Genomic DNA, 115,343 nt, shown 5'->3' on the forward strand with positions numbered 1-115,343 from the left:
GATCAGCCACGAAGGTCACTGGAAGTCCTACGAGGAGGCTCTTGCCGCCACAGGAGGACTGAAGTGATCCAAGTGGTTGGGCGTTGGAGCTAGACATCAAGAAAAGCGCAAACGCCCTGATCAGCCACGAAGGTCACTGGAAGTCCTACGAGGAGGCTCTTGCCGCCACAGGAGGACTGAAGTGATCCAAGTGGTTGGGCGTTGGAGCTAGACATCACTTCACCGCAAAATTTTACTTTCTAATCCATTAAAAGAAGGAGCTGATCAAGTCAGCTCCTTCTTTTTTTGAAATTCCTCTCATATATCCTATAGAAAAACGCAATTATTTTATAAGCAATCAATCCTGTCAATCCACCTAATCCATTCAACAATATATCGTCTATATCAAAAATTCGGTTGGCGTAATAGAATTGCAGCAGTTCGATCAAACCGCTCACCCCGAAGGAGATGAAGAACATCTTCCTAAAAGAATCAAGCCATCGGAACATCAATGGCAACAAAAAGCCTAACGGCATGAACAATAGTAGATTACCGATTACATTTTTGAAGATCAGCCAATAGTTCCCGCTTCGCCACATCAATCGGATGCTATCGAGCAGGACCAGATTAAAGGATTTTCCATAAACATAATAGTTGAAGGTGAACAAAGTAGAATAGATCAACACTGCTAAATAACAGATAAACAGGATCGCTCCTATCCATCGCCACTTCATCCGGGCATATTCTCTTGTTGCTTTTTGTATCTGCATAAGATTCTGCTCCTTTGCTCCTACCCTTCACAAAACTAGGAATAGTGTACCATATAAAGAAAGTTTGACATAGCAAAGGTTGAGCTAATACTGAAGAAAGGATGTCTTCAAGTGTAAAAAAACAGGGACTTGCAGTAATAGTCTATGAGCGCTTGACTGTTTTTAGGCTCTAATTCTTCAAGTATTCAGCTAAAAAGAAGCTCGATCCTTTGATTTTACTGTAAATATAGAGGTTAAGCACTAAACTCCATCATCTACAAAAGTGCCTGATTGAACTACAACCAAAAAATAAAACTGCTTCTTCAACATATAAAGAAAACTTGGCAAAGCCAAGCCTTTAGCGCAGGCTGAGCATTAGTTGGTGCTTATATTGAAGAAAGTATTTTATACTTTCTTTAAATGCAAAAAAGGTCACCTTGCTTTAAGCGAGGTACTTTTTACTCACAACATTCGTGCATTGCTACAAACTGCGACCGTATGCATGAATAAAAAGACCTATACCCAAAAGCAAAGTGACCCTTTCATCATAGAACCTTAACTACTATCGATAATGACCGCTCAAAAGCCCTTTCTAAAAATGAACGGAATTCCTCAACTCGAAATTTCGCCCCTTCATCTCAGAGGTTTTCGCCAATGATCAGGTATTTTTCTGGAGTTCATTGAATGTCGCATTTACTTCCCCCCCGATGATGACCATCAGCCCTGAAACATAAAACCAAAGCATCAAGACAATGACCCCGCCAAGACTTCCATAAGTGGCACTAAAATTCGCGAAATTATTGACGTAAAAAGAAAATGCCCAGGATACGAACTGCCAACCCATTGTAGCTATAACAGCTCCGATCCAGACATTCTTCACCCTTAAACGTTTGTTCGGTGCAACAAAATATATAATTGTGATGACACACACAATAACGAGCGTACTAAGTACCCATCTGAGAGCATTCCATATCGCTTCCCAGTGGGGGAGTCCGAGATATCCGAATATGTGGCCGATCATCTGGCCGAAAACCGGAAGAGCCATAGCAACGAATATGATAAGCAGCATGCCGAGCGTCAACATCATCGCAACTGCTCTTGCAACGATGAAATTTCGGCTTTCCTCAACATCATAAGCTTTATTCAAGGCCCTGATTACGGCATTCATGCCATTAGAAGCGGTCCATAGGGTAGCGATGATCCCGACTGAAAGGATCGCTCCACCCTGATTATTGATGATTTCCGTATTCTCTTTGACGATATTCATCAACTCCGGCGGTCCATAGAGTTGTATAAAAGTAAACAATCGATTATGGTCCAAGATTGTCGTAAGGATCGTTACCGTGACAATCAGAAATGGGAAGAGTGACAGCAGAAAATAAAAAGCAAGCTGTGCTGCTAAATCGGTTACACCGTCATCTTGTATCCGTCGGAATAAATCCTTCCAGAATATCTTTTTCGATGGCTGCTTCAATCTTTCCACAACCACTCCCCCCAATCCATAGGCTTATAAGAAGCCACCTTTATCTGTCATTTCTGAACTAAGCTAGGATGCTCGGTTCATGGACCTATTTCTAATATTTATTTTCGTCAAGGTCAGGTATGTCCGTTAATTCCTTCCCAGCTTCTCTCACTTTGCCGGAAACATCCCTCAGCTCTCCGCCAACCTCTTTCATGCTGGAATACGTCTCGACAGAATGCTGGCGAACTTCGTCAACTTTCTGGATGACTTCTCTCACTTCACGGGATAAATCATTCAACGCTTTTGATGTAGTGTCCATCGTATGCTTTACAGTCTCCATGATGACCGATGGATCTTCCCTTACTGTCCTGTATAGGGATGTTGTCTGGTCCTTTATTCTTGCTGATCTTGTCTGGACATTTTTTCGTGTGTTCTTATCGATCAACGCTGCCATTCCTCCGACAGCCGCACCGATCAGGATTCCTTTCCAAAGGAAAGAGCCCTCTTTCTTTTGATTCATACTAACTGGTACGGCTTGGTTTACTTTTTGTTGATCTTGTGTGTATACAGATTGAGCCATAAATGATCTCTCCTTTTTTTATTGTTGAATAATAGTTAATTTCCCCTGTTCTTGAAAAACCAAAACATCTGGAGAAAATTGTTTAGAGAATTTTTTGGCAGGGAATGAAAAATTATAAATATAAAACTAAAAATCAAAAGGAGGAAGAGGCATATGTCATTTATTTGGACCTTGATCATAGGCGGAATCATCGGTTGGTTAGCGGGCATTATCATCGGACGGGATGTACCTGGAGGCATCATCGGAAATGTCATTGCCGGTATTATCGGGGCATGGCTCGGTACATTACTACTCGGTTCATGGGGACCTTCTCTTGGAGGTCTGGCATTAATACCGGCGCTGATCGGTGCCATTATTGTCGTCCTCTTACTGAGTATGATCATGAAACGGACAAGAAGGCCGAGTCGACATCATTGATCAAAAAAAATTCATAGCGAGATCGGCTCATCAAAAGAGCCGGTCTCTTTTCATTTTGTGTTTGATAAAATGTTCACAGCCGATTGTGACCAGGTTGAATGCTTCATTAAAATTCCCCGTCAAGTAAGGATCCGGTATATCGACCTCTTTTTGATCGGCAACATAATCAAGGAGCCTTGCGATTGTACCTGTCTGACGCATTCCAGCCAGACGATGCAATTCACCAACAGTTTCAGCATCCATGGCAAGGATGAAATCAAATGTCTCCAGTTCCTCTACTCTGACCTGCCTGCTTTCTTTTTGATCAAAGGGAATTTTTTTATCGGTTAAAAATTGAACCGTTTCTTCATGGGGAAATTCACCCACATGCCAATCTCTCGCGGCTGCTGTATCAACTTCAATCTGATGCCCCTCAATCTTGCACTTTTCCTTTAAAACCGCTTCCGCAATCGGAGCTCGGCATATTCCGCCAAGAGAAACAAATAGGACCTTCATCCTTTACACTTCCCCTTCTCTGAATTCATATTAGTTATTGTATGAAAAATCGATTTTTTATGAGGTTGTCCAACATTTTCTTATAAGTTAAAAGGCATGTTTCCCTCTTGTGTAGAATATTAAAATAGTAACCATATATAGATAGGAGGACAAACACAATGACGCAGTTTGAAGATTTTTTAGGGCAAGTGAGTGGTTGGGTATGGGGTCCCTGGCTCCTCGTATTACTCGTCGGGACTGGTATTTTCCTGACATTCCGACTCAGCTTCTTACAGTTTTCATTATTACCTTATTCCTTAAAACTTGCTTTTTCCAAAAAGCAGGACAAAAAGTCTGAAGGAGATATTTCACACTTCCAGGCCCTGATGACAGCATTAGCAGCTACGATCGGTACAGGTAATATCGCCGGGGTTGCAACGGCTGTATTCATCGGCGGACCAGGCGCCGTCCTCTGGATGTGGCTCAGTGCTCTGTTCGGTATGGCGACAAAGTATGCCGAAGCGATTTTAGCTGTAAAATACCGAGTCAAAAACAAGAATGGGGAAATGTCCGGCGGTCCGATGTACTACTTGGACAAAGGATTGAATGCAAAGTGGCTTGGTGTCTTGTTTGCCTTTTTCGGTGCCTTTGCCGCATTCGGAATTGGGAACATGGTCCAATCCAATTCTGTTGCAGATGCAGTCCAGACGACTTTCAATGTTCCTGGCTGGGCGACAGGCTTGATCTTGATGGTCTTGACTGGTCTCGTCATCCTTGGTGGTATCAAGAGTATAGGCCGTGTTGTTGCTTACTTGGTTCCATTCATGGCTCTCTTTTATGTCGTCGGTGGGCTTGTGATCTTATTCATGAACCTTGATCTCGTCCCCGGTGCCGTCGGCTTGATCTTCAGTGATGCCTTTACAGGAGAAGCTGTTGCTGGTGGTGCACTAGGTGCAGTCATTCGTTGGGGTGTGGCTCGTGGAGTGTTCTCGAACGAAGCTGGTTTAGGTTCAGCGCCGATTGCGGCGGCTGCTGCAAAAACGGACTTCCCGGCACGCCAGGCACTGGTATCGATGACACAGGTATTCATCGATACGATCGTTGTCTGTTCGATCACTGGAATCACGCTCGTCATGGGTGATATGTATCAAGGTGATCTGAATGGTGCCGCACTTACAACAGAAACATTCAGAAGCTTCCTTGGCGCACCAGGTGCCTTTATCGTAACGATCGGTATCATCCTTTTTGCATATTCGACTGTTTTAGGATGGTCTTATTACGGGGAAAAATGTTTTTCGTACCTTTTTGGAGACAATTCAGTGAAGTATTATAGATTATTGTTTGTGATAGCAGTCTTTGTCGGGACAACTGTTTCTCTCAATGTTGTCTGGGCACTTGCGGATATCTTCAACGGTTTGATGGCGATCCCGAACTTGATCGGACTTCTCGGCCTATCGGGTGTGGTCGTTGCCGAAACGAAGAGATTCCTTGCTGTGAAAAAACAAGAACAAAAGCAAACCTCACAATCAGCATAAGATAAATGGAGAAGACCCAATGGGCGTAAATGCCTTTTGGGTCTTTTTTATGGTTCCATATGCCAATCACCGATAAAAATTGGATTTGCTCCGATAAATTCCAGATTTGCACCGGAAAAATCCGAATTTGCACCGATAAAATCCGGATTTGCTACCAAATATCCAAACTCCCGAAAATGGAAAGACGCACCCCACTGGATGAGTCCTTCCTATAATCAACCTTCGATTACTTTTACATAGTAGTTGCGTGTCCGAGGTCCATCAAATTCACAGAAATAGATACCTTGCCATGTTCCAAGGATCGGTTTCCCATCCTCTATGATCACTATTTGTGAGCTTCCCACCGTACTCGCTTTCAAATGAGATGCAGAATTCCCTTCAGCGTGTCTATATTTTTCATGTTCCCAAGGATAGACTTCATTCAACCTCATCAACATATCATGCTTCACATCGGGATCCGCATTTTCGTTAATGGTGATTCCTGCAGTTGTATGGGCGCAATAGATATAAGCAACCCCATTGGTAATCCCGCTTTTTTTGATCAGGTCCTTTACCGTGGACGTCACGTCAAGCATATCATCATGGCTATTTGTTTGGATGGACTGTTTATAGAGCATCGTTACCTCCTCATGCTTTTCGTAATCTTCTTCCATTTCGCTTTCTCTTCCAGCTTTGCTTTCTGATCATTCTTCCGCTCCAGATAAGCAAGTTCGCGTTGTAATTTTTTATAGGACGCATACCTTTCTGCCGTCAATTCACCAGTGTCAATCGCTGTTTTTACCGCGCATCCTGGTTCGTTCTCATGCTGACAGTCCCTGAACTTGCACACGTCAGCAAGTGCCTCCACATCCCGGAAGCTTTCGGATAACCCATCATTCGTATTCCACAATTGAAGCTCTCTCATACCAGGTGTGTCAATCATTGATCCCCCCTGTGGCAAAAGGAACAGTTCCCTGTGGGTCGTTGTATGCTTCCCTTTATCATCGCCCTCACGGATTTCTTTCACCTTCTGTATATCTGACCCGTATAACCGGTTCACCATGGTCGATTTCCCTGCACCTGACGAACCGAGCAATGCCACTGTTTTACCTTCCGAAAGATAAGGTGTGAGCTCATCAATCCCCTCGCCTGTTTCAGAGCTTATGATATGGACTGGAAGACCGATAGCCACTGTTTCTACATCATTTACCCGTTCCTGGATATTTTCACACAAATCCGCTTTACTTAGCACGATTACCGGGTTAGCTCCGCTTTCCCATGCCATCAATAGGTATCGCTCAATCCTTCTGACATTGAAATCCTTATTAAGTGCATTTACTAGAAACACTGTATCGATATTCGTTGCGATGATCTGTTCTTCTGTTGTCACACCAGCAATCTTCCTGGAAAATTTACTGGTTCTCTGCAGGATGGCATGAATTGTGGCTGCCCGATCATTTTCTCGGATCTGACACATGACCCAATCACCCACCGCCGGATAATCTTCACGCTCGGTAGCTTCAAAATTCATTTTACCAGATATGGAGCCGAGGATTTCACCATGTTTTGTCAACAAGGTGTACATTCCCTTATGCTCTAACGCAACTCTACCCGGCTCATAACCTTTATTTATCCATTCGTTTGCTTGTTCAATACGTTCCTCATTAAATCCTAATTGTTGTAAATTCAATTCGATTTCCTCCTATTTTTAAAAGAACATCATAATAAAAAAAACCACCGGAAAAAATCACCCGATGGTTTGTTCAAACGATATAAAAAACCACAGGCCGTGCACAGCCCATGGATCTGTTCATTAATAATAGAAAGAAATCGATAATAACCGAGTAACGATCACTGCCTAAAAGCGTCACGTCCTGTGACAACGGCAGTACTAGCACGTCATGTGCGTCGAAAATTCACCGCTAATCATTTGGTTACTTGTTTAATTTCCTTAAACAGGGGCTGTGCATCATATACAATTGGTGAATAGTCCATCTCGATGAATTTGTACATAATACAAAACCTCCTTCAAATCCGTTAATCTGTTTCCATTATATGCTACCCATTTAAGAATGTAAATATTATTTACTGAATGCTTCAACAAATTGTATGATGGCCGGTCCTAATAGGACGATGAACAAACTTGGGAAAATGAACAATACAAGCGGGAAAAGCATTTTGACCGGTGCTTTCATCGCTTCTTGTTCAGCACGCTGTTTTCGTTGATCGCGTACTTCTTCAGATTGAACACGCAAGACATTGACCATCCCGATTCCGAGCTTTTCAGCCTGTAAAATACTGCTGATCAGGATGTTGATTTCATCTACCGTCAGCCGCTCCCTCACTCCACGAAGTGCTTCCCGCCGTGTTTTTCCTAACCGGATTTCTTCTAGACATCGGTGGAACTCAGTCGATAAGACCCCTTCTTTTTTCGAAACGACCTTACTGAGAGCGCCGTCAAAACCGAGTCCCGCTTCAAGACTGACCGTCAGAAGATCCAAAACATCCGGAAGCTCGCGTAAGGCAGATTGTGAACGAGCTTTCTTTTTACTTTTCAAATAATAAGGAGGAAGGATGATTGCAACCAGCATTGCAAATGACACCGACAGAATGATGCCACCCAATTCAAACCCTGATAATGCTCCCCATCCCCCAGCTAAAAATGGGATGATCAAGATCAGACCGAGCTGGATGAGGCGATACTCAAACGTCGTCATACCGAATGGGTTTCCTGCTTGAAGTAATTTTACTTCAAGCCTGGCTTGTTTCTCCCCCTGCATCTTTTTCTTGAATCCTCTGCGGAAATCTTTCCAAAGCGGGCCCAGCAAACGTACGTGTAACGGTTTTGCTGTGGCATCATTTTCATCTTCCTCAGCTTCAGCTTTTTTACCGACAAAAGCATCCAGTCGCCGTTTGACCGGTTCTTTTTTCTCGCTACGATAAACGTAAATGGAATAAAGAAATAACGTAACCGCAGCGAAGAAACTGATATATATCATCTCTTTACACCTCAATCGTGGTTACTTTTCTAATTAATATAAATCCGATAATTCCAGAAATAAGACCAGCCGCAAGTAGGCCCATACCAATGATATGCGTGAACAATGTACCGATGTACTCCGGTTCGATCAGATAAAGAACCAATCCTAAAATGAGCGGGAGTAATCCGATGACGATACCAGAAAGCTTCCCCTGTGCGGTAAGCGTACTGATCTGTCTCTGGATTTTCGTTCGATCACGGATGGTTTGGACGATTTTATCAAGGACCGTCGCTAAATTACCTCCGACCTGCCTTTGAATCAAGATCGCCTGGATCATAAGTTCCAAATCTTCACTTGGCATCCGCTCATATAATTCATTCAATGAATCCTCAAGTGAACTGCCGTATTGCATTTCCTTCAACACAAAACCGATTTCACTGCTGATCGGGTCATCCGCTTCTTCGACAACGGTTTGCAGCGCCTGCGGAAAACTGAATCCTGCACGTAAGGAGCCTACCACCGTCGAAATCATATCCGCTAGTCCATCATTGAACTTTTGAATCCGTTTCTTTTCCTTTTTCTTGATCCACATGATCGGCAGCATATAGCCTCCTGCAGCACCGATGATCAGCATCAGAATACTGCCCGATATAAGGAAAAGAAATCCCGCAGCTAATGCGGTTGAAATCCACCGGAACAGGATGAACTCCTCCGGCTTCAATGGAACCCCGGCTCTACGTAGCATGCTTTCAAGCTTTTTGCTCTTCTTTTTCGAGACCTTCGAGCGCAGTCGCTGCTTCGATAACTGGAGCTCTAGAAATAGGTTGAATTTTTTCCGTTCAAGCTTTGATTTGTTATAGCTCGAAAGATAATAATTCATCCGCTTGATCATACGTTTGTCTGAAAGAAATGTCATGTGAAAAATAGCGTAAAAGAATAAAAAGGAAGTGAAGGATGCCAACACGATTAAATAATAATGCATCAGCCCCAGTCCTCCTCAGATACAAAGACACTTGGAGGAATATCCAAACCGGATCTCTCCAACAGGTCATAAAATTTCGGCCGTACACCCGTCGGTACCAATCTGCCTTTGATTTTCCCTTCTGCATCAATACCATCCTGTTGATATTCAAAAATGTCCTGCAAGACGATGACATCTCCTTCAAGGCCCTGGACTTCGGTGATCTTCGTGATTTTTCTCGTACCATCCTTCAATCGGGACTGCTGGATGATCAGATCGATTGCTCCTGAAATCTGTTCTCGAATCGCTTTTACCGGAAGTTCCACCCCAGCAAGCAATACCATTGTCTCAAGACGGGAAATCATATCCCGCGGGCTGTTCGAGTGACCCGTCGCTAAGGAGCCGTCATGACCTGTGTTCATCGCCTGGAGCATATCGAGAGCCTCAGCCCCACGAACCTCCCCGATAACAATCCGATCAGGACGCATACGTAATGAATTCCGTACAAGATCACGAATCGCAATTTGCCCTTTTCCTTCTATATTAGGAGGACGCGATTCAAGCGATATGACGTGTGGCTGCGCGAGCTGTAATTCCGCTGCATCCTCAATCGTGACAATCCGTTCATCATCAAAAATGAAGGAAGATAGGACATTTAGTGTGGTCGTCTTACCTGAGCCGGTTCCACCAGAAACAAAAATATTGAGCCTCGCTTTTACGCATGCTTCAATGAAGGTTGCCATTTCACGAGTCAACGTACCGAAAGAAATAAGGTCATCAATCTTGAAAGGGTCTGCTGCAAACTTTCGGATCGTAAGCGTTGGTCCGTTTAATGCCAGCGGTGGGATAATTGCGTTCACACGGGAACCGTCCGGCAAACGTGCGTCTACCATTGGGGAACTTTCATCAATCCGTCTGCCGAGCGGTGAAACAATCTTTTCGATGATGTTCATGACGTGTTCATCATCCCGAAAACGGATGCCCGTCAACATCAGCTTTCCTTTCCGTTCGATATACACCATTCCCGGCCCGTTGACCATCACTTCCGTCACTTCTGGATCCATAAGCAGTGGGTTGATCGGTCCGAATCCAGTCAAATCATGAGTAAGTTCTTCGACAACCTTCTTCCGATCGATTGCTCCCCGGAATTGCTCATCCTCTTTGATGATCTCAACCGCCATCGCATCCAAGTTTGGAATGATTGTTTCAACATCATCGTTGCTATTCATTTCTTCTAATATTTTTTTATGTAAACGATTTTTCAGTTCTTGATGCTTATTAAACTTCTGCTGCTCTTTTTCTTGTACTTTAACATCCTTCACTTGTATCTTTTGCGGGCGGAAGCTGGAGACGATGTCAGGTTTTGGGCTGGTTGGTTCGCTCTGAACTTCTACTTGCTCACCATTATTGATCTTTTCCTGGTTTTTCGCTTTGACCTTTTGAAGTAGACTCACGCTTTTCCCTCCTTGCTACGTTTAGACCTTTGGAATATTTTAGAAAGGAATGAAGGCTCAGCAGATTCATAGACTTTAATTTCCCGTCTTGAGGTAAGCTGTTCTGCTATCTTCATGACTGCCTTCGCAAGTTCGGTCTTTCCCTGGTTCACCACAAAAGGGATTCCGATATTCAATGATTGGGAAGCGATTTGAAAATCATTCGGGATATACTGAAGCTCAGGGTCTTCTAGAATATCCGGTACATCTGAAGCACTGATGACACTCTCCATCGTCGATCGATTCACTACTGTTGTCACTTTGGTATTCAGCTCGATTGCGTCAAGCGTCTCCAACATCAACTTCGTATTTTTCAAAGTCGACATTTCTAAATTAGTCAGCATCAGGATCTGATCTGCCTTTTCAAGTAAAGGCAGTGTCTGTTCCTGTAACCCTACCCCTGTGTCAACCACAACATAATCGAACTGCGAAAGCATGAGATCGAGAATCTTGCTAATATTCTCCTTCGTCACAAGCTCTGAGTACTCCGGCCGGTCTGGAGCTGAAAGGACACGGACCCCGCTTTCATGTCTGCTGAAATAGCTTTCGAGTGTTACTTCATCAAGATCATCGATATCCTCGATGACATCCTTCACCGTAAAGGCCGATTGCAAGTCCATGGCAAGCCCGACATCCCCAAACATATAATCGCCATCCAGCACCCCGACTTTTATGCTTTTTTTACATAAAGCAACGGCCAAGTTGACCGTCATGATTGTACGGCCAACTCCACCTTTAGCGCTGCATACAGCAATCATTTCTCCGCGCTTTCTTTTTTGTATCCCAGTATGCTCATTTTTTTCACTGGTGTTAGTTGTCATCCGAAGCAGCCTCCTCTTCAGCCTTGACCCTGCTTCTAAGTGCGATGTGTAATGGTCCTGATTCTGTCGCGTTTGCTAGTTTCACAGCTTCATTAGGCATCACTTCAAGCGTAACAGAAGTATATTCGACGAACTCTTCACCTTCAGTCGTTTCAACCATGCGTCGTCCAACCGCTAGGACTGTTACATTCTCGACTACGATCTTTGAAACTAGTTTGTCCCCTTCTTTCACTGTGTTGATGACATCCACTTGGTCTTCAGGCTCAAGCAAATTCGATACAGATTGAGGCAAATTCACCCCGACCGAAACTGCTCGAAAACCATCACGGATCTTTCGAGAAACGAACAGCTCTTCCTCTTTTGAGGTTTGAAGATGATTCGTCAACATCGCTTCGCCCTGTGCAATATCCGCTGTAGAAAATTGTCCTACAGCAGTATCCAGGTTTGTGATTGTATTCGAGTGGATTCCTTCCTCAGGTATGAGCTTGAGTTCTAGCATATCCTTCGTAATCGATATATTCCGCTTGATCTCTTGAGCTGCCACAACAACCTCTATCTTATTTTTATTAGCTACCGTCTGCGCATCGTATTGCTTCATATAATTGAAAAAAAGCACCGTCGTGATGATCCCCATGATGACCGCTAACGTTAATACAAGTTTTGACCTCACTATGTTCACCTACTCTGTTAGTCTGATTGCAAAAGCTCCGAAATTTTCAATCGTATTATCGATAAAACCGGTGTCTGTTTGTCTGACAAACATCCCTGTAATTTCTGTACTGTTACCATCCATCGGTTCGGTAATATAAAAATGAGCGAACCCCACTACTTGGATCTTTTTCATCTGGTTTTGAGTGTGTTCATAAGGTACATAAATCGGGATTAACAAAATCCTTCCGCAATCACGAGGATTCGCCCCAGCTCTCATCTCTTCCTCTGTCACTGTACATTCGTTGACAAGATCGTTCACAACGCTTCTTGTTTTACCTGCAACGTTTCCGGTTTCTGTTTCAATAATATCCTCATATCCAACTGGATCTTGGTATCCATTTCTCAAGTTTTCCTCATAAGTTTTTGCACCAGATCCGCCAAGAGCAAGGAGCCCGAATACACCTGTATCATTTTCATGGGGACCTACTTTCAATTTATACTCATGGAATAATTGAGGATTGACATTCCTATCGATTCCAAGTGGTGCTACACCGATCGCTTCACCCATCGTCCCGATTTCAGCTGCAGCATGAACCTTAACAGGAACAGACTCTTTTCCGAATAGGGTAGAAAAATAAAGGGGAACCTCTTTTATCAGATCGACACCAACTTTATCTTCCAGCTCGATTTTCATGTCTTCCAGACTATCCAGTTCGGCATGCTCTGTAAGTACCTTGTTGACAACGCTGCGAACATCATCCTCATTGGCTGTCAATTCTTGCGCTCCTGATAGGACTGCTCCATTCGCAACCTTCTGCAGATGGCTTTTCGTCATGAATAAGGAGCCACCATCAATGACAAGACCCATGATCGCGATTAAGGCTAACATTGCCAGTCCGGTCAGAACGATCGTACTACCAGCTTCTTCTCTTAGTACTTTCAATTTTTTCTTCATAATAACTTGCCCCCTCACTCCACTCTGATGGTAGAATCCGTTTTCACTAAGACTGGTGAAGGCAGTATTTTTGACATTAAGGGTGTAAGATAATCTATCGGATACTCGAGTGTGACCGTCATATAGTCACCCGAATCCCTTGTCGAGTCATTGGGTGAGATGTTGACCTGTAAATTCGAAGAGTCCCCGACATGGATATAATCGCGTGCAAATTCGGTAATAGCAGCATCATCACGCCCTAAACCGCCCAGACGGACACTCTCCTGTGTCGCCAATTGAAGATGCATATATGTATACATGATTCTTCCGAAATCAAAAATCCCCATCAAAATAAGTAACAGCAATGGTAAAACGAGTGCCATTTCCACCATGGATTGGCCTTTTTCATTTTTGATCATGAAATCCACGCCTTCCCGACAAAACTAAGAATTGCTCCCCCAGCAATCGCTACTCCATATGGATAGGTCGCTTTCATTGAATCCTTTGTTAAAGCTAACGGTACCTTTAGACCGTTCTTTTTCCCATATAGCCAGTGGAAGTAATATTTCAATCGTTTGAAAGCCCCGCCACTGAAAACCAGGATACCAAGTGCGAGTACGCCGCCAAGCAGTGCCATATAAATGGAAGTATTCAAAACGAATGCTGGGCCTTTCAACGCTCCGACCAACGCAAGCAGCTTTACATCCCCAGCTCCCATTCCCCCCATGAAATAAGGGATTAACAGAATACCATAACCAGTAAGAAAGCCAAGAAAAGATACCCCAAAGCCCGACAAACCACTAATAATAAAATGTAAACTAAAAGAAAGTATAAGTGCAGGGAAAATCACCTTATTATAGATCAGCCGTTTCCTCACATCGGTAATGACGCAGATGACTAGTACAATAACTAAGATTATATTGAACAACATGTTGAAAACTCCTCACCTTTTCTTTAAAAACGGCCTTACGTATGATAACGTAAGGCCAAAAATTCACATCTTTATTCTGTAGGATCCGGTCTACCTTGAATTGCTGTAACAGCATCGTTAAACATGTCTACAATTTCACCACGTAAGACCACTAATGCCGCCACGGCTGCTACTGCAATAAACCCCAGTACCAATCCATACTCAGTCATTCCTTGTCCTTGTTCTTCTGTGATAAGTGCTTTTAATTTTTCCATTATGATACTCGCTCCTTCAGATTTTTGATTTGGACGGTTTGTCCAGGTTGAATTTTCGTCTTGTGGATGATTCCTGCTGGTATCTCGATGACAGACGTAGTCCCTTTATGGTGTTTTCCAAATTCTCCGGGACGGACGTAGCTTTCCGCAGCAATGATTTCATACTGATCATTGAGGTAAAGTACGTCGATTTCGTATTTCATAAAATACGTGTGGATCGATCGACAGGGCTGTAAGTGGATGGCATAACCTTCGGGAAATGATGAAGTAAACATAAGTCCTTTTAATCTTTTGAAAAATGAATATGCGGGGACGACTTTCTCCGCAATGACGATCCCATTCGTCAGGTTAATCAGCTCCACTGTTCCACCTCCTCCTTTAACAAAAAATACCCTGACTTTACCGAAAGCAGGGTACATGCGCAAAACAAAAACACCCCTTTGATCTTTCGGTAACTGGCTGGCTTAGTGCAAGTGCACCTTAGCCCCTGTAGTTTTGCGCCGCTGGTTTTCACCAGTTTTGCCTTTATCGAAATTCAGCGATGCTTGTCGTTGAATCCGATATTTTGTAACTTCATCATACAAAATGGAAAAAATTATCACATCGGTCAATATTATTAAATTTTTCTGAACATTTTGTGGACACTTGTTACTAAAGTGAAAAAATAAGCAATACTTTAGTTTGTTTTTAAATGTCATTTATTGGAACCCCTTAAACGTTAACTAGGCATTTGGATTCATTTTCAAACCTTTCACTTAAAAGTTTTTAAAATTGAACGATATAAATTCTTATATACCTTAAAATGTGACCCCCATATACTTTATACCTAAACTTTTTTCCTGGTACTAAAGATTATTTTATTATTTTTTACTTAAAAGTGTTCTAGTCAGGAAGAATTAAAATCAATCATTCATTCGGGACTTACAGCTTTTATATAAAGTAAAAAAACTCCCCGTTAAGGGAGAGTCAATTCATAATTACGGAATATCAAGTGCATCCTTCGTTTCATCAATATTCGACTCTTCTTTCAACATCAGCATCATTAATAATTCATCATAATAATACCCGTTAATTTTAAGCGAACGCCTTTCTAATCCGTATTCATTAAAGCCAAGTTTCTCATAAGATCGGATCGCTGAACTGTTTTCCGACATCACTGTCAGGAGGATCTGTTCAAGGTCTTCTATTTTTCTAGCCTCTTCAACCAAATACTGAAGAAGCTTGAATCCGATACCGTTCCTTTGAACGTGCTTTGCGACGTACACCCCTACGATATCGCCTTTATGCTTCGTTTTGTTTTTTTCCCTCTGCAAAAAAGTTCCGATCCCAACGAGTTCACCGCCGTATAATGCCCCAGCGGTAAAATGTGTATCCGGATTTTGTCCTCTTAACCGGTCAGCTACTTGTTCTGCTTTACGTTCAATCTCTTCTTCATAAGAAGATGCGAAGGCTTCAGGAAATTTTACAAGCCCTTCTAACCTGAGTGTAAAATAATCTTCTGCATCTTCTGGTGTAAGCTTTCTGATTTCTATCATGTTGTCCTCCTCTTCTCTTTCATTCGTTGATCTTTACAGCTGTACCGTATGCTACGATTTCAGAGGCATTGGCCATGACAGAAGAAGTTTGCAAACGACAGGCTACGATTGCATTGGCCCCTTTCGCATTTGCATCCTCTACCATTCTCGAAATCGCGATCTTACGTGCCTGTTCCATCATTTCGTTGTATTCCCTTATTTCGCCTCCGATGATGGTTTTCAAACCAGCCAAAATGTCTTTGCCGACATGCTTCGCTTGAATCGTGCTCCCTTTGACGAATCCTTTCAATTCGATAACCTCTTTGCCCGGAACTGTATCAGTAGTCACGATAATCATTGTTTTTTTCCTCCTCTTTTTCTTTTATCCGTTCAATGACTGTAAGGATGAATAGCGCTAGGATGGCGATTCCATAAATGATGAACAATAGGATTGAAACCCATAAGTTGAAGAATAAGAAAACGATTGCTGCCCCTTGCAAGAAAACCGTCAATAACAATATGAACGATTTGTATTTTCCCATTTTTCACCTCTTCAAAGACAAGCATTTATGAATTCGTTTTTTCACCCTTTCAGGTAAAGGTTGATTGAAAGCCCTCTCTAATAAGAAGGGACTCTCAACACCATATTCCTTCCAATAAGATTCGATAAGGTCGGCTTTTTCCCCTTTTTTCGGAATCAATTGATAGAGGATGAACCAATCCTCCAGCGATGTGTATGGAGTATGAAAGTGGTCATAGGTGATGCTTTGTTGATCCAGAATCAACTCATAAATACCTGAATCATTTTCCAACGCAAATCCTGCCATGAAGTCGACTGACGTACTGCCCATTTGATAGGTTTTGAAGGATTTCGTTTTAAAAGGGGCTTTTCTCTCAGTTGGGACCTCCTCTGCAATACGATCCATTACATCTATCGCTTTTTTGGCGTCCTCTATTCGAATCATCAAATCGATATCATTCGGTTGGATACCCAGCCCATTTTTATAAAGAACATGTGAGCCGCCGATCCCCCAGAAAATGCCTTCTTTATTCAATGCATTTGCAACTCTCTCTATGACAAACTTTTGCATTTACTCACTCCTTACCGATTTGTAACGAATCGTTTATACCGCTTTTACAAAACACTGCTAAACTGACCTCGAATAAATTACAGGAGGTTACTGAAATATGCACTGGTCCAAAAGGCTTTTCTTTTTCATGTTAGCTATTTCCATAATAATACCGGTGACAGCAAATGCTGTTGAAGGTCCTTTAAATACGACTGGCAAACAGGATGGCGGAATCGGTGATACGACAATTTATCTTGATGAGGTGCCGAACATTGCCATCGATCCGAAGGTGAATGACATCATCTATCCTCTTTTTGCAACCCCATCCATCAAAAAGAAAGGACAAACCCTGACCATAAAAATGGATAGCCAAGGGAAAGAGGCAGGTAACTGGAGTGTAAAGCTTAAACCGACGAACCATTCGGCTTTTATTGATTCCTACGAATTACCTATCGAGAAGGTTTCAACTGGTGATTCCCATTGGAAAGAGAGTGCGACCATCCATGATGTGACCGTGAAAATACCTGAAAATACACCTGAAGAACTTTACGATCTACAAGTCGCATATACTGCCAATGGACAACGAAAAACAGATAAGCAGCCCCATTCAGTAAAGGTAGTCGAAGAATTCAAAAAGGATTTCACTTTCCTGCATCTCACGGATACCCACATCGGCTCACCTCGTAACCTAGGTGACCATGACGATCCATCATCTGTAGATCCTGGTCGATTGAAAGAGGCAGGCATGTGGGACCCTGATCCTGAAAAACGCTGGCTCTATCTTCAAAAAGCAATCAAAGAGGTCAATATGAAGAATCCCGATTTCGTGGTTGTCACAGGCGATCTTATGTATGGACAAATGAATCCGCAAGAATACATCTATGAATATGAAGAAACGTATAAAATGCTTCAAAAACTGGATGTACCTGTATATCTCGTACCAGGAAATCACGACTATTACGCGCAGGACGCCACACTCGCTGATGGGGCAAAATACTGGGAGCAATACTTCGGCCCGCAGTACTTTTCCTTTGATTATGGTCCTTATGCCCATTTCATCGGCTATAACTCCTTCGATTGGCATAAATTTGACCGAAGCGGCCATGGAACAGTCTCCGTTCCTACTTGGGGCGGACAGATCCGGGAAAAGCAACTCGAATGGGTAAAAGAAGATTTGGAAAAGAACGCAGCAACAGCACAAGCTGGACAAATCAAAGGATTGTTCTCCCACCACAATCCACTATGGCGTGACCGTGACATCTGGCCGAAGGCTGATCCTGAAGTCAAAGAATACTGGAAGCAATACGATGCGCAGCATAATCCGCAAAATCTACAAACCTTGATCCTTGGAGAAAAGCTCGGTATCAAGTATGATCAGCAATGGCATGGTGAAAATGCGCATGAATTGATCGATATCATGAAACAATACAATGTGGATCTCAGCTTGCACGGGCATACACATATCGATGATGTAACTCAACAGGATGGGATCCTTTATACCACGACAACTGCTATTGAGCTTTCTGGAAGGCCATGGGTAGGTTTCCGTCCGTTCCAAGTGAAGGATGGGAAAATTACAGATTATAATTATGAAGAGGATGGTCACTCAGTACCAGTATATCAAAACGGGGATACCGAAAGCGGCATCATGTCCCTGGAGTCGAAGTATTCAAATCCGAATGACGGTACTGCCTCAGAACAACAGATCAGCATCACGAACCGATTGAAAAAAGATATGACGGTCACCATTCCTATCTACCTAGTTAAGGGTGATTATGATGTCTCAACGGGAGAAGTGAAACAGGATGTGACTTCCGGCAATAAGCAATACCTGGAAGTTGAACTGACCATCCCAGCGAACAGTACAAAGACGACTACAGCCAATTAAACTACACCCCATGCTCCCGGGAATCTACCCGGGAGTTTCTTTATGTCGAAAATTAACGTATCATTTTCTATTGACATTTTAAACAGAATGATTTAAGTTTTGTATATAGGAAACATTTTTATAATCAGGCATATATTATGACTGTCACTAATAGTCATTTTTATTTTTTGAGAAAAAGTTGCACGCGTACAACTTTTATTTATAGGGTTAACGTTGTTAGTTACGTACACAAGCAACAGAGCATATAAAGAATAAAAGAACGAAAGATTGTGAAATGAAAGGAGTGTGCAGAATGTCAAATGCCTTATCCGTTAAAAACTTGAACGTATCCTACCTCGGTAATGTCGCATTGACAAACGTATCGTTCCAAGTAGATGAAGGAGCTCTTGTCGGGATCATCGGCCCGAATGGTGCTGGGAAATCGACGTTGATCAAAGCAATGATGGGGCTTATCCCTTCAGAAACTGGTAAAGTGGAAATCCTCGGGAAACCGATTAGAAAAATTCGGAAGAAAATCGCTTATGTGCCGCAACGGAATGATATCGATTGGGACTTCCCAATCCATGTCATCGATGCTGTGATGATCGGGACTTACCCACACCTTGGCTTATTCAAGCGCCCTAAGAAGCAGGAACGTGAATGGGCTTATCAATGCTTGGAGCGTGTCGGTATGCAGGACTACAGCAAACGCCAGATCGGTGAGCTTTCAGGAGGGCAGCAGCAACGTGTTTTTTTAGCAAGGGCATTGGCCCAAAATGCAGACATCTTCTTTTTGGATGAACCGTTTGTCGGTGTCGATGTTTCCAGTGAAAACACGATCATGCAAATATTAAAAGAACTGCAGAAAGAAGGAAAAACAACGCTTGTCGTCCACCATGACCTCAGTAAAGCCAATGTTTACTTTGATGAATTGATTTTATTGAATAAAGAGTTGATCGCAAAAGGTGAAGTAACGGATGTACTGGAGGTCAATACGATCCAGAAGGCGTATGGGAACCCCCTCGCATTCATGAAGAACGAAATAGGAGTGAAGCAAGCATGAACTTCATTGAAGCCATCATCCACTATGAATTTTTACAGAAAGCGTTGATCACTTCCGTCATGGTCGGGATCATCTGCGGTGTCATCGGCTGCTTCATCATCCTGAGAGGCATGGCTTTGATGGGAGATGCCATTTCTCATGCGGTACTTCCAGGAGTGGCCCTATCCTATATGCTCGGTATCAACTTTTTTTTCGGGGCTGTCATTACCGGAGTTCTTACTGCAATCGGGATCGGTTTTGTGAGCCAAAACAGCCGCCTGAAGAATGATACAGCGATCGGGATCTTGTTTACGTTCGCCTTTGCTGCCGGGATTATACTGATCACCTTTATGAAGAGCAGTACAGACTTGTATCATATTCTTTTCGGAAACGTACTCGCCGTACGGCCTTCAGACATGTGGATCACGTTGATCATCGGCATCCTTGTTATCGCAGGAGTTTATTTCTTTTACAAGGAACTGCTCGTCACTTCCTTTGATCCGACGATGGCTTCTGCATATGGACTATCGACGAAATTGGTCCATTATCTATTGATGACAATGCTCACGATGGTGACTGTCGCTTCCTTGCAAACGGTAGGGATCGTGCTCGTCGTTGCCATGCTCATCACACCTGCCGCAACGGCTTACCTGTTGACCGATCGCCTATGGGTGATGATCTACCTCGCTTCAGGATTCGGGGTCGTCGCCTCAGTCATCGGGTTGTATTTCAGCTTTATGTATAACCTTTCATCTGGAGCTACAATCGTACTCGTATCAACACTATTGTTCATCGCAGTGTTCTTGTTCTCACCAAGACACGGATTTATTCGGAAAGTCATCAAATCAAGAAAAAGAGCTTCGCTAGCAAACTAGAGAGGGGAACAGGAAAAAATGTTTAAGAAAATGTATCTTTTATTTATTGGGGTGTTGATGACACTATTGCTTGCCGCATGTGGTGGTAATGAGGATGCCCAAGGGAACAGTGAAAAACTTCAAGTCGTGACGACATACTCGATTCTGCAGGATATGGTTAAAAACGTCGGCGGTGATAAGGTTGAAGTCCACAGTATGGTTAAAATCGGGGCAAACCCGCATGAATACGAGCCCCTTCCTGAAGATCTCAAGAAAACCGCTGATGCGGATGCTGTCTTTTACAATGGTCTGAATCTTGAAGCAGGAAATTCATGGTTTGAAAAATTGCTCGGTACAACGGGTAAAGACGGTGAAGATGCTCCCGTATTCCGCCTTAGTGAAGGTGTTGAACCAAAATACTTAACGTCAAAGGGCAAGGAGGGTGAAGAGGACCCTCATGCGTGGCTCGATGTCTCAAACGGAATCAAATATGTTGAAAATGTAAGAGATGGACTGATCAAGGTCGATCCGGAAAATAAAGAAACGTACGAAAAAAATGCAGCGGAATATATCAGCAAATTGAAAGGTCTGCATGAAGACGCAAAAAACAGTTTTAATGAGATCCCTAAAGAGAAGCGTTACCTGATCACGAGTGAAGGTGCTTTCAAATATTTCAGTGACGCGTACGATATCGAATCGGGATATATTTGGGAGATCAACGCTGAAAACCAAGGCTCACCAGATCAGATCCGACAAGTTGTCGATTTGATCAAAGAAAAGGATATCAAAGTTCTGTTCCTCGAAACGAGTATTGACGCTCGCAGCATGGAAGCCGTATCTCGTGAAACCGGGGTTCCGATCGGAGGCAAAGTATTCACGGACTCTCTCGGAAAACCTGGGGGAGACGGTGACACCTACATTGATATGATGAAATGGAACATCGACACGATCAGGGAACAACTGAATAAACATTAGAACAGATACGTTTGCAGGGATGACTCGCATTGGAGTCATCCTTTTTATGTAACGACGGGACACCGACACCGCTTAAAACACCATATCCTACAGAAATAGAGGACACCAAAGACCTTATTTACGGTAGATCACTGTAAGACAGCGTCTTTTTACCGAAATAACGTAACAGATGTCCTCTAATAACCCATTTTCGAATAACTTTGGCTTTCTTAAAAAATAGGGCTTTTACCGGGTCTCTTCATTCCTTCAAATATCCACTTTCCACTGCATCTTCAATGATAGCTTGTGCATATTCCCAAAGTGCCTCTGAACCTTCCGCGATTGTTCCATTTCGTTTCATAACCTGCTCTTTGATGATATTATGCTTTTTCCAAGCAACGCCTTCAGTCGCGAAGTTGAGAAGCATCGGGTGCAATCGGTCCAAGGCGGCTGCAAATCTTGCCTCTGGAGACTCCCTCTCCTCAAATTCTCTCCAAAGCGCATAGATCATGTCCGCTTGATCATCTGGTAAAATCGAGAAGATGCGCTCTGCTGCCTGCTCTTCCCTTTCTTCCTTATCTTCATATCCCTTTTCATCATACGCAAAGGTGTCCCCTGCGTCGATTTCGACTAAGTCATGAATGAGCAGCATCTTGATGACATGCAAGGTGTCAATACCCTTCTCGTTCGCGTACTCATCTAAAATCAGCGCCATCACCGCTAAATGCCACGAATGTTCAGCATCATTCTCTTGCCGGTCTCCACCTGTAATATGAGTCTGTCTCAAAATATTTTTCAACTTATCGATTTCAATGATGAACCCCATCTGTTGCTGCAAACGATTGATATCCAAAACCGTTTCCCCCTTGTCTCTCATTTACACTTTTAAATTATACACAAAGATGCTTGCAATGAGAAAAGACATCGAGGTATTGATCACGGTCATTTGCATCGAATTTCGTGTTTTTATAGCGGAGAATCCCCTCTTTGTCCACAAGAAAGACCGATCGTTTTGCTGTCTGCTTCTCCTCGTCCAATACACCATAATCCCTTACTGTTTTTTTGAACCAATCTGACAAAAGCGGATAAGGCAACGTTCCAAGGCTTGCAGCAAAAACATTGTGAGCGTAGATATGATCAACACTGATGGCAAGAAGCTCGGTGTCAGTATTCTGAAATTCTTTGAAATCCTCTTTCCAAGAGGTGATTTCCTTAATTCATCCAGGGGTGAAATCCAACGGGTAAAACGCGACTAAGACATGCTTCTTCCCTTTGAATTGAGATAAGCTGATTTTTTCACCGGTCGTCGAAGACAGATTGAAATCCGGTGCAGCTTGCCCAACTTCCAATGGTGTGCCCATTCGATAGAACCTCCTTTTTAAACAACGTTACCTTTAAAGTATCCCTATTATTCACAGCTCTAAACATTTGATTTTATGTTCGTACAGGACATTGGACCCTCCTCCAAAGTACTAAACGCCAAGAATAAATCGTCTAAATATAGAATGAAAATTTTGTGAAGGAAAGTGAATGGAGATGAGCATTAAATTGATCAAGATCTCCGCAGTCTACTTAGGGATTGGCGTCCTGACAGGGATGTACATTTTTTCGGTTTATCGACATCTTTCAATATAGGTCATTTCGACTCAAATTGTTGAAATACCGTGTCTTCAGAAACCTTATACAGCTCTTTACCCGCAATCTTGTTGATGATCTTTTGGTTACGGACCACAGATAAGCCAAGATTAGTCGCACCAGCTCCATGGGAATGTTCCAAATTAGTCAATGTAAAAACATGATTCGGGCGATCATCCTTAAATTCCAGACAATAATCGTATAAGACTTTATACCGTTTTTCATCCTCCCACTCGATTTCATCCCTGAATTGTTCAAACCACTCAGGCAAATGCGGCTTGTACCCGGTGGCTAGTACGACTTTTCTCGATAAATGGCCAAACGATTCTTCCTTTTGCCATTGGTGACAGGTTAATTCATAACCGGGCCCCTCACTATTGGGCCTAATCTTATTCACTTCAGTAAGCGGTTGGATACGAACCTTGTTGGCATTTTGATCAACAGAACGATGATACAGAAGATCATATATTTGCTTCAATGTTTCCGGGTCGATCCCTTTTCGGAGCTGGTCGAGCGTCGAAAGTGCATCCTTTCGATCCTCAAAAGGCAGCTGATGGAAGTATGCAATATAATCGGGGGAAAAAACCTCTTGACCTAGTTTTGCCGATTCGAGCTGCATGAATCCTGCAGACCTCGTATACCACGTCAGTTCATAGCCTTTTTTGTCTTGATCAAGCAACAGTTCGTAAAACACTTCTGCAGCACTTTGACCGGAACCGACTACCGTGATTGATTCGGATTCTTTCGCCTCATTTTCGTAAAAACGGTACTGGCTTGAGTGAAAAACATCTTCAGAAGAACATCCATCCGTCTCCATTGGAATCATCGGCACACTTCCGGTTCCGATGACAATATGGCGTGCATGGAATTTCTCGAGCGCCTGCGTTTCCGAATCATTCACATGAACTTTATATACTTCCTCATCCTTAATGTACTCCACATCCACCACTCTTTTTTCAAAAACGCAGTTGTCTAATTCCGATGCTACCCATGCTCCATAATCACTATATTCCCGTCTGGGGATATCAAAACGGTTGAAGAAGTAAAATTTAAAAAGTCGATTCTTTTCATGAAGGAAATTTAAAAATGAATAAGGGCTCTTCGGATCAGCCAATGTGACGAGATCGGCAAGGAACGGGACTTGAAGATCAGACCCCTCAAGCAGCATACCCGGATGCCATTCGAACTTTGAGGTCTGATCAAAAAACAAAGCGTCAATCTCGTCGAACGGATCGACTAAAGCGGCTAAACTTAAATTGAATGGACCAATCCCGATTCCGATCAGATCATAAATTTTTTTATCACGCATCATCCCACGTCCTTTACCTTAGCTATTACCGTAACATCAGGCCAGATTGATCAAACATTTGATTGAACTGAAAAACTTTGTTGTCAAGCAGGATTCCTTGCTTTGAACAAACGTTTGATTCAGCTCTTGCAAATCGTGTCGATGTTAGGATTCGTGCCACAAAATATGTGCATTTTATATTTTCACTTAATGAAAAGAGCGTAAACCAAAAAATGATCGACACCCCTCAGGGCGCCGATCATCAAATTTTTTATTCTTCAGCCAGAGCATCGTTATCTTCTGATTCTTCATTTTCTGTTCCCGAATCTTCAGGCGTGTAACCTTCGTTGTAAGCTTTTACAATCTCACCAACAATTTCAACATTAATATGGCCGCTGTTGAGGTTCGGAACAACGACTGAAAATGCAATTTCAGGGTTGTCATATGGGGCATATCCAATGAAAGTCAAGTTGTAAGCTCCTGGTCCACCCTGCCTTTGAGCTGTCCCTGTCTTACCAGCAATTTTGGTACCATTAAGCTCTCGAGCAGTTCCTCTCGAGCCATGTGTTACCATATAGAACCCATCTTTTATGCGATTAATTTCTTCTTCCGTATTGTCAATACGGTTGATCACTTCTGTATCATATTTTGAGACAAGCGGGCCGAGCTCATCCATACCTGTTGAATAGCGAACTTCCTTTAATAAGTGTGGTTGAATCCGATATCCTCCGTTAGCAATTGTAGAAGCATATTGTGCCATCTGGATTGGTGTATACGTATCAAATTGTCCAATCGTATAGTCAAACAACTTTCCTGCCTCAGAGGTTTGCAAATTCCCTTCATAACCAAGTGCCTCTCCTGGAAGATCAATCCCTGTTTTCACACCCATACCTACAGAACTATAGACATCTCGTAATTTTTGAATGGTTTGAAAATACTTTGGCCGTTTATTTACACTTGCCGAGTAATGCCCACCATTATCCGAAATTCCAAACCCTGCATGTCGTGCAACTCCGACACCCATATAGACATTGGATGACTGCTCCAGGGCCTTTATGTCATTAACGACACCAATATTGTTTCCGCCATATGAACTGAAAGGAGCTCTACCTCTCATATGGACAGGTTTGTCATTAATAACAGGTGCTCCACCCATTTGGTACATGGCAAGTACTGTTGCTCCTTTTACAGTAGATCCCATTTCAAAGGCTTTCTGTAATGTCGCATAGGAATCATCTGTAAACTTACCGTTTTCCAATTCCCTTCCTACCATGGCGAGAACTTCACCGGTATTCGGGTCCATCATGACAACATATGCGCTGTTGACGGGACCATCTCCTCGGCTGCGTGCCACTGAGATTTTTTCCTCGAGAATTTTACCGACCTTTTTTTGCAGATTCATATCTATGGATAGAACAAGGTCATGCCCGCGGCTTCCCATTGAGACTTCAGGCGCCCCGATCGGTTTACCGTCCTTCGTAGTCGTGAAAGTGTATGTTTTGTCTTGTCCGCTTAGAATGCCTTCATATTGGGCTTCCAAGTAACTCGTACCGACTAAATTGTTCCTTGCATATCCTTTTAGCAGATAATGGTCAAGTTGATCCGCTGGAATGGATTTAATACTTCCAAAGAAAAACTCATTCCCTTTAGGATAGGCACGTGTAGCTGTTGACGCGATACTGAAACGTCCATCCAATTCACCTAAATGCTCCCCGATGACAGCCATCTCTTTTTCTGAAAGGCCTTTCTTCACAAAAGTGACATCCAAGTTTGTTGCACTATCAAGCTCACGTTTGACAGCAAGGATCTCTTCTTCTTTTTTATCCTCTTTTAAAGGTCTAAGGTCCTCTTCGGTGATCCGATCTCGAACTCTTTTGTATTTTTTATCGTCTTCTAATTCCTTTGAATTCAGTTCTTTTTCTGACAGTTTCATTTCATATGCCCGGAAACCTCCAGCTGATGTCTTACCTTGTTTCAGGATCCAATAATCCTGCCAGTCCCGTTTAGTTATTTTATTTGTCGGCATTTCAATCAACGCTGCGATTTTTTCTGCATATTTGAGATGTTCTTCAGCAGTCGTTCCTTGAATACGTATATATGTCAATGCAAATGATGGCATGTTTGTGACTACAACTTCTCCATTTCGATCAAACATTTTTCCGCGTTCAGTCTGGACGGATGCTTCAATATTCGTTGTCATTTCCGACTGTGTTCTGAAATACTCCCCGTTTACGATTTGCACGAACCCTAACCTGATAATCAGTATTGTAAACAAAATAAATACAACCATGAAAAGCAGGTTGAGCCTTGCCGGGAGGAATTTCTTTTTTTTCTTTTTGTTCTCGATGTTATCCAACCTTTACTCCCCTTTTAAAACAATGTTCTAGTTCTATTATAGACCCTTTTGGATGGTAAATGTTGCACTTTTTCATCATTTTTTTACAGTAGTAGTACAGAAAATGAAGATTGAATCTTTAGTCCTAGACAAAAAACTGCCTGGAGAAAGGCAGTTTAAATTTTCAGGTATTTCGAGCTCCCTTTAATTTATAGGTAAAGTAAGTAAAAACATTGGTAAACAGCAGAAATTTATTGGTAAAACACTCAAAAATGTTGGTAAAGAACTTATAATTCTAATAAGGAATCGGTCAATATAAGGCGAAATTATACACATGAATTATGAAGGGAATGGTTATTTGATTATTAAAAAGAGAACAGTACCTTTGAAACTAAAGAAATTAAAAGCTTTATCACGAAGATTGCCATTAAGTCATCCAAGCAAAGCACTCATTGATAAACAATAAAGATTGGAAGTAATACATAAAGAAATTAAATATGCAAAAAAAGAGGTACGGAAGCTAAGCAGGGTATTGCTTAACTCTGGCATACCTCATAATCTGGACTTATTGACAAAATATAGAATCAGAAAAACAGATGTGATCAAAGGCGTCCATTGTCCAAAATGTTTTCATTTACCCCTTTATAGAGATTGGGGAAAATGGTACTGTAGTGCTTGCAATGATTATTGTCAAGACGCACATATTAATGCACTTGAAGATTATTCACTCTTAATAGGTGATAAAATATCAAACAGGGAAATAAGAGAATATTTAAATGTTTCTTCAGCACAAGTCGTCTATCATTTGGTAAAAGACCTAGGATTTATCTCAACGGAACGTTTCGTAACCGTACCTACATACTCCCACCACCAGAATAATCCTTAAACCTCTAAATGTACGAGCCCGTATTTGGCGGCTGGTTCGTTGCTTTGTTTTGCCCACCATTGATTTCCATAATCAAAATGCCACCATTCCGCAGGATAGTTTGTAAATCCTGAAGAGGTCATCACATGGTTCAGCAGCTGACGATTTTTCAGAAACATTTCCTCTTCTTCACTCAGTTTCCCACCATTGTTTTTCTTTTCTTCATAATAATTCGTCCAGGCTTGTTCAGTGAAATCATCGAACTCCGTCCCCATAGGTAGTGGAACATCATTTTCATCTACAATCGTTACATCTACTGCTCCACCGGTAATATGTGGTGCTGGTGCTTCTTCGTTCTCTGACGGATACGAGACAAAATGGCGTGTCCCTTCTCGAAGCCTCTCCTCAGACCATTCCGGGAATTCTTGGGAAAGCCTCATCAAATAAGTTTCATAGAGTTGCTTTTGAACGGAGGTCGGTCTCCATCCATCCCAGATCAACAGTTTATGTCCATTCGGTAAATTTCGAGCTGCATCAACGAGTTTAATGACTACCTCACCTCGGACATAACAGTCATTCAATGCGCCTGTAAGCCTCATTTCATGATACTTAGGTGCGACAACCAGCAACTCGGTATCAACACTACTTACCGAGATGAGCTCTTCCTTATTCTCTCTGATCGGAACCTTCTTCCAATCTTCAAGCGGCTGAACATGTGGTACGGGATAGTCGTTTCGATTCATTCAGATAGCCTCCATTCTAGGACTACTTTCTTACCTAAATTCACGTTGTAAATATTTTTAAAATTCAGTAAAGTATTCGTTTCCTAGGTATGCTTTTGTTGGTCTATCATACTTCTGCCCTTGTTACAGAGAATTGAAACTTGGTAATGCCAACTTTCCTACAATATACGCATATATCTACTTTCTGCTTAACAGGTCATACTTCCTGCTTTTCCTTTTAAAACTAAGCTTGGCAAAAGCTGAGCCTTAGGTGCTCTCATAGAAGAAAGTATTTTATACTTTCTTTAAATGCACACAAAAAGGACTGACCTTAAAAGTGTCAGCCCCTTATCCATCCAATAATAATTCTTATTGATTGGATCCTATTTTACTTTTCGAACCACCTTTTGCACCACCGCTATGGAGGGCAAACAGGTTTGATTCTACAGAGAATGTCAGTGATTCGCGCTCACGCTCTCTCTTGAGGGCAAGCTGGATCATATCACTCGTCAATTCTTTGAACGACTTGCCTGTCGGCTCCCAAAGATAGAATGAAAGTGATCCAGGAATCGTATTGATTTCATTGACATACACACGATCAGTCGTCTTATCGATCAAAAAGTCGATACGGGAAACACCGGAGCAGCCGAGCGTTTGGAATGTCTCTTTGGCAAGGGCTTGCACCTGGGCAGTCTTTTCGTCAGAAAGAGCTGCAGGGATTTTCCGGTTTGTGCTTTCCATTCCTTTCGAAGCACCACCGCCTTTGGAAGATCCTCCACTTTGGTACTTGTCCTGGTATGTCAGGATATCCTTACTGCTTAATACTTCTTCACAGATCGAACTTTCCGCTTCTTCATAATCACCTAAAACAGAACAGTTGACCTCTTGTAAACTCGTAACCATTTTTTCTGCGACAATCTTATTCGCAAATTCCATCGCCAGTTCAACAGCCTCTTCAAGCTCTTCACGATTGGTCGCCTTGCTGATACCAACGCTTGACCCAAGGTTAGCAGGCTTGATGATAACAGGGTAGTTGAGCTCAGCTTCAATTTTAGCGATAAGCGCTTCCTGTTCGTTCAGCCATTTGGATGAATAGAACCATACATAATCCAGGATCGGTAGGCCTGAATCACGTAAGATCTGTTTCATCATCACTTTATCCATGCCGACTGCAGACGAGAAGACATCACATCCGACATAAGGAATACCGTGAAGCTCGAAAAATCCTTGTAAAATCCCATCTTCTCCGAATGTTCCATGGATCACTGGGAAAGCGACATCTATTCCTGTTATGAGCTTTTTTCCGAACATCCCTGTTGTGTGCCGGTTGATGACAGGGCGTCCCTGATCATCGGTCGTAATCGTGATCCGTTCACATTGTTTCAAGAGATCATTCATGCTTTTATAGTTCTCAATCTCTAACAGTGCTTCCCCCGTATACCAATTTTTATTTTTACCTATATAAATCGGAATCGGCTCATAACGATCACTGTCCATCGCATTGATTGCTTGCAGCGCCGAGATCACTGAAACTTCGTGTTCTACTGAAACGCCCCCAAAGAAGACGCCTACTTTAATTTTCATTATTCCAACCCCTATTCATTAAATGTATCCGGAAGGTCATTTTCAATCAGAACGACCGTTTTTTCTTTTGTGATTTCATTCATTTTCATGATGGCTTCATCCAGATTGCGGGCAATATAATACTGATCTTCTGGATATTGTTCCTCTTTCAAGCCATCCTGTAACGGAACTGTTTGTTTTTTTCCGACCAGAATAATATAGTCACATACACCTGCCGCATGTTGGCCAAGCTTCTTGTTCAGGTTGTACTCTTCTGGCCCCAGCTCGATCATGCCTGGCGTGATCAGCACTTTATATCCTTCCATCTGTCCAAGCACATCAAGTGCCATTTTAGAGCCGACAGGGTTTGAATTGAATGCATCATCAATGATGGTAATATTGGATGAGTGCTTTTTGATCTCCATACGATGCGGTACTGGTGCAATCTTTTTCGATGCGACTTCGATTTTCTTCTCCGGTACCCCTAGCTCAGAGGCTGCAGCAACAGCAGCTAAGATATTATAAACATTATGTTGACCCAACAGCTTCGTTTGGATGTCAATTGCCGTCCCGTCTTTTTTCACAATGCTGAAAGAAGTCCCCTTAGAAGAAAAACTGATATTTTCTGCCCTATAATCCAAATCATCTGCATGGATTCCATAATAGACGATACGGGCCTTACTTTTCGGTGCCCGCCACATAGAGTTTTCATCATCTTTGTTCAAAAAGGCGATTCCATCATCAGGAAGACTGTCAACTAACTCGAATTTCGTCTTTTTGATCGTGTCGAGCGATCCGAACGTTTCCAAGTGCTGCTCCCCAATGGAGGTAATGATTCCGTATTTTTGTTGGGCGATATCACAAACCTCTTGGATGTCATACTCTTGCTTCGCTCCCATTTCCGCTATGAAGTATTTATGGAAAGGTCTTAACATATTACGGATCGTAATCGTGACACCCATCGGCGTATTATAGCTCTCAGGGGTCATCAACACATTTGAATGGGATGAAAGGATCGTGTTCAATATATGCTTCACACTTGTTTTTCCATAGCTTCCAGTAATGCCGATCACTTCAAGGTCCGGTGATTGCCTGATGATACGCTTTGCATCGTTGGCATATCCTTGTGCAATCCTTTTTTCGATCGGTAAGTTGATGGTGTTACCAGCCATGACGACATAGAAGCTGAGTATATTCAATATGACATACACTAGCAATAATGGTACCAACGCCACTTGATTGATCAATCCGAAATAGAAGCCAAATCCAGCAATAATCACAACCAAAAGAATGACGGTTGTCATCAAGCGTTTTACACGTGCAGTGACGACAAGTTTTTTCTTCTCTTTTTCAGTTTCCCTCAATAAGTATAGAATTACATAAAGTCCGATAAATAATAGAATGGCAACATTGTCTAGAAAATCCACAAAAGCGAGCAATACAGTTATTAAAGGAATGAAGTCCCGCTTTCGGAAGACTTTTTTGCGGTTTTCTTTCATCCATTTCTGGAACCGCTCATTCCGATATCCATTTTGTTGCAGCATATGGATTGCTTTGCGGATTCTGGACCAAGTATAGAGGCCCCAGAAAACAACCCCGATCACAAACAAGAAACTAAGCATTCTTCCACCCCTTATCCTTTTCAAGGTAATTATCGATAATTACGAGAAATTCGTTGAGTTTTTCCAAGTATGAATAATGCCCTACACCTTTAAGGACAACCAGGCCGGCATCCGGAATCGCCTTCTCCATGATCTTCGCATCTTCCACAGGAGTCGCAGTATCATTTTCTCCCCAGATCAATAGCGTCGGTGCCTTGATCTCCGGCATGAAACGCTGCAAGTCTTCATTGACGACTTTTACCATCGTCTGCTGCATGACACCGGATGCATTTTTATAATCTGCAGAACCAAGCTTACCCTTCACCTTCGTCAATATTTCTTCTTTATAGTTGCGTAGACCAGGAAGGTTCAGAAGATTTTTAAAGAATTTATACGTATAGACTTTGTAATAATAGCTGAATTTACGCCTCGGTTTTACCCCGGCACTATCGACTAGAATGATTTTATGGACCTTATTGTGTGCGGCATAACGAATGGACACTCTTCCACCAAAAGAATGTCCTACTAAAATTGGATCTTCTATGTTCAAATCATTGATGAATCGGGAAAGCATGTTCGTGTATGCTTCTACATCCCAAGCTTCCGGTGGCTCCTGGCTCTCACCGAAGCCGGGAAAATCAATGGAGTATACTTTAAAATGCTTTTCTAAAAAGTTATGGACAGGTTCGAAACTCTTCAAGCTCGTTCCCCAGCCATGCAGTAAAAGGATGCTTCGCCCTTCCCCTGATACTCGGTAGTTGACGCTTACGCCCCCAATATCTATTTTCATTGATGAAAACGCTCCTTACAACGAATTTATAATTAGTCATTTTTATTTACGTCATCTTATTTATATTATCATACCTTCAGCTTTCGATGACATTCCAATTACCGATTTTCCGCCTAATCACAATATATTTCAATATCCTAAAAAGTGATCCCCAAAACCGATGATCTATATATTCGTTTTACATCTCATTTTCATTCTATATTGTTCGTTCAGATAGTGTCATTTAGGTATGTTTCCTATTTAACTGCAAGGGAATGGAAATATTTTTTAGAACAAGTTCATCTTGTTTTTTGCCCTCAACTGTCCATATGAACCGTTCATAAATGTTTGGTATAATAGAAGAATCTAAATGAAGGAGTGAAGACTATGAGTAAAAGCAACGCTTGGAAAAAGCGGAGAAAGCTGGAGCGTGAAGGCAGACGGAATCCAGGATGGAACCGTAGCGATTTTGCATTGATGGACTTGAGGACACGCAAGACGAAAACGAAGAAAGATAAACTGAATCAGCAGAAACATAAGGACCGATTATCTGACCGTCACTACGATCATGATAACGGCCTTTTGTATACTTCAACCGGCTCTTTTATGTGATCTAAAATCAATCAAAAGTGATGGTCCCTTCTCTTTCTAGCTCGTAAAATCTTCCTGCATACCCCAACACCTTAATATGGAATCGATCGCCTTCAAATTCTGCTTCCATTTCATAGACACAGACCAGACCAAAATCACGTCCATAAGTTGAACCATCTAAAATCTTGTCTTTTTCACTCAACTTATCGAAAAATTTTTCATCATTCATGGTAACTCCATATTTCGAATAAGCATAATCATCAAATTCAGAACTATCTGGTACTGATTCTTTCAAGGAAAAGTAAATTAATGCAAGGACTATTAAAGAAGAAAACAGCCATGACTTCCAGTGCTTCCTCATTTATGAACATCTTTTTCTTATTCTGCCTTCGAATTCTCTTTTTCAACGTTTAAAAAGAGATAAACACACATGCAACTACGACTAGCATCACAATGCCTAAGTAGCGTAACATTTCATAAAATGTACCTATGTAACTGGATTTTTGAGGGTAAACGATCAGAATAAAGAAAAACGAAAGGACAAAGCTATAAACGCCACATTTCACTAAATTTTTTCCAAAGTAAGCACCTCTTACATATATCTAAGTACTTCTGTAATATTTTGAATTTGCGTTATTTCACGCAATTCTTCTGAATTATCTTCAGTAATCCAATATCCTTTTATACCAACAGTACATGCTAATTCCATATCACATTCTGAATCTCCTATGATGATAGAACTTTTCAAATCAATGGAAGGATAGCTTGTTGTTGCTTGATCAATCATACCCTGGTTTGGTTTTATACAAGAAAAGCCTTCACTTCTGCTATGTGGGCAGAAAAAGATATCAAGCACAAAAACTCCAGAATCTTTCAATACCTTCAGCATTTCGTTAGTGATGTTTTCGTATTGCTTTTTTGTAATAATTCTCTCATTAATCAAATACTGGTTGGTAATGATGATGATTTCATATCCCCGGTCTTGAACCTCTTTCATGGTCTCGATCGAACCATCAATGAATTCTGGAGTATGGATTTTGCTCCACTCATGGTCCGGGTAGTCGCGGATAATCGTTCCGTCCCGATCGAAGAACGCAACTTTCATTTAATCCTCTCCCAAGTGCAATTTTCAATGTGCCAAATCAAAATATACTCTCTAGCTTCCCAATTTTCGCCTTTCCTCGTCTATTCTTTCTACATCTATTCGTTGAAACAATGGTTCAATCCTTTTTAGACGTAGCGATTGGAGTTCGACATATTCCCAGGATGGTGCTTCTAGAGCTAATAATTCTTGAATTTTACTAGATGAAAAAGGCAGGAATGGCAATAAGAGATTGGATAGATTTACGATGATCTGCGTGCACGTGTTCAGCGTTATGGCACACCCTGCAGGATCTTCGCTCACCTGTTTCCAGGGCTGCTGTTCGTCGAAATACTTGTTGCTGGTCCGGATGAGTTCGAATATCGTTTCCAGTCCTCGTTTGAATTCTCCTTTTTCAATATGAGTCTCTACTACTTCGTAGGTCTGTTTCACTTTTTCAAGGATTAATGATTCCGGAACTGCCTCAGGGACGATTCCATCAAATGATTTTTCAACGAATTTCAGTGTCCTGTTGACGAAGTTCCCATATGCTCCGAGTAGTTCACTGTTATGGCTGTAGATGAATTCGCGCCATGAAAAATCAGCATCTCTTTGCTCTGGACCATTGATCGTAAGAAAATAACGGATTGAATCTGGATGATAATCTTTCAAAAGATCAGGCACCCATACCGCCCAGTTACGGCTTGTCGACAGCTTCTTCTTTTCGATCGTCAGATATTCACTTGAAATGATATGGTCTGGCAGTTTCAATTCCCCGAGCCCTGACAGAATCGCCGGCCAAATGATCGAATGGAACGGTATATTATCTTTTCCATGTACATAATAGGATTTTGTTTGTGCTTCTCCCCAAAATGTTTTCCAGTCTTTCTCCTGAAGCTCGGCCCACTTTTTGCTCGCCGTCAAATATCCGCTTACAGCCTCAATCCATACATAAATCTTTTTATCTTTAAAACCTTCAAGCGGAACATCCACACCAAGCTCAATATCTCTTGTCGCCGCACGGTCTATTAATCCTTCAGATAAATAGCGTTTCGTAAGGTGGATTGCATTCGGTCGCCAGCCATCTTCTTTTTCAGCTTTTTGTACAAGTTCTTCAAGCTTTTTTTGGAATTTTTTCAATGCAAAATAGAAATGCTCCGTTACTTTTACAATCGGTTTGTTGCCACATAACTTACAAGTCGGCTCCACCAAATCTGCTGGATCTAAGATCGTCGAGCAATGATCACACTGATCACCTCTCGCAGACTCGCCGCACACCGGACAAAAACCTTCTACATAACGGTCCGGTAAAAACTGGCGATCTGTTTCACAATAGCTCTGCTCCACCTTCTTTTTATAGAGGTATCCATTTTCCAGTAGTGACTTGAAAATATACTGCACTTCCTGATGGTGAAAAGGGTCATCAGTGCGGTTGTATAGATCATATGAAAAACCGAGCTCACGGAATGACTTTTCGAATTCCTTATGGTAGCGGTCTGTGATCTCTTTTGGTGAAACCCCTTCCTGCCTGGCACGGATGGCTATCGGTGTGCCGTTACAATCGCTCCCTGAAACATAAAGCACATTCTCCCCTTTCAACCTGTAATAACGAGCCAGTATATCCCCCGGCAACAGACTCGAAATATGACCCAAATGCAGAGATCCATTCGCATATGGCCAAGCTCCTCCAATATAAATGTTCATGTTCATTTCCTCCTTTTTATTAAATCTCAGTGTGAAAAGCGGTTTGTCGCAATACTTCTTGAATTTGTCGCGATTTTCGGGACTCTTGTCGTGATTTTCTTCATTCTTGTCTTGATTTTCTGGTTTTGTGTCGTAATAAAATGAAAAGTTGTCGTGATTTTACTAAAAGCCATAGGTGCTGGCCGAAATAAAAAATCCCCGCCCGAAGACAATTGTCTAAGGACGGGGATCGATTCCCGTGGTACCACCTTTTTTCACTGACCGTTCACACGATCAGCCTCATGAAGTACGGAGTGATCGACTGCACACTCTTATACTCTGGCATTTTTAACGGACGCCAAACCCCGTCACAGCTTACTGGTGCACACGCAGCACGTTCAAAGTGAGATTCAAAGGCCATTTTCAATTCGCCGTTCAACACTTCTTTTCAGAATACCGAAGCTCTCTATGGATAAACGCACGAACCTACTTTCCTCATCAAAATCGGTAACATTATATTTTTCGTTATTATTACAGAATAGTGTGAAAATGTAAAGTGGGTTTTTGCTGAGTCTTTACCTCAAAAGACTTACCTGAGTACCTCGTCTTTCGAATAAATAAAAAAACAAATAACCCTCTAACCAGAGGGCTGATCATTCTATCATACATTTTTGACATGGGATCTCTTTGAAGGCTGGTTCTTGAGAATTCCAATATTGGACCCAGTAAAAGCTTCCATTTGATCCGTTGTTTGTGATGACCTTCTGTACAAAGCTTTCCTCTTTTATCCAGTTGCATTGGACCGAATGTACTTTCGTCGAGCTCGTGTCCAAAACAATAAAATAACCCGTACCTTGTCGCTTAATGTGCTGGAAATCATTTAAGTGCTTGACAAGCCTCATCTCGTCACCACCTAACAATGGATTTACAAAACTAATGGTAGTATTCCCTATTCTTGTCGAAAATCCTTTATTTTCAAAAAAATAAAGGAATTCTTTTTTTAGTACAATTTACGATCGATTTTAGTTCGATAAGAGTGGAAGGCTGACGATTCGCTGATCTTCCGCTTTTCCATCAAGCTATTGAAACGGATGATCTTTTCATTCAGGCGTTTGTTGAGCTCTGTTCTTTCCATGTCATCCCGGCATACAGCAATCAATTCTTCCAGCGTGACCATGTCCTTTTTCAACTGGACTTCAGGAGGTATGAACCCACTGTTTTTCAATATTTTATAACTGATACGAAGTTCATCCGAAACACCTGCAAGGTCGTCCTTCGGAAGAGGCTTCCCTTTTCCAGGCAAGTTATCGAATTCTCCCTTTTGCAAAGCCGCTCTGATCTTTTCTTCTGCAATACCCGCTGAAAAGTCCATGTTATCACCTCACTGAATTTATACTTCTAGTTTACCAAATAATGACTTTATAAACCGTAAAAAAAGCGAAAAGATGCTGAACCTTTGGGACAGTCCAGCTTGCCCTACTACTATTCCATCTTTTTCCTGGAATTAAACACAATGGACCTTTTAGGAAGAAGGATTAAAAAACACTCAAAAGAAAACTGCTGAGTGTTACCGTAGTGGCTCCGGGTGTTGCTGCAGAGTTGTTTTGTTTCATGATCATCGTAGCCTATAACAACTGCGGTCAATTCTTCATTCTGTTCATTGAAAGTTTGCGTCATCCCTGCCGAAAAGAAGCTGCCAGAGAAATATAAGATATTCGTTTCCATCAAAATCACTCTGTTAACGTATACGATGAAGTTTGGATAAGGTTTCTAATGGCTAATGTGTCAGCTTATAGATCTCCTCTAAAACGGGCATTTCTTCTTTTTCCTTATCGGTCACATGATCCCAGAGGATGCCGGTCGGTTTTTCGTAATCACTTTCTGTTTTGATGAATCGCTCATTTGTAGCGATATAATCAACAGTGAGATCATAGGCATCTCTTGGCAGATCATCCGCGACAAGCTGGGTCTCGTGAATAGTCGTGATAACGGGAACAGCAGGATTGCCAAGTTCTCGAATAATCGCATATTCCCGATCTGCATATCCTTCTCCTTTACCGAGTCTTCGTCCATCTTGATGGATGGCAACAGAACCAACGATAATCAAGTCGATGGTCGGCATTTCTTTTAGCGGGATGACTTTTCCGTACGTATGGATATGGCTCAGACTCGCTCCCTTTTTCTCCTCGCCTTCAGGTACCCACTCAGGTTTGACCATGATGAAGCCGTCCTTCAACCGAGGTGTCGGGACAAGCAAGGTCTTCCTATCGATCAAGATCTGTCTTCGGATCGGGAGCTGCGGTGAATCCGGATTCACCTTGACCACATCCGCTTCTTTATATATATCCATATCGGTGACATAAGATGCCGCTTTCTCAGCACCCTTGAAGTTAGGAATCCTTCCCTTCAATGGAAAAGGAAATCGACCCACTTTCTCTTCTGTCATCCGCTCCCATACACGTTTACGTATTTCATCCTTCGTTCCCATCGTCCCTGCCTCCTTGTTTATTTTTCAAAGCGTCTCACCGGGGTCCCTATGTAGAACAATCTTCAAAGGATTCTCTAGCATTTTTGTGAAGCAGTCTTTCCTGTTATCCCGATCTTTATCCGAATAAAGCTTCCCCTGGCTTATTGATGGCCCATTCCCGTACTCGTTTACCAATTTGAAGTTAAAAATCCTTTAAACCTGCTTTCTTCTATCAAACAATGATTTTATCAAACCATAGCATGCCTCACTTATTTTCTTATTTACAACATTTCTAAAATGTGGAACCATTATAGCAAATGGATTCTAGTTCGAAAAAAGTAGGGTGATGGCCATGTTCGCTCCTGATCAATTGAAAAACTTCGAGCCTTTTTCTACAGCACATCTGATCGTTATCTCTATAATGATTTTAACGATTCTGCTCATCTATATGTCCAGAAATGAGCTTAGCAGGAACAAGACTGCAAAACAGGTGATCCGCTGGGGAATTTTCACCATATTGGTTCTCTCAGAGGCAAGCTATCAAATCTGGAGTTTCGCAAATGATGTCTGGGATCCGAGATGGCATCTTCCACTACAGCTTTGTTCTATCAGTTCATTCGCTATCCTCTTCTTACTGTGGAAACCGAGTGAAGCACGTTTCCAAATCGTCTATTTTTTCGCTCTGATCCCGCCATTTTTAGCAATCTTGACACCTGATTTGTTGTATGGGACTCCACATTACCGATTCTTTCAGTTTTTCATCCACCATATTACACTTGTTACTGCCGTTTTCTTTTACCTGATTGTGGAGAAATATGGCCTTAAACGGTTTGCGGTACCCAAAGCTGCATTGTCCATCAACCTCCTGGCACTTCCAATTTCTTATTTAAACAAACAAATCGGAGCGAATTACATGTTTTTAGAAGGTCCTCCTGCAGCGAAAACACCACTCAGCTGGTTTGGAGAAGGATTTTGGTATATTCTCAATCTGGAAATCGTCATGGTCGTTACCTTCACCTTAACCTATCTGCCATTCCCTTTTATCAGAAAACGAAAAACGGACCTGAAAGCATCCAGATAATTAATTTTTAAAGATGTATTTGATCGAAAAGCTGTTCCATAAAAACGGCGGAATGTCTATAAAATCGTTTCTCAAGACTTACCGATTGTCTTTCTTTTCAAATGGTACTAAACTTGTTCTTACAAAAAGTATTTACCACCTTGAATCGAGGTCCTGCTTTATGAACGAGAATCAAACGAAAGAGCAAGTTGCTGGGGTGGCTGCAGGTGCTGGAGCATACATACTATGGGGGTTTTTGCCGCTATATTGGAAGCTGATCAACCATGTCCCATCTGAAGAAATTTTAGCCCACCGGATGGTCTGGTCGTTCATTTTCATGTTGATTGTTTTAGCCGTTTTAGGAAGGCTAAAGAAGTTCACCCGTGAATTGAAGGAATTGATGGCGAATCGGAAAAAATTATTCGGTCTGATCTTTGCGGCCATCTTCATCACACTCAACTGGTATACCTATATTTGGGCTGTGAATAACAATCATGTCGTCGATGCAAGTCTCGGTTATTATATCAATCCGCTCGTCAGTGTCCTATTAGGGGTTATTGTCTTAAAAGAACGCCTTTCTTTCTGGCAAATCATTTCATTCGTACTTGCGGCCGTTGGGGTACTGATCTTAACCCTTCATTACGGAAGTATCCCCTGGGTTGCGATTTCATTAGCATTAAGCTTCGGATTGTACGGTTTGTTGAAAAAACTTACCGCTCTTGGGGCCCTTACTGGGCTGACAATCGAAACGTTGTTCATCACTCCAGTCGCCCTTCTTTATGTAAGTATGTTGGCAGCCAATGGCTCAAGTTCGTTCCAACCAGCAGATCCATTAACGGTTCTATTATTGGTCGGGGCAGGGGTCGCAACTGCAATTCCATTGTTGTTATTCGCCACTGGAGCAAACCGGATTTCGTTATCGATGATCGGATTCCTTCAATACATTGCGCCGACCATCATGCTGATTTTGGGAGTATTCCTCTACAATGAGATATTCTCTCAGGTACATCTCATCGCCTTCCTATTTATATGGTTTGCGTTGAGCATTTTCACCCTTTCAAACACAAGACTGCTCGCACGGTTCGAACCACGGTTAACCAAGGCAAAATCGTATAATGGATGATACAGAAAAGCCGAAGTGACCAGCGAAGAAGGTTATTGAAAGTCTTATACTTAGTCTTTAAAAAGCATACACGTCTCCAATGGGCTCCCATAAGTGAAGACCAGCTTACTGTATAGGATCAAAGAACTGTACGGAGAACGGCTGGAAGAGGAGTTCCCAGCCGTTGATATGGGAATGGAAATGATTGAGCAAGTACTGGTCCGCACCGTTTTTTCATGAAGGAATGCACCTTCAAGCAATTCTTGATTTGAAAAAATGCTTGAAAACCGCTAGTTTCACTTCTATGAAAGAAAGCTGATCCTCGCAAGAAAATCAGCTTTCTTTCATTCTATCGATAAATTCTTGAGCGGATTGCTTCGGATCGCTCGCATAGCTGATCGCCGTAATGACCGACACACCCTCAGCTCCAGCCTTTATGACTTCTGATGCGTTCGATGGCTGGATTCCTCCGATCCCGACGATCGGCAAAAGGATTCCTGCTTCCCGAAGTTCCTTTATGATCCGTGGGCCTTGAACTTCACGGGCATCCGCTTTCGTTTCGGTAGGGAACATCGGTCCAACACCGATGTAGTCAGCTCCTTTATTTACGGCCTCTGCTGCTTCTTCTACATTATGAGCGGAGACACCAAGTATTTTCGAGCCGATTTTTTCACGGACTAACTCGATCGCTTCATCATCTTGTCCGATATGCACCCCATCCGCATCAAGCTGTAAGGCTATATCGACATCATCATTAACGATGAATGGGACATGATGATCTCGACAGATTTCTTGGAGTTCCCTGGCAAAATTCCTTTTCGCATCACCAGTCAGGGATCCCTCACCTTTTTCACGGAACTGGAAAAGAGTGACACCTCCGTCAATCGCTTCTCGTAAAACATCCCTAGGGTTACGCTTACAATTCGGGCTTCCCATAATAAAATAAAGCTTCAACAGGTTTTTTCCCAAGTTCATTTCACTTCAACCCCTTGACGCTTGTAGGCCCAATGATTGGTAGGACCATTACCAGAGCCGATCTTCAGTTCATTATAAATTGCAGTAGTGATGAACTTTTTCGCGGTATGGACCGCCTCTTTCACCGAGTATCCTTTTGCAAGTTCTGCTGTAATCACTGCTGCGAAGGTACACCCAGTCCCGTGGGTATGGTCCGTTTTGATACGGGGACTCTTGAATTCATGGAACTCTTCCCCGTCATATAACAGGTCGACCGCATCATCATCCTCCGTATGGCCGCCTTTGATGACGACATTCATCGCACCTAACTGATAAAGTGCTTCAGCTGCTCCCTTCCGATCTTCTTCCATTTCGATTTTCATGCCAGTCAGTACTTCCGCTTCCGGAATATTCGGTGTAATTACATAGGCTCGCGGAAGGAGATGTTCCTTCATCGCTTCTACTGCCTCTTCCTGTAAAAGCCGAGAGCCTCCTTTGGCGATCATCACCGGGTCGACGACGAGTTTGTTCCACGAATTAGCCTCTACAAGGTCTCCCACTTTTTTTATGATAGCCGCACTGAAAAGCATCCCGGTTTTCAGCGCATCTGGTGCCAGATCGGCCGCAATCGAGTTGATCTGTTCTTCAATGGCTTCAACGGACATCGGATAAACGCCCTGGACACCTAATGTATTTTGTGCAGTCACAGCCGTAATGACCGACATCCCATAGACGCCCAGCTCCTGGAACGTCTTGAGATCAGCCTGGATGCCTGCACCCCCACCACTGTCAGAACCGGCAATCGTCAATGTCTTATAAGTCATTTCCTTTCACCTCCATTTATCCGAAATAGCGATGGTAAAGCGTTTTTGCCTCTGATATGTCCTTTGTCCCATGGATCAATGCCCGACCATCCTTGAATAGAACCATTCTCCTGCCCTCTACTGTAAACGATAGAAGGTACGGATTCTGCTCGACTCTTCCTCCCTTGTCTTCAAGCATTTCTTTCATGGCTGTCAAATCCCTTTGCTGACGGCCCGGAGGTCTGATCTGCACTGAATCTCTGCCGCATAACACCGCTGACTTGGTCTGATTTTCATAAGCAAGATAAGGATACGTCGATTCTCTCCCGCAAGAAAGACATTCGTTTTTTTTCGCCTTTGCTACGTTTATTGCTGTTTGCTGGTTTGTCCAAACATCAAAAGATACAAGTTTCCCTCTGAGGGCTTCCCAGTCCTCCACTAATATCTTCAAAGCCTCAGCCGCTTGGTACGCAACGACCATTTGGACGGCTGGGCTTATGATGCCGGCTGTATCACAGGTCAGTCCGCCGATCGGGACAGAATCCAGCAGGCAATTCAAGCAAGGTGTAGTCCCGGGGAGGATGGTGAAACTGATCCCATAGCTTCCAACGCATGCTCCGTAAATCCAGGGGACGCTGTATTTTTGTGAAATATCATTGATCATCATCCGTGTATCGAAATTATCAGTGGCATCCAAAATAAGGTCCGCACCAGTAATGAGGTTTTCTAATTCTTCTGGTGTTGCATCAAGAACATGCGCTTGAATTTCAACATCCGAATTGATGTGGGAAAGACGCGATTTTGCCGCAATCGCTTTCGGTAGCCGGTCCTCTGCATCTCTCTCCCCATATAACTGCTGGCGCTGGAGATTGCTCCATTCGACATAATCACGGTCGACAATGGTTAGCTTGCCGATGCCTGCACGGACGAGCGCTTCCGCATTCCCTGTCCCGAGTGCGCCTGCTCCGATGATCAGCACATGCTTTTCCCTTATTTTCTCCTGCCCTTCCTCTCCGATCGGAGTGAATAATGTTTGCCTTGAATAGCGGTCGGTCAACCGATGCTCATCCCTTCAGCAGGGCTGCTCGCCGTTGCGTACCGTTTTTTAGGGATCCGGCCAGCCTCGAATCCGAGACGGCCCGCTTCGATCGCAAGCTTCATCGCTTTCGCCATCCTAACCGGATCTTCTACTGCAGAAACCGCTGTATTCAAAAGCACGGCGTCAGCCCCTAGTTCCATCGCATAGGCAGCATCCGCAGGCGAACCGATACCTGCGTCAACGATCACAGGGACGTTCGATTGCTCAATGATGAAACTCAAGTTCAACGGATTGATGATCCCTTGCCCTGACCCGATCGGTGAAGCCCCTGGCATGATCGCATGTGCCCCAAGTTCTTCTAGGCGTCTCGCCAGGACGACGTCATCAGACGTGTAAGGCAATACAATGAAACCTTCCTTCACTAATTCCTCTGTCGCTTTCAACGTTTCCACTGGATCCGGAAGCAACGTCTTGTCGCAGCCGATCACTTCGACCTTGACCATGTCGCAAAGACCGGATGCTTTAGCAAGCTTCGCGTGACGGACTGCTTCTTCAGCGGTTTTTGCCCCTGCGGTGTTCGGCAGGAATGTATACTTCTCCAAATCCAGTTTTTCTAAAAAGTTGGGTTGGCTAGGCTCGAAGATGTTCATCCGCCGTACCGTGAACGTAAGGATTTCCGTTTCCGATGCTTCGACCGCTTCCTTCTGGACGTCAAAGTTCGGGTATTTCCCTGTCCCGAGCAACAACCTTGATTGGAATGAGTCATTACCGATTTTCAACATTTCAACCGCCTCCTACGAATTGCACAATTTCAATTTTATCTCCATCCTTCACTTCCGCTTTCGGATGGTGGTCTTTCTCAAGGATCGATTCGTTATGCTCAATCATTAACACACGTTTTTCCAATTGGAAATGTTCAACGAGGTCTGAAACGTGCTGAACTGTATCTGGTACAGTCACTATTTCACCATTGATCTTCAATTCCATTTTCATCAACTCCTATTGCACCTGTACAGGTATCCGGTTCATTTGAAAAGCTGAATTCCAGTCTTTCTTAATAGCAATGCCATCAATGAGATCGGCAATGACCTCCCCCGTGACTGGAGCTAATAAAATACCGTTACGGTAATGACCCGTCGCCACAAACAGATGCTTCAATTCGGGATGTTCACCAAGATAGGGCAAAGCATCTTTCGTCTGCGGACGAATCCCCGCCCAGGCTTTCTCCCATTCGGCTTCACCTACACCAGGTACGACCTTCTTTGCCGCTTCCATCAACCGTGAGATCCCATCAAGCGTGACGGTTTCATCGAAAAGCCCCGGCCTCTCGGTTGCCCCGATAATCAACCGACCTCCAGCCTTCGGGACAATGTAGCAATCATCTGAAAAAATCGTTCCGTTTATGAGCCGTTTTCGTGTTTTGACAGAAAAGCACTCCCCTTTGACGGGATAGGTTTCGAGGTTGACGCCCGCTTCCTTCAGAAGGGTTTCACTCCAGGCACCCCCGGCGACGACAACATGTTCAGCACGGTTCAGGCCGCTATTCGTTTCGACACCCTTGATTTCAACACCCTCTTTTACAAAACGATGGACTTCGGTAAATTCACGGATCTCAGCCCCTAGTGTCACTGCAGCTTGTGCGAGCGCCTTTGTCAATTTGGTTGCGGAGACCTGTCCGTCGTTCGGAATGTACATGGCTCCGAGTACATCTGTCGACAATGCGGGTTCTCCCTTTTGAAGCTGTTCCGCAGCCACCCAATGCGTCTCTTCCCCTAATTGGTTTTGAGCATTGATCAATGACTGGAACCGGACTACTTGTTCCTCTGTTCTCGCCACTTTATAGATCCCGTTTTTTTCGTATTCGATATCGATTCCTGTGAGGCTTTTAAGGTCAGCAGCCAGATCAGGAAACATCGTGCGGCTTTGTTTTCCCAACCGGAACAGCGGGCTGTCTTCCTCAAGCTCTGTCTGGGCACCGAGCATCCCTGCTGCTGCACTGGAAGCTTTCCCTGCTGTCGAACCTTTTTCGAGAATGATGACAGACTTCCCTCTTTTTGACAGATGGTAAGCAATCGAACAGCCGATGACGCCCGCCCCGATGACGATTACATCATAATGAGTTCGCATTCTCTTCCTCCTCTGCACGCATTTTTTCCTTGTAGGCTCTTACGGATTTCAGTGGATTTTTAGCTTTTAAAATGCCGGACATCACGGCGACGCCTTTCGCTCCAGCATTGAGGACATCCGCCGTATTTCCTGGCTTGATGCCACCGATCGCGATGACCGGTATGCTTATTCTTTGGGCGAGGATCTCTAACACCTTCACCCCTCTTGGCTCAAGGCCAGGCTTGGAGGCTGTTTCAAAAATGTGCCCGAAGATGACATAATCCGCTCCCTCATCCTGGACCTTCAACGCTTCTTCCAGGGTATGGACCGAGCGGCCAATTTTTAGAAGTGGAAAGGATTTCTTCACAACTGAAACTTCCAAGCTATGATTGGCCAACTGGACTCCTCCTGCCTCCGATACGATCGCGATATCGACACGGTCATTGATGATGATTTTTCCGAGTGGCACCCCGTTGTTCACCAACTGTTCGACTGCCTTCATGTGTTCCTTCGCTGTCCAGGACCTCTCACGGATATGGATAAAGTCGACCTGTTCATGGATCATGCTAACAATCTCGGAAAACTCAGCTGCCGATTGACTTCCAGTTGAAATGATGTGGAGTTCATGGTGCATTTCCTTCCCACCTTCCTTTCTTTCTAGTAACGGACATCCCCCACCGGGAAGAGGGGCCAGACGACCGAAAGATAATAGCCTAATAGAATCAATACGCCAAGATATGCGACGAATATGCCATCGTTTAACGAGAACCCTAACTTATAGTAGTAGGTTCGGTCCCTCTCCCCTGTAAAACGCTTCGCTTCCATGGCGACGGCTATACGGTGCGCCCGTCGGATGCTTTGGGATAACAACGGAATCGAGTAGGACTTGATTTTAAAATAGAATGCTCTAACCCCCCGCTCCTGTTCGACACCTCTAACTTTCATCGCATTACGGATCGTCAAAAATTCTTCGATCATGATCGGAATCAACCGAAGACCCGCCATGAAGCTATAGGCGTATTTCGGATTCAGCTTTACTTGCTGCATCAGGGAATAGAACAAGTTGACGGGTCGGGTTGTAAGCGCGAAGGTAAGGCCAAGCGTTGCAAAAATCAATGCCCGGAAGCCGAGATGAAGGCCACGGTAAAAGCTCTCTTCCGTAATATGGACTAGTCCCCACTTCATCCATGTCGTATCGCCTTTCCCGAACAAAATCATCGACGAGGAAGTCGAAATGAAAATAATCAGAAAGGGAATCAACAGAAGGCTCACCCGCTTTTTCGGGTGGCCGGAAAAGACCCAGAGCAAAAGCAAGGCACCGAAGGTCAGGTTGATCAGCCAATTGATCTGATGAACGAATAGGACAAAGATGAACATCAGGATCATAGTGAAAAGTTTCAGTGTCGGATTGATTTTATGAAGCCAGGTTTCGTTGAAGCTAAGGTCCATTTCCATCACTCCTAGGCATGGGCATGCTCCTTCACACGTACGTGGACATCGCTTGATAGTAAACCGTTTTTTATTGTCCAGACGCGGGTCGCGAAATGCTCGACGATGTTTGTATCATGCGTCACCATGAGGATGGTAGCGCCTTCTTGTTGATAGTCTTCCAGCATCTCCAGCAGCGCGAATGTGTTTTTAGAGTCCTGCCCGAACGTCGGCTCATCCAACAGTATAATCGGCTGGCCTTTGACAATCGAAGCTGCTACGCTCAACCTTCGCTTCTGTCCCATCGACAGATGATACGGGTGATGCTGTTGAAACGGAGTGAGTCGGAAGCGATCTAGCAACTCAAAGACCTTCTTTCGTATGTCCGGCTCCTCTAACTTCTCAAGCCTCAACCCATAAGCGATTTCCTCAAATACCGAGTTGGTCACAAACTGGAATTCCGGATTTTGGAAGACGAAGGTCAGGTGATCGGCAATCCGTTTCCCCTTTTTCACGGGAGTTCCGTGGATTTCAAACGTGCCTGACGTCTTGATGAATTGCATGAGTGCATGGAACAGTGTAGACTTTCCTGCCCCGTTTTCCCCGATGACCGCAATCCACTCTCCTGCCCGTACCGTCGCTTCCCCAACTGAAATAAAGGGCTTCTTTTTCCGGTACCCTTGAAAGTGGTTGAGGTGAAGCACAACGTCGGTATGAGATGGCGTCAGATTCTTCAACGGTCGGCTGCTTAAATAATCCTGCCAGACGCCGGGATACCAGATACCCTGCTCCTTCATCGTATTCCGATCGTTTTTCAAGATCTTATTTTTATCGCCATCTGAAATGATTTCACCCAGCTCATTGAACAGGATGATGCGATCAACCAGGTCTAGGACATGATCAAGCTTATGCTCTACGATCAGCAGAGTTTTATCGGCGCTGATCGCTTTGACTGTTTCCCAGATATCTTCCGTCCCTTGTGGATCGAGGAGGGCTGTCGGCTCATCCAGGAACAGGACCTCAGGCTCTAGTGCCAGGACCGACGCAATCGCCAGCCGTTGCTTCATCCCTCCAGATAACGTATGGATATTGGTATGTGGATCAATCTGGTGTAAACCTACTGCTTTTAAAAGCGCTGTGATCCTATCGGGCATATCTATACGGGGAACTTGCAGGTTTTCGAGAACGAAAGCAAGCTCCTCGTCTACATAGGGCATACAAAATTGCGAGTCTGGATCTTGGAACACATACCCCCAGGAAGCTGGCTGCTGGAAATGATCTGCTTTCATCGGAACCTCTACCGATTTCGGGATGATTCCCGAAAGGACTTGAAGCAAGGTTGATTTTCCGCACCCTGACGGACCGAGCAGCAGGACTTTTTCCCCTTTTTCAATATGGATCGATAAGTCCTTGAAAAGCATCTGCCCGTCGCCTGGAAACTTGAGACGGAGATTGTCAAGTTGGATCATCGAATCACCCCATTACTGATCGAGAGCATCGTAATCTTGTTTTGAAGCCGGTCGCACCAGGTTCGTCACCCCGGTCTTTTCAAGTGCTTTCACGAGATAATAGGCCGCCACTCCTGCGATCAGGATCGAACCGATAATACGAAAACCAAGAAACAGGCTGAGATTCCACAAAGCGAGATCCTCGATATAGCCTTTGTAATAATCCATGATGATCGAACCGACCGCCGAACCGATGGCCGCAAGACTTACGACCGTAACATCAAAACGCTTATACCGGAATGCCATGAAGACGAGCTCCGCGAACAATCCTTGTACGACACCGAACAGAAGCACTTCAAGACCCCACTCTGATCCGACCAGGAACTCACCTGAAGCGGCTGCGACTTCAGCAAGAAAAGCGACCCCTGGTTTCCGGATGATGAGGTAGGCGACGGTCGCAGCCATGAACCACATTCCATAGATCAATTGATCGATGTGGAGCCCGAGTGGTTTTACAAAATAATAAAGCGGTCCCCACAGCTTATAGACAATTCCAAAGCCGATGGCGATGACAATCGTGACGAGTATATCTGTCAGCTTCAGACCTCTGTTCATGATATCTGGCCCTTTCCTGTTCCGACATATGATTGAAGGTCGAACGGCCATTTTTGCAAGGTGTAGGCCATATCCCAGAACTCGTATTCATACTGGCTGCTGATGATGAAATGCTCCTTCATCCTCTCGCGGTCTTGGTCGGTGACGTTTTCGGCAATCTGGTCGAGTCTATTGATCTGTTCCTCCACAAGCTCTCGGAACCATTCCCCTCCATATGCAGCTATCCATTCCTGGTAGATCGGTTCCTCAGGCTTGAATTCTTGAAGTCGTTCGCCGATTTCGTAATAAAGCCAGTAACACGGTAAAATCGCTGCGATGATATCCCCTAGATGTCCGAATTGCGCTGCGCGGTACATATGGGATGAATAGGCATATGCTGTCGGTGCCGGTTTGAAGGTGGAACGTTCTTCGTCCGTAATACCGAGTTGTTTTGAAAAATTCTCATGCAAGGACAATTCCGCTTCGTAAGTGCCTTTCGCATGGGCCGCCATGCTAGCGGTCGTTTCAATGTTCGGTGATTTCGCTGCTCCTAGCGATTGAACTCTCGCAAAATGGGACAGGTAGTAGGCATCCTGCAGAACGTAATACCGGAAGTTCTCGAGCGGTAGTGTTCCATCCGCGATCCCAGTCACAAATGGATGCTTGAAGCTTGCCTCCCAAATCGGATCTGCTGCTTCCCTTACGTACTTTGAAAAAGACATGTTTATTCCTCTCCTTTTCCAGACGACCCACGTTCTGCCATTATTTCAATTAAAAAACCACTTCCTTTTTTACAAAGAAAGTGGTCGGTTGGATGATAGAATCGGTCCATAGTCGTTATGTAACCCTAACCACCACTTCCCTACGCTGGTGTAAACCAGATCAGGTTCCAAGGGTCTTAAAGCTATACTTTAATCTCAGCCTTTACGAGAAGGCCCCCCTAGTGGATCGTCTTATATAGTTATTTTCGATGTAATCGTAACATGTATAACTGAAAAGTCAAATGATTTCAATCGGAAAATCGCTTTAGGAGTGATTTTTCATCTATCGATTTAGGAGCATTGCTGTCTGATTGCAGAATTAATCTGTTCACTTCCGAGCATATTCTGTTCATTCTCAAGGGTATTGTGTTCATTACTGAATTTAATCTGTTCACTCTTTGATTAATCTGTTCACTTCCAGAATTAATTTGATCACTTCAAACAAGATTCTGTTCACTTCGAAGATTATTCTGTTCAAACTCAGTAAACAACCCATCAGACGAGCAAACCTTACTTGACGAGCGAATTTTTAAAGGCATAGATGACGGCTTGTGTCCGGTCCTGAACTTCAAGTTTGTCAAGGATGTTGCTGACGTGGGTTTTCACTGTTTTCAATGCGATCACCAGTTCATCCGCAATTTCCTGGTTCGTCTTCCCTTCGGTTATCAGCATCAAAATTTCGAGCTCCCGGTTCGTCAGATCTTCATGCGGCGGCCGGGCATTACCACGCCGCATTTTCGTCATCATCTTCCCAGTCACCTCGGGCTCAAGCACCATTTCACCGCGATAGGTGGCGCGGACCGCATCGGCAATTGTACTCGCCTTCGAGGTTTTCAGCATATAACTTGTCGCTCCGCTTTCAAGTGCAGGATACACCTTCTCATCATCAAGGAAACTCGTGACAATGATGATCTTTGCTCCTGGCCATTGGTCGATGATCCGCTTCGTTGCTTCAATCCCGTCCATTTCTTTCATGACGAGATCCATCAAAATCACATCTGGGCGCAGCTCAAGCGCCAGATCGACTGCTTCGCCGCCATCCCCTGCTTCACCGACGACTTCAATATCCGGTTGATTCGACAGATAAGCCGCTACCCCGATTCTTACCATTTCGTGGTCATCTGCAAATAAGACTCTAATCAACGTATCCCATCCCCCTCTCGTATGACAGGTATTCTTACTTCCAGCCGCGTCCCCTTGTCAGGCACGCTGATGATCTTCAATGTCCCACCAAGTTCTACGGCACGTTCATGCATGTTTTGTAGTCCATATGAGCCTGCCTTGCTCGTTTCAACATCAAAGCCGACTCCATCATCGACAACCCGCATAAGAACGGTTCCTTCACGTTCGATACATAATACCTCAAGTGAGTTTGCCTTCGCATGACGAAGCGTGTTGGACACCGATTCTTGTAAAATCCGGAACAAGTGGTCCTCGACACCTTTTTTCAATGGAATCGATTCAAGCTTCCATTCGATTTCAAGCGGTACTTTTTGTGAGAGCTCCAGAAGCAATTCTTTGATGCCTTCTTCAAGCGTCTTCCCTTTCAGCGCAACTGGCCTCAAGTGTAAAAGAAGTGCGCGCATTTCCAGCTGGGATTGATGGATCATCCCTTCGACAAGTTTCAGCTGCTTCCGTTTTCCATCTTCCGCTCCCTCATTCGATTCATTTACCGCAGACATCAACATCGATGCTGCGAACAATTGCTGGCTGACGGAATCATGAAGCTCTCGTGCCAAACGGTTCCTTTCTTCTGAAACGACCTTTTGGATCCGCTTCTCCTGATCTTCTGCTTTTTCATTCGCGAGCTTCTGGGATAGCTTTGTCTGTTCTGATATATGCTGTTGAACTCTTTCCAATGAAGACCAGATGTCATCAAATTCCTGGGTTTTAGTCTTGACATTAACGGCTTCCATCGGCCGTCCTTGTCCGATTTGGGCAAGAGCGTTTACCACATGCTCCAGCTGCCTCCGCCAGTAAATTCCGGAACTGAAACCAAAAACGATGCCGATCAAAGTACTGACAAAGAATGCGAACAGGATGAACGGTAAGTCTAGTATTTTCCTAGACCACAAGAGTGACCAATCATTCAACGGAAAGGTGAAGAAAAACACGCCTACCATAAAAAGGAGAAGTGTTAGGGATACGGCTAAGCCAAGCAGGACCTGACGTTGTATGATATTCATGTCCGCTTCACCTCAAGATCTCCGATCATCATCGAGGTGATGATCTTAACCCTATGATGCGATTGTTCAAAGCCTGCGGACTGGTAAGAAAGACATTGGTTGAACATCTTCGATTCATAATGCTCAAAGATCCTGCTCGTTCCTGCAATCACAGAATGACCAATACTGACATCGAGCTCGTATGGGACAAGGATTTTGATGTTTCCGACGAAACTCCGGATCACAATGGTCGATTCACCTTTCGGAAGGACCGTATTCCCGAGGTCGATCACCGTGTCTCCTATGCCACACTGGATATTCACGTCGTTCCACTCATACGCATGCTCAGGAGTCTGCTGTCTTCCAAAAAGATTATTCTTTAATAACGGCCTGCGTTTAAACATCGCCTGGTCCCTTGCTACTGTTTGCGGTTCCTGGATATCAGGCGTGATATACGCCGGATCCTGCTTCGACTGGGCAAACTGGATGACAGCATAGATGAAAAGAGCGATCAGAAGGAACTTGAACGCCATCGTATTCAAGATCGTCAAGGCGAAAGCAACAACCCCGAACCAGAACAACAGCTTCCCGATCATCTTATCGTACTTTTTTCGGCCGACATAAATACAACCTGCAGTGAGTATTAAAAAGAAAATGGGACCCATGCCATGAAAAGAAATTTCCAACAATAATAAGATGACCCCTATTATTAATAGCCAGCTCACTTTATCAGTTTTTGTTTTCATAATGTTTTCCCTGGGTCCCCCTTCTGTATTTGACAGCTGATAAGCGGCGGATCTCTTTGTCAGTTTTGTCCGTCCGGTACTCACGTAGGGCAAACTACGCTCCGTTCCTCCCGAACCTCACTTCCGCGACCTCCTTGCTTCTCAACTGTCAATGATCGTGGAAGTTTCCAACTGAGCGGCGGATCTCTTTGTCAGTTCGCATTTCAGACTATCAATTTATTTCGTGATGTTAGCCTTTCATCAAAAAAGTCTTTAATTCTATAACTCAGACGAATTAGAAACAAGTCGTTCGACGCATGCTGGTTTTGAGGACCTGAGTGACGAGCCGTTCTTGCATGGAGCCTACTCGTTGTTATCGAGGAAGCTTTATTCTGAAAAGGAACGCCTTTACGTCGGAGCCGTTCCCCGAACATTGCGGAAAGGCGCAGGGTATCTACGCCTTTCTTTTCTAATAGCATACCATTTTTTGCTTAAACGGTAGTATGCTTTTCCTCTTTTTGCATTTCTTTTTCCAATTGTGCGATCCGTGCATCGATGGTGTGCCGGTGATAGTTTGAATTCACTTGATGCTCTAGACGGTCGAGATATTGCTCGATTTCACCGAAACGTGAGAAAGACTTGCTTGAAAATTCGTTGGAGGCGACCACTTTATCCATACGGTGATGGGCACGTGTGATGTTTTCGCGACCCATCAGCTCCATGCGCTTGATGTACATATCCTTAAGCTTATGCTGCATTACTTCATATTTTTGTTCAAGTTCTTCAAGCTGTTGCACCGCTTTTTCTTTGGAAGCCTTCAGACGTGCTGCCCGCTCGCTATACTGCTCATGCTCTTGGACAGCGAATTTATGAAGCTCTTCTTCGTTGGCCTGCAATGCAATTTCTGCCTGATGTTTTCTTTTTTCAGCAAGTTCTGCTGCTTTCTCATACTCACGTGTAAACTCTTCACTTAACATATATTGGCGTTCAACCAACTTACGAACTTTCTCGACTTCCTTTTCACATTCCCGAAGATACTGGTTAAGGACACTGATCGGATTTTTCCGTTCTTTTTCGTCCAGAATGTCATGAAAATCTGCTTCAATCGTCTCTTTTAATCTTCTGAAAAGTTTTGCCATATTTTACTCTCTCCTTTTTATTAGTTTCGATTCAACTCTGCCCATTCACGCTCAAAGTTCGTGAAAGGATCATCGTCTTTTTCCACTTTTTCAGTAACGCCATCTTCTTTCTTCCATTCCTTGTACACGACATATAGGATGTACAGGGCAACAGCTCCGAGGATAGCTGGCACATTTGCGGCCGCGATACAAATCGCAATGATCCCGACAGCGGCCCAAAAGATTTTCTTAGATGTCTCTTCCGACTTCGTAAAGCGCTTCACTGCATAATAACCAATGACGAGACTGATCATGAGCCCGATCATCGGACCGACGTTTGCAATGAGGACGATCGCCGCGATTGCTCCTAGAATAAAAAGTCCTAGCTTTTTCATCGTTTCTTTCCCTCCTTCTTTTCTTGTCTCTATCGTATCTAAAATCCAATTTTCCTATAAGGAGCCTGAGCTTTAACTTTTCCTAAGACTTGAGACGTAGCTGGATGTCGGATTTTGATTTTAATGGAAAAAACTTACCGAAATCAGTCGGTAAGCTTCCTTATCAGGAGTAATGACCTGGACCCCGCTATTCACAAAAAGGAAAAGCCAGAGCATAATGCCCTGGCTGCAAATACTGATTATTTAAAAGATTTAACTCCCAAATAATGGTCTTGCCAATAGTCGATACTTAAATCAGTTACTTCTACACCTTCCGACCCAGCATGAATCATTTTATTGTCGCCAATGTAAATACCACTATGGGAAGCTCCTTCTGTATTATAGGTACCTTCGAAAAAGACGACATCTCCCACACTTGGAGAATCTACTTGTACACCATCATATTTCCACATATCACTTTCTTTTCTTTCTAAATCGACTCCAACTTGTCCAAACACATATTGGATGAACCCGCTGCTATCAAACCCGTCTGGTGTCGTACCTCCCCAAACATAAGGTGTTCCGATTAGACTCTCCGCTATTGAAACAATTTCAGACTCTGAAGTTTGGTCATCTGAAGCTGATGTATCGGAAGTCGATTGAACATCAACTGAATTCGTTGAAGTTGATGACAATGCTTTAAAAGTTTCAGGCCCTGCTAAACCGTCTACAGTAAGACCTTGTTCAGCTTGGAAACTTTTCACCGCATCTTCTGTAATAGGTCCGAAAATCCCATCAAGGTTGTAAGTATAATAACCTAGTTCTTGCAAACCTGTTTGCAAAGACTCTACTTCCTTTCCGTAATCTCCTCTGTCAAGGACGGATGTTTGTTCTGGGCTACTGGAGACATTTTGTTCAACTGGCTTTGAATCGGCATTGGCAAGAACACCTTCACTTAAAACAGGTGATAATGCCATAGATGTGACCAAAGCCGTTGTAATTACATACTTTCGTGCAGACGATCCTGTTGTAAACATAAAATTCCTCCTTGTTGAACTCTAGCTTAGTAATCGTACTGTCCCGGTTTGAAAACACGAGTCTTCCAAACCAATTACTAGTCTAACAGATGGGTCCTGTAAAGAAGTTGCGGTAGCATTAAGGGGACATATTATTCTGTTTACAACGAAAAAAGCCTATCCTATCAGTGCTATTTCTATCAAAAACACCCATGGCAAGTGATGATGAGTGCGTAAACCTTCCTATATATCCTCATATTTCCTGAAATTCATTCAATTACTGGATGTATTATTGCAAACGATCAAAATAAAAGCCGGATATGGTATACTGATTGAAGTATCTTATTCAAAAGGATGGCGTGCATCATGAACGGTCAAAATCGTGTGAACATACAACCTGGTGTCGAAGTCGATATCGTACTGAAAAAAGATCAAAGAACCGGCAAGCTGACGCGGGGCATCGTGAAGGATATCTTAACGAAATCCAGTTCTCATCCACATGGGATTAAAGTTCGTCTTCAGGACGGCCAAGTTGGCCGGGTAAAAGAGGTCTTCAAAAAGGAAAGCTGACCAAGTCGGTCAGCTTTTTTCATTATTGGAAACGGAATGGTGTACCAGGCTTTAATGATGGACCAATACTGCAGTTTTACAAATACGATCAGTTGTCTTACAAATTCTGTGCTTCGTTATGCAAAAACGGGCAGTTGTTTTGCAAAACTGGAGGTTCGTCTTGCAAACTGGTACGATTTTACTTCCCGCCCGTGTTATAAAACAAATACAGCCCGAATCCGAGTGTGTTGCGCCCCCAACGCAGGTAGGAAGATCGCCATTTCCGGATTCTGTCGCGCATTGCGTTAACGTCCGGGTCGTCAGGATTTTCTAAACAATACATTTCGATTGAACGAGAGTAAAGCCACTCATAATCGTCCCACTCATCCTCATTGGCCACGCTCGCCCACATTGGAACTAATCCGAGATCTTCACCGACCTGGATGTTCTCTTGATGGCTGAACAATTCTCCCTCTTCCGCACCGAGAGCCTCTAAATACGCTGCATCCGGTTTCCGTTTCCAGTAACCTTCCCCCACAAGTAGGTAACCCCCGGGTTTTACCACTTCACTCATCCGCTCTAAAGTAACCTTATAATTCCCAAGAGCATGGGTCGCGCCGAGGCAAATGGAAACATCATACAATTCGTCCATGCCATCAATCACTTTTTTTGCATCCTCATTTACGATTTCCAGCTGGTTATCTATAATCCACTGGCCAGCCTTCCGCTGAGCCTCTTCAATAAAACTCCTTTCAATTTCGATAGCAGTTCCGACAACGTCATGTCGGTCAATCAGATCCATCAACACACTACATTTTCCAGCACCAATATCAAGCACTTTCCCTCCACTTTCAAAAGGAATTCGATCCAATACCGATTGCAACTTCCCTTTATTGAGTGGGTTGCAAATTTCATGATCCCGGTGGGCAATGACTGAAAATTTGTTACTCGCCATTCTTTTCCTCCCTGTCCAGAAAGTTATCTTGCATCGACGAGTTCACCGGCGTACAAGGCTTTCTCCTTTAACTGCAAATCAAGTTTCCTTGCAAGACTCTTCAAAACGCGCTCCTCACCAGGAGTCACTAGTGTGATGACAGTCCCGCTCGCTCCAGCTCTTCCGGTACGGCCAGAGCGATGGAGATATTGCTTTTCATCCTCCGCAACGTCCACCTGAATGACATGCGTGAGCCCAGTAATATCAAGACCTCGTGCTGCGACATCTGTTGCCAGCAGCAAGTTCGTCTTCCCATCACGGAATTGCTGCAATGCATGCTGGCGCTCATTTTTCTTCAGTTCGCTATGCAATAGTCCGATCGGAATCCGGTTGTAATCCAACTTGTCTGCCATTACGGACAGATCGCCGATGTCTTTCCCGAAAGCGAGCCCTTTCATGTCTTTCAACCGTCCGATTTTCTCCAGGGCTTTCGCTTTATCACGACGTTCGGACACAATATAGAAATGGTCCACCTTACCACCTTTTTGGGTTGAGCGGTTCACTTTTATAAGCTGCGGACTGTTCATGAATCCACGCCCGATTTTTTCCGTTTTCTCGGGCAAGGTAGCAGAAAACAGCAGTACTTGGCGCTCAGCCAGTGTCGATTTGAGGATCGATTCAATTGTTTTCAAATGCTCCGGAACGAGAAGCTGGTCCCCTTCATCCAGGACGATTGTCTTGACTTCATGCATTTTCAACTTTTTCATTTTGATCAATTCTTCGACACGTCCAGGCGTCCCTAATATAACTTGTGGACTTTTTTTCTTCAGTTTTTCGAGCTGCCTCTTTACGTTCGCACCGCCGATTAAGGATACTCCTGTTATCCCGCTTCCTTCAGTCCATTTCTGTACCTCTTCAAAAATCTGCATGACAAGTTCCCTCGATGACGCCATGATCAAGGCTTGAGGGTCTTTTTTATCAGGATCAATCTTCTCTAAGATCGGCAACAGGTAGGCAAGTGTCTTTCCCGTCCCTGTCGGGGATTCAGCAATCACATCTTCTCCACGTAGGATCACAGGGATTGCTTCCTTCTGGATCGCTGTCGGCTTTTCAAAGCTTGAATGATCCCATGCTCTCTGTAAAAAAGGCTTTGTGATATGTAAAGTTTCCATTATCATTCTCCTTTATAAAAACGACTTTACCCTTTGATTAGTTTGATCGAATGATGAAGCATACATTCCACCATTCACTACTAGCCTACACCATGTCGGAACGGTTGAATAGTGGACAGTTCTTATCGTTGTCAAACAAAATAGACAAGGGATTATTTTCCTTATGGCGAATGTTGAGAGGAACCAGATGAATGCCAGGAGGTTTTATACATGAATGAAGCTGCCGTAATGCGCAAGCAATTTCAAAGCAACCCTTAGCTCTATTTCGAACAATACTGCAAGCATGACCCGATCCGTCAAGGTTGTTTTTTCGGAATCCCGAAAATCATCGTTACCGGGTATGCCGAACTGGAAGCCCTATTGAAAAATAGCCAATTTATAAAAGAATACCATATGGTGGTGGATTCATATTCTGGCTGGGGCACTATTGAAAGCCTCAAATTCGGCACTCTACCCGACTGGAACAATATCCCTTCAAGGCGATTTTTTTGGGTGGTACCATTTTTGGGTTATAATCAAACTAGACATCTTCCGTTTTTACTTCAAAGTACATCGGGTACAGTTCCTAAAAAGTAAAGGATGGTGAATGAATGTGAACATTGTCGTAGTTGGTGCAGGAGCAATCGGGGCTTATTTCGGGGGAAGATGCCAGGAATCAGGGCAGTCGGTACAATTTCTAGTCCGGCCAAAAAGAGCAGAACAGCTTCGTAAAAATGGGTTGAAGTTGCAAAGTCCTCATGGGGATTATGAATTTGAAGACTTGAACATTGCCGAAAGTTTAGATGATATCCATCACGTAGACGTCGTCTTGCTCGCTGTAAAAGGGTACCATTTGAATGATGAGTTGATGGAGGACCTGGAAAAGCTTGTAGCAAAAGGAGCCACAGTGCTTCCACTTCTGAACGGGATCGAGCATATCGATGAACTCCAACGTCAATTAGGCCAAGAAGCAGTCATGGGCGGCTTGTGCTTCATCATTTCAACTCTTGATGAAAACGGACATGTCGTTCATACAAGCACTCAGCATGACCTCATTTTTGGTGCGCTCCGCCCCTCACAGGAAAGTTTGTGCAAAGAACTCGAAAAGATCTTTGATAAAGCGAATATGGCTGGCGTTCTAAGTAGCAACATTTTGCTTGGCCTTTGGAACAAATACATGATGATCACAGCATTTTCTGGAGTAACGACTGCCGGTGACTTGACGATTGGGGCAATCAGGGAATCTACAAAAACAGTGAAACTGGCTGAAGAAGTCTTACATGAAATGAAACTCCTCGCACTTTCGAAAGGCGTCAATATCACCGATGATCATGTCCAAAAAGCACTCGATCAGTTGAATAGCTTTCCTTCAGAAGCCACTTCATCCATGCATCAAGATAGACGGAAAGGGCTTCAAATCGAAGCGGATCATCTACTCGGCGGGGCTTTGCGCCTAGCGGAAGAAGAGAATTTGAAGTTGCCGCATATTGAGACCCTTTATGCACTGGTGAAGCCATATGAATTAAAGATGGAATAAGAAAAGCGGAATTGCCCTGGTTAACCACGAAGGTTCCAGGAGGATCGACGAGGAGGCTTGAACCAAACAAAGTTCGGTTCTGCGTGGGTAAACCCTTCGATCTAAATCAATGTGTTGACCGCCGCAGGAGGACTGAAGTGATCCAAGTTGTTGGGCGGTGGAGCTGAACATTACTTCACCGAACCAAATTTCTCTAAATGTAAAGAAACCTTCTCCGATAAGTGAGAAGGTTTCTTTATGTATTCCAAAATGACTATTGTTGCGGACTTTCTTTTTGCTTCTTACCTGAATAACTCTTGGCTAACTTAAGCGTCTTCGAAATGACCTTTTGAACATCAATTCCTTTTTTCCTCAAATTCCGAATATGAATGTCAGTACTCGTCATGATTCTCAAACACTCCTTATTTTTAAAGATTTGTCCGTCCAGTTAAAAGCTCTATTGTATGTATTCCCTACTTTTTGAGCCATTAACCCTGAAAATCCATTTTCTATTTCTTATATTACATATAGACGTATTCAGGTGTAATTGGTTGCATATATTTATGAATTTTTTCATATGAAACGGATCCCCGTTTATTCTATCATACAATACCTGCTCCTATATTTTCGATTCCTAATTTATAGTTCGTTCCTTTTTACTATTTTATGGGACCCGGCATTCTTGTTTTCCTATTTCGCTTTTTAATTCGGGAAATAATGGGTATGGAAAACAAAGATGTTATAGATGAAAAGTTATGAAGGGAGCACTGTCGTGGAAATTATTTCTTGGTTTGAAACATGGATAGCAAATGTATCCAATTTTTTATGGACTTATGTACTTGCCATATTATTAATCTTTTCGGGGATCTTTTTAACAGTCAGACTACGTTTTTTTCAATTCCGTTTTTTCGGACACATGTTAAGCCAAACGATCGGCCAGATTTTTAAAAAGGACAAGCATGAAGGAACGATCACCCCCTTTCAAGCCTTTACATCGGCTCTTGCTTCAACAGCAGGAGCGACCAACATCGTCGGTGTACCTGTGGCCATCGCATTAGGAGGACCAGGGGCTTTGTTCTGGATGTGGATGGTTGCCTTGATCGGGATGGCGACCAAGTACTCGGAAATCATGCTAGGAGTGAAATACCGGGAAAAGAACAAGATGGGAACGTGGGTCGGTGGACCGCAGTATTATATCAAGAAAGCACTAGGGTGGGATAAAGTAGCAATCGCATTCGCTTTCTTCCTGATGATCGAGGTGATTCCGAGCTTGATGGTCCAATCCAACTCCATTACGACACAGCTTGAGGGAGCTTTCGGATGGTCGACACAACTGACCGGAATCCTTATGTGCACGTTGGTTGCCTTCGTCGTATTTGGGGGAATCCGAAGAATTGCGAAAGTGACCGACAAAATGGTGCCTTTCATGGTTATCACCTATCTGCTTGGTGCATTAGTCGTGATTTTTGCACATGTTGACCAACTCCCTAGTGTATTCAGGTTGATTTTCACTCACGCTTTCACCCCTATTTCTGCTGCAGGAGGATTTGCGGGAGCCGGTATTGCACAAGCTCTCCGCTGGGGGATTGCTCGTGGACTCTATTCCAATGAAGCCGGTCTCGGAACTGCTCCGATTACACATGCAGCGGCCCAGACGGATCACCCATCCCGACAAGCGTTATGGGGAATATTCAGTGTATTCGTGGACACGATTGTCATTTGTACCATTTCTGGTATCACCGTCCTCGTTACAGGGGCATGGACGGAAGTAGGCACGGACGATGCCTCTAACATGATCGGAACAGCATTTGGAACAGTAATGGGAGGTACTTTAGGCGGTGGTTTCATCTCGGTCTTCCTATTCTTTTTCGTCATAACCACTGTTGGTGTCTTGATTTTCTTTGGGGAAAAACAAGCAGAATACTTATTTGGGTTAAAAGCTTCCAAGTTTATGAGAATCCTATATATCGCTGCCATATATGTAGGTGCGATCGGGGGGTTGCAGTTCGTTTGGCAGTTCCTCGATTTGCTGCTGGCATTCGTCCTTCTCTGCAATATCATCCCGCTTGTCTTCTTACACAAGGAGATCCGCGCGGTGACAGATGATTACATCGAACGAATTTATCGTAAAAAAGAAGGAAAACCATCAATCCAGTTATTTTCAGATAAAAGCGATAAAGATTTACGTCAATGAAGTCATTACTCGATAGATTCCACTAAGTTGGGCTCATTTTAGAGAGCCATGCCTTCCTGTTTAGGCCCTCAGGAAAGGTAAGAATCAAACACGTATAGGAAAGCCCTTGTCACGTAGAGCTGAAACGAAAAAAGCTGGCCAAAACAATTTCGGCCAGCTTCCATTTTGATTCGTAATCATTTTGAGCCGATTTTCTTAAGCTCACCCTCGATCGTTTTGTCGATTTCACTTTTCGCTTTTTCTAAAGAATTCTTTGCTATTCCTTCAAGGCTGGATTTCTCTATTTTCACAGCTTCATCCTTCGTAGATTCTGCTTGTTTTTTCACATCGTTATAATACTTATCAAGCTCATTTTGATTTTGTTCGATCAGTTTGTCTTTATGTCTTTCTATTTCGTTTTTAGCACTCGCGACATTGGAACGAATATCTTCCTTGATCTGTCCAATGATGGCATTCTGCTTATCTTTAGTAGCTTTTTCAATCTCCGGGAATACTAACATATACAGCTTGTTGACACCGTTTTTGATGTAGGTATTCCAGTTGTCCCCATACGCTGCGTAAGTAGTCCCACCAAAAGCACCAAAAGCCAATACCCCTGACATAACAACTACTGCAACCTTTTTCTTACTTCCATTAACCCATTTGTTAAACATGATAAATTACCTCTTCCTAAGTTTTATAATTAGAAAGTGGTCGGTTGCACTACTAGCTCCTCCGTATCCAAGTGCCCAAATAAAGATCCGAATTCACAGCTCCCTCTATATTCCATTTGTATTATACCGTTCCAACATCAGGATGTTCATGATTCCAATTTCCTTATATATACATTTCTTCACTAGTTCTTATTTCTCATTATAAAAAAGGTCGCTCGGCTTGGGACTACCACTGGTTACGATCAGGATTCTGTTGTTCCAAGAGGTCGATGATTTGTTCATTTTGGTCTCTTTGCACTTCGAGAAGATCCCGGATGTCCTTTAAGAATATGATCAGGTAGTACACTGCGTAAACGACAACCGACAAAATCAAAAGCCAGAAGATATTAAGCATCTTATTTCATCCCCCCCGCTCATTCCGCCACTACTACTTTTACATGGTTGCTTCAAATTCCTTCCTCTATCGTCGAATCACTTTAAAATCCATCCATTCTGCAGGAAGTAGCTTCTGATACTTCGGGGTCAGAAAGCGGTCATCAACGAGCACGATCGATCCTTCATCGTCTTCAGTCCGGATTAATCTTCCTCCAGCTTGAAGAACCTTGTTAATGCCTGGGTACACATACGCGTAATCATAGCCATTCTTGTCCCTCTTATTGAAATACTCCTTGATGATGTTCCGCTCAGAATTGAGCTGAGGCAGTCCGACCCCGACTATTATAACACCGTTGAGGCGATCCCCTTTTAAATCAACACCTTCTGAAAAAATGCCGCCCATTACCGCAAAGCCGATTAGCTTCTTGTCATGCCCTGCTTCAAATCTGGTAAGGAAAACTTCCCGTTCCTCTTCTGCCATACCGCTGCTCTGGACAACTGCTTCATAACCCCAATCCTCTTCCTCGAACTGCTCGTAAACCATCTGCATGTAGGCGTAAGACGGGAAGAAGAAAAGATAGTTTCCCGGTCTTGAGTCTAAGAGATTTTTTACCATACTTAAAATCGGTCGCACAGATTGTTCACGGTCACGGTAACGCGTTGAGAGCGGTTGTATGAACACCTCGACTTTTTCTTTCGCAAAAGGTGATGGAATCGAGATTGTGTAATCTTCCTCATTCGCTCCAAGCATGTCTTTGAAATAGTGAAGCGGTGAGAGTGTCGCTGAAAAATATACCTTTGAGCGATAGCCCTTTCCGAATTGTTGCAGCAAATGAGATGGATCGAGACAGAACATCTTGATCTTCACTTCGTTTTTTTCATGTTCAAGGTAAGTCACATACCGTTCATCGTAGAATTCTGATATGCGTACGAAATTCTTCGCTGAGAAATACGTTTCAAGAAGCAGGTCCTGGGCTTCGCCTTCCTTCTGGTTCAATAACTCTTGTTCCGATTCGGTCACGAAAGCAGTTAATAGGCCGATCAAGCTAGCCGGATGTTCATCAAGCTCCCGCTGCCCATTTCCGTATTGCTTTTTCAATTTCAGCAGGTGGCCATTGATCGCTTTCGCCGACTCGAATATTCCCCTGTTTTCTTCCTTAAAAGCACGCCTTAATTGTAAGAACGGTGATTTGAAAAGCTCAGCCGAGAACATTCCACGCGCCCGGTCCACCAGATTGTGCGCCTCATCTACAAGGAGGCCAGTCCGTTTCTTCTGTTCTTCCAATAAACGCTTTAGTGATATTCGCGGGTCGAATATATAGTTGTAATCACCAATGATCATGTCTGCAGTGTAGGCGAGATCGAGCGAAAACTCGAATGGGCAAAGCCTGTGTTTCCTGGCGTATTCTTCAATCGTCACCCGATCCATCAGCATCTCGTTCGCTAAAATATCGAGGATCCCCTCATTGACACGGTCGTAATACCCATCCGCAAACTCACAGTAATCCTTTTGACAGATCGCTTTATCTTTAAAACAAACTTTATCCTTTGCAGTTATCGTGACAGAACTCATATGCAGCCCTTTCCCCTTCATTAAAGTGAGGGTCTCTTCTGCTGCTGTTCTTGTGATAGTCTTTGCAGTCAAATAGAACAACCGCTCAAGATGGCCTTCACCGATTGCTTTTACCGCTGGGAAGATCGTGGAAACTGTTTTTCCGGTACCTGTCGGCGCATGGGCAAACAAATCCATTTCATCGGCAATCGATTTATACACGGCGATCGCAAATTTCCGCTGCCCTGCCCGGTACTTTTCAAAAGGAAATGACAATTCTTTGATACTTCGATTTCGTTTTTCCCTATGCGCAAGAAGCAGCGCAGCATAGGGCTCGAATTTTTTGACAATATCCATTATGTACGTTTCGAGCTCTTTGAAAGTGCAAACCTCGGTAAAAAGCTTCTTCTCTTCTGTCTCCACATGGACATAGGTCAGTTGCACCTTCATTTGATCCAGGTAATGATTACAGGCATACATATACGCGTAAAACTTCGCCTGCGCCCAGTGGACAGGGTTCGTAGTTTCTGTAATATCGCCCAAATCACCGCGTGTCGATTTGATTTCATCGATCGTAATGATGTCATTGCTTTTGAGAAGCCCATCGCACCTTCCATCAATGACAAAAGAGAGCCCCTTGAAGTCAATCTCTGTCTTCAGATAGACTTCCTTTTGATCGGACTCTTCATAAGTCTTTTGTATTTTCTGATGAGCGATCGTTCCTTCGGTCATCGAGCTGTATGAACGGAAGCGGTTATCGATGCTCCCGCTCCTGAACACATACTCTACTAATGGCCGGACAGAAAGACGGATCTCTTTTGTCATTTTTATCACCTAAAGGAGGAATTTTCCGTACATAGTTGCTACAACTAGTTTACTAGAAAACACACGTTCGTAAAAGTATTGAGCATAATCCTTCATCGAAAAATTAAAAGGCTAAGTGTACACCTGCATACACTTAACCTTTCATCCTCCCTAATTGATTGTCGGCCCCTCGAAGCAATGCGGACAAGGCAGATATCCTTTGTCAGTCAATTGTTCAATTTTTTCTGCTTTCTTTTCTCCGGAACGTTTGTTCAATGGGATCTGAGGGAGGCCACATTTGTCGCCAACATATGCACTACGGTGAATTTTTCTATGTTTGTGATCAATTAAATATTTTGCCATCCTATCCCCCCTCCTCCAAATTTAAAATTCTATCCTGTAAAATCATTCTCATGATGTTTACAATTTCCCAAATAACCCGCTCCTTTCATAATAAAAAAACCGAAAAGGATCATATCCTCTTCGGCTTATGTCTAGCTCTAATGTCTAGCTCATTTCCACCAAATTTATGAATTCGGGTTCAATATCATGATTATAAAACTACGATCGATATTGAAATCCCAATCTATAAATAATTCTACGACTTCGCCTTCTATGTGCGAATTGATGTGATCCAGATTCAGCATACTCTTCTCAAGCTTCCCCTTTGCATTCCGAAGAGCATTCTCTTTGCCATCCTGGATCAATTGTTTTTCAATCTCTACTAAAATTTCGTCACGTACCACGATCAGTGTCCGGGAATTGATACGGGTCGATTTGATTTTGGATGGCTCTTTTTCAACTTTACCACTCATATTCGCAACTTCTTCATGGACTTCATCTTTACCTTGATAAGATTCTTCCATATCATATGGACTCGGACCTACGCCTAAAAATATACCAGACCGATTTTCCAGCGACCAATCATAATACAGGTTTTCGATTTCAATGTTGGTAAGCAATTTAATGCAGGCTCTCACTTCGGCGCTGATCATGTCCATCAAAAAACCACGTGTCTTTTTCACTGTCTGTTGATGATTCTCACTATAAAGGACCCGTTCCATAGGTGTCAGGAAATCCTTTATATAAATCACGACGAAAGAATCGGAAATCGATACGTAAACAGATCCTGGACCCTTACCAAAATTGTCTCGAAGCACTTTCGCAACATAACTCGAAATTTCAGCTTGTTTCTCATTTGTATTTAAAGTATGTGTATGTTCATCTGGAGACGGAAGCTTCATATCCTCCATCCTCTCTTTAGTGTAATGGTTAACTACAGATTTGAAAAGCGCTTAGTGGAAAGTTCTGAAAACTCGTTATTTAGTACTCCAGAGTCTGGCTTTTTCACTGAATCTGCAATTATGAACGTGACTTTATACATGCTTTAAATACCCTGTCTTATACAACAAGAAACCAGCCTGCATCATTTTTATTATTGAGTGTTCACCTTCGGACTTTCGACAGGCAGACAGACCGTCACCTCAGTACCGACATTTGGTTCACTTCTATAGCTTACTTTCCCGTTCATCGATTGGATGATTCTAAGTGAAACGGTAGTTCCGAGCCCAGTTCCTTTGTCTTTAGTCGTGTAGAACAACGTTCCAATCCGATCAAGTTGCTCTTTATTCATGCCTTTGCCCGTATCTGTAACATTCACAATTACACGATTCACAGAAAGCTTTACACCGATCGTCACGGTATCGCCTTCTCTAGTCGCTTCAATTGCGTTTTTAACGAAATTGACCAGGGCCTGCTTCAACTGGTTCCGGTCCGTTCTAATAAGACAGCTGGAATCGAATTCATTGATGAGTTCCACACCCTGTTTTACAGCGAGTGCATCCATCAGGAACATCACTTCATATATGACATCTGACAATCGGAACGTTTCGATTTTCTTGAATTCCGGCTTGGCAAAATTCAAATAATCATTGATGATCGCTTCAGCCCGCCCCAATTCACTCAGGACGAGTGGAATGTATTCATAGCTGTCCCCTTTTCTTTCAGCCTTCATCATTTGGAGGAAGCCTTTTACGACTGTGAGAGGATTACGAACCTCATGGGCGATCGATGCGGCAAGTTCCCCAAGCGTATTCAATTTTTCAGATCGCTGGATTTCCTGCTTCATGATATGCCGCTCGATGACCATTTCAGTCAACATGGCTGCAAATCCGATGCCAATAATCTGGATTGTACCGAAAAGGAAAATATTGATGAGGATTTCCTTATTTGACGAAAACCCTTGAGCAAACATGTATGCCAACAGAATTCCCAGCATGACAAAGGCAGGCCAACTGCCAATGACAATCGCCATCTTTACCCGCTTCTTTGGATTGTATTTCATGAATTTATTCGCAAAAAGAAATGGGAGCACTGCTGCCATAATACCGCTTATGTAACCGAATAGCAGGGCATCACCACCTAGAATTGTCCTGGTAAGCAATATGAACCCCAATACGATCCCGCCAGAAATAGGCCCGCCATATAAACAGGCCAAAACGAGCGGAACATACCGGAAATCCCAATAAAGGCCATAATTGTAATATGCAAAAACCATACAAAGAAACGCCGCGAATCCATGTAAGAGCCCATAGCTGTAAGGGGATTGATCAATGCGACGTTTTTGGAACAAAACACCATATATAAGAACAGGGACAAGAAAAATCAATACATGTAGCAATAGCTTTTCAGCAAGCATTTATACCTCCAAGAATAATCAGGACATCCATACTAGTAATACGACATCTAAAATAATTCTCCTTTTTCCATTTAAGTATTTTTACAATATTTTGAAAGGTAAACACGAAATTCTACCCAAATAATATAAATAGTAGAAGAAAAATAGCCAAAAAGACCGGTGCCTGGCACCGATGCATACCCCTTCTGTCGCAAGGCTTCTGAAATGGTGCCTGGCACCGACGCAAACCCCTTCTGCCACAAGGCTTCTGAAATGGTGCCTGGCACCGACGCAAACCCCTTCTGCCACAAGGCTTCTGAAATGGTGCCTGGTACATTCATTAGGTACATTCCTTAATAAGCACATTAATAAAAGTACCAGCAGGAGGAGTGCTGGTACTTTTTCTAAATTAGCATTTGTCGTCGTTATTATCGTCTTCTACGCCACCGATCGCATCAAGTAGACGTTCAATGTCAACACCTGTTGCTGCAAAAGCGACCGCTTTGTCACGTTTAGCTTTCGCGAAAGCTACTGCTCGCTTCTTCTTACGGTCATCATTATTGTTCATCCCTGTACCGGCAACGTTATTACCGTTATTGTTGTTATTAAAGAATCCCATACCTTTCACCTCCTTTTAATCCAGAGAGTTTTGAAATTGTACATTGTGAAAGCCCTTGTGTTCATCTGGACAGATTACCGTTTAATCGTTTTCGAAATTACCCCCTGGTTAAACTTTCCGATTAATGCTACAACATCAACTGCACATTTATACAACGCTTCATCGATCACCTCCCTTAAAACAACTAATCCTGGACTTACTGGTTTTTATAGAACCACCGCTTGTTCGACTCTAGTAAATAAAATTCTAGATTCTACTAATCTTAGTGCTTGAGGTGCAAAACCGCCTTTCTTTTGTATAGAAAATAGAAATCGATCACTAGAGAAGACAGAATGCAGGTTTTAAGGATGTGCTTTCACGCGGGTCAAAACTTGAGCTATGGAAACTCAATAGGAGGAGGTGGTGTAAGTCTTCGGACCGGTAATCGATACTCTTCAAAGACATTGGTAATGGCAGTCGCAATCGCTGTTGCGGTCGGGTCATCGCCAATTGCAACAGATAATGCAGCTGCAAGATCTTTTTCTCGGATCGCTACTGCAGCAGCTGATGGGCCTCCTTCTTTCAACGCTGCCATTGCTGTTTCAACTGCAGCGTCGATTGCTGCTCTTATTTCTTTTTCACGATTTCCAAGACTCATACTTGTAAGCCTCCTTTTGTAATAGGAGTAATACTAGTATATTGAGAATGAAAGATTTCGTAACGGTCAATAGACTAGATTCATAGAATATTTTCATAGTCATTTATGGATTTTTCTAAAAACCAGCGTTCTTATGCATAAAATCGAAATAAAAAAAGGACCGTCCCATAAGTGCCTGACTTCACCGGTCCTAACAACATTTGTTGTGTTGGTGGTGTCTGACACTATTTTAGGACAGCTCCTTTTAAAAGTAGATTACAAAATGAACTTTAGTATCTTACAGCATTGTAAGAGTTGATTCTTCCATGAGAGAAATAGTAGCCTGTGCCACTGATGTTGTCAGCTGTATTTTCGATAGCAGCGCGGATTTGAGAGTTGTTACGCCCCTGTCCTGCCAACAAACCTGCAAGACCAGCAACATGTGGAGATGCCATTGACGTTCCAGACAAGTATACGTAACGGTTATCCGGATATGTTGATGCAATGTCGACACCAGGTGCTGCCACATCTACCCAAGAACCATAGTTAGAGAAAGAAGCCAGGTTGTCATAACGATCAACCGCAGCAACCGCTATGACATTCGAATATGAAGCCGGCTCGAATGTCGTGCTCACACCATCATTACCTGCGGCTGCGATAAGGACAGATCCTTTATTCCAAGCATAGTTGACAGCATTCTGAAGGGTGGTCGTATTACAATCACAGCCTAATGATAGATTGATAACCTCCGCCCCAGCATCAGCTGCATAACGAATCCCATCTGCGATATCAGCGAGTGAACCGCCTCCATTTGCATTCAATACACGTACTGCAAGAATGTCAGTGTTTGGAGCCATTCCTGCTACCCCTCGGGAATTATTCGTTTCAGCAGCTGCAGTACCTGCTACGTGTGTGCCATGTCCGTTCAGGTCCATCGGCGTCCAGTCATTGTCGACAAAATCGTATCCGCGGATCGTTTTCCCATCTAAATCCGGATGGTTGTAATCGACTCCAGTGTCAAGGACAGCAATTTCTTGTCCGCTGCTTCCTCTAGCAATATCCCAGGCTCTCGGAGTATCTGTGTTTTGAGGCCCATATTGATAGCTATAATACGTATCATTCGGTGTCCAGTTCACTTTGAAAGAATAGTTCGGCTCAGCATACTCCACATTTGGATTTTTCTCGAGCGCTTTGACAGCCGCTTCAACATTTCCAACTTTTAAAACTTTGAAGTCAGATTTTACAGCGTCATCATCAGCTACTTCTTTTGCCCCGATTTTGCTCAGTGCACTGCTTTGAGCAGATTTCGCAGACTTGTCTTTGAACTTGACGATGACTTCCCCTTTTACATACTTTCCGGCTTCATCAGAGACATTGACGACCTTTGACTTTTCTGGTGCCTCCAGCTGATCACTGACTGCAGCCTCCCCTACCATTGGAAAAAGTACCATTGACGCAGCGAGTGACAGTGTAGCAAGTTTTCTGAATTTCATCCTATTCCCTCCCTGAAAATGTATTCATAAACAAATTCAGTCAAATAATTCTAATTCCTGCAAAATCGATATTGGGAAAGACCAAGTAATTTCAGCATAAAAATCATGGTTAAACAGTGTCTTTTTTCCCAATATAATAAGATTAGTTACTTTCCAAACTGAACCAATTAACTAAGCATTCATGCTCATCCTATTAACGATTTTGAGTTACAATGTACATAAGGACATATTTGAAAAAATCGGGGGTTGGAAGTTGAAGATAATAAGAAGTATCAGTGTCATTTCGATTGCACTCATTGTAGTCGTTCTTTCAGTCGTCATTTTCTTCAGAAATGGAATCATCTTGGATTCACTTGGTGTGCACTTTGACAACCCTTTCTCTAAAACCGTTCAAGTACCACAATCCCATTCCTCTGTTGATGAAAATCATAATGGTCTCCCGGATCCGATCGATATCGTAAATGCAGCGAGAAAAGAAGTAGAACAACGGACCAACTATAAGAGCGCCTACTATTCTGGGGGCTACCCGCCAGATGATGAGGGTGTATGTACAGATGTGATCTGGCGTGGATTGATGGGGGCTGATATTTCATTAAAAGAACTTATGGATGAAGATATCGCCGAGCATACGGATTTATATCCAAGGGTCAATAATGCCCCTGATCCGAACATTGATTTTCGACGAGTTCCTAATCAATTCGTCTTTTTCGAACGGTTTACCGAATCCTTGACGACAGAGCTTATACCTGGTAATGCGGAAAATCTGAAACAGTGGCAGCCTGGTGATATCGTCTTATTCCTGGATGGCTTCCATCATGTAGCTATCATTTCTGACAAACGAACGAAAGAAGGTATACCCTATGTCATCCATAACAACCAACCTTTTGCTGCTGAAGTGAAACTTACTTCCTTCAGAACACCGATTGCCGGACATTACAGATGGAAATATGGAAGTTTACAAGATTAGAGACATAAAACGCAAAAAAAGCTGGTCGTAACTGAAACCAGCTTTCCTTTTTGTCATTTTACCTTCCAAAATACCATGGCCCCCTACTAGAATGGACGGACCGTAATGGGATCCGCCATAATTCTTCTAGAGATTAATTACTATAGTCTGCTCTCTTTTTTCAACATCTAAAAAGGAACTTCCAGGGGGCCTCTCTGCATTCTTAAATACCAAAAATCCGTGTTTTAATTTCATTGATCACATCGGATGTTGTCGCATTCCTTTTTAAATCTGGGGTTTTCACGCCATCGGCAATCACTTCTTCTACAACCTTTAATAAAAGATCAGCGGCTTTTTTCTCTCCTAGATGCTCCAGCATCATTTTTCCTGTCCAGATCTGCCCGATCGGGTTTGCAATCCCTTTTCCGACGATATCTGGAGCAGACCCGTGTACAGGTTCGAACATGGATGGATATTTGCCGTTCAAGTTGATGTTCCCTGCAGGTGCTACCCCGATACTCCCCATGATTGCAGCGCCGATATCACTCAGGATATCCCCGAACAGATTGCTGGCTGCAATAATATCAAATGACTCAGGCTTCGTCACAAAGAATGCCGATAAAGCATCAATATGAGTCGATTCTGCTTCTACATCTGCGTAACCTACAGCCACTTCCTTCACGGTCTTATCCCAGAACGGCATTGAGTGGACGATGCCATTCGATTTTGTGGCACTTGTCACCTTGCGATTCCTCTGTTTTGCAAGCTCGAACGCAAACCGCAAAACCCGTTCAGTCGCTTTTTTCGTAAAAACAGCATTCTGGATAGCAATTTCATCCTCACCTCGATGAATCGTACCGCCAACCTCGCTGTATTCTCCTTCGCTGTTTTCACGGACAATGATAAAATCAAAGCCATTCGGATGCTTTAGAGGCGATTCAATCCCGGGTAATTGCTTAGCTGGCCTCATATTGATGACCTGTTCGAATTCCCGCCGTATCTTGATCAAAAGCCCCCAGAGGGAAACATGATCCGGGACAAGTTTCGGGTTTCCGACCGCTCCTAAGAAGACAGCGTCATGCTGTGCCAACTGGTCGATACCGTCATCAGGCATCATCATACCATGTTCAAGATAATAGTCACAGCTCCATGGATAATGGCTGTACGCCAATTTGAAACCGCCATGCACCTCAGCCAATGCATCTAACACTTCCAACGTCCCTGGCATGATTTCAGTACCGATCCCATCGCCCGGCACCACACCGATTTTATAATTTTTCATCTCCAGCCCTCCTATGGATTCAATCTTTTATTTTTCGATAGTATCCAAAACCTATTGCTTTAATTATCATAAACTAGTAAATGGGGTAACAGCAATTCAATAGGTTTTTTGACATAAAGGTATTGAGTATGAAAAGTGCCTATCTTATCCGATAGTATTGCGCATTAAGGGAGAGGTCTCCAATGATACGTAAGGCTTAGAAGGGGTAGAGGTAGGATCAATTACTTTTATGGTCATCACTTTATTAAATAAAAAAATGACTTGAAATTCCATTTAGGTGCATTTAGCGGAAACGACGAAAGTATGATTGTATATCTTCAGTTAACAAATTTGGGGTCTCCAAAGCGGCAAAATGACCACCACGGTCGAACTCGGTCCAGTGAACGATGTCGTACTGACGCTCAGCGAGATGCCGTATAGGGAGCACAATATCATATGGGAAAACTGCTACTCCCAAGGGTACAGAGCAAGGCAGAGGACCACGCTTGCCTATTGTATTTTCATAATATAGTCGGGCTGAAGAGCCTGCGGTCCTGGTGAGCCAATAGATCATAACGTTAGTAAGCAGATAATCGACTGCAACAGAGATTTTTGGATCTGTCCATTCGATGAACTTTTCTGCAATCCAAGCTAACTGGCCAATAGGTGAATCCGTAAGCGCATAGGAAAGTGTCTGCGGCTTTGTTGACTGAAGCACCATATAGCCAGCCGGAGTAGCTAAGTAACTCTTCATCTGTTCGATTCTAGCTTCATCCTTATTAGATATACTATTGAGTTCTCCAGTTGGAACAGTGGGTAAATAGTTTAAGTGTACACCACAGACGTGTTTAGAATCGACTGCACCTAAGTTACGAGAAATCGCTGAACCCCAATCACCACCTTGTGCTCCATACCTGTCATAGCCTAGCCGTCTCATCAACTCAGCCCAGGCAAGAGCAATTCGGTTTACATTCCAGCCTGATTCAAGAGTAGGACCAGAGAAACCATAGCCAGGGATCGATGGAATAACCAAATGAAAGGCATCGGTCGGATTACCACCATAGGCTTTCGGATTGGTAAGTGGTCCGATCACATCTAGAAACTCCACAATCGAGCCAGGCCACCCATGGGTTAGAATCAGTGGAAATGCGTCCTTTTCAGGGGAACGAACATGCAAAAAATGCACATTTGCACCATCAATCGTTGTGGTGAATTGAGGAAACTTATTCAACCGAGACTCATGCTTACGCCAGTCATATGAGGTACGCCAATACTCCGATATATCCCTCAAATAATCAATTGAAACACCATAGTCTCTATCTACGTTAGGTAGCTCATCAGGCCAACGGGTATGGGTTAGGCGAGCTTGTAAATCATCTAGCTCTTTTTGGGAGATTGCAATGCGAAACGGTCGGATGGTAGTATCATTATTATTGATATTACTCTTTCCAAATTCTTGTTTTGATGTACCCACCTTTTATCACTCCTATTATATAGTTTACTTATCAACTATTTAAAAAGCATAGCTCTTATTAGTTGATTACTCTTCTTGTTGCCGTTTAAATATAGAAATCATTCTCTTGGTTAATATGTACCAGAATGTTTCATTCGTCTCCTTTGGTTACAGCTAATGCATTCATAGACATTTGCTTAATCTTTTGTTTAAAGTCGTCCGCTTCTTCTGTTGTAAGGCCTGTTGAAATGATTTGGGTCCAATAACTTAGTTTGGTCTTAATAAAATCTCGCATTTCTAATCCTTTTACTGTCAACGTGACCAAATAGGCTCTACTGTCCATTGGATCACGGGTTCTGTGCAAATAACCAAGCTTTTCCAACCGACTGATTGCTCGTGTTGTTGCAGCTTTGTTAATGAAAAGATTGGCGGACAATTGCTCTTGAGAAATACCATCCCTTTCATACAGATTGACTAAAAAAATATATTCAGACGAGTTAATATCGTAATCTTTCAATTCCTTGTTTAGATAAATTTGAAATTGACGGTGCAGTATTGAAATCCACCTAGCAATACTTTCATTTTCTTTTTTCATCTACATACTCCTTTGCAGGTAATAAACTAATATACCCTATAAAAAGCATAGGGTATATTAGTTGACTAGTCAACTAAATCTCTTGCTCTACTCGACTAGGGGGAGCGTTTTAATGAAAACTTGGGCTTTGCCAAGCCTTGGCGAAGAGCTTATACTTCATTCGTAAACATTTCTGCTACGTCGGTTAGCTACATCCCTGAAAAGTTATATACTTTCTTAATGTATTAAAAAATCCACACCGGCATTAAACCGATGTGGACTGCTAAGTTTAGCCTACTTGTTCTGCAGTTTCCTTCTCTTTTTTAAGTTTCCTTTTGAAAATTCGTCTGAACCCTCTGCCAATATCGCTATACAACAAATAGACAGCTGGAATCAAGATGAGTGTAATCATCGTTGCAAACAATAAGCCGGAGATGACAACGATCGCAAGTGGTGCTTGATAACCGCCGGAAGCTCCTGTGGCGAACGCTAACGGAAGCATTGCGCCCGCTGTCGTCAATGTTGTCATGAAGATTGGACGCATCCGGTTTTTTCCAGCCTCGACAAGTGCATCGGACGAATTGTAGCCCGCATTCCTCAATTGTTTCGTACGATCGATTAACAGGATCGCATTGTTCAGCACGATCCCGATAAGCATGATGATTCCCATGCCTGACATCGTACTCAATTCGCTTTGCGTAATGAATAGGCCAAGGATGACTCCTACGACCGTCATCGGAATGACTGACATGACGACAAGCGGGTGCGCAAGGTTATTGAATTGGATTGCCATTACGACGTATACCAGGAAAATCGCAATCAGCAAAATCATGATCATTTCTTGAATCAGTTCCTGCTGCTGTTCTAGGTCACCAGCAGTATCAACTGTGTAACCTGATGAAGGATCATAAGAATCGATCACTTTTTGTACATCACGATTGATTGAACCGAGGTCACGTCCTTCGATATCCGCTTGGATCGTAACGAAGCGTTCTCCATCTACGTGGGAAATCTGATTCGGAACTTCCACGGTTTCAAGCTCAACATATTTTGAAAGCTTTTCCATTCCTCCAGGGGTCGAAATCTCCAAGTCCAAGAGGTCATCTTGAGTCGTCAACTTTTCATCGATTCCCAATTTAATTGGAATCATTTCACCCTCTGTCTTCATCTCGCCCACAGGCATATCCATCGATAATTGCTCGATCGACTGTTTGATTTGTTGCGTTGTCAAACCATCCTCTTTGATTGCATTTTCCTTCAAAACAACCTTTTGTTCCTGCGACTGGCGTTCGTTAGTACTCGTGACACCGACGATTCCATCGATATCCTTCAATTCTTCTTTCAAGTCTTCTGTAATCAATCGCAATCCTTCAAAGTCTTCCCCTTTTACATTGATCTGTACTGGAGAACCTGCACCCGCTGACGTAGTGCTATCCACACTTTTAATTGGACGTTCGTCGATCATCTCACGAAGGGTCCTTAGAATATCCTCATTAACATCCTTTTGTTCGCGAGTGACCTCATCGTCTTTCGTCATATTGATCGGGATATAGAACATGTTCCCATTATCGATCACATAATGACTATCCACATCCTGGACAGCAGATAATCGTTCATTGATATCCTCGACGATTTCTCTTCGATCATCAAGATCCACCCCTGGTTCAAGGTTGATGACAAGCTCGGCATATCGGTTGAAGATGTCGGGCATGATTGTCATCGGAATTTTCATGACTAAAAACAATGAGCTGACAAGCACAATGAAGAATAGACCGATCATACCAAACCGATTACGCTTTTTCTTGGCCATCCAGCCGACTGTTTTGCCATATCTTCTGACGATAAAGCTTTCTTTTTGATGCTCGCGCTTCATTTTCAACCGTAAAAAGTTCTCAGAAAGCGTCGGGATCAAGGTGAAAGCGATGATAACCGAACTGATCAATGTTGCTGATACAACAATGGATAAGATGATCATGAACTTGCCGACTTCTCCCCCCATCAAACCGACTGGAAGGAAAACCACGATCGTCGTCAGCATGGATGCGAATACAGCAGTCGCAACCTCTCTCGCACCTTCTAACACTGCCTGAACGTTCTCGTAGCCTTGTTCCTTCTTCCTATAAATTGATTCTAATATGACAATCGATGAATCAACCATCATTCCAATGCCCAACCCGAGTGCGATCAAACTGAGCATGTTGAAGCTGTAATCCAAAAGCCACATTGATAAGAATGTCAGTAACACGGATGTCGGTATCGACAATCCGATGATGATCGTCGCTCTAATGTTACGGAGGAACAAGAGAAGGATCGCCAATGCGACAATCGCCCCGATGATGATGTTGTCTGTCACACCATCGATGGAATCCTCCACATAATCGGATAAAGCGATGACTTCATTCATTTCAAATCCTTGGACGTGGCCTTCATCCCGAATAGCTTCAAGCTCTGCACGGATTGCTTCTGTCAACTCGATCTGTGTGATATCAGCGACACGCCCAATTTGTATGAACACAAATTCATTGGATCCTTCTTTCCAAACGGATGATGTATTCTCTATTGGTTGAAGCTTGATATCGGCGAATGTATCCAGTGGTTCAATACCATTCACTGTCGGTATCTGAAGATTTTCCAAATCCTTTACACTCGTAAAAGAAGTGTTCCACCGAAGTGTCGGCTGGTTCTCTTCTTCTGATAAGACACCGAGTGAAGCCTCCGTGTTTTCATTCTGGATGATTCCGATGATCTGTGATGGATCCAACTGGTATTCTAGTAATCGATCACGATCCAGTTCGATAAGGACTTCGTTCTCTTCCAGCCCCATGAGATCGACTTCACGAACTTCAGGTAGAGCTTCAAGACGAGGCTTGAGTGTCTCTATTGCAAACTTAGTCATCTCTTCCATGGACCCGTCGGAAAGGTCCATATAATATTCAAAGGGTTGATTGGTCGACATTTTATATGTAAGAAGATCTTCTACTCCAGTCAATTCCGGTTTCATCGAATTGATGGCTGATTCGACCTCGCGATACACTTCATCTCCTCGGCCACTTTCAAAAGTCAACTGAAGACTTGCCCGACCGATATTCGTTGTTGAATTGACTTCCTCCACTCCCTCGATCCCTGATAGCCGCTGTTCGACTGGAATCGTAATTAAACGTTCCACTTCAAAGGCATTCATTTCTCCAGCCATGACATCAATGAAAGCTCCATCAAAATCAACTGGCGGCATTAACTCTTTATCCAGTTTGATTGTTGCGAAGCTCCCAGTAATAAGGACAAACACAAATAACAATCCCACAATAATCTTGCGTTTCAGCAATAACTGCAATAATCTCATGTGATTTCCCCCAACCTTGCTTTTTTCAATTTTTTCCATATACACTACCCTATTGTAATACTTTTGCACTATCCATACAACAATATGTAGTATATTTACGGAAAAATTGAGATATTCTTCAATGTTTCTTAATGTTGGTAGAAAAGTAATTTTCACATAAAGAAAACTCGGGCTTTGCCAAGCCTTTAGCGCAGGCTGAGCCTTAGTTGCGCTTATATTGAAGAAAATATTTTATACTTTCTTTAAATGCAAAAAAAGCAGGGGGTTCCCTGCTTAATCGATTACAGTTTTCTATTTTACCATCACTTGCTTCAGATGGTTGTTGTCGGGATTGTTTTTGATAATCGCTTCCATTTTTGGAGCTGTTGCAGTCCCTTTTGTGATTGGAGTTGTTCTTTTGCGATATTGATCCCTTCCAGGATGTTCGGAGCAGCCCCAAATAAATGATAACGGACACCTGTGTTGAAGAGGAGTTGTTTATAATAGTAGCTCAGATAGCCTGACCTTTCGCCACTCAATAAAGCGTTGATGATGTCTGCTTGTTCCTCAGGGGTCAATTTATCCTTCTCTGGAAGTTCCTCAAATAAACCGTAATCCTTAGGATTAACGATGAATGAATCAAGAGCCCCTTCTTTGATCGTATAAATGAAACTATTTCTATAGACAGGTAGATCCTCAGAGCCTTCTACTCCTTGGACAATAAACACTCGTTTGAAGGACATTCCATTGAATACAGGCGCTATTTTTATGATGGCGGTACGATGGTAGGCTCCCATCATAAGCGAATGCGCTGACGATAAATTCAATAGTTTTTCGACGGTGTTCATCAATGTCCTGACGCCGATTTCCTCACGGATAGATCGTAACATTACGAGCGGGGAGCAAAACCGATCGGTCCTTGCAAATCCGATATTAGTCGATCCAACTATCCTGGAAAGCGATTCGTTATCATGATCTGTTTCGATACCTAACTCTTCTACTATTTCCCTGAGTGAAATTCCATACTTCGGAGGCAAGGAATCCGTTCCATGAAGGAAAGATGGCAAATTGTTTGCAGCAAGCAGAATTGAGCAGGGGATCGTTACAGCGAATGAATTTCGTCCAGTATAAGGTCCTGCAAAATCAATCACTTTTTCACTGATTGAATCTTGTAACCTCAGCTTCTCTGTCCGTTCCTGATAGGTATCGATAAATGCCAGAAGTTCATCTGCCGTTTCTGTTTTTAATCGTTGTGATACGAAATAAGCAGCAATTTGTGCATCAGTTGCTTTACCATCTACCAATAAACGAGCTGCCTCTCTCGTTTCTTCATATGTGAGATCCCTTGATCCTCTTTTTCCTCTTGCCACTTCCTTGATCCATTGTTGCATGATATTCCCCTTTCCATAAACAAAGTCAACTTGAAACCATCCATACATCCTTTTGCTGCAATGTCTCTACTACTCTATTAATCAGAACCTCTTTCAAATGTGGATGGAATCCTAAAACATCACATAAGAAAATGGTCTTTTCGGATGAGACCCCATCAATCAACATTTTCATTTCTTTTGTCAACACCCCTGGAAACAGCAAATAAGGGATGATGATAATTGTATCTCCTTCCTGATCGAGAGTTTCATAGAGTAATTCCTTGAAGCCAGGTTCTGCTGCAGCTAGAAAACATGGTTTGACATCTCGATAGTTCGACCTATTATGGAAAAGGCGGGCGACTTCTGTAAAGGTCGATTTTATATCTGGATCACTACTCCCGCGACCAACGATCAAGACCGCTGTTGATTCCTTACGATCCATCGTTTTTTCATTAACCCTTTCAAGTAAAATATCTATGATTCTTTCTTCAAGACCGACCACTTTTCCAAAAGATACTGAAACGTTCGGATTCCTTTTTTTCAATCCTTCGAGTTTTTTCGGAATATCGTTTTTGACATGGCTCGCTGCGAATAAAAAGACAGGCACCACAGCTACTTCAGTCGCCCCTCTTTCAATACAACGTTCAAAACCCATTTCGATTGTGGGTTCAGCTAATTCCAAAAAACTGATCTCCTGGATCCGGATAGGGATACTTCCCTGAATCTCCCCAATCAAATCCATAGCTTGCTTGCAGCTTACCTGCATTCTGCTGCCATGGCAAACGTAGAGAACGGATTTCATACTGTCTCACCGACTACCGACAAACGATCCTCTTGCAACTCACAATCTTGGAACCAGGCAATCTGTTTCCTTAATTCAACAACCTCACCGATTATGATCATACTGGGGTTTTCAACCTTTTTGGCACTTGCGATCCCTACGATCGTCCTAAGCGTTCCTGTCACAGTCCGCTGTTCAGAGGTCGTCCCCCAATGGATCAATGCGACTGGTGTATCGTGATCTTTCCCATGCTTGAGCAAGGAGTCACAAATATACGGAAGATTTTTCACGCCCATGTATATGACCAATGTATCCACTCCGCTTACCAGGTTCCCCCAATTTTCATCATCGGGTTTCCCTTTTGAACGATGACCTGTAATAACCGCAAAAGAGCTGCTGACTTCCCGGTGGGTAACCGGAATACCAGCATATGCCGGTGCTGCGATTCCTGCGGTTATGCCAGGTACAATTTCAAATGAGACGCCATTCTTTGCAAGTGCTTCAGCCTCTTCTGCCCCTCTTCCGTAAACAAACGGATCTCCGCCCTTCAAACGGGTCACCACTTTACCCTGCTTCGCATATTTGACCAAAAGATAGTTGATTGTCTCTTGTTCGATCAAATGGTGATTCGGCAGCTTACCGCAATAAACAAGTGTTGCATTTGACTTCGCATTATCCAATAAGCGCTTGTTCACGAGCCTGTCATACAAAATGACATCCGCCTTTTGGATACATTTCAGTGCCTTGACCGTTATTAAATCAGGATCTCCCGGACCTGCTCCTACCAGATATACCTTTCCCATTTACTACACTCCTTTTGGCTCTCATCCACTTTACATACTTGTCACAGGTGATCTGTTTTCTACCTTTTCCAAGTAGACCTTTCTTCAACTTGCATGTAAAGAAAGACCTGTAAACAAATTACCACCGACAATGTTGCAGGCCAAAACGATTTCCAAAGGTTTATGGATTCAAGATAATGAAGACCTCATCTCGATCAACTTCAACCTCGAACGTCTTTACACAACCTGTGTCTGGTGCTTGGACATTTCCATCTGACACATTGATTTTCCAATCATGCATTGGACAAAAAACATGCTCGCCGCTGATTATTCCTTCCGCAAGTACACCGCCCTTATGCGGACAGCGGTTTTCAATTGCCCGAATTTCCCCATTGCCTAAATGGAATAGTGCAATTTCATATGGACCGACACTGACTGTTTTCCCAAGGTTTCTAGGCAATTCGCTTAAAGTAGCAATCCTTATCCGTTCTACCACTTTTTCCATGCTGGTTCTCTCCATTCATTTAATTTGTTATTTGCTGGCACCGAGACCAAATGGGACACTCCTTCTGGACTTCTAACACCATTAAGGACTTCCTACCATGAATCCGTAAAATGGCTAATTCCTTACTAATAACCGATTACTTCGATGGTTATATCACAATGAAATGACCGTTTCTTTGAATTTCTTCTACACATCGGATTCCTGCCACACCGTTGCCGTTGGTATATCATGTCCCCCGATCGATTGTAGAAATTAAATAGATGCTTTTGATTATAGGACAGTATGGATATACGCTACAATGAATATGTAAGAAAATCTGACATGTTCTGTTCAATTTCCTACTTTTCACCTAGTGATTTAATGTGAAAAAGTTACTTTCCCCTAAAGACCCGAGTAGGAAAGTAACTTTTTATGCCATGCTTTATAACATGATTCTCATTTCATGAAGTTGGACGTATTTCTCGTTTCAGTTTATCAAGAAATTTTTCCCGTTGTTGCTTTGATTCGAAAAAAACAGGCTGTACAGCTTCCTGTAATCGTTTTTTCTTAGCTTCTTCTTGTAAAGCACTGTCTTTTAGTATCATTCTACACTCATATAAAAAGTTCAAGTATTCTTCATAGGAGTCATCAAATTGTTCTTCCAGTTGTTTCCTTAATTGTTTTGCTAATGTCGGACTTGCTCCTCCAGTCGATATGCTTATTACAAGTTTCCCTCGATTGACAGAAGCCGGGAGGATACTGTTTCCAAGCTCTGGTTTTTCGGCGTTCACGACTAGATGTATCGCTGTTCTGGAAATATATTCATTAACCGGGCTCGAATTGGTCGCTGCGATGACTAAAAAGGCATCTTGATAATCTTCATACTCCACTTCCTTCTCATAAAGTGTTACTTTCTCTTGCTCGGCTAACTGACGGATCCCATCAATAAATGCAGGACTGACGACATGGACATGGATGCCGAAGCGAAGCAAACCCTTGATTTTTTGTAAAGCGGCTTTACCTCCGCCTGCTACAACCACTTTATAATTTGGTAAATCAACCATGATCGGGAACACCGGTCCACTTCCTTTTCTATATATTTTAGAAAATTTCATTCATTATAACACCATAATCCAGATTTCGAAGGTTGATAACTATTCATAGGAAAATATAGCCTCCTCATTCACTTCTTATCATACATCCAATCTTCTTTTGTCAATTTCATATTAATAGAATCTATCCATTCTCCCTCAAACTCTAAATCATTTTTATCGACACTATCCACCACAAACCCAACTTTTTCATATATCTTCTTTGCTCTGGGATTGAAAGCAAAAACACTCAAAGTTAGCTGGCTTAAGTTAGTATTTTTAAAAACATAATCAACCATTAGTCGAGTTGCTTCTGTTCCTAACCCTCGATTTCTACCCAGCGGACCAATTAGTATTCTAAAATTCATGCTTTCGTTTTTTTCATCATATAAATTGACCACAACTTCGCCAACTAAAATACTTTGGAACTTATCAATAATGGCAAGATCCAATCGATCTGCTTGTGCATTCCTTGTACTATACCAGTCGTAGACCTTTTCTCTATCGTATTCAGGCGTGCTCCCTGTATATTTAAGAACTACAGGATCCTTTAAACATTCTTCTATTCTCGGAAAATCTTCATCTATTTTAAAAGGTCTCAGCATCGCTTTTTCTCCAATAATTATCGGCTTTTTACTCAGATTCACCATTTATCTCACTCCATTACTCCAGAAATGAAAATCCCCAGGAAAAGCTGAAAACCCTATCAATCTTCACCTCACGTCGGGGTGGAAGCATTTGAGGTTATTTTCAGTTCTTCCCTCGATCGTTAGGATATTATCCAAACAATCAAAAAAAATTAGTAGTAAGCATTGAAAGGAATATTGATGTAAACACTACTCCCCCTTCTTCAACAAGCACTGGCCAATTCTTCGATAGAGAAACCGACCAATTTATGTAGAAATCGGTCTTTTTTATAAGGTTCTGTTAAATTTTAATGTTGATAAATGAATATTAGTCGACAAGAGAAAAGCTTGACATTTCCTCCATAGATTAGTAGTGTTATAAAAAAATATTTCTTATCCAGAGAGGTGGAGGGACTGGCCCTTTGAAGCCTCAGCAACAGGTCTGAATCGACACTGTGCTAATTCCAGCGGGTGATTAAACCCTGATAGATGAGAGTTTCTTTTATTTGTCGGTAAACGCACTCGTATCAGAGTGCGTTTTTTGTTTGCTCACCGCACTATTAACAGGAGGATGTTCACATGGAAAATCAATTTCAACGACAAATGAAAACGCGCCACCTTGTAATGCTCGCACTTGGCGGCGTGATCGGAACCGGGCTGTTCTTAAGCTCCGGATACACGATCCACCAGGCGGGCCCATTTGGAACAATTATTGCATATTTAATCGGGGCACTCGTCGTCTATCTCGTCATGCTCTGTCTCGGTGAGTTGTCCGTAAATATGCCGGAAACAGGCGCTTTTCACACTTACGCAGCTACCTATATCGGTCCAGGAACAGGCTATACGGTTGCATGGTTGTACTGGCTGACGTGGACCGTTGCGTTAGGCTCAGAGTTTACAGCAGCAGGACTGCTCATGCAACGATGGTTTCCATCCATCAATGTATGGATCTGGAGTGCTTTATTTGCCACACTCATTTTCGTGCTCAACGCACTTACGGTTAAGTTTTTCGCAGAATCCGAATTTTGGTTTTCTTCTATAAAAGTCTTCGCAATTGTTCTCTTTATTTTGATTGGGGCTGCCGCCATATTCGGGTTCATTCCGCTCGCTCATTCTGAGCCGGCTCCATTCCTATCGAATTTTACTAGTGCAGGATTGCTGCCGAATGGGGCGTTCGCGATACTGATGACGATGCTAGCCGTAAACTTTGCTTTCTCTGGCACCGAGCTAATTGGAATTGCCGCAGGGGAGACCGTTGACCCTGCGAATACGATTCCAAAAGCGATCCGTACGACGCTCGTGAGACTGATTTTGTTTTTTGTCGGAACGATTGTTGTATTGTCTGCGCTGCTTCCGAGTGAAACAGCAGGGGTAGTGGAAAGTCCCTTTGTGGCCGTTCTGGACCGAATCGGCATTCCATATGCGGCAGATCTTATGAATTTTGTCATTTTAACCGCGATCTTATCCGCAGCCAACTCTGGTTTATATGCATCATCGCGGATGCTTTGGTCGCTTGCGGATAAAGAAACGATCTTACCGGTATTCGCCAAGTTGACAAGAAGAGGCGTGCCGCTGATTGCGATGGCTTTTAGCATGCTTGGCGGAGGACTTGCCTTGCTCTCAAGCATTGTTGCACCGGATACGGTCTACATAGTTCTAGTATCGATCTCAGGCTTGGCTGTCGTGGTCGTCTGGATGAGCATTAGTGTCTCCCAATTCTTGTTCCGTCGAAAGTTTTTATGTGAAGGGAATCGAGCGGAAGATTTAGGATACAGAGCCCCGCTTTATCCGATAGTTCCGATTGTATCGTTTATTTTGTGTCTCGCCGCTTGTGTTGGGATCGCCTTTGATCCGACACAGAGAATTGCACTCTATTGTGGTGTCCCGTTTATTGCGCTTTGCTATGGAAGCTATTATCTGACTCAACATTTAAAGAAAAGAGGAATCGAATATGCCGAACCAAACCAATCAAAAGCCCAATCTAATTGAAGCTATTTTGCGTAAGCAATCGGTGCTAGTGCTTGATGGAGCACTAGCGACAGAGCTTGAGTCTTATGGATGTGATCTGAACGATCCGCTGTGGTCCGCTCAAGTATTGATAGAAAAACCGGAAGCGATTAAGCGGGTGCATGCCGAGTATTTCCGTGCAGGAGCGGATTGTGCGATCACAGCAAGCTATCAGGCGACGATCAAGGGATTCGCTGAACGCGGACTTTCTGAGAGAGAGTCGGTAGAGCTCATTCAAAAAACCGTTACCCTCGCAAAAGAAGCCCGTGATGAAGTGTGGCAGGAAGATCAAACTCGTGTGAAGCCGCTCGTTGCTGCATCGGTCGGTCCATATGGGGCGTATCTTGCGGACGGATCAGAATACGGCGGCAATTACGGGGTAACGGAAGAAACGCTACTCACGTTCCACCGTCCTCGTGTGGAGGCACTCGTTGAAGCCGGTGCGGACCTTCTAGCTTTTGAAACGATCCCCTCTTTTCAGGAAGCAAAAGTGCTTGCTTCTCTTTTAGAAGAATTTCCTGATACATCCGCGTGGCTTTCATTTTCTTTAAAAGACGGCGGAGCAATTAGCGATGGTACAGGTCTTCCCGAAGTGGCCGATGAATTCGAGTTCCAGTCGCAAATAGTAGCGATCGGGGTCAACTGCGCTCCCGTGGACGCGGCTACAGAAGCCGTGAAACTCTTCAGTAAAAACACCTTAAAGCCGATCATCGTCTATCCGAACTCTGGGGAAACCTATGACCCCAAAACAAAAACATGGCATGGAGAAGGAGACTGTGAAAGCTTTGACACTCAATCGGAAGCCTTGTACAAAGCAGGCGCCCGCCTCATCGGCGGCTGTTGCCGGACTACGCCTGAATATATAAAGGCACTTGCTCATAAGTGGAAATAATAGAAGAGTGGATGAGGTTTCCGGATAGTTTTTGAAAAAATAAGACCCACTCTTAGATGTGAACTGTATCCCGAATAATGGACACTTGCAAAAAAGTCTCCTATTAGCTGGTATATGAGTTAATAGGAGTTTTCAGCAAATTGTTCTTCTGAAATCACTCGTAATCCGTTCCTTCTTAATAAAGCAGAAGTGATCCCCTGTCCAACAATTTTCTTACCAATAAATTCACCATTATAAATCATTGAACTGCCACAGGAAGGACTATTTTCCTTGAGAACAACTATTGTTGCATTTATTTCTTTTGCTTTTTCTAAGGTAGCATAAGCTCCTTTTAAATAAAGCTCCGTTACATCTTGCCCCGATTTCTCAATTACATTAGCTTTGCCATCCAAAACATCGTCTCCATCCCCACCTACTATTTCAGCAGGTTCCCTTGGGGTTGAAAATCCACCAAGTAATTCAGGGCAGATCGTGACAGCTTTATTCTCATCAACTAATTTACCTATCTTTTCATCTAAACTATGAGTACCGTTATACCTTACTTCTAAGCCTGCTAAACAGGAACTTACTAATATCATAAACTGCACCCCTTCAATAAAATTCCATTAGTTGAAAAGCATACAAGTACTTTTCCTGATTATACCATCCATACTACTCCACTTCAGTAACTAGTAGTTGTTTTTAAAATTAAGTCTCTTACAAGAAATCACTCGTTTATTTTATTATCCTTATTTTACCACATAAAAAGATCGTAACTAGGAAAGGCTTGTAAGAGTCCAATGTCATTTACTTAACAAATACCTTAAATTAACCTGATATAAAAAACAATATGCCCTGTGTCAATTCACAGGACATATTGATCTTAATTTCTTGATGAATTTTTCAGCGTCTTTTTCTCCTAGTTTTGTCAGGGCTGATCCGATTCCCAATGCATCTGCCCCATTATTCAGGAACGCCTCACCATTATTCTCATTTACCCCGCCTGTCGCCATAAAGGAAAGGTTTGAGAATGGCCCGCTTAATTGTTTGATATAGCCAGGGCCTAAAGAAGACGCCGGGAAAATTTTGATCATATCTGCTCCAGAGGAATGCGCTTCGTTTATCTCAGTCGGTGTCATCGCGCCAGGAATGCTGTATAAACCTTTCTCTTTCGTAGCCTGGATCACCTTTCGATCGACATGGGGCGAAATGATGAACTCGGCCCCAGACTCCTGTGCGAGCTTGACCTCATTCGTGTTTGTGACCGTTCCTGCGCCAAGAACGAGCTCATCTCCATACTCCTTCTTCAATGAATAGATGGAGTCCAGTGCCACGGGGCTATCTAGGGTAACTTCCATGATATTCAATCCATGTTTGAGTAGAAGGTCGATCATCTGCCTCAACTCATCTTGAGGCACCTTCCGAAAAATGACGACAATTTTATCTCTCTTCATTTTATCAATTGTAAACATGTTGGATTCCTACCTTTGCACATCGCTCGTATTTTCCGTAAAACTCAACAGCTCGTTCCTTGAAGGTAACCCCTCACAATCACCTTTTACCATGGTCACCATAGAACCGACCAAGTTGGCTCTTTTGACAGAGTTATGGAGTGTAAGTCCATCGAGCAGACCAGAGATGAAGCCGGTTGCGAAACCATCTCCTGCTCCGACAGGATCTTTGACATGATCATTTGGATAACCGCTGACTTCTGAAGATTCCTCCTTCGTATGATAGGAAGCACCTTCAGCGCCTTTTTTTAAGATCACCGCTTCAACACCATGACCCAATAGTTCCTCAATGGTGCCTGCCACATTCCCATCCGGGAAAAGAGCATGCAACTCCTCTGTTCCTGGAAGGAAATAATCCGAATATTTGATCAGCTCTTTCATGATTGGAATGTAATCAGCCTCGTCCCATAATTTCTTCCGTAGGTTCGGGTCAAAAATGATCTTCACCCCATGTTCCTTCGCCACCTTGACTGCATGAAGGATGGTTTGATGGCAACTATTGCTGAGAGCCGGTGTAATTCCAGTTATATGAAGGTATTTCGCTTTCTTAATCATCTCTTCATCAACATCACCAGGTTTCATCTTGCTGGCTGCCGATTGTTTACGGTAATAATGGATAAGGGTTTGATTGAACGTCCCTTTTTCTTTAAAGTAGATTCCGGTCGGAGCGGTAGAATCGAACGTCACCCGGCTTACGTCGACTCCTTCTCCGCGTACATAAGCATGGATATAACGGCCGAAAGGGTCATCACCAAGTCTGCTGACCCATGCTACAGAATGACCGAGTTTGCTCAATCCAATGGCTACATTCGATTCCGCACCCCCGATCCTTTTATGGAATGCGTTCGTATATTGGATGGACCCATCGTCAAATGGTTCGAACAAAACCATCGTTTCACCGATTGTTATGATATCCAAAGCCTCCACCCGCCTTTCATACTATTTGTCCATCACCATTCTGCTATACTTCCATCCTTATGACGCCAGACAGGATTTTTCCAATCATGACTGCCTTCTGATCTTTTACGTACATATTCTTCATTTATTTCAATACCTAGCCCGGGACCATCCGGTATTTTGACATAACCATCCACATAATCGAATACAGTCCGATCATCCATATAATCAAGAAGATCATTTTCTTTGTTGTAATGGATCCCGAGGCTTTGTTCTTGGATAAAGGCATTATGGCATGTAGCATCAACCTGAAGACAAGAAGCCAATGCAATCGGACCTAAAGGGCAATGCGGGGCAAGGGCTATGTCGAACGCTTCAGCCATCCCTGCAATTTTTTTCGTCTCGGTGATCCCACCTGCATGGGATAAGTCAGGCTGTATGATATCGACAATCCCGTCAGCCAGGAGAGATTTGAAATCCCATCTAGAAAACATCCTTTCCCCAGTTGCGATCGGAATCGAAGTATATTTCGCCACTTCTTTCAATGCTTCATTGTTTTCCGGGAGGACAGGCTCCTCTATAAACATGGGACGATAAGGTTCCAACTCCTTCACAAGAACCTTGGCCATCGGTTTATGGACTCTTCCATGGAAGTCGATCCCGACCCCCACTTCATCTCCGACTGCTTCTCTTACAGCAGCAACCCTTGCCACAGCTTCATCGATCTTTGTGTAGGAATCGATGTATTGGAGTTCTTCCGTCCCATTCATTTTGATAGCTGTAAATCCGGAGGAAACAGCTTTTTTCGCCGCTTCCCCTACATCAGAAGGTCTGTCGCCTCCGATCCATGTATAGACACGGATCGTATCCCTGCACAGTCCTCCCATCAACTGATGGACAGGGGCATGATGATACTTTCCTTTAATATCCCACAAAGCCTGGTCGATTCCTGATAGTGCACTCATCAGGATCGGGCCGCCTCTATAAAAGCCTGATCGGTATAACATGTTCCAATGATCCTCAATACGAAGCGGATTCTTTCCAATCAATCCATCCATCAGTTCTTCCACACCAGTTTTGACTGTCCTTGCCTTTCCCTCCACGATCGGTTCGCCCCAGCCAACGATGCCTTCATCAGTTACTATTTTTAAAAACAACCAACGGGGAGGTACTTGGAATAGTTCATAGCTTTCTATTTTCATAGAGAATCCCTCGTTTCATCCATTTGATCTACACCTTTGGTCTGCTTGCCTTTGTTGGGAGATTATCCGCTCCCTGAAGGATATCGTTTAATATCTTTTTCTTACTTTCCCTTAATGATCTTGAGGGAGGAAAGACATGTGTTGAGATTTCTATTCCACTTTGTTTCATCGCTTCCTTGATGACATTCGCGAAAGGGGTATCTAGATTGTAAATTTGCGGAATGGATACTAATCGTTGATGATGTTCGATCACTTGTCTAAAGTCCTGATTATTGAATGCTTCCAATAATCCGAGAGCCAAGTGCGGTGCAAAATTCCCACTTGCACATATCCCCCCATCCCCACCTGCTGCCAACGTCGGCAACAGATGGTCATCATATCCGCAAAAGACCGAAAATTCCGGGTGTTCATTTTTCACCTTCAACAAGACTTCTCTTATATGACCGATCGACTCCACCGTGTCCTTGATCCCTGATATCGTCGGAATCGTCTCAACCAGCTTCTTGATAAGATCAGGATTCAAGTCTTGCCCGGTGAACGCCGGAAAATTATAGAGAAGCAATGGAAGCCCGACCACATTTCCGATGGATTCATAATGATAGAGAAGGTGTTCTTCACTTAAAGGGGTATAATAAGGGTTGATGACAATGATTCCTTCCGCACCGATGGACTCACTGTGACGACTCAACTGAATCGCTTCACGTGTATTCGTGCTTCCCGTACCTATGATCACAGGTACACGTCCATTTACATGCTCAACCGCAATTTCTGCAACCTTTTTCCGCTCTTCCAAGCTTAATTGTGTAAATTCTCCAAGAGTACCGAGGAACAACAATCCGTTGACACCTTCATCGATAAGATGGTCGATGACAACCTTCGCACCATCCGTGTCAATCTGATAATCTTCATTGACGATTGTCGGTACAGGCGGGATTAATCCGTGAAATAGCGTCATTTCTATTACACTCCTATCCTATTCAAACGATTTTTGTGACTGTTAAAGAGATATTTTAGGGACTTACCCGCTGGTTGGGTTTCAACTCTTTCCTTATAGAAGAATTTGCAATTTTCCTAATTTCACAGTCTCGACGATTACTTCATCGAAACCAAAGTTTTGTGTTTTCTTATCTTAAAAAGGGTTGACAGTAAGCCAACCCTCTTCATTTATATGGTTACGGTTTAATGAATACTGTTTTGATAGATGTGAAGAACTCTTTTGCAGCTTGTCCTTGTTCACGGGAGTGAGAGCTCGACTGCTTCATCCCGCCGAATGGTGCTTGCAGTTCGACCCCAGCTGTTTCGGCATTGACACGGACAAGCCCCGCCTCGATTTCATCAACAAAGGTAAGGATATTACTGATATTTTCTGTGTAGATCGAAGCACTCAAACCAAACTTGACGTCGTTCGCCAGTTCAAACGCCTCTTCTAATGTATCTGCCTTGATCAAAGCAAGGACTGGACCAAAAATCTCCTCCTGTCCGATGACCATTTTTGAATCAACATTATCGAATATGGTCGGTTCTACAAAATATCCATTCTCCAATCCATCTGGCCGTTTTCCGCCGAAAATCAGTTTTGCGCCTTCTTCTTTTCCTTTTTGAATGTATGAGAGGACGGTGTTCAGTTGAGACTCGCTCACACTAGGGCCCATCCATGTCCCTTCTGCACTTCCATCTCCCACTTTCAATTTTCCAACTTCTTTCAGCAATTTTTCTTTGAATTCATCGTATATTTCGGATTGAACGATCACTCTGCTAGTAGCTGTACATTTCTGCCCCGTAGAACGTAAGCCGCCACTGATCGTCCCTTCCACAGCAAGGTCCAGGTTGGCATCTTTTGCAACAATGACAGGATTCTTTCCGCCCATTTCCAGCTGGAATTTCGCTCCTCTTTCCACAGCACCTTCTGCCACACGCTTTCCGGTCTCATTTGATCCTGTGAACGTCAGCCCTTTCACATCTGGATGATCGATGATCCGCTGCCCTACAACAGATCCCTTACCATTTACAACATTGACCACTCCTTTTGGAAAACCGGCTTCATGGAAGCATTCCATCACTTTTGTCGTAGTGACAGCCGTCTCCTGTGCAGGTTTGAGGACAACCGTATTCCCATAGATTAAGGCAGGAGCTGTTTTCCATATAGGAATTGCTGCTGGAAAGTTCCAAGGAGTAATGATCCCTACAACTCCAAGTGGAACACGTGTAGTGTACATCAAAGCATCGGGATCTGTAGAAGGGATGACATCCCCTACGCTTTTCATCCCTTCTCCTGCATAATAGCGGAGAATAGCCACTCCTCTAGCGGTCTCGCCTTTGGCTTCAGGGAAAGTCTTACCCATTTCCTTTGTCATCGTTTCAGCGATTTCATCGATTCTGCTTTCAAGAATGTTCGCTGCTCGATACAAGTAATCACCGCGTTGGGCGCCAGTCAGCTTTTTCCACCCCTTGCTGGACCGTTTGGCAGCCTCGACTGCCTGATTGACATCCGCCTCAGATGAGAGCTGGTATGTTCCGACTACCTCTGCCGTGTTTGCCGGATTGTAGCTCTTCTCCGTCTTGTTCGTCTTAGCACTCACCCATTCACCATCGATATAGTTCAGATAATCCTTAACGATTGTTTCTGTCGCCATTTCAACCATCCTTTCTATTCATTGAAACATTGACTCTGTTAAAGTTCCTTGCTGATATATGCACCTTTACGATTTAGTAATGCCAATCATTAAAATGTAGGTCCGATTCTCCAAATACCGAAATCATGCTGCTTCAATATTTCCGATTTGGTCTTCTTTCCAGCACATGTCTGTGTGATTTCCTCCATGATACGCTGTCCAACTTCATCGACTGTTTCTTTTCCCTCTATGATCGTGCCGGCATTCAGATCAACATTCTCAGCCATACGTTCGTACATCATCGTATTTGTCGATATCTTGATGACTGGTGCAATCGGAGAGCCGGTAGGTGTCCCACGTCCGCTTGTAAACAGGACGATCTGCGCTCCGCCTGCCACCATCCCCGTCAATTGTTCGATGTCATGACCAGGAGTATCCATCCAGACAAGCCCTTTTTTCGTTGGCTGTTCTGCATAATTGACTAACTCTTGCAAGGCACGGGTTCCTGCCTTGGTTGCGGCACCGAGCGATTTTTCCTCCAATGTCGATAAACCGCCTTTCACATTCCCAGGACTTGGGTTTCCTGTCCGGATATCCACACCCATCCGAATTGCTCTGTTCTCCATCGCCTGGATCACTTCATAAACACGTTTTGATACCTGATCATTTACTGCCCTCTCAGCAAGCAGATGTTCCGCCCCGATCAATTCTGTCGTTTCCGCAAGGATCGCCGTACCACCGCGATCGACAATTTTATCACTTACAGCTCCGACTGCCGGATTGGCTGATAACCCTGAACATGCATCAGATCCCCCGCATTCAGTCCCTATGATCAACTCACTGAAATCAAACGTGACTTTCGGTTCCATGGATGCTTCCTGTACCATTTTAACTGCGGCTTTTGCACCTTCGGCTATCGCTGTAAGTGTCCCGCCGTGATCCTGGATCGATATGACTTCGACTGGTTTTCCGCTTTCCCGGATATCATCAGCCACGCTTCTTGCTTGGTGTGTTTCACATCCTAAACCTAAGACGACTACACCATAGACATTCGGATTTTTACCCATTCCAGCGTAAGTACGGAAGGTTTGTTCATAATCCACCCCGACCTGGGCACAGCCATGCTGATGGATGAATGTGACGGTCCCATCCACTAGTTCGGTAATCCGTTGCGCAGCCTGTGTCGCGCAAGTGATCGTGGGTAAAATAAGGACGTGATTACGTATTCCTATACGGCCATCTGGGCGTCTATAGCCCATGAGTTGCTTGTTTTCGGCCAAACTTATCACCTCTTCCTCTCTTTCCTTCTACGTTATGGATATGGACATGTTCACCGATATCGATGTCATTGGAGGCAACACCGATTACTTCACCATATTTCTTGACATCTTGACCTTGCTGAATTCTTTTAACAGCGAATTTATGCCCGAATTCGATGTCATCCTTCAATTCGATCGAGACAATTTCTCCATGGAGCCCTAAGGCGACAATCGATTCTTTCTTCAAAGGCACCAGCGCTACTGCTACGTTATCAATCGGTTTCATAATTAATGCTTGCCCGTTCATTCGTACATTCCTCCCCGAACAAGTTAAGAGACTATGGTTTGACTTTCGACCTGGCTTTTGACAGGATTTCTCAACAAGCCGATGCCGGGAATTTCAATTTCGACCCGATCCCCATCATTCAAGGTGAATTCATTTGGCGGGACGATACATGTACCTGTCAACAGTACTGTCCCAGGGAACACGACATTGTCTTTCATAAGATAATCGGTCAATTCTTTTAATTTGCGTTTCAGTTGACTAACCTTTGCTGAATCCTCAAAAACCAGGTTTTCATTACGATAGATCCGACAGTTGATTTCGAATTCATACGGATCTTTCACTGTCTCGGCCAAACGGATCGAAGGGCCGATCGCGCAGGAATTCTTCCAAATTTTCGCCTGTGGTAAATACAATGGATTCTCTCCTTCAATATCCCTGCAGCTCATGTCATTTCCGACGGTATATGCCAGAATGGATCCATCAGAATCAAGGACTAAGCCCAGCTCCGGTTCCGGGATCTGCCAATCAGAATCGCTGCGCAAATAGACCGGTTCATCCGTCCCAATCGTCCTATCCACAGTTGATTTGAAGAAAATCTCCGGTCGATCGGCATCATAAACCTTATCGTAAAACGTATCTGCATCCAGCTTTCCACCTGTAGCCTCATAATTTCTCGCTTCCTTGGAACGCATATACGTAACGCCGGATGCCCAAACTTCCTTTGCTTCAATCGGGACCAACAGGCTAAGTTCCGTTACATTGCGGTTCAGAGGTTCCCCTTTAGATAGAATGGGATGGATAAGCTCAAGGGGACTTTTTTGTCGTTTCTTCGATTCCTCGACAAGTTCCAAAAAACAGCGATATGGCAATCTGTAAACCTTATCTTCATCTGTTATAGCACCTAAAGTCGGTGTATTTTGATCATTTATAAAGCGGATGATTCTCATGATAGCCCTCCATTTGTTTTATATTATCAAACGTAGTTCTCAAATATAGGCATGTGAAGGGCACGTTCTTCCCTTCCGCCTAAATGAATACCTGCTGGCAGCCCATTTTTCTAGATACCTCTTCGCCAACCTGTTTCAATCGGCTTACCACATTTTCCAATTCGACCTTTGCCCGGGGAGCAGGCATAGATAGACTGATTGCAGCTACGACTTCCCGATTATAATCCCATACAGGAACAGCGACACAAAACACGCCTGGTTCATTTTCTTCGTTGTCGATCGCATAGCCCCTCTCCTTCACTTGAAGAAGCTCTTCCCTGAAATCTTCCTCATTGGTGATCGTATTCGGTGTTTGCTTAATATATTGATAATCCTTCAATAGTCCATTAATCTCGAATTCCTTCTTAAAAGCGACCAACGCTTTACCCACTCCGCTGGAATGAAGGGGAATACGTTTGCCGATTCGGGAGTACACGATCGTTGCTGATGTACCAGCAACCTTGTCGATATAAACCCCCTCCTGGCCGCTCAAAACAACTAAATGAAGGGTATGTCCGGTTTCGGCAGAAAGGTCCTGTAGATATTTCTTGGCGATCGTCCTGATATCGAGACTGTTGATCACCAGATTTCCTCTTTCGAACAGTTTCAAGCCAAGTTTGTATTTCCCCGTTTCCAGATCTTGTTCAATGTAATGATTGACTTGAAGCGTTTTCAATAATGAATGGACTGTACTCTTATTCAAGTTCAATTGGCTGCTGATTTCTGTGATCTTCAACTCTGTTGTCTGCTCATCAAATAGATTGAGGATTTTCAGAGCCCTCTCGACAGATTGGATAATTGGCATTCGTTTCATTCCTTTATACAAGTTATATAGTTCTATCATACCACGTTCAATGCCAATTAAAGCACTGCTTTATCCATTTCCCTCGGAATAGCCAATCCTTCTGTCGTTCCCTTTTTCGATGCAACCAGTTCAGGATTGTACCGCGCAATCAGGGCCAACCCCAATTTCGCTCTCCGTACACGTTCTTTTGATAACTTGATAGAGGTCTCTTCAAGGTGGGTCCCTGACGGATAGATATTAGGCGCATTCCTTAAACCGAATTTGATATAAACAGGGGCAGCCACCCTTATAATCTCAGGGATTTCATAATGTCTGATGAAGCCCCCGATATCATCTGGTACTTCCACATAAATATCCAGCGGAAGATCGACTGCTTGGCGGATCGCTGCCAAACGAGCCAGTGTAAGATCGGTCGGAACATTATAAGTCCCTGCACCGTGGCTCTCCATCAAACGGATCGACACGGGATTCGAATGGGCCATCTGGACGGAAATTTTGACCAGTAAATCCTCAGGTAATTCACCTTTTTTCTTAAACTCGTTGACCAGCCATAACAACCCTTCATCTGCTACAAGGATACTTCGGATTCCAGCCTTACAGGCACGTTTGATATCTTCGATGGAATACACCAGCTGATCCATCCCCTCAACACGGAGCCCCGTGACCTGTCCTCCACTTGCCCGTTGCATAGCTGTGATGTCCCATGAGCCCCTTGGGCCGACGAATAGACTGACTTCAAGCTTTTCTTCCCTGCCGATCTCAGCCATTTCCTCGAGTTCATCATCTGTCAATAACATGATCCCGCTTCCTTGTGAAATCCTATGGACTTCCACATCATATTCCTCGCATGCTTTCATTACTGCTTTAAAAGATCGTGGTCCTTCGACACTTGGAATTTCCACCCGATATTGGGCTCCATCCGGAAACCGTTTGGTGGAAGTAGGAAGATGATTACAATCTGTACTTGGAAATCCTAATTCCTCTATGATTCGCCTTGTTTCCTTCACAATGTCACAACCTCTCTTCTACTCTTTTTGGCAGCTTCACATCTGCTTGATAATCCAATTCTGCCTCTTGCCATATTGGAATAGGTACGACACCATGAGCAGCATCTGTATACCCGTGGATGCGATTGCTTGACGCTACAAAACGTTGCCTCTTCCGCATCTTCATAAGTCTTTCCTCAGCTAAAGGTTCACGTTTCTCCGTGATGCTGTCGAATTCCTGGATCATTTGCCCTGTTTGGAACGCCTGCTGATCGAGGAAATGAATTTCATTCTCCCGGAGGCCGAGATATAACAGATCGCCGGTTTGCAAATAGAGGATGCCTCCCCGATCGATCGCTTCCGGTGTCATATGACCGATGGCAGCTCCAAATGTCGCGCCTGAGTAACGTCCATCGCTGATGACAGTCACGAGCCGCTTTAGTTTGCGGCTTGCGTTGATATGCTGCATAGGCGTAAACATTTCCGGCATTCCGAAAGCAATCGGTCCTTGGCCAGAAATGACAACCGCAATTTTCAAAATTTGATGCTCAACCATCGCATCAAACAGAGCTTCGTATTCAGTGTCTTTCATTTCATCAAAAAAGTCAGGGCTGTTGTGCTTGACCATTTGTTGAAGACTCTCATGGGAAAAGGTCCGTTCCTGTTTCAGTTTGTCGACCAGGCCGGAGTCCAACAGGTGGTTGTTCGCTTCTTCCTCATTCTCGAAATAAAGGACAAAAGCCACCTTCTTATCAAAACCATCTAATTGCGGCGTTGCCATCCCGCTGATCTTGACAACTGCTGATTCAAAGAAATTCCCTTTCAAGACGTCTACACCACTGAAACGTCTTCGAGGCTTAGAAACGATGACCGGGTTTTCCGATACTGTCGCAGCAGGAAGCCCTTTCTTGTTCTCCAACCGCTCCCGCCAGGTTGTCCCCGTTACTGTAGGGGCATCAACATCCATCGGAACGCCATTTTCCAAGAGTTCATAGAATAAGGTTTCCATCCCTCTGCTATCTCCAGCACAGCACTGTATCGCAAGCGAGAAGATATCCCGATCCTCTGTGAGGCTATAATTGAACAGGTCTGGGATCGGGTGCTCATGATGGATTTCATCCAAATCTGCCAGACTGAATTTATAGCCGCCATATAACATTCCTGCAACCATGTGCATCATGAGATTTGTCGATCCGCCCGAAGCGCTATGTATCCTGATGGCATTCTTGATATTTGCTGCCATGATATTCGCGGCTCCGTAAACAGGATCATTGATCATCCCTTGCAAGTCATCCAATGATTCATTTACTTGTTCCTTTGTCGGCGGAGCGGTGAGGAGCTCTAATGTTGGATGGACAAGCCCCATGCCTGCAACAAGGTGTCTGGAACTGTTCCCAGTCCCATTGAAGGCACATACCCCGCCTTGCCCGTCACAAGTGGCTACTGCCAGCCGTTTTTCATAATCCTTTTGTCGTTCATGGGTGATGATCCCTCTTTCAACGGCTCGGCTCAATACTCCTTGAAACGCTGTGTTCGATGTACACTGGAGAATATAGGCCATTGCGTCCCTGATGTCGTTTGCAATATCGGCTTCCCCGTCCAATTCTGCCTGATCGGCCAAATCCGTCAGTTCCTGGTAGAGATCTTCTGGAATCGTTCCTCCTTGTAATACATGGGCCGGAGCGAATGTCGCAAAAAATGGGGCTTCACCTCTGAACTGGCGGATCCGATCCATCTGGGCCACTGCACTGACCACACCAAGTGGTTGTTTATCGCACCCCTGGATGACGAAAGCACCATGATAGCTATGTGCTTCCAATTGATTAACGACCATCTGTGCGACGGCATTACGACTTTGGAGAGAATAGCTCATCCCCTGATTGCTTTGAGCGGTACCGTCACACATGACGGGTGTGGAGAAATAGAATGGGACTCCTCCATTCTCCCAGATACGCAAGGCCGCGAAAGAAGAAGTTTGATAGTCCATAATGTGGGCCGGGTGATCCGGTGATCCCCCAATAATGGCGATCCTTGGCGCGTTTTCTTCAAGGCGGTTATAGATTTCTTCCAAGCTCCAATCCACTTCTCCATTATAGTTGGATCCAGCAATCTGTTTTGCACGGTCCAATATTCCGGCAACAGTGATCGGTTCATTGGCTTTGCCTTGGACATTGTCCCGGTAAGGATTTACGCTATTTTCAATAAAAGGGTATTGGGAAGCCATAAGTCCCCTCCTCATGTTTGTTTATTCGTTTATTCATAACGTCAAAGTTCCATAGATACAGGGTCTGAAAGTATCTTCAATTGATCATTCTGTTCCGCTTCTTCTATCAGGCTTTCTGAAATCCAGATTTCCTTCAGGTCTAGCGTGTTTTGAATCCGTACAAGCCTGACTTTGGATAGATCGAAGGCATTGCACGTCTTGATTCCCGCTTTGATTGCAAGCTCCTCTGTTTCCAGGAACATCGGAAACTTGACGGTTTCCACTACTGTACTTGTCAGGGCGTTCGTATACCCTTTTTCCATAATTGTCTGTTCAAATGCTTTTTTCGTGGTGATATCAGCGAGCCCGATCCCATTGGCATTCCCGCCAGTCTTCTCAGTCAACCGTAAGACGACAACACGTTTCGCATTTGCACCTCCGGTTGCATAAGGAGTGGCAAACCGCCCGCTGATGTTCGGGTCCATTCCATCGCCTGAAATATCTTTACCTAGCTCTTCAACGACCAGGACGTCGATCGGATCGATCAGTATCTTCGGCATCAGACGTTTTGCTTCCAATAATAAACCAGGTTCTCTATCAATCAATGATTCTGCCGGTATCACTTCGATTTGAGCAGGGCGGTCATAAGCATTTTCAATCGTACCCAAGCCGAAAATGATCGGTGTTTTCTTCAGCGCCACTTTGGCCATTTCCGGCACATGTTCGCCCATGTACTTGAATCCGAAAGAATGGGCTGCTTCTGCTCCTTTTTGTTTCCCTAGGCCAATCGTGATCATTTTCAATAGTCCGCTTTCCACTTCTCCACGGAAAGCAGTATGTGGTTTGATCCGATTGATCACGATAACTTTATCAGCTTGGTAAGCCGATCGATCCGTATAGATGGGGAGGCCATTCGGCAGTTGTCCGATCTGTTCGACTTCCATACTCGAATGAATCGGGGCACCGACCCATTCTTCCGTAACACCCAGGTCCTCCAGCACTCTCTTCTGTCCTTCGGGAGTAGCCCCGCCATGGCTTCCCATGGCAGGAACAATGAAAGGATCTCCTCCTGATGCCCGTACTGCCCGGACCATTTCCCTCGTAAGAATCGGGATATCAGCTACTCCTCTGCTGCCGACTGCAATCGCTACCCGGTCTCTTGCTTCAATCCTTTCCAGGACGCCCGATTGATGCAATCTTTTATGGACTTCCCGCACAACATCTTCAATTTCCGGAGCATCGAACGTTTGTCTTACCTTGACCATCCGAGGAATTGGTACAGGTTGAAGGAGTTCATCGATTACTTTCACAGATGTTGCCTCCCAGATTTATTGACGTAATTCTTCTAATTGTTCGGTCATTTGATTGAATAGGTCTTCCCCGAATTGTTTAGCGAATTTATCTATGACCGGTTGGATCTGTTCCTGAACCTTTTCCTTTTCTTCATTGCTGAATTCGTTCACGTTCATTCCCTGGTCTTTCAAATTTTGGAGTGATTCTTCATTCGCTTTACGGTTGATTTCCCTGTTATATTTGCCTGCTTCAACTGCTGCATCTTTCATGATCTTCTTCTCTTCATCTGATAATTTATCCCAGAAAGTTTTACTCATCAAAAATACGAATGGGGTATAAACATGATTGGTTACAGATAAATAATCTTGTACTTCATAGAACTTATTCGATTCGATGGTGGCAAGCGGGTTTTCCTGTCCATCAACCGTTTTGCTTTCTAAAGCGGTGAACACTTCTGAAAACGCCATCGGTGTAGGGTTGGCACCCATTTTTTGAAAGGCTTCCAAATGGACCTCATTTTGCATCGTCCGTATTTTTAAACCTTTAAAATCCTCTGCAGTTTCAATTGGATGTTTACTATTCGTGATATTCCTGAATCCATTCTCCCAATAAGTCAATCCCACCAGATTATGTTCAGGGAGTTTTTCCAAGACAGCTTGTCCAACTTCCCCATCCAGTACAGCATCTGCCTCTTCTTCAGAGTTGAACAAGAATGGAAAATCGAAGAGTCCGAATTCTTTTACCATACCGACTAGCGGTGAGGTTGAAGGAATGGTCACTTCTTGCGTACCAGATTTCAATGCTTCTGTCATCTGCAAGTCATCCCCTAATTGTGAGGCAAAGTAGGTTTGAACTTTGATTTTGCCATCGGTCTTTTCCTCAACGATTTCCTTGAATTTCATCAAGGCTTGCCCCTCAGGATGATCTTCGTTCAACCCGATCCCTGCCTTAATCGTCCGTTCCTGGATACCACTTTCACCTCCAGAAACGGATTGCCCCGCACTACAAGCCCCAAGTATCAAAAGACTGGCACTTAATAAACCTACCATCGTTCTTTTCCAATTTTTCATTGTCCTTCCCCCCTTAAAATGAATTGACATTTGTCATATATTGCTCGCTCCATTCCGCTTCCTCAAGCTGAAGGAGATCTTTCATACTCTTATTGACCAGGTATTTCGGATACCGATTATGCAGCAAAACATCCTTAACACCAAGCACAGCCTTTTGCCTCATCTCCTTTTCCGCCTCTTCTGAATACCAGGCAACGTGCGGAGTAAAAATCACATTTTCCATCGCCAACAAAGGGTGATTCCGTGGAATAGGCTCTTGTTCAACCACATCGAGTGCAGCCCCAGCAATACGCTTATCTTCAAGCGCTTTGATTAAAGCGCTTTCATCGATGACCGGGCCTCTTGACGTATTGATGATAAAGGCATGCTCTTTCATTGACCGGAATTGCTTTTCCCCGATCATCCCTTTTGTAGTGTCCGTCAAAGGTACATGTACTGAGACGATATCAGACAGACTGCATAATTCATCCAGGCTGATAAGGGTTACACCTTTTTCCCTACCCACCTCTTCGGGGCAATATGGATCAAAGGCTACAACAGAAAGACCGAATGGTTTCACCTTCTCTGCGAGCGCCTGCGGGATCTTTCCAAACCCTATCAACCCCAGTGTCCTGCCTCTTAGACGATGAATGGGACGGGTGACTTTGAAATCCCACTTGCCGGATTTGACAGTTTGATCCGCCAGTATGATTTTCCGGGCCCAACTCAGTAACAAAGCAAAGGTATGGTCCGATACTTCATCTATACAATAATCAGGTACGTTTGCGATACATATCCTTCTTTCAGTAGCGGCAGCCACATCAATGGTATTCACGCCGACCCCATAACGGGTGATGACCTTGCATTTTTCCAATCCTTCAAGGACACGTTTAGACATGGGAGCATACTGATTGATCAGAGCATCCGCATCTCTGCAGGCTTCAATCACTTCCTCTTCCGTCCGGCATTGTGCACCGACGAGCTCGAACCTTTCTTCTTCCAAAACGGAACGCTCATATCCTAGGTCTTCAAATTCCCAATCTGTGACAACCACTTTCCATTTTTCCACTGTATCCTCTCCTTCTCTGACTGCTTTTACTTATTATCTACATTAACCACTCAAGCGGCACCGTCACGAGTGAAGGGAAGAGAATCAGTAAAAACAGGACGATGACATGGACGAGTAAGAATGGCCATATCCCCCTTGCCAGCTCAACAATCGATATCTTACTAATTCCACATCCTACATAAAGGACTGTTCCTACCGGCGGTGTAATCAAGCCGATACATAGATTGATGACCATCACGATGCCGAAATAGACAGGATCGATGCCAGCTAGCTTGATGACTGGAATCAACACTGGGGTGAAAATCAGAATGGCCGGTGTCAAATCCATGACAAGTCCGATGGCTAAAACCAGTATTGTAATGACAATCATCAGTAGCATCGGCTTGTCGATAAGCGGCCCTAACATCGTTGCCATATCTGCCGGGACCTGTGCCACCGTGATTAACCAGGCAGACACCATTGCCGCTGCCGCCACAAACATGACCACACTTGTTGTTTTAGCTGATGTAACAAGGACTTCATAAAGATGTTCGATTTTCAACTCCCGATAGACGAAGAACCCGACGAAAATAGCATAAAAGACTGCTACCACCGAAGCTTCAGTAGGCGTGAAAATCCCTCCACGGATTCCACCGATGATGATGATTGGGAGCATAAGTGCCCAGCTTGTCTGTTTTGTCAAATACCAGACTTCTTTCAGTGATTTACGGGGGGGTAATTCAGTCTTGTCCCTCCTTGATACCAACGTCCATACGATGACAAGGCCAAGAGCCATCATGATACCAGGTGCAATTCCACCCATGAATAGCCGTGTAATCGAAACACCACTTACAACACCAAAGATGATCATCGGAATACTTGGCGGAATAACTGGGGCGATGATTCCTGCAGAAGCGATCAACCCCGTCGATCTTGCTTTGTCATAACCCTTTGAAAGCATCATCGGGATCAGAATCGCCCCAAGAGCTGCTGTATCCGCAACGGCTGATCCGGATAGTCCAGCGAACAACACACTCGCAAGAATTGCTACATACCCTAACCCGCCGCGGATATGTCCAACCAATGACATGGCGAATGATACAACCCTTTTTGAAATACCACCTGCATTCATCAACTCACCGGCTAAGATGAAAAATGGAATAGCCATCAATGCGAAGTTATTGGCTCCATTGATCAAATTTTGAGCAATAATCTGACTATCGAACATTCCTAACAAAATCATCAGGGCTATCCCGCTGAGAAGCAGTGAAAAAGCGATAGGTACACCAAGAGCTAGTGCGCCGAATAACGAACCGAGGAAAACACCAAGTGCCATTTCTCCCTCCCCCTTCTAAATGTTCTGAACTTTGACTGATGGTTCTTCTGGAACATCATTTTTATGATCAGGAACCATTGATAGATTGCCAGACTTGCTAGAACGTTTGAAGGCGACCAATAGATTCCGTATAACAATCAATGCCATGCTTACACTCGTGATGACTCCGACTCCATAGACGAATCCGAGCGGGAGTTTAGTCGCCGGAGCGAGACTTCCCATGTTAAGCAACGTCATTCGCAGACTGCCATTGAACAACAGCCATAATACATAGAGTACAAGTAAGTTGCTGAGGACAAAAACGACTTTCTTCAACGGTTTAGGCAATAGATTTGTAACCAGATCCATCCCGAGATGCATGTTATCTTTAAAAGCAGCAATCGCCCCAAGGAAAACGAGCCATACGAAGAGAAAACGCGACATCTCTTCCGACCAGGTGATCCCTGAATTGAATGCGTATCTTAAGACAACGTTCCCAAAAACGAGAATAGCCATGAACGTCAAAGCCAATGCAATCAGGATATTCAATGTTTGATTTATGATCTTAATCAGCATTTGCACGTGAATCACCCCTTTTTAGTTTGCTTGTTCTTTGATACGTTCCACGATGTCCTCCGCCCAAGGGAATTTTTCATAATAGCTTTCATATAAAGGCTCCGTCGCCTCTTCCATTTCTTTTTGGAATTCTTTACTTGGTGTGATAAATTCAATCCCTTTGTCTTCAAGAAACTTCTTGTCTTCTTCATAGCTTTTCTGCATCAATTCAAATTCATAGTCCGCTGATTTTTGAGCCGCTTCCTGGACTACCTTTTGTTGGTCCTCACTTAACCCTTCCCAAACTTTGCTGTTGATGATGTATAAGTTCGGACTGAACATGTGGCGGGATTCAAGGACATAATCCTGGACTTCATACCAACCAGATGCCCGGAGCGTAGCAATCGGGTTATCCTGGCCGTCGACAACATTCTGTTCCAAAGCGGTGAAAACTTCTGAAATCGGCATTGGACTGACCGTAGCGCCAAGTGCTTTCCCAAGATCGATGTAATGTTCGATGTTTGGCATCCTGAGTCTCAAATCCTTAAAATCCTCTACCGATGCTAATTCCTTGTTACTTGAGAACATCCTGAACCCGTTTGCACTCCATGCAAGTGGATGTACGCCATGCTTTTCTTCTAGGTCTTCCAACAATTCATCGCCGATCGGACCATTTAATACGTTCTTCGCATGTTCATAGTCTTTGAACAAAAACGGCCATTCCGTGACCCCGAGCTTTTCGATCGATGACTGCATGATCATTCCTGGGATGCCCATCTCAATCGTACCGTTACGGACTCCATCGTAAAATTCCTGCTCAGCACCCAACTGGCTGTTGTCATAGATTTCAACCTTCAAGGTACCTTCGGACCCTTCCTCTACCAATGGCTTGAATTTTTCTCTCAAGGCAACGTTTTGCGGATGTTCAGAAGCAAAATAGTTCGCTACCTTCAGGGTTTGGGTATTGTCTCCACCCGCTTCCCCCAGTCCAGTTGCATTACAACCTGCGAGTAACAGCGAGGCAGACAGCAAGACCAAACAAAGAAACACCCAGCATTTTTTCATACAACTTGCCTCCTCCATATTTGTTTTATAATATAAAACCTTGTTCTGTAATAAGGGGATAAATCATATGTAAGCGCAACCAATTTTGGTCTGATTGTTTTACATTATAAAACTCAGTTTTATATACCTGTGCAAATAATGTTATGAAACTGGATTGAAGTTGTCAATACATTATTTAAAATATTTCCACAATTCATAAAAATGGGACTTTTGATATAAATTTCTCAGCAAAAGAAATAGAGGCCCACTCTTGGACCTCCATTTTTCGGCTATTCAAAATATTTTACTGATAATGATACGCCGTTTTCAAAAGAGACTGTGCTTTCTCTTTTACGGTAAAATAGACTTCCTCAAAAGGAATCCCGTATTGCATGGCCGCTTTTCGGATATCCTCATATTCGGGGGAAACCTGATAAATTTTATGATTCTTATAACCTACTTTTACTGAAATATTCCCAAAACTGGTCTCCACTACTTCTATACGACGTTCCAAGGCAATTCGGTTCCATAAAGTTTTTCTTATCCCGAACGTTGACGTTTCATGTAATAAGATTTCTTCCAAACTATCAGAATGGCTTGGACTAGCTAAAACTGTCACCAATGTACCCGGACGATTCTTCTTCATTTGGACAGGTGTATAATAGGCATCCAGTGCGCCTGATTCAAACAATTTTTCCATTACATAACCAAACGTCTCGCCAGTCATATCGTCGATTTGGCACTCGAGGACTTCAATCGGTTCCCTATCCTGTTCAACCAATCGTTCTTCAAATAAAATGGCCCGTAAGACATTCGGATGGTCAAAGTTTTTCTTACCTGCTCCATATCCAATACGTTCCATTGTAATTGCAGGAATCTGTCCGAATTCTGATGCGAGGGCTTTCAAAAAACCTGCTCCTGTAGGTGTAGTCAGCTCTGCTTCAACATGGAAGTCAGCAAGAGGAATGCCTTTTAAGATTTCAGCGGTTGCAGGCGCAGGAATAGGATATAGCCCATGTGCCATTTGCACCTTCCCATATCCCGTTGGTACAGGAGAAGCGATTATTCTTTCAACATTGAGGTTTTCCAAACCAAGGCATACACCGATCACATCAATGATTGAATCCATCGACCCCACTTCATGGAAATGGACATCAGCCGGATCCATTCCGTGTATTTTTCCTTCCGCTAGAGCAATTACTTCAAATACTGCTTTACTTCGCTCCTTTACACGTACTGGCAGGTCACTATGTTCGATCATTTCGAGGATGGTCGCCGCCTTCCGATGTTCATGATGGTGTGAATCATCCCTATGATGATGTTCATCGTGTTCATGGTGATGATGGCTACCTATCGAATTGAACAATTCCAGCACCAACTCCTTGGATGCGATTCCCTTCTTGTCGACCTGTTTCACGCCTAATTTGAAGGGATCAATCGGCAGTTTTTCCAGTTCCTCAGTAATATATTGGATATCAGCACCTAGATCAATCAGTGCGGTCAATGTCATGTCACCAGAGATCCCTGATTGACAATCAAGATATAGACATTTCATTGTCTACCCCCTCTGTCGCAAGCTGCAGAATTAGTGCCGCCTGGTAGGCAGCCCCGAAACCATTGTCGATATTGACCACACTCATACCAGACGCACAAGAAGTCAACATCCCCAATAATGGTGTCAAACCTTCCAAATGAGCGCCATAACCGACAGAAGTCGGAACCGCAATGACGGGACGACGCACCAATCCACCCACCACACTTGGCAAGGCTCCCTCCATACCTGCAACCACGATAAGGACACTTGCTTTTGTAATCTCCTCCCGATAGGCAAGCAGGCGATCGATCCCTGCAACTCCTACATCATAAAGCCTTTTTACTTTACAGCCCATCCATTCTGCTGTCACCGCAGCTTCTTCCGCAACGGACAAGTCTGAAGTGCCCGCACATAGAACCATGACTTCTCCCCTGTAAAATTGGGAGGAAACACCATGACGTAAGATCCGTGAAACCTCGTCATATTCAGCTGAAGGAAATTGGGGCAGCAATTCCTCCGCTTTCTCCTCTGATAATCTCGTCACCATCACCTTTCCATGATGCGCTATCAACCTCCCCATGATTTGAGAAATCTGCCCTCCCGTTTTCCCCTCACCGTAAATGACCTCTGGGAAACCAGTACGCTTCTCTCGATCTATATCTACTTTACTGAATCCTAAATCTTCAAAATTATCCATTCGATCACCTGCAGTCTCTATTAGTTAGGTGTTAATTTTTAAAGATAATTACTTTTAGCTAACTTCTCGACATCCCCATGGGAAAAGGCATCCCGGCAATATCCCGTAGGATCGTACCGACACCCAACAAACTGATGTAAACCAACGAATAAGAGCTCTTGTTTTGTCTGACCTTGAATGCTTTACTTGCTGAAAATGATGTTAATCCCAGATAAATCAACATCAAGCCGACTATGATTTCAAAAGTTACCTCCCAGGCCTTGGAATTCTCGTATTCGTCACCGATAAAAGTAAAAATACGAACAACAACGTCAACGTATGTCCGATACCCCAGTACAAACCAAGATAACTGTATTTCAATGATGACTTATGTTTTCCCACCATCGTGGGTACTGCGATGACATGGTCTGGCTCAATGCTTGCTTGAAACCGACCAAGAATCCGATTCCTAATAAGGCTGCCATTTCTTCCACTACACCTGCCCCACTTCTGTTCCAAGAACCTTATTCATACTTCCGCTTTTGTACCCGGTCAAGTCCATTGTTACATATGCGTAACCGATCTCTTTCAACTTCACTTCAACTTCTTGATGATGGTTCAATAATTGTTCCATGGAGTCTGGCTCTACTTCAATCCTGGCGATATCACCATGAGTCCGGACACGAACCTGCCGGATCCCTATTCTGCGTATCACTTTTTCCGACTCATCTACCATTCTCAATTTATCGATCGTGATCTTTTCCCCGTAGGCGATCCTTGATGAAAGACACGCAAACGATGGCTTGTCCCAGGTTGGAAGCCCCATTTGCTGTGAAAGCTCACGTATTTCACTTTTATACAAACCCGCCTCCTGGAGGGGGCCTCTCACACTATATTCTTTCGCCGCTTTCGTACCAGGCCGGTGCTCGCCAAGATCATCTGCGATAAGACCGAAAGCAATATTTCGGTAGTTCTTCGCCTTCATGATCGGAATAAGATGTTCGAACAAGCTTTTCTTACAGAAGTAGCACCGATTCGGTGTATTCTCCGAATACCCTGGAATCTCCAGTTCTGACGTTTCAATCACTTCATGTTTCGATCCTAACAAAGCAGCCAGTTTCTTTGCTTCTTCCAATTCCTCAAATGGGTAGGTTTCACTATCTGCTGTCACCGCAAGTACTTTTTCTTCGCCAAGTGTATCAATGGCTGTTTTCAATAAAAAAGTACTGTCAACCCCTCCCGAAAATGCAATGACAACGGTTTCCATTTCTCGTAATAAGTATTGAAGTCTTTGATACTTTTCCAGCATCCCATTCATCCTTTGTTGACTAGATTTTGGTTACGTTTAAATTCATCCTACTTATTAGTTTGAAATTATACCTAATATTTTGATAATTTGAAATAGTTCCTTTCACATTTATGGTGTTTATAGGTACCTGTTTCTAATTTTTTATTTCTTCGTTTCCCATTTGTTCTTTCTAATTCCCTATTTTTTGTTCTGCCTCTACAATGTTTTTAGATACTCATTTACTTATTCTAATAACAAATGATGATGCAGAAGCAATTGAAGAACTTTCCGATGTATTGGAAATAATTCATTTTTGGTAAAAGATTCACGGCATAAGCATCAAAGACGTTGAAGAGGTTAGGAGGAAAAAAATTCCTTAAGCGTAGAGGATTTTATGAAAGGTTGTACTTAATTGACGTAGAGCGACGAAAGTAAAAATTCTTTGATTTCTAATTAGGTAAACGGGGTCATTTCAGGAGTTACCGTGAAGCCTGGTCCTTTTTTCCTCAGTTCTTTGACATACATTTGTTTATCAAGTTTTTTAAATTTACACTTTGTACCACTTTGTTCTATTAACGTTCTTGGTCGAAGTCCAATTTGGGCGGAGCGGGTATTCGCTGGTTGTGCGATGTTTTTTTGCATTCTTATAGTACAAGTTGTATAGCCATTTTAATTATTCGTTTGAAATTATAAATGGCGGTTGGATTATACGCTGTGCTTATCAGTCAGGAGCTCATCAAGGGCCACTTGGTTAAATCCCTTAATGATCAGCCAGAGGGCCATTGCCATCTCCTGCACGGCCAATGGTATATACAAAATATCAAGGTGAAGGTTTAATCCAAATAACTTTAATAAGTCGACAGCCACATAGATAACCGCTCCGATCAAGCCCCATCCGGACAACCAACGAGGGATAAGTTTGGTGAGATAGAAGAGGGTGTATAACAACATTGCCCCGATGATAAAAACAATAGTCAAAACGGGGCTCATGATGTCATTAGCCTGAAGCAGGACATTGCCAATAACCTGTAAAGAAGCCGCTTCTGCCCCAGCGGCCGTGAATTCTTTGCTGAACACGCCTAACAATAACCAACTGACTACCATTAAGATATATGTGCTTCCCTCTAGTGGACCTCGGAAAACAACCATCCCTAGTGCCAGGGCTTCATTCTTTTTTTTAAAGAGTGGGTACAGGAAAATAGGCATCGCCGTTAACGAAAGCCCCATCAAGAGCACGAAAAATGCGCCCAGGTTAAGCTGCGACGGATTAGCGGCAATTCTGGTTAGAAAATCCTCTCCAGCAAGCAGATTCCTGGTAACAACCAGGCTTAAAATCCCCGATACCGTTCCGATGATGTACAGGACACCTACGATCACTGCAGTCATTCTGTAAGGTTTCATTTTTTTATTCTCCTTGGTTTTTTATGTTGTTTCAGTATATCGGCTGCTCTCATTTTGACATGCGAAATCTCGCCGTATAAAAAGGTCACGTCATAATGACTCGTCTATAAATAAAAGCAAATTTTTTGTCTTTTTATGGAAAGTAGTGAGTAGTAGACCAGCTGCTTTCAATAGGTTGTGGGCTACTATTATTGATTAAGTTGTTAAGCATTTCTGTATATTCAAATCTATATTCACGTATCATTATTAAATGCCCCCTAGCCCCATCAATTCTTATCTTCCACAGTGCCCTTTAACGGAATAAACAAATTCATTTATTCATCCTTATTTTACCACATAAAAAAGATCGTAAAGAGTTTTGACGGCAGGCGAATGTTAGTTTTTTTATAAGAGAAGACATTATCTGTTGTCCAAAAATTACCGTTATATTTCAAAGGACATTTCTTCTGTCATTATCGGTTATGTACCTCAACATAGAACCCTTTAGACACCAGAAAGGCATTAATAATTTTAAAAGTTAATGTTTCGTGTAATTGTTTGATATAAACTGAACAATCATGCCCACCTTCACATCTCTAGTGTTTATAGGACCTGTTTCTAAACTTCCCATTCTTCGTTTTCCAGTGTAGGAAACTTGGGGGAGGCTGAACCTTAATTGCCCTTATACTGAATAAGTATTAAATACTTTTTTGCGGTCAAAGATATCAACATTAACCTTTAGCAAAACGTCAATCTTTTAGGGAGGGATAATATGAATCCGGATAAAATGCAGTTAAAGAAACGGATTGCGGTAGCAAGCAGGCAAATTCCTGCTGATATCGTCATAAAAAATGCTCGTATCATTGATGTGTTCAACATTGAGATCATTGCAGGGGATATTGCGATTGCGGATGGAATATTCGTTGGAATCGGAGAGTTCAACGGTACACAAGTCATTGATGCTGAAAATCGATTTATTTGTCCTTCCTTCATTGATGGTCATGTCCATATCGAATCGTCCATGGTGACACCTGCTGAATTTGCGAAAGTCGTCCTTCCTCATGGGATCACAACCGTCATCACAGATCCTCATGAAATTGCAAACGTGTCAGGCAAGGAAGGTATCAACTTCATGTTGGACAACTCTGAAAACCTGGAATTGGATGTTTTCATCATGCTTCCGTCCTCTGTCCCAGCGACCTCAGTCGAAAATTCCGGCGCAAAGCTGTCAGCATCTGATCTGGAGCCTTTTTATCATCACAAAAGAGTACTCGGCTTAGCCGAAGTGATGGACTTCCCTTCCTTACGATCTGCTGATGATGAGTTGGTCGATAAGATCGCGATGACATCTAATTACAGCCCGAATATGGATGGCCATCTGGCTGGATTGGGTACGGATGCCATCAATATCTACAAGGCCGCTGGTGTTCAAACCGATCATGAATGCAATACAGTCGAGGATGCACTGGAACGTCTAAAACGAGGCATGTATCTCTTGATTCGTGAGGGATCTGTAGCAAAAGATTTGAAATCACTGATCTCTGTCGTCAATCAAAACAATGCACGGCGCTGCCTCTTCTGTTCGGATGATAAACACTTGGATGATCTCATTCAGGAAGGTAGCATCGATCATAACGTCCGTTTAGCGATCCAATCCGGGTTGGACCCCTTGATTGCTGTACAGATGGCTTCATTAAACGCTGCTGAATGCTATGGATTGAAGCAGAAAGGCGCAATCGCACCGGGTTATGAGGCTGACTTCTTACTAATGGATGATTTGGATTCAATTGATATTAAAGAAGTCTATAAATCTGGAAAGCTTATTGCACGGGAGGGTGAGTATGTCGGCAAGCTTGTAAAAAAGAAAAACCCCGGACAAAAGCTGTTGAACACAGTAAACGTTTCCGGAATTAATAAAAAAGATTTACAAATTACGATCGGAAAATCAGGTTTAGCAAATATCATCGGAATCATACCAAACCAATTGACTACCAATCACCTACAAGAACAAGTCGTTGTTGAAAACGGCGTATTCGTTCCGTCTCGCGAAAAAGATCAGCAAAAGTTAGTCGTGGTTGAAAGGCATAAGCATACTGGGAATGTAGGATTGGGCATCGTAAAAGGATTCGCTCTGGAAAATGGTGCTATTGCAACGACTATCGCCCACGATTCGCACAACATCGTTGCGACTGGAACGAATGACGAAGACCTTCTATTGGCGATTCAAACCCTTAAAGAAATAAATGGTGGACTAGTCATTATTAAAAATGGTAAAGTCCTTGTCTCCTTAGCCCTTCCGATTGCTGGTCTGATGTCCGATCAAGGATTCCATTCGATCGCCACCGGACTTCATCAAGTGAAGCAAGGACTTTTAGATCTTGGATTCAAATCAGGATTCAATCCGTTTTTGACCCTTTCATTTCTGACCCTGCCCGTCATACCAGCCTTGAAATTGACTGATCTAGGTCTATTTGATGTCAAAACTTTTCAGCACATCGAAGTAAGCCTTTAACATCATGTATTATTTTTCTTCATTGCTCATGGTGTGGAAATGAAGGGAGAGTAGTCTGACAAGCCGCTCACCTGACGGAAACCCTTCGCTCTGCCTCAGTTAATACTCGTGAAAAAGCAATCATCAAATGGGGGGATTTCCAACAGGTTTCTGTAGTAAATTTTTCCCCGATCCTCTATAAACAGTTGCAAGGCAATCTTAGAGAAAACAACAGAAAGGATGCATGTCGCATCCCTTCTAGTCGTTCTCCCGTTCCTTATCTATTTCAAGCACTTTTCCGTCAGAGGCTGAAATTTCAATGTCTGCTTCACGGTTCTTCGACATCTTGATTTCAATTTCATAAACGTAATGGTCATCATCTTCATCCAGCTCAACTTTTGTCACTTTTCCATCAGCTTGTTTCAATGCGATGGCGATCGCCTCTTCTTTAGAAATTAAATCACGTTTTTCGATTAATTCTGCTTTACTTCCTTTATCATGATCTTCATCGTCATCTGCCTCGATTGCTAAGATTTCACCTGAGTATGCATCTATATGGACTTCATGATCTTCACTTTCTACATCGATATCCACTTTATAAACTTGTTTTCCATGTTCTTCTTCAATTTCCACTTCATCAACGTTACCCTTTACTTCTTTTAAGGCGATCCTCTCAGCCTCAGAGATCGAAATCATGTTTTCGCCGGCATTTTTGGTATTTTCATTTGTTAGTCCGTTTTTCTTTATTCCTCGTCCATCATCGTCATCCATCGCTTTCACCACTCCGATTCCTCCGATTGCCAATGTCCCAGCCAAAGTGCACATGATGATTTTTTTCTTCATCTCTCATACCTCCTGTAATTGTTGTTTACAAATACATCATATCCACCCGAGATTAAAACAATTGGAAAGGAACATTAGAAAACGATGAGAATTCAGTGCCAGGCACCGATTTAAACCCCTTCTCCCATATGGGTTCTCAAACGGTGCCTGGCACGGATGACATAAAAAGCTGGCTCATGTATGTGAGTCCAGCTTAATAAAAACTATTCGATTACTTCTATGCGTACATTTTTGCGTCCCCATTCGATCGCATCGTCACGGTTTTCAATGAACACATCGATTGAGTTCCCATTCACTCCACCGCCTGTATCCGCTGCAATCGCCACTCCATAATCTTCTACTTTTACGATGGATCCGAGTGGAATGACACTAGGGTCGACGGCGATCACTTTCGCATCGGGGTATTTCTTCAAATCGAGTCCCATCCTTGTCATACCTGAACAACCTTCGCAATTTGCTGTGTATGCTGTGCTTTCAACTGTCAACGTTTTACCTGCTGCTGAACCACGCTTAGCTTTACTGTCTAAAGCTGATCTTGTTTTCGGTCCTGCAATCCCATCTACTACCAGGTCTTGTTGCTTTTGAAAGCTCTTGACTGCACTTACTGTATCAGATCCGTATATTCCATCAAGATTTGAATTGTAATGACCTGCTTGTTTTAACTGATATTGAATATGTATGACTTGTTTTCCTATGTTGCCATATCGCAAAACTTTAACAGCATGGTTCGTTTGCGGTCCTGCAATCCCATCTATCTTCAGGTTTCGTTTACGTTGAAAGTCCGTAACTGCCTGTTCAGTAATATCACCATAGTACCCAGTTGATGTATGGTATGGGAATACCCCTTTTGTCATCAAGTAATCCTGTAATTCGGCAACATCCGATCCTGATGACCCATTCATCAGTGTGCGATCTCCCAACGCCGCTTCTGTAAATGAAGGAGCTGTAATCATGAGGGCTCCCACAACCAAGACCATGAACATGGCTCTAAATTTCTTAGACATAAAAAATCCTCCCTATTTTCTTTTTACATAAAAGAATTCGAGAGGAAATGACATTATTCGTATATAAAAGCCAGATTCACAACGTTCGACCCTCAAAAATCCATTATATTGAAACAATGTATTCTATATGGTCTATAAGAAAAAGATGGTTATATTACCCAACATACCCCAAATCCAATTTCTGTTAATATTATGCTGATGTAGTAATTAGCAATTATGACCATTGGCTAATTCACGGAGTTCGCGGCATCTTGAAAAGCCATGGACATCTATTTACAGACTCCTCAGTCCTCGTACGTGATCGTCGATTCACCTGTAAATCCATCTACCAGAACGGTTACATCCTCCTCATCATTGCTTTCCATTTCGATTTCATAGGTCGGTATACCATTGATCGTAATGAGCTCGATATCATCAATTTCACCGGATACAACAGAGAGTGCCTTCTCTTTCGCTTCTTTCTCAGAAATTAACGTTTTCTCTTGTTCTTTCGGTTCATCCGTCTTTTCTTCGTTACGATCGATGATTTCACCGGATTTTGCATCAACCGTAACAACGGTAACTCCTTTGTCTGTCTTCACCTTAATTTTATAAACGGGAGGATTTTTGCTTTTTAAAAATTGAGCTTCCTCCACCTCACCATCGACATCCTTCAATGCGATTTCTTTCGCCTTTTTCTCATCAATTCGTTTCTCTCTTAATTCTAGGACTTCCAACTTTTCTATGCTGCGCTCATCAGAATTGATGACAATCTTATACGTCCCAGTGTCACGTTCAAGAATCGCTTCGAACAGATTTTCACGGGCAGTGACCTCTTGTATTTCGCCTGCATATTTGCTTGCGATAAACTCCTTGATTTCACTTTCAGCTAATGGTCGGTCATTTTGACTTGCAAGGATATGTTGTGTGGTTATGATGATGCTGACCACAAACAAAGCCACACCTACTATGATGAACACGTTCCTCTTCAAGGTCCCGTACTCCTCTCTATATAAAATCATTGCCCTTTTTCAACTGAATCTTAATGCTTGTACTGTTTCCTTCCTCACTATCAATGGCGATGATCCCTTCATGGGCATCAATGATCTCTTTTGCTATCGAGAGACCGAGACCACTTCCACCTGTTTTCCGACTCCTTGCCTTATCGACCCGGAAAAATCGATCGAACACCTTTGCAATGTCTTCTTTTGGAATGCCGATCCCGTAATCTTTTACTGTGATAGCAGGCTGCCCTTGGTCATATCCGACAATCACATCGATTTCACGATTACTGAATTTTTTTGCGTTATCCAAAAGAATGAACAATACCTGCTTCAGTTTCTGTTCATCACCTGCAGCTGAAACCTCAGGCAGTTCCCTGACCACATTTACTTTCCGATTGTAAGCCTGCCGAAACGATTTCGCTACCTCCTCACAAAGCCCAACCAGTTCGATCATCTTCCAGTCAATGTCCCAATCATTCTCATTTCGTGCAAGCATAAGCAATTGCTCCGTCAAATTCCCCATCCGGATCGCTTCCGAATGAATCGCTTCGACCGATTCATCAAACACCTCCGGTTTTTTCGTGCCCCACCTTTTCAAAA

At 43.4% G+C, this 115,343-nt stretch carries 115 protein-coding genes, 1 pseudogene, 4 riboswitches and 1 other annotated feature (1 of these 121 running past the window's edge); of the genes and pseudogenes, 17 read left to right on the forward strand and 99 right to left on the reverse strand.

All coding sequences use genetic code 11. From position 1 onward, the window contains the following. Positions 1-269: 269 nt before the first annotated feature. From L1611_RS16050 to L1611_RS16060, 3 genes are all read right to left on the reverse strand, one after another. Entirely contained in the window at positions 270-749 is a 480-nt protein-coding gene (locus L1611_RS16050; RefSeq protein WP_236314736.1) for a VanZ family protein, read from the reverse strand. A 637-nt stretch (positions 750-1,386) separates the two neighbouring features. Then, positions 1,387-2,211 carry a YihY/virulence factor BrkB family protein gene (locus L1611_RS16055; RefSeq protein WP_236314737.1) on the reverse strand — a complete coding sequence of 275 codons (825 nt, stop codon included), beginning with the start codon at positions 2,209-2,211 and terminating at the stop codon, positions 1,387-1,389. Between the two features lie 91 nt (positions 2,212-2,302). Further along, the gene (locus L1611_RS16060) at positions 2,303-2,770 is read right to left on the reverse strand and encodes a YtxH domain-containing protein (protein ID WP_236314738.1); all 468 of its coding nucleotides are present in this window, start codon (positions 2,768-2,770) and stop codon (positions 2,303-2,305) included. A gap of 153 nt (positions 2,771-2,923) precedes the next feature. On the opposite strand from L1611_RS16060, the gene L1611_RS16065 reads away from it, so the two are divergent. Further along, on the forward strand, positions 2,924-3,187 hold the full coding sequence (locus L1611_RS16065) for a GlsB/YeaQ/YmgE family stress response membrane protein (RefSeq protein ID WP_236314739.1): 264 nt from the start codon (positions 2,924-2,926) through the stop codon (positions 3,185-3,187). Between the two features lie 30 nt (positions 3,188-3,217). On the opposite strand, the gene L1611_RS16070 is transcribed toward L1611_RS16065, so the two are convergent. Further along, on the reverse strand, positions 3,218-3,682 hold the full coding sequence (locus L1611_RS16070) for a low molecular weight protein-tyrosine-phosphatase (RefSeq protein ID WP_236314740.1): 465 nt from the start codon (positions 3,680-3,682) through the stop codon (positions 3,218-3,220). Between the two features lie 158 nt (positions 3,683-3,840). Between L1611_RS16070 and L1611_RS16075 the strand changes: the two genes are divergently transcribed. Beyond that, entirely contained in the window at positions 3,841-5,196 is a 1,356-nt protein-coding gene (locus tag L1611_RS16075) for an alanine/glycine:cation symporter family protein (protein ID WP_236314741.1), read from the forward strand. 215 nt (positions 5,197-5,411) lie between these two features. On the opposite strand, the gene L1611_RS16080 is transcribed toward L1611_RS16075, so the two are convergent. From L1611_RS16080 to L1611_RS16155, 16 genes are all read right to left on the reverse strand, one after another. Beyond that, positions 5,412-5,849, reverse strand: coding sequence for a secondary thiamine-phosphate synthase enzyme YjbQ (locus L1611_RS16080; protein WP_225066014.1), 438 nt, complete (start codon positions 5,847-5,849; stop codon positions 5,412-5,414). Beyond that, positions 5,816-6,865, reverse strand: a complete 1,050-nt coding sequence (gene rsgA, locus L1611_RS16085) for a ribosome small subunit-dependent GTPase A (RefSeq protein WP_236314742.1) — start codon at positions 6,863-6,865, stop codon at positions 5,816-5,818. The genes L1611_RS16080 and rsgA overlap by 34 nt, the downstream gene beginning before the upstream one ends. A gap of 391 nt (positions 6,866-7,256) precedes the next feature. Further along, positions 7,257-8,174, reverse strand: a complete 918-nt coding sequence (locus L1611_RS16090; RefSeq protein WP_236314743.1) for a type II secretion system F family protein — start codon at positions 8,172-8,174, stop codon at positions 7,257-7,259. Between the two features lie 4 nt (positions 8,175-8,178). Further along, positions 8,179-9,138, reverse strand: a complete 960-nt coding sequence (locus tag L1611_RS16095; RefSeq protein WP_236314744.1) for a type II secretion system F family protein — start codon at positions 9,136-9,138, stop codon at positions 8,179-8,181. Beyond that, the gene (locus L1611_RS16100) at positions 9,138-10,571 is read right to left on the reverse strand and encodes a TadA family conjugal transfer-associated ATPase (protein WP_236314745.1); all 1,434 of its coding nucleotides are present in this window, start codon (positions 10,569-10,571) and stop codon (positions 9,138-9,140) included. The genes L1611_RS16095 and L1611_RS16100 overlap by 1 nt, the downstream gene beginning before the upstream one ends. Further along, the gene (locus tag L1611_RS16105) at positions 10,568-11,431 is read right to left on the reverse strand and encodes a CpaE/TadZ family protein (protein ID WP_236314746.1); all 864 of its coding nucleotides are present in this window, start codon (positions 11,429-11,431) and stop codon (positions 10,568-10,570) included. Before L1611_RS16105 ends, L1611_RS16100 begins: the two co-directional genes overlap by 4 nt. Further along, positions 11,421-12,101, reverse strand: a complete 681-nt coding sequence (cpaB, locus tag L1611_RS16110) for a Flp pilus assembly protein CpaB (protein WP_236314747.1) — start codon at positions 12,099-12,101, stop codon at positions 11,421-11,423. The genes L1611_RS16105 and cpaB overlap by 11 nt, the downstream gene beginning before the upstream one ends. Positions 12,102-12,110: 9 nt before the next feature. After that, positions 12,111-13,037 (reverse strand): Tad domain-containing protein, encoded by a 927-nt coding sequence (locus L1611_RS16115; RefSeq protein ID WP_236314748.1) that lies wholly within the window; start codon positions 13,035-13,037, stop codon positions 12,111-12,113. A gap of 14 nt (positions 13,038-13,051) precedes the next feature. Continuing rightward, on the reverse strand, positions 13,052-13,435 hold the full coding sequence (locus L1611_RS16120) for a TadE/TadG family type IV pilus assembly protein (protein ID WP_236314749.1): 384 nt from the start codon (positions 13,433-13,435) through the stop codon (positions 13,052-13,054). Continuing rightward, positions 13,432-13,947 (reverse strand): A24 family peptidase, encoded by a 516-nt coding sequence (locus tag L1611_RS16125; RefSeq protein WP_236314750.1) that lies wholly within the window; start codon positions 13,945-13,947, stop codon positions 13,432-13,434. Before L1611_RS16125 ends, L1611_RS16120 begins: the two co-directional genes overlap by 4 nt. Positions 13,948-14,018: 71 nt before the next feature. Continuing rightward, entirely contained in the window at positions 14,019-14,204 is a 186-nt protein-coding gene (locus L1611_RS16130) for a Flp family type IVb pilin (RefSeq protein ID WP_236314953.1), read from the reverse strand. Then, positions 14,201-14,563: a DUF192 domain-containing protein gene (locus L1611_RS16135; protein WP_236314751.1), complete on the reverse strand. Its 363-nt coding sequence runs from the start codon at positions 14,561-14,563 to the stop codon at positions 14,201-14,203. The genes L1611_RS16130 and L1611_RS16135 overlap by 4 nt, the downstream gene beginning before the upstream one ends. Positions 14,564-14,648: 85 nt before the next feature. Continuing rightward, positions 14,649-14,735: riboswitch (cyclic di-GMP riboswitch) on the reverse strand. Positions 14,736-15,178: 443 nt separating this feature from the next. Then, complete coding sequence (locus L1611_RS16140; RefSeq protein WP_236314752.1) at positions 15,179-15,736, reverse strand: GNAT family N-acetyltransferase; 558 nt, start codon at positions 15,734-15,736, stop codon at positions 15,179-15,181. A 19-nt stretch (positions 15,737-15,755) separates the two neighbouring features. Further along, complete coding sequence (locus L1611_RS16145) at positions 15,756-16,073, reverse strand: YbjQ family protein (RefSeq protein ID WP_236314753.1); 318 nt, start codon at positions 16,071-16,073, stop codon at positions 15,756-15,758. Then, the gene (locus L1611_RS16150; RefSeq protein ID WP_236314754.1) at positions 16,054-16,257 is read right to left on the reverse strand and encodes a hypothetical protein; all 204 of its coding nucleotides are present in this window, start codon (positions 16,255-16,257) and stop codon (positions 16,054-16,056) included. The genes L1611_RS16145 and L1611_RS16150 overlap by 20 nt, the downstream gene beginning before the upstream one ends. Positions 16,258-16,260: 3 nt before the next feature. After that, on the reverse strand, positions 16,261-16,806 hold the full coding sequence (locus L1611_RS16155; RefSeq protein WP_236314755.1) for a nucleotidyltransferase family protein: 546 nt from the start codon (positions 16,804-16,806) through the stop codon (positions 16,261-16,263). Between the two features lie 97 nt (positions 16,807-16,903). Here L1611_RS16155 and L1611_RS16160 point away from each other — a divergent pair, with 97 nt between their 5' ends. The 4 genes from L1611_RS16160 (at position 16,904) to L1611_RS16175 (ending at position 21,523) form a co-directional block, all read left to right on the forward strand. Further along, positions 16,904-18,673: a metallophosphoesterase family protein gene (locus tag L1611_RS16160; RefSeq protein ID WP_236314756.1), complete on the forward strand. Its 1,770-nt coding sequence runs from the start codon at positions 16,904-16,906 to the stop codon at positions 18,671-18,673. A 292-nt stretch (positions 18,674-18,965) separates the two neighbouring features. Next, the gene (locus L1611_RS16165) at positions 18,966-19,715 is read left to right on the forward strand and encodes a metal ABC transporter ATP-binding protein (RefSeq protein ID WP_236314757.1); all 750 of its coding nucleotides are present in this window, start codon (positions 18,966-18,968) and stop codon (positions 19,713-19,715) included. Then, the gene (locus L1611_RS16170) at positions 19,712-20,569 is read left to right on the forward strand and encodes a metal ABC transporter permease (RefSeq protein WP_236314758.1); all 858 of its coding nucleotides are present in this window, start codon (positions 19,712-19,714) and stop codon (positions 20,567-20,569) included. The genes L1611_RS16165 and L1611_RS16170 overlap by 4 nt, the downstream gene beginning before the upstream one ends. 18 nt (positions 20,570-20,587) lie before the next feature. After that, complete coding sequence (locus tag L1611_RS16175; protein WP_322972566.1) at positions 20,588-21,523, forward strand: metal ABC transporter substrate-binding protein; 936 nt, start codon at positions 20,588-20,590, stop codon at positions 21,521-21,523. Positions 21,524-21,761: 238 nt separating this feature from the next. Here the strand turns inward: L1611_RS16175 and L1611_RS16180 are convergent, their stop codons facing one another. The 8 genes from L1611_RS16180 to L1611_RS16215 all read right to left on the reverse strand — a co-directional run bounded on the left by L1611_RS16180 (position 21,762) and on the right by L1611_RS16215 (position 32,301). Beyond that, on the reverse strand, positions 21,762-22,355 hold the full coding sequence (locus L1611_RS16180) for an HD domain-containing protein (RefSeq protein ID WP_322972567.1): 594 nt from the start codon (positions 22,353-22,355) through the stop codon (positions 21,762-21,764). 37 nt (positions 22,356-22,392) lie between these two features. After that, complete coding sequence (locus tag L1611_RS16185; RefSeq protein ID WP_236314759.1) at positions 22,393-22,863, reverse strand: redoxin domain-containing protein; 471 nt, start codon at positions 22,861-22,863, stop codon at positions 22,393-22,395. Positions 22,864-23,138: 275 nt separating this feature from the next. Beyond that, positions 23,139-24,446 carry a lysine N(6)-hydroxylase/L-ornithine N(5)-oxygenase family protein gene (locus tag L1611_RS16190; protein ID WP_236314760.1) on the reverse strand — a complete coding sequence of 436 codons (1,308 nt, stop codon included), beginning with the start codon at positions 24,444-24,446 and terminating at the stop codon, positions 23,139-23,141. A 250-nt stretch (positions 24,447-24,696) separates the two neighbouring features. Beyond that, positions 24,697-26,781, reverse strand: a complete 2,085-nt coding sequence (locus L1611_RS16195) for a peptidoglycan D,D-transpeptidase FtsI family protein (RefSeq protein ID WP_236314761.1) — start codon at positions 26,779-26,781, stop codon at positions 24,697-24,699. A gap of 861 nt (positions 26,782-27,642) precedes the next feature. Then, entirely contained in the window at positions 27,643-28,368 is a 726-nt protein-coding gene (locus L1611_RS16200; RefSeq protein WP_236314762.1) for a M15 family metallopeptidase, read from the reverse strand. A 348-nt stretch (positions 28,369-28,716) separates the two neighbouring features. After that, a complete protein-coding gene (locus tag L1611_RS16205) occupies positions 28,717-29,931 on the reverse strand; it encodes a D-alanine--D-alanine ligase family protein (RefSeq protein ID WP_236314763.1) in 1,215 nt (404 codons plus the stop codon). A gap of 11 nt (positions 29,932-29,942) precedes the next feature. Continuing rightward, a complete protein-coding gene (locus tag L1611_RS16210) occupies positions 29,943-31,532 on the reverse strand; it encodes a UDP-N-acetylmuramoyl-tripeptide--D-alanyl-D-alanine ligase (RefSeq protein WP_236314764.1) in 1,590 nt (529 codons plus the stop codon). Further along, on the reverse strand, positions 31,525-32,301 hold the full coding sequence (locus L1611_RS16215; protein WP_236314765.1) for an alpha/beta fold hydrolase: 777 nt from the start codon (positions 32,299-32,301) through the stop codon (positions 31,525-31,527). Before L1611_RS16215 ends, L1611_RS16210 begins: the two co-directional genes overlap by 8 nt. 366 nt (positions 32,302-32,667) lie before the next feature. Between L1611_RS16215 and L1611_RS16220 the strand changes: the two genes are divergently transcribed. After that, positions 32,668-32,892, forward strand: a complete 225-nt coding sequence (locus L1611_RS16220; RefSeq protein ID WP_236314766.1) for a hypothetical protein — start codon at positions 32,668-32,670, stop codon at positions 32,890-32,892. Between the two features lie 7 nt (positions 32,893-32,899). On the opposite strand, the gene L1611_RS16225 is transcribed toward L1611_RS16220, so the two are convergent. From L1611_RS16225 to L1611_RS16250, 6 genes and pseudogenes are all read right to left on the reverse strand, one after another. Further along, positions 32,900-33,100 (reverse strand): hypothetical protein, encoded by a 201-nt coding sequence (locus L1611_RS16225; RefSeq protein ID WP_236314767.1) that lies wholly within the window; start codon positions 33,098-33,100, stop codon positions 32,900-32,902. Between the two features lie 363 nt (positions 33,101-33,463). Continuing rightward, complete coding sequence (locus L1611_RS16230) at positions 33,464-33,976, reverse strand: D-glycero-alpha-D-manno-heptose-1,7-bisphosphate 7-phosphatase (RefSeq protein WP_236314768.1); 513 nt, start codon at positions 33,974-33,976, stop codon at positions 33,464-33,466. A gap of 51 nt (positions 33,977-34,027) precedes the next feature. Further along, positions 34,028-35,701: pseudogene (gene metG / locus L1611_RS16235) on the reverse strand (methionine--tRNA ligase); the annotation flags it as partial. 170 nt (positions 35,702-35,871) lie between these two features. Then, positions 35,872-36,146: a binding site (T-box leader), on the reverse strand. Between the two features lie 142 nt (positions 36,147-36,288). Then, entirely contained in the window at positions 36,289-36,537 is a 249-nt protein-coding gene (locus tag L1611_RS16240) for a hypothetical protein (RefSeq protein ID WP_225066032.1), read from the reverse strand. Positions 36,538-36,635: 98 nt separating this feature from the next. Continuing rightward, on the reverse strand, positions 36,636-37,007 hold the full coding sequence (locus L1611_RS16245; protein ID WP_236314770.1) for a DnaJ family domain-containing protein: 372 nt from the start codon (positions 37,005-37,007) through the stop codon (positions 36,636-36,638). 405 nt (positions 37,008-37,412) lie between these two features. Continuing rightward, positions 37,413-38,123, reverse strand: a complete 711-nt coding sequence (locus L1611_RS16250; RefSeq protein WP_236314771.1) for a 5-formyltetrahydrofolate cyclo-ligase — start codon at positions 38,121-38,123, stop codon at positions 37,413-37,415. 331 nt (positions 38,124-38,454) lie between these two features. Between L1611_RS16250 and L1611_RS16255 the strand changes: the two genes are divergently transcribed. The 3 genes from L1611_RS16255 (at position 38,455) to L1611_RS20835 (ending at position 40,504) form a co-directional block, all read left to right on the forward strand. Then, positions 38,455-39,183 (forward strand): YwaF family protein, encoded by a 729-nt coding sequence (locus L1611_RS16255; RefSeq protein ID WP_236314772.1) that lies wholly within the window; start codon positions 38,455-38,457, stop codon positions 39,181-39,183. 160 nt (positions 39,184-39,343) lie between these two features. Then, a complete protein-coding gene (rarD, locus tag L1611_RS16260) occupies positions 39,344-40,285 on the forward strand; it encodes an EamA family transporter RarD (RefSeq protein WP_236314773.1) in 942 nt (313 codons plus the stop codon). Positions 40,286-40,378: 93 nt separating this feature from the next. Further along, the gene (locus tag L1611_RS20835; protein WP_322972568.1) at positions 40,379-40,504 is read left to right on the forward strand and encodes a hypothetical protein; all 126 of its coding nucleotides are present in this window, start codon (positions 40,379-40,381) and stop codon (positions 40,502-40,504) included. A gap of 93 nt (positions 40,505-40,597) precedes the next feature. Here the strand turns inward: L1611_RS20835 and thiE are convergent, their stop codons facing one another. The 17 genes from thiE to L1611_RS16350 form a co-directional block, all read right to left on the reverse strand. Beyond that, positions 40,598-41,239: a thiamine phosphate synthase gene (gene thiE, locus L1611_RS16270; protein WP_236314774.1), complete on the reverse strand. Its 642-nt coding sequence runs from the start codon at positions 41,237-41,239 to the stop codon at positions 40,598-40,600. Continuing rightward, positions 41,236-42,042, reverse strand: a complete 807-nt coding sequence (thiD, locus tag L1611_RS16275; protein WP_236314775.1) for a bifunctional hydroxymethylpyrimidine kinase/phosphomethylpyrimidine kinase — start codon at positions 42,040-42,042, stop codon at positions 41,236-41,238. The genes thiE and thiD overlap by 4 nt, the downstream gene beginning before the upstream one ends. A 16-nt stretch (positions 42,043-42,058) precedes the next feature. Continuing rightward, positions 42,059-43,078, reverse strand: coding sequence for a thiazole biosynthesis adenylyltransferase ThiF (locus L1611_RS16280; protein ID WP_236314776.1), 1,020 nt, complete (start codon positions 43,076-43,078; stop codon positions 42,059-42,061). Further along, complete coding sequence (locus L1611_RS16285; RefSeq protein WP_236314777.1) at positions 43,075-43,842, reverse strand: thiazole synthase; 768 nt, start codon at positions 43,840-43,842, stop codon at positions 43,075-43,077. Before L1611_RS16285 ends, L1611_RS16280 begins: the two co-directional genes overlap by 4 nt. 1 nt (position 43,843) lies before the next feature. Further along, positions 43,844-44,047: a sulfur carrier protein ThiS gene (gene thiS / locus L1611_RS16290; protein WP_236314778.1), complete on the reverse strand. Its 204-nt coding sequence runs from the start codon at positions 44,045-44,047 to the stop codon at positions 43,844-43,846. Between the two features lie 12 nt (positions 44,048-44,059). Further along, a complete protein-coding gene (gene thiO, locus L1611_RS16295; protein ID WP_236314779.1) occupies positions 44,060-45,187 on the reverse strand; it encodes a glycine oxidase ThiO in 1,128 nt (375 codons plus the stop codon). Beyond that, a complete protein-coding gene (gene tenI, locus L1611_RS16300) occupies positions 45,171-45,800 on the reverse strand; it encodes a thiazole tautomerase TenI (RefSeq protein ID WP_236314780.1) in 630 nt (209 codons plus the stop codon). Before tenI ends, thiO begins: the two co-directional genes overlap by 17 nt. A 23-nt stretch (positions 45,801-45,823) precedes the next feature. Then, entirely contained in the window at positions 45,824-46,621 is a 798-nt protein-coding gene (locus L1611_RS16305; protein WP_236314781.1) for an energy-coupling factor transporter transmembrane component T family protein, read from the reverse strand. Positions 46,622-46,626: 5 nt separating this feature from the next. Further along, on the reverse strand, positions 46,627-48,063 hold the full coding sequence (locus L1611_RS16310; protein ID WP_236314782.1) for an ABC transporter ATP-binding protein: 1,437 nt from the start codon (positions 48,061-48,063) through the stop codon (positions 46,627-46,629). Between the two features lie 12 nt (positions 48,064-48,075). Further along, positions 48,076-48,657 carry an ECF transporter S component gene (locus L1611_RS16315; protein ID WP_225066049.1) on the reverse strand — a complete coding sequence of 194 codons (582 nt, stop codon included), beginning with the start codon at positions 48,655-48,657 and terminating at the stop codon, positions 48,076-48,078. Further along, the gene (tenA, locus tag L1611_RS16320) at positions 48,654-49,358 is read right to left on the reverse strand and encodes a thiaminase II (protein WP_236314783.1); all 705 of its coding nucleotides are present in this window, start codon (positions 49,356-49,358) and stop codon (positions 48,654-48,656) included. The genes L1611_RS16315 and tenA overlap by 4 nt, the downstream gene beginning before the upstream one ends. Before the next feature lie 120 nt (positions 49,359-49,478). Next, positions 49,479-49,588: riboswitch (TPP riboswitch) on the reverse strand. Between the two features lie 319 nt (positions 49,589-49,907). Next, entirely contained in the window at positions 49,908-50,540 is a 633-nt protein-coding gene (locus L1611_RS16325; protein ID WP_236314784.1) for a response regulator transcription factor, read from the reverse strand. Further along, positions 50,537-51,583, reverse strand: coding sequence for a sensor histidine kinase (locus L1611_RS16330; protein ID WP_236314785.1), 1,047 nt, complete (start codon positions 51,581-51,583; stop codon positions 50,537-50,539). The genes L1611_RS16325 and L1611_RS16330 overlap by 4 nt, the downstream gene beginning before the upstream one ends. Further along, positions 51,580-52,308: a cell wall-active antibiotics response protein LiaF gene (liaF, locus tag L1611_RS16335; RefSeq protein WP_236314786.1), complete on the reverse strand. Its 729-nt coding sequence runs from the start codon at positions 52,306-52,308 to the stop codon at positions 51,580-51,582. Before liaF ends, L1611_RS16330 begins: the two co-directional genes overlap by 4 nt. A gap of 470 nt (positions 52,309-52,778) precedes the next feature. Next, positions 52,779-53,426: a PspA/IM30 family protein gene (locus L1611_RS16340; protein WP_236314787.1), complete on the reverse strand. Its 648-nt coding sequence runs from the start codon at positions 53,424-53,426 to the stop codon at positions 52,779-52,781. Between the two features lie 20 nt (positions 53,427-53,446). Further along, entirely contained in the window at positions 53,447-53,800 is a 354-nt protein-coding gene (locus tag L1611_RS16345; RefSeq protein WP_236314788.1) for a lmo0954 family membrane protein, read from the reverse strand. 239 nt (positions 53,801-54,039) lie between these two features. After that, positions 54,040-54,816 carry a C40 family peptidase gene (locus L1611_RS16350; RefSeq protein ID WP_236314789.1) on the reverse strand — a complete coding sequence of 259 codons (777 nt, stop codon included), beginning with the start codon at positions 54,814-54,816 and terminating at the stop codon, positions 54,040-54,042. Between the two features lie 345 nt (positions 54,817-55,161). On the opposite strand from L1611_RS16350, the gene L1611_RS16355 reads away from it, so the two are divergent. Then, positions 55,162-55,365 carry a YwbE family protein gene (locus L1611_RS16355; protein ID WP_236314790.1) on the forward strand — a complete coding sequence of 68 codons (204 nt, stop codon included), beginning with the start codon at positions 55,162-55,164 and terminating at the stop codon, positions 55,363-55,365. A gap of 178 nt (positions 55,366-55,543) precedes the next feature. Here the strand turns inward: L1611_RS16355 and L1611_RS16360 are convergent, their stop codons facing one another. Next, on the reverse strand, positions 55,544-56,299 hold the full coding sequence (locus tag L1611_RS16360; RefSeq protein ID WP_236314791.1) for an SAM-dependent methyltransferase: 756 nt from the start codon (positions 56,297-56,299) through the stop codon (positions 55,544-55,546). 23 nt (positions 56,300-56,322) lie between these two features. Continuing rightward, on the reverse strand, positions 56,323-57,450 hold the full coding sequence (locus L1611_RS16365; RefSeq protein ID WP_236314792.1) for a DEAD/DEAH box helicase: 1,128 nt from the start codon (positions 57,448-57,450) through the stop codon (positions 56,323-56,325). A gap of 586 nt (positions 57,451-58,036) precedes the next feature. Here L1611_RS16365 and L1611_RS16370 point away from each other — a divergent pair. After that, positions 58,037-58,966, forward strand: a complete 930-nt coding sequence (locus tag L1611_RS16370; protein WP_236314793.1) for a ketopantoate reductase family protein — start codon at positions 58,037-58,039, stop codon at positions 58,964-58,966. A 724-nt stretch (positions 58,967-59,690) separates the two neighbouring features. Next, positions 59,691-61,139, forward strand: a complete 1,449-nt coding sequence (locus tag L1611_RS16375; protein WP_486659993.1) for an alanine/glycine:cation symporter family protein — start codon at positions 59,691-59,693, stop codon at positions 61,137-61,139. Between the two features lie 176 nt (positions 61,140-61,315). Here the strand turns inward: L1611_RS16375 and L1611_RS16380 are convergent, their stop codons facing one another. The 10 genes from L1611_RS16380 to L1611_RS16425 all read right to left on the reverse strand — a co-directional run bounded on the left by L1611_RS16380 (position 61,316) and on the right by L1611_RS16425 (position 69,928). Then, positions 61,316-61,792 carry a hypothetical protein gene (locus L1611_RS16380; RefSeq protein WP_236314795.1) on the reverse strand — a complete coding sequence of 159 codons (477 nt, stop codon included), beginning with the start codon at positions 61,790-61,792 and terminating at the stop codon, positions 61,316-61,318. A gap of 29 nt (positions 61,793-61,821) precedes the next feature. Next, positions 61,822-61,905: riboswitch (cyclic di-GMP riboswitch) on the reverse strand. 113 nt (positions 61,906-62,018) lie between these two features. Next, positions 62,019-62,186, reverse strand: a complete 168-nt coding sequence (locus L1611_RS16385; protein WP_236314796.1) for a hypothetical protein — start codon at positions 62,184-62,186, stop codon at positions 62,019-62,021. A 66-nt stretch (positions 62,187-62,252) separates the two neighbouring features. Beyond that, positions 62,253-64,544, reverse strand: a complete 2,292-nt coding sequence (locus tag L1611_RS16390; protein ID WP_236314797.1) for an ATP-dependent DNA helicase — start codon at positions 64,542-64,544, stop codon at positions 62,253-62,255. 150 nt (positions 64,545-64,694) lie between these two features. Then, the gene (locus tag L1611_RS16395; protein WP_225066065.1) at positions 64,695-64,886 is read right to left on the reverse strand and encodes a hypothetical protein; all 192 of its coding nucleotides are present in this window, start codon (positions 64,884-64,886) and stop codon (positions 64,695-64,697) included. Positions 64,887-65,050: 164 nt separating this feature from the next. After that, positions 65,051-65,767, reverse strand: coding sequence for a Na-translocating system protein MpsC family protein (locus L1611_RS16400; protein WP_236314798.1), 717 nt, complete (start codon positions 65,765-65,767; stop codon positions 65,051-65,053). A 191-nt stretch (positions 65,768-65,958) separates the two neighbouring features. Beyond that, positions 65,959-67,221, reverse strand: coding sequence for an ATP-binding protein (locus L1611_RS16405; protein ID WP_236314799.1), 1,263 nt, complete (start codon positions 67,219-67,221; stop codon positions 65,959-65,961). A gap of 71 nt (positions 67,222-67,292) precedes the next feature. Further along, a complete protein-coding gene (locus L1611_RS16410; RefSeq protein WP_236314800.1) occupies positions 67,293-67,541 on the reverse strand; it encodes a hypothetical protein in 249 nt (82 codons plus the stop codon). Positions 67,542-67,609: 68 nt separating this feature from the next. Then, positions 67,610-67,819 (reverse strand): hypothetical protein, encoded by a 210-nt coding sequence (locus L1611_RS16415; RefSeq protein ID WP_236314801.1) that lies wholly within the window; start codon positions 67,817-67,819, stop codon positions 67,610-67,612. A 376-nt stretch (positions 67,820-68,195) separates the two neighbouring features. After that, the gene (locus L1611_RS16420) at positions 68,196-68,456 is read right to left on the reverse strand and encodes a hypothetical protein (RefSeq protein WP_236314802.1); all 261 of its coding nucleotides are present in this window, start codon (positions 68,454-68,456) and stop codon (positions 68,196-68,198) included. 269 nt (positions 68,457-68,725) lie between these two features. Beyond that, a complete protein-coding gene (locus L1611_RS16425; RefSeq protein WP_236314803.1) occupies positions 68,726-69,928 on the reverse strand; it encodes a S8 family peptidase in 1,203 nt (400 codons plus the stop codon). A gap of 253 nt (positions 69,929-70,181) precedes the next feature. Between L1611_RS16425 and L1611_RS16430 the strand changes: the two genes are divergently transcribed. Continuing rightward, positions 70,182-70,895: a DUF1287 domain-containing protein gene (locus L1611_RS16430; protein ID WP_236314804.1), complete on the forward strand. Its 714-nt coding sequence runs from the start codon at positions 70,182-70,184 to the stop codon at positions 70,893-70,895. A gap of 202 nt (positions 70,896-71,097) precedes the next feature. Here L1611_RS16430 and L1611_RS16435 read toward each other — a convergent pair whose 3' ends face one another. The 10 genes from L1611_RS16435 to L1611_RS16480 all read right to left on the reverse strand — a co-directional run bounded on the left by L1611_RS16435 (position 71,098) and on the right by L1611_RS16480 (position 82,639). Further along, positions 71,098-72,156, reverse strand: coding sequence for a tartrate dehydrogenase (locus L1611_RS16435; RefSeq protein ID WP_236314805.1), 1,059 nt, complete (start codon positions 72,154-72,156; stop codon positions 71,098-71,100). Between the two features lie 283 nt (positions 72,157-72,439). Next, positions 72,440-73,609 (reverse strand): epoxide hydrolase family protein, encoded by a 1,170-nt coding sequence (locus tag L1611_RS16440; protein WP_236314806.1) that lies wholly within the window; start codon positions 73,607-73,609, stop codon positions 72,440-72,442. Between the two features lie 130 nt (positions 73,610-73,739). After that, entirely contained in the window at positions 73,740-74,183 is a 444-nt protein-coding gene (locus tag L1611_RS16445) for a MarR family winged helix-turn-helix transcriptional regulator (protein WP_236314807.1), read from the reverse strand. A gap of 268 nt (positions 74,184-74,451) precedes the next feature. Continuing rightward, entirely contained in the window at positions 74,452-77,502 is a 3,051-nt protein-coding gene (locus L1611_RS16450) for an efflux RND transporter permease subunit (protein ID WP_236314808.1), read from the reverse strand. A 311-nt stretch (positions 77,503-77,813) separates the two neighbouring features. Beyond that, positions 77,814-78,872, reverse strand: a complete 1,059-nt coding sequence (locus tag L1611_RS16455; protein WP_236314809.1) for an anthranilate phosphoribosyltransferase — start codon at positions 78,870-78,872, stop codon at positions 77,814-77,816. Between the two features lie 25 nt (positions 78,873-78,897). Further along, positions 78,898-79,653, reverse strand: a complete 756-nt coding sequence (locus tag L1611_RS16460) for a sirohydrochlorin chelatase (protein ID WP_236314810.1) — start codon at positions 79,651-79,653, stop codon at positions 78,898-78,900. Further along, a complete protein-coding gene (gene cobA, locus L1611_RS16465; RefSeq protein WP_236314811.1) occupies positions 79,650-80,435 on the reverse strand; it encodes a uroporphyrinogen-III C-methyltransferase in 786 nt (261 codons plus the stop codon). The genes L1611_RS16460 and cobA overlap by 4 nt, the downstream gene beginning before the upstream one ends. Positions 80,436-80,595: 160 nt before the next feature. Beyond that, positions 80,596-80,919: a nitrite reductase small subunit NirD gene (gene nirD, locus L1611_RS16470; RefSeq protein WP_236314812.1), complete on the reverse strand. Its 324-nt coding sequence runs from the start codon at positions 80,917-80,919 to the stop codon at positions 80,596-80,598. A gap of 440 nt (positions 80,920-81,359) precedes the next feature. Next, positions 81,360-82,013, reverse strand: coding sequence for an NAD(P)-dependent oxidoreductase (locus L1611_RS16475; protein ID WP_236314813.1), 654 nt, complete (start codon positions 82,011-82,013; stop codon positions 81,360-81,362). Positions 82,014-82,081: 68 nt separating this feature from the next. Next, the gene (locus L1611_RS16480) at positions 82,082-82,639 is read right to left on the reverse strand and encodes a GNAT family N-acetyltransferase (RefSeq protein WP_236314814.1); all 558 of its coding nucleotides are present in this window, start codon (positions 82,637-82,639) and stop codon (positions 82,082-82,084) included. Between the two features lie 366 nt (positions 82,640-83,005). Next, positions 83,006-83,111: riboswitch (SAM riboswitch) on the forward strand. An 83-nt stretch (positions 83,112-83,194) separates the two neighbouring features. Between L1611_RS16480 and mmuP the strand changes: the two genes are divergently transcribed. Both mmuP and mmuM read left to right on the forward strand, forming a co-directional pair. Then, complete coding sequence (mmuP, locus tag L1611_RS16485) at positions 83,195-84,604, forward strand: S-methylmethionine permease (protein WP_236314815.1); 1,410 nt, start codon at positions 83,195-83,197, stop codon at positions 84,602-84,604. Continuing rightward, entirely contained in the window at positions 84,567-85,514 is a 948-nt protein-coding gene (gene mmuM, locus L1611_RS16490; protein ID WP_236314816.1) for a homocysteine S-methyltransferase, read from the forward strand. Before mmuP ends, mmuM begins: the two co-directional genes overlap by 38 nt. Positions 85,515-85,633: 119 nt before the next feature. Here the strand turns inward: mmuM and L1611_RS16495 are convergent, their stop codons facing one another. The 22 genes from L1611_RS16495 to L1611_RS16600 form a co-directional block, all read right to left on the reverse strand. Then, positions 85,634-86,092: a 2-thiouracil desulfurase family protein gene (locus L1611_RS16495; protein WP_236314817.1), complete on the reverse strand. Its 459-nt coding sequence runs from the start codon at positions 86,090-86,092 to the stop codon at positions 85,634-85,636. A 261-nt stretch (positions 86,093-86,353) separates the two neighbouring features. After that, complete coding sequence (locus L1611_RS16500) at positions 86,354-86,965, reverse strand: bifunctional 4-hydroxy-2-oxoglutarate aldolase/2-dehydro-3-deoxy-phosphogluconate aldolase (protein WP_236314818.1); 612 nt, start codon at positions 86,963-86,965, stop codon at positions 86,354-86,356. 9 nt (positions 86,966-86,974) lie between these two features. After that, the gene (locus L1611_RS16505) at positions 86,975-87,922 is read right to left on the reverse strand and encodes a sugar kinase (protein ID WP_236314819.1); all 948 of its coding nucleotides are present in this window, start codon (positions 87,920-87,922) and stop codon (positions 86,975-86,977) included. 32 nt (positions 87,923-87,954) lie between these two features. Beyond that, complete coding sequence (gene dgoD, locus L1611_RS16510; RefSeq protein WP_236314820.1) at positions 87,955-89,103, reverse strand: galactonate dehydratase; 1,149 nt, start codon at positions 89,101-89,103, stop codon at positions 87,955-87,957. A gap of 28 nt (positions 89,104-89,131) precedes the next feature. Next, positions 89,132-90,058, reverse strand: a complete 927-nt coding sequence (locus tag L1611_RS16515; protein ID WP_236314821.1) for a dihydrodipicolinate synthase family protein — start codon at positions 90,056-90,058, stop codon at positions 89,132-89,134. 217 nt (positions 90,059-90,275) lie between these two features. Continuing rightward, positions 90,276-91,736, reverse strand: coding sequence for an alpha-ketoglutaric semialdehyde dehydrogenase GucD (gucD, locus tag L1611_RS16520; RefSeq protein ID WP_236314822.1), 1,461 nt, complete (start codon positions 91,734-91,736; stop codon positions 90,276-90,278). An 89-nt stretch (positions 91,737-91,825) separates the two neighbouring features. Then, the gene (locus L1611_RS16525; RefSeq protein ID WP_236314956.1) at positions 91,826-92,974 is read right to left on the reverse strand and encodes a UxaA family hydrolase; all 1,149 of its coding nucleotides are present in this window, start codon (positions 92,972-92,974) and stop codon (positions 91,826-91,828) included. Then, positions 92,964-93,281, reverse strand: a complete 318-nt coding sequence (locus L1611_RS16530; protein ID WP_236314823.1) for a UxaA family hydrolase — start codon at positions 93,279-93,281, stop codon at positions 92,964-92,966. Before L1611_RS16530 ends, L1611_RS16525 begins: the two co-directional genes overlap by 11 nt. Before the next feature lie 23 nt (positions 93,282-93,304). Continuing rightward, positions 93,305-94,207, reverse strand: a complete 903-nt coding sequence (locus L1611_RS16535; RefSeq protein WP_236314824.1) for a fumarylacetoacetate hydrolase family protein — start codon at positions 94,205-94,207, stop codon at positions 93,305-93,307. Between the two features lie 79 nt (positions 94,208-94,286). Next, complete coding sequence (locus L1611_RS16540) at positions 94,287-95,051, reverse strand: IclR family transcriptional regulator (RefSeq protein ID WP_236314825.1); 765 nt, start codon at positions 95,049-95,051, stop codon at positions 94,287-94,289. Between the two features lie 56 nt (positions 95,052-95,107). Further along, entirely contained in the window at positions 95,108-96,058 is a 951-nt protein-coding gene (locus L1611_RS16545; RefSeq protein ID WP_236314826.1) for a U32 family peptidase, read from the reverse strand. A 4-nt stretch (positions 96,059-96,062) separates the two neighbouring features. Beyond that, entirely contained in the window at positions 96,063-98,261 is a 2,199-nt protein-coding gene (locus tag L1611_RS16550; protein ID WP_236314827.1) for a dihydroxy-acid dehydratase domain-containing protein, read from the reverse strand. A gap of 41 nt (positions 98,262-98,302) precedes the next feature. After that, positions 98,303-99,550, reverse strand: a complete 1,248-nt coding sequence (locus L1611_RS16555) for a nickel pincer cofactor-dependent isomerase, group 22 (protein ID WP_236314828.1) — start codon at positions 99,548-99,550, stop codon at positions 98,303-98,305. Between the two features lie 18 nt (positions 99,551-99,568). Then, positions 99,569-100,603, reverse strand: coding sequence for a TRAP transporter substrate-binding protein (locus L1611_RS16560; RefSeq protein ID WP_236314829.1), 1,035 nt, complete (start codon positions 100,601-100,603; stop codon positions 99,569-99,571). Positions 100,604-100,616: 13 nt separating this feature from the next. After that, a complete protein-coding gene (locus L1611_RS16565; RefSeq protein ID WP_236314830.1) occupies positions 100,617-101,651 on the reverse strand; it encodes a C-terminal binding protein in 1,035 nt (344 codons plus the stop codon). 37 nt (positions 101,652-101,688) lie between these two features. Continuing rightward, entirely contained in the window at positions 101,689-102,966 is a 1,278-nt protein-coding gene (locus L1611_RS16570; RefSeq protein WP_236314831.1) for a TRAP transporter large permease, read from the reverse strand. A gap of 15 nt (positions 102,967-102,981) precedes the next feature. Next, positions 102,982-103,521 (reverse strand): TRAP transporter small permease, encoded by a 540-nt coding sequence (locus L1611_RS16575; RefSeq protein WP_236314957.1) that lies wholly within the window; start codon positions 103,519-103,521, stop codon positions 102,982-102,984. A gap of 21 nt (positions 103,522-103,542) precedes the next feature. Next, positions 103,543-104,565: a TRAP transporter substrate-binding protein gene (locus tag L1611_RS16580; protein WP_236314832.1), complete on the reverse strand. Its 1,023-nt coding sequence runs from the start codon at positions 104,563-104,565 to the stop codon at positions 103,543-103,545. A 283-nt stretch (positions 104,566-104,848) separates the two neighbouring features. Beyond that, positions 104,849-106,099 (reverse strand): nickel pincer cofactor biosynthesis protein LarC, encoded by a 1,251-nt coding sequence (larC, locus tag L1611_RS16585; protein ID WP_236314833.1) that lies wholly within the window; start codon positions 106,097-106,099, stop codon positions 104,849-104,851. Further along, positions 106,080-106,775: a nickel pincer cofactor biosynthesis protein LarB gene (gene larB, locus L1611_RS16590; RefSeq protein WP_236314834.1), complete on the reverse strand. Its 696-nt coding sequence runs from the start codon at positions 106,773-106,775 to the stop codon at positions 106,080-106,082. Before larB ends, larC begins: the two co-directional genes overlap by 20 nt. Before the next feature lie 472 nt (positions 106,776-107,247). After that, positions 107,248-108,063: an ATP-dependent sacrificial sulfur transferase LarE gene (gene larE, locus L1611_RS16595; RefSeq protein ID WP_236314835.1), complete on the reverse strand. Its 816-nt coding sequence runs from the start codon at positions 108,061-108,063 to the stop codon at positions 107,248-107,250. A gap of 684 nt (positions 108,064-108,747) precedes the next feature. Further along, complete coding sequence (locus tag L1611_RS16600; protein ID WP_236314836.1) at positions 108,748-109,443, reverse strand: DUF4386 domain-containing protein; 696 nt, start codon at positions 109,441-109,443, stop codon at positions 108,748-108,750. A gap of 751 nt (positions 109,444-110,194) precedes the next feature. On the opposite strand from L1611_RS16600, the gene ade reads away from it, so the two are divergent. Next, a complete protein-coding gene (gene ade / locus L1611_RS16605; protein WP_236314837.1) occupies positions 110,195-111,934 on the forward strand; it encodes an adenine deaminase in 1,740 nt (579 codons plus the stop codon). A gap of 237 nt (positions 111,935-112,171) precedes the next feature. On the opposite strand, the gene L1611_RS16610 is transcribed toward ade, so the two are convergent. From L1611_RS16610 to L1611_RS16625, 4 genes are all read right to left on the reverse strand, one after another. Then, positions 112,172-112,756: a PepSY domain-containing protein gene (locus L1611_RS16610; RefSeq protein ID WP_236314838.1), complete on the reverse strand. Its 585-nt coding sequence runs from the start codon at positions 112,754-112,756 to the stop codon at positions 112,172-112,174. Positions 112,757-112,959: 203 nt separating this feature from the next. After that, positions 112,960-113,760: a peptidoglycan-binding protein gene (locus L1611_RS16615; RefSeq protein WP_236314839.1), complete on the reverse strand. Its 801-nt coding sequence runs from the start codon at positions 113,758-113,760 to the stop codon at positions 112,960-112,962. 284 nt (positions 113,761-114,044) lie between these two features. Then, a complete protein-coding gene (locus L1611_RS16620; protein WP_236314840.1) occupies positions 114,045-114,731 on the reverse strand; it encodes a PepSY domain-containing protein in 687 nt (228 codons plus the stop codon). Positions 114,732-114,747: 16 nt separating this feature from the next. Further along, on the reverse strand, positions 114,748-115,343 hold the 3' portion of the coding sequence (locus tag L1611_RS16625) for a HAMP domain-containing sensor histidine kinase (RefSeq protein ID WP_236314841.1). 757 nt of this gene lie beyond the right edge of the window; only the last 596 of its 1,353 coding nucleotides appear in the window; its start codon lies off the right edge, out of view; it ends in the stop codon at positions 114,748-114,750.

It is taken from the genome of Pseudalkalibacillus salsuginis, from assembly GCF_021646685.1.
Lineage (GTDB): Bacteria > Bacillota > Bacilli > Bacillales > Fictibacillaceae > Pseudalkalibacillus > Pseudalkalibacillus salsuginis.

What these genes read in the sequence shown, in the direction of transcription:
- L1611_RS16050 (WP_236314736.1), bottom strand. Translation starts at nt 749, where the DNA reads ATGCAGATACAAAAAGCAACAAGAGAATATGCCCGGATGAAGTGGCGA.
- L1611_RS16060 (WP_236314738.1), bottom strand. Translation starts at nt 2,770, where the DNA reads ATGGCTCAATCTGTATACACACAAGATCAACAAAAAGTAAACCAAGCC.
- L1611_RS16065 (WP_236314739.1), top strand. Translation starts at nt 2,924, where the DNA reads ATGTCATTTATTTGGACCTTGATCATAGGCGGAATCATCGGTTGGTTA.
- L1611_RS16070 (WP_236314740.1), bottom strand. Translation starts at nt 3,682, where the DNA reads ATGAAGGTCCTATTTGTTTCTCTTGGCGGAATATGCCGAGCTCCGATT.
- L1611_RS16075 (WP_236314741.1), top strand. Translation starts at nt 3,841, where the DNA reads ATGACGCAGTTTGAAGATTTTTTAGGGCAAGTGAGTGGTTGGGTATGG.
- L1611_RS16080 (WP_225066014.1), bottom strand. Translation starts at nt 5,849, where the DNA reads ATGGAAGAAGATTACGAAAAGCATGAGGAGGTAACGATGCTCTATAAA.
- L1611_RS16090 (WP_236314743.1), bottom strand. Translation starts at nt 8,174, where the DNA reads ATGATATATATCAGTTTCTTCGCTGCGGTTACGTTATTTCTTTATTCC.
- L1611_RS16095 (WP_236314744.1), bottom strand. Translation starts at nt 9,138, where the DNA reads ATGCATTATTATTTAATCGTGTTGGCATCCTTCACTTCCTTTTTATTC.
- L1611_RS16105 (WP_236314746.1), bottom strand. Translation starts at nt 11,431, where the DNA reads ATGACAACTAACACCAGTGAAAAAAATGAGCATACTGGGATACAAAAA.
- L1611_RS16115 (WP_236314748.1), bottom strand. Translation starts at nt 13,037, where the DNA reads ATGAAGAAAAAATTGAAAGTACTAAGAGAAGAAGCTGGTAGTACGATC.
- L1611_RS16120 (WP_236314749.1), bottom strand. Translation starts at nt 13,435, where the DNA reads ATGATCAAAAATGAAAAAGGCCAATCCATGGTGGAAATGGCACTCGTT.
- L1611_RS16125 (WP_236314750.1), bottom strand. Translation starts at nt 13,947, where the DNA reads ATGTTGTTCAATATAATCTTAGTTATTGTACTAGTCATCTGCGTCATT.
- L1611_RS16140 (WP_236314752.1), bottom strand. Translation starts at nt 15,736, where the DNA reads ATGATAGAAATCAGAAAGCTTACACCAGAAGATGCAGAAGATTATTTT.
- L1611_RS16145 (WP_236314753.1), bottom strand. Translation starts at nt 16,073, where the DNA reads ATGATTATCGTGACTACTGATACAGTTCCGGGCAAAGAGGTTATCGAA.
- L1611_RS16150 (WP_236314754.1), bottom strand. Translation starts at nt 16,257, where the DNA reads ATGGGAAAATACAAATCGTTCATATTGTTATTGACGGTTTTCTTGCAA.
- L1611_RS16155 (WP_236314755.1), bottom strand. Translation starts at nt 16,806, where the DNA reads ATGCAAAAGTTTGTCATAGAGAGAGTTGCAAATGCATTGAATAAAGAA.
- L1611_RS16160 (WP_236314756.1), top strand. Translation starts at nt 16,904, where the DNA reads ATGCACTGGTCCAAAAGGCTTTTCTTTTTCATGTTAGCTATTTCCATA.
- L1611_RS16165 (WP_236314757.1), top strand. Translation starts at nt 18,966, where the DNA reads ATGTCAAATGCCTTATCCGTTAAAAACTTGAACGTATCCTACCTCGGT.
- L1611_RS16170 (WP_236314758.1), top strand. Translation starts at nt 19,712, where the DNA reads ATGAACTTCATTGAAGCCATCATCCACTATGAATTTTTACAGAAAGCG.
- L1611_RS16175 (WP_322972566.1), top strand. Translation starts at nt 20,588, where the DNA reads ATGTTTAAGAAAATGTATCTTTTATTTATTGGGGTGTTGATGACACTA.
- L1611_RS16190 (WP_236314760.1), bottom strand. Translation starts at nt 24,446, where the DNA reads ATGCGTGATAAAAAAATTTATGATCTGATCGGAATCGGGATTGGTCCA.
- L1611_RS16200 (WP_236314762.1), bottom strand. Translation starts at nt 28,368, where the DNA reads ATGAATCGAAACGACTATCCCGTACCACATGTTCAGCCGCTTGAAGAT.
- L1611_RS16205 (WP_236314763.1), bottom strand. Translation starts at nt 29,931, where the DNA reads ATGAAAATTAAAGTAGGCGTCTTCTTTGGGGGCGTTTCAGTAGAACAC.
- L1611_RS16210 (WP_236314764.1), bottom strand. Translation starts at nt 31,532, where the DNA reads ATGCTTAGTTTCTTGTTTGTGATCGGGGTTGTTTTCTGGGGCCTCTAT.
- L1611_RS16215 (WP_236314765.1), bottom strand. Translation starts at nt 32,301, where the DNA reads ATGAAAATAGATATTGGGGGCGTAAGCGTCAACTACCGAGTATCAGGG.
- L1611_RS16220 (WP_236314766.1), top strand. Translation starts at nt 32,668, where the DNA reads ATGAGTAAAAGCAACGCTTGGAAAAAGCGGAGAAAGCTGGAGCGTGAA.
- L1611_RS16225 (WP_236314767.1), bottom strand. Translation starts at nt 33,100, where the DNA reads ATGAATGATGAAAAATTTTTCGATAAGTTGAGTGAAAAAGACAAGATT.
- L1611_RS16230 (WP_236314768.1), bottom strand. Translation starts at nt 33,976, where the DNA reads ATGAAAGTTGCGTTCTTCGATCGGGACGGAACGATTATCCGCGACTAC.
- L1611_RS16240 (WP_225066032.1), bottom strand. Translation starts at nt 36,537, where the DNA reads ATGAGGCTTGTCAAGCACTTAAATGATTTCCAGCACATTAAGCGACAA.
- L1611_RS16245 (WP_236314770.1), bottom strand. Translation starts at nt 37,007, where the DNA reads ATGGACTTTTCAGCGGGTATTGCAGAAGAAAAGATCAGAGCGGCTTTG.
- L1611_RS16250 (WP_236314771.1), bottom strand. Translation starts at nt 38,123, where the DNA reads ATGGGAACGAAGGATGAAATACGTAAACGTGTATGGGAGCGGATGACA.
- L1611_RS16255 (WP_236314772.1), top strand. Translation starts at nt 38,455, where the DNA reads ATGTTCGCTCCTGATCAATTGAAAAACTTCGAGCCTTTTTCTACAGCA.
- rarD (WP_236314773.1), top strand. Translation starts at nt 39,344, where the DNA reads ATGAACGAGAATCAAACGAAAGAGCAAGTTGCTGGGGTGGCTGCAGGT.
- thiE (WP_236314774.1), bottom strand. Translation starts at nt 41,239, where the DNA reads ATGAACTTGGGAAAAAACCTGTTGAAGCTTTATTTTATTATGGGAAGC.
- thiD (WP_236314775.1), bottom strand. Translation starts at nt 42,042, where the DNA reads ATGACTTATAAGACATTGACGATTGCCGGTTCTGACAGTGGTGGGGGT.
- L1611_RS16285 (WP_236314777.1), bottom strand. Translation starts at nt 43,842, where the DNA reads ATGTTGAAAATCGGTAATGACTCATTCCAATCAAGGTTGTTGCTCGGG.
- thiS (WP_236314778.1), bottom strand. Translation starts at nt 44,047, where the DNA reads ATGGAATTGAAGATCAATGGTGAAATAGTGACTGTACCAGATACAGTT.
- thiO (WP_236314779.1), bottom strand. Translation starts at nt 45,187, where the DNA reads ATGCGAACTCATTATGATGTAATCGTCATCGGGGCGGGCGTCATCGGC.
- tenI (WP_236314780.1), bottom strand. Translation starts at nt 45,800, where the DNA reads ATGCACCATGAACTCCACATCATTTCAACTGGAAGTCAATCGGCAGCT.
- L1611_RS16305 (WP_236314781.1), bottom strand. Translation starts at nt 46,621, where the DNA reads ATGGAAATGGACCTTAGCTTCAACGAAACCTGGCTTCATAAAATCAAT.
- L1611_RS16310 (WP_236314782.1), bottom strand. Translation starts at nt 48,063, where the DNA reads ATGATCCAACTTGACAATCTCCGTCTCAAGTTTCCAGGCGACGGGCAG.
- L1611_RS16315 (WP_225066049.1), bottom strand. Translation starts at nt 48,657, where the DNA reads ATGAACAGAGGTCTGAAGCTGACAGATATACTCGTCACGATTGTCATC.
- tenA (WP_236314783.1), bottom strand. Translation starts at nt 49,358, where the DNA reads ATGTCTTTTTCAAAGTACGTAAGGGAAGCAGCAGATCCGATTTGGGAG.
- L1611_RS16330 (WP_236314785.1), bottom strand. Translation starts at nt 51,583, where the DNA reads ATGAATATCATACAACGTCAGGTCCTGCTTGGCTTAGCCGTATCCCTA.
- liaF (WP_236314786.1), bottom strand. Translation starts at nt 52,308, where the DNA reads ATGAAAACAAAAACTGATAAAGTGAGCTGGCTATTAATAATAGGGGTC.
- L1611_RS16340 (WP_236314787.1), bottom strand. Translation starts at nt 53,426, where the DNA reads ATGGCAAAACTTTTCAGAAGATTAAAAGAGACGATTGAAGCAGATTTT.
- L1611_RS16345 (WP_236314788.1), bottom strand. Translation starts at nt 53,800, where the DNA reads ATGAAAAAGCTAGGACTTTTTATTCTAGGAGCAATCGCGGCGATCGTC.
- L1611_RS16350 (WP_236314789.1), bottom strand. Translation starts at nt 54,816, where the DNA reads ATGTTTACAACAGGATCGTCTGCACGAAAGTATGTAATTACAACGGCT.
- L1611_RS16355 (WP_236314790.1), top strand. Translation starts at nt 55,162, where the DNA reads ATGAACGGTCAAAATCGTGTGAACATACAACCTGGTGTCGAAGTCGAT.
- L1611_RS16360 (WP_236314791.1), bottom strand. Translation starts at nt 56,299, where the DNA reads ATGGCGAGTAACAAATTTTCAGTCATTGCCCACCGGGATCATGAAATT.
- L1611_RS16365 (WP_236314792.1), bottom strand. Translation starts at nt 57,450, where the DNA reads ATGGAAACTTTACATATCACAAAGCCTTTTTTACAGAGAGCATGGGAT.
- L1611_RS16370 (WP_236314793.1), top strand. Translation starts at nt 58,037, where the DNA reads ATGAATGTGAACATTGTCGTAGTTGGTGCAGGAGCAATCGGGGCTTAT.
- L1611_RS16375 (WP_486659993.1), top strand. Translation starts at nt 59,691, where the DNA reads ATGAAAAGTTATGAAGGGAGCACTGTCGTGGAAATTATTTCTTGGTTT.
- L1611_RS16380 (WP_236314795.1), bottom strand. Translation starts at nt 61,792, where the DNA reads ATGTTTAACAAATGGGTTAATGGAAGTAAGAAAAAGGTTGCAGTAGTT.
- L1611_RS16385 (WP_236314796.1), bottom strand. Translation starts at nt 62,186, where the DNA reads ATGCTTAATATCTTCTGGCTTTTGATTTTGTCGGTTGTCGTTTACGCA.
- L1611_RS16390 (WP_236314797.1), bottom strand. Translation starts at nt 64,544, where the DNA reads ATGACAAAAGAGATCCGTCTTTCTGTCCGGCCATTAGTAGAGTATGTG.
- L1611_RS16395 (WP_225066065.1), bottom strand. Translation starts at nt 64,886, where the DNA reads ATGGCAAAATATTTAATTGATCACAAACATAGAAAAATTCACCGTAGT.
- L1611_RS16400 (WP_236314798.1), bottom strand. Translation starts at nt 65,767, where the DNA reads ATGAAGCTTCCGTCTCCAGATGAACATACACATACTTTAAATACAAAT.
- L1611_RS16405 (WP_236314799.1), bottom strand. Translation starts at nt 67,221, where the DNA reads ATGCTTGCTGAAAAGCTATTGCTACATGTATTGATTTTTCTTGTCCCT.
- L1611_RS16410 (WP_236314800.1), bottom strand. Translation starts at nt 67,541, where the DNA reads ATGAATGTACCAGGCACCATTTCAGAAGCCTTGTGGCAGAAGGGGTTT.
- L1611_RS16415 (WP_236314801.1), bottom strand. Translation starts at nt 67,819, where the DNA reads ATGGGATTCTTTAATAACAACAATAACGGTAATAACGTTGCCGGTACA.
- L1611_RS16420 (WP_236314802.1), bottom strand. Translation starts at nt 68,456, where the DNA reads ATGAGTCTTGGAAATCGTGAAAAAGAAATAAGAGCAGCAATCGACGCT.
- L1611_RS16425 (WP_236314803.1), bottom strand. Translation starts at nt 69,928, where the DNA reads ATGAAATTCAGAAAACTTGCTACACTGTCACTCGCTGCGTCAATGGTA.
- L1611_RS16435 (WP_236314805.1), bottom strand. Translation starts at nt 72,156, where the DNA reads ATGAAAAATTATAAAATCGGTGTGGTGCCGGGCGATGGGATCGGTACT.
- L1611_RS16445 (WP_236314807.1), bottom strand. Translation starts at nt 74,183, where the DNA reads ATGAAAAAAGAAAATGAAAGTATTGCTAGGTGGATTTCAATACTGCAC.
- L1611_RS16450 (WP_236314808.1), bottom strand. Translation starts at nt 77,502, where the DNA reads ATGAGATTATTGCAGTTATTGCTGAAACGCAAGATTATTGTGGGATTG.
- L1611_RS16455 (WP_236314809.1), bottom strand. Translation starts at nt 78,872, where the DNA reads ATGCAACAATGGATCAAGGAAGTGGCAAGAGGAAAAAGAGGATCAAGG.
- L1611_RS16460 (WP_236314810.1), bottom strand. Translation starts at nt 79,653, where the DNA reads ATGAAATCCGTTCTCTACGTTTGCCATGGCAGCAGAATGCAGGTAAGC.
- cobA (WP_236314811.1), bottom strand. Translation starts at nt 80,435, where the DNA reads ATGGGAAAGGTATATCTGGTAGGAGCAGGTCCGGGAGATCCTGATTTA.
- nirD (WP_236314812.1), bottom strand. Translation starts at nt 80,919, where the DNA reads ATGGAAAAAGTGGTAGAACGGATAAGGATTGCTACTTTAAGCGAATTG.
- L1611_RS16475 (WP_236314813.1), bottom strand. Translation starts at nt 82,013, where the DNA reads ATGAAATTTTCTAAAATATATAGAAAAGGAAGTGGACCGGTGTTCCCG.
- L1611_RS16480 (WP_236314814.1), bottom strand. Translation starts at nt 82,639, where the DNA reads ATGGTGAATCTGAGTAAAAAGCCGATAATTATTGGAGAAAAAGCGATG.
- mmuP (WP_236314815.1), top strand. Translation starts at nt 83,195, where the DNA reads ATGGAAAATCAATTTCAACGACAAATGAAAACGCGCCACCTTGTAATG.
- mmuM (WP_236314816.1), top strand. Translation starts at nt 84,567, where the DNA reads ATGCCGAACCAAACCAATCAAAAGCCCAATCTAATTGAAGCTATTTTG.
- L1611_RS16495 (WP_236314817.1), bottom strand. Translation starts at nt 86,092, where the DNA reads ATGATATTAGTAAGTTCCTGTTTAGCAGGCTTAGAAGTAAGGTATAAC.
- L1611_RS16500 (WP_236314818.1), bottom strand. Translation starts at nt 86,965, where the DNA reads ATGTTTACAATTGATAAAATGAAGAGAGATAAAATTGTCGTCATTTTT.
- dgoD (WP_236314820.1), bottom strand. Translation starts at nt 89,103, where the DNA reads ATGAAAATAGAAAGCTATGAACTATTCCAAGTACCTCCCCGTTGGTTG.
- L1611_RS16515 (WP_236314821.1), bottom strand. Translation starts at nt 90,058, where the DNA reads ATGACGCTATTTCACGGATTAATCCCGCCTGTACCGACAATCGTCAAT.
- gucD (WP_236314822.1), bottom strand. Translation starts at nt 91,736, where the DNA reads ATGGCGACAGAAACAATCGTTAAGGATTATCTGAACTATATCGATGGT.
- L1611_RS16525 (WP_236314956.1), bottom strand. Translation starts at nt 92,974, where the DNA reads ATGGGCTATAGACGCCCAGATGGCCGTATAGGAATACGTAATCACGTC.
- L1611_RS16530 (WP_236314823.1), bottom strand. Translation starts at nt 93,281, where the DNA reads ATGAACGGGCAAGCATTAATTATGAAACCGATTGATAACGTAGCAGTA.
- L1611_RS16535 (WP_236314824.1), bottom strand. Translation starts at nt 94,207, where the DNA reads ATGAGAATCATCCGCTTTATAAATGATCAAAATACACCGACTTTAGGT.
- L1611_RS16540 (WP_236314825.1), bottom strand. Translation starts at nt 95,051, where the DNA reads ATGCCAATTATCCAATCTGTCGAGAGGGCTCTGAAAATCCTCAATCTA.
- L1611_RS16550 (WP_236314827.1), bottom strand. Translation starts at nt 98,261, where the DNA reads ATGGCTTCCCAATACCCTTTTATTGAAAATAGCGTAAATCCTTACCGG.
- L1611_RS16560 (WP_236314829.1), bottom strand. Translation starts at nt 100,603, where the DNA reads ATGAAAAATTGGAAAAGAACGATGGTAGGTTTATTAAGTGCCAGTCTT.
- L1611_RS16570 (WP_236314831.1), bottom strand. Translation starts at nt 102,966, where the DNA reads ATGGCACTTGGTGTTTTCCTCGGTTCGTTATTCGGCGCACTAGCTCTT.
- L1611_RS16575 (WP_236314957.1), bottom strand. Translation starts at nt 103,521, where the DNA reads ATGCTGATTAAGATCATAAATCAAACATTGAATATCCTGATTGCATTG.
- L1611_RS16580 (WP_236314832.1), bottom strand. Translation starts at nt 104,565, where the DNA reads ATGAAAAAATGCTGGGTGTTTCTTTGTTTGGTCTTGCTGTCTGCCTCG.
- larC (WP_236314833.1), bottom strand. Translation starts at nt 106,099, where the DNA reads ATGAAATGTCTATATCTTGATTGTCAATCAGGGATCTCTGGTGACATG.
- larB (WP_236314834.1), bottom strand. Translation starts at nt 106,775, where the DNA reads ATGGATAATTTTGAAGATTTAGGATTCAGTAAAGTAGATATAGATCGA.
- larE (WP_236314835.1), bottom strand. Translation starts at nt 108,063, where the DNA reads ATGCTGGAAAAGTATCAAAGACTTCAATACTTATTACGAGAAATGGAA.
- L1611_RS16600 (WP_236314836.1), bottom strand. Translation starts at nt 109,443, where the DNA reads ATGAAACCTTACAGAATGACTGCAGTGATCGTAGGTGTCCTGTACATC.
- ade (WP_236314837.1), top strand. Translation starts at nt 110,195, where the DNA reads ATGAATCCGGATAAAATGCAGTTAAAGAAACGGATTGCGGTAGCAAGC.
- L1611_RS16610 (WP_236314838.1), bottom strand. Translation starts at nt 112,756, where the DNA reads ATGAAGAAAAAAATCATCATGTGCACTTTGGCTGGGACATTGGCAATC.
- L1611_RS16615 (WP_236314839.1), bottom strand. Translation starts at nt 113,760, where the DNA reads ATGTCTAAGAAATTTAGAGCCATGTTCATGGTCTTGGTTGTGGGAGCC.